The sequence below is a fragment of the Echinicola pacifica DSM 19836 genome, assembly GCF_000373245.1.
GTDB lineage: Bacteria > Bacteroidota > Bacteroidia > Cytophagales > Cyclobacteriaceae > Echinicola > Echinicola pacifica.
In genome coordinates this window covers 1-115,343 of sequence record NZ_KB890750.1, presented here as the reverse complement: position 1 = coordinate 115,343, position 115,343 = coordinate 1, and the positions used below count along the sequence as shown (strand labels likewise).

Sequence of the window (115,343 nt, the reverse complement as noted above, 5' to 3'; positions counted from 1 at the left end):
AATGAAAACAATCTGTATTAATTAGTAGTTTTAGGTTAAAATCACTAATTGTGGTCGATTTTTTGAGTGAAGAGGGGAAGTGCCTGTAGGACCATTTTTCATCCAATAGTTTTATATATTTTAGACTTATGCAACAAGTTCATCTGCCAGTATTCATGCGCGTATTATTTGTCTTATTATTGATCATCACGATAGTTTTTATCCTGATCATGGGCAAAAACCTCTTGGTTCCCTTATTTATAGCCGGAATGCTGAGCATTTTGCTGACTCCTATGTGTACCTGGCTGGAGTCAAAGCGAGTGCCTGGCACCCTGAGTGCATTTATGGCTTTGCTAAGTGGCATCATCATTATTGGAGGCATTATTACCCTGATCGTTATCCAGATCAAGGGCGTGAGCAAGGATTTGGATAATGTGAGCCAGCGCATGAATGAATGGTTTTTGGATATTGATACGTTTTTCCAAGATTCCCTGGGTATGGACGTGGGCCTGGATCATGGACTGGATGCTTCCCAACTGATAGACCTGATCCAGTCTGGTAATCAGACTATTCCACAGGTACTTCTGAATACTATTGGGTCACTGACGGGCTTGATACTTACCCCGATATTTGTATTTTTTATGCTGATTTACCGGCATCACTTAGGTGATTTTATTGCTGAATTGTTTAAGAATCAAGACTCTAAATTGGTACGAAGAGAAATATTCACCATCCGACGGATGGTCCAGGGCTATATCATAGGATTATTAAAAGTGATGGCTATACTCGCGGTGCTGAATACTTCGGCACTGTATTTTCTGGGAGTGGAACATGCCTTGTTTTTCGGTCTGTTTGCTGCTCTACTAAACATTATTCCCTATTTGGGCCCCTTTCTAGGCGCCATCCTTCCTTTCTTTTACGCCTTCTTGACTTCGAGTTCTATCGTTTCCCCCTTCTTTATCATCGTGCTTTTTGCTGTAATCCAGTTGATCGAAAGCAATTTCCTTACTCCAAAAATCGTGGGCTCCAATGTCAACCTAAATGCCTTCATTACTTTGCTGGGCTTATTGGTGGGTGGAGCCATTTGGGGAATTGTCGGTATGGTACTGATTATTCCTACGCTGGCTATTATGCGAAGGATTTTTGAATTGAGCCCAGACACTATGCCTTTTGCTAAACTGCTGGGAGAGGATAAAACAGGCTTAAAAAAGTATAAGAAAATACATCGTAAAGTCGATTCCGATGAATGCATCGATGGATAAGGTCCACAATCTTTAGTACCTTTTTCCCACCATTAGTGGATGATAACTCTTATTTATTGAGATATCCACATTCTATGACCCTGGTCGGCCTTAAGGGCATTTGATAGGCTTTAAATACTTTTAGACCCATACCATATAAACAACTGTAAATCAATTATTTAAGCAAAGTATAATTCAAAGGATTTTACTATTTAAATCTAATTCAATTTTTCTTTAAGGTAATTCTAAAAAGCTAATTCCATAAGGAAAACCAAGCCTTGAGCTAACCTTAATAGGATAAAAAAGAAGTGCCGCCTAAGATTTTATGATTTATGGCTTTTGGCTAGATCTTAAGCGTAAGGGAGGGTTAGATTATAGTAGCATACTAGATATAGAAGCAAAAAAAAAAGGAAGATGTATGACCATCTTCCTTTTTTATCTGTATTGGTCTTATCCTTACAGCGTTTGCTCGGCATGCTTACCTTCTGCCACCTCTTCGATCAGCTTACGGTTGAAAGCTGGAAGATCGTCAGGGTTTCTGGAAGTCACCAAACCGTGATCAACTACGACTTCTTCATCCACCCAATGCGCACCAGCATTGATGAGGTCTTTTTTGATAGAAGGGAAGGAGGTTAGTTTTCTACCTTCCACCGCATCAGCCTCGATCAGGATCTGTGGTCCATGGCATATTGCGGCCACCGGCTTATGTCTCCTGAAAAATGATCGCACAAATTCCATTGATTTTTCATCTCTCCTTAATATATCTGGATTGATTACCCCGCCTGGTAATACCAAGGCATCATAGTCATCCACAGTCACCTCCGAGGAAGTTTTGTTTACCGAAATTTCTTTGCTCCAATTCCCATCTTTCCATCCTTTGATAGTTCCGGCATCTGGAGATACGATATGTACGGTCGCTCCTGCATCCTCTAATGCTTGCTTAGGACTGGTCAATTCTGATTCTTCAAAACCATTGGTCGCTAGTATAGCTACTGTTTTTTCTCTTAAATTTTCCATCATTAGTGGTTTTTGGTTAAACACTTATTTGTAAGTATATACTCAATCACCATACCAAAAGACATTGTTTTGATCTAAAAAATATATAAATTATTATAAAAAATCCTAATTACATTAGAATTAAAATGAATAATATATTTTAAGATATAGAACTGAATAAAATATTATACTATAAGACGGAATGTAGGGAAAGGATTATATTATTTATAACCAAAAAGCAGGAGAATTGTTTGAGGCCTTTCACCGTAAACTCCAGTAATCAAGCAATTTATATTTTATGTCCAGCTTAAGGAGGCTTATCCGTTTTAAGAGATAAATGCTTTTCTCCCTAATGAATCATTTCAAAATGAACCAGCAGCATTCTGGAAGCTAGCTCAGAATCAGCAAATCTACTATTCTCCGTTGAGGCTATCAGCCTTGAACATAATGCCAGATGAATAGAATCAACCAATAGGGTGGACCTATGAAAAGTTTTTGGGCTAATGAAAAAATACTGCGGACCTATTTCATCATTTTAGATCCGCAGTAGAAAATGCTATTCATGATTAATATAAGGCTTGGCTTAAGCCATTTCTTCGCGAAGCCTGCGCATTTTGCTTTTGATGCGAGGAATCTGATGGCGATTCAGTGTTACACTTACAAAGAAGAAAACACCAGCCACACTGGCCATGGCGCCGGCGATCGAGCTATTGAGTAAATAGGCGAGGTAATATCCCAAAAAGGAAATCAGCACGCCAAGTATGGCGGTCACCGTCAATAGTTTCTTTAGATTTTTGGTCCATAGAAAGGCCGTGGCGGGGGGCACCACCAATAAGGCCACGACTAATATGGCGCCTACCGCCTCGAAGGAACTCACCGTCGTATAAGACACCATGCCCATAAGTCCATAGTTGACCCCAGCAGTGGACAGACCAATGGTCGCTGCAAACTCCGGGTCAAAGGTGCTTAGCTTTAGCTCCTTATAAAATAAACTGACAAAGGCAATTGCCAATACCAGATTGATCACGGCCAAATAGGTGGTTCGTGGCCCCATAATGGTCCCGGCTTTGGTGATCCACAAGTCAATGGGCACATAGGCTATCTCCCCATACAATACACAATCCTGATCCAGATCAATTTGGTTGGCTAGGAAAGTGATTAATATAATGCCTATGGCAAATAATGAGGTGAAGGTAATGCCGATAGAAGCATCTGACTGCAATTTCACCTTTTGGGTGAGGTACTCGATACAGGCCGTGGCGATCAGGCCTACCAAACCAGCGCCTATCACCATGGTCAAGCCATGGCGGCTGCCGGAAATCAAAAAGGCAATGACTATCCCAGGCAATACCGCATGGGATATCGCATCGCCAGTCATGGCCATCTTGCGAAGCATCAGGAAAGCACCCAATAGACCGCAGCTAATGGCGATCATGGAGCCTGTCAAAATGATGATAAAGGCGTTTTGGTCAAAGCTCATGGTTTGTTCTGGTCTCGTGGAATAATGGATTGGTGCGGATCTTCTTTAGGGAAATTTAGACTCTTATCCAGCTGTCGCTCTAGCTCAGGTGTGATGATATGCTCAAATTTCTCAGCACTTTCATGCACATGATCTGGCGCTATATTCATGTATTCGGTCATATATAGTTCCCATAATCTGTGCAGACGAACGATCCGTTTGGCTTCCGAATTGCCAGTGCTCGTAAGAGCCACCAGTTCCCGGTCGTTGGTAATATATCCCTTTTTCTTTAGCTGGCGCAAAGTTCGATGGGTCTTTACCACCTTGCCAGGAAAGTTATCCACAATGTCTTTTTGGGGTAATCCTTTCTTATCATGCTCTTCCGCCTGATACAAGGCCTTCAGGATATGATCCCGATGGATTTTGCTCTGGTATTTGCGTCTAGAAACCCAGCGGGTCAGGATACCTTTCTTAGTGGAAAAGAAGAAGGACAGAAAAGCGATGATCGATAAGACCACCACCACCCATGGTCCGGTGGGCATATGGGGAAGAGAGAATGAAATATACGCTCCCGAAATACCGCTGATCAGACTGAAGAGCACCGCCAAAAATAAAAGACGGCTTAGGCGGTCTGTCCAGAATTTGGCAGCTGCTGCAGGGGTGATCAGCAAGGCTGCCATGAGCACCACCCCAATGGCCTGAATGCCTGTAACCACCGCTAGCACCATCAGTGAATTGAATACAAAGTCCAGCCGCTTCACCGGCAGCCCTATGCTCTCCGCAAAGGAGCGGTTAAACACCATTACTTTAAACTCCTTATAGAATACCAGAAGTACCACAATAATACAGGTGGCCAAGGCTCCGTAAACCCATAAATCCTCCCTGACGATAGAGATGGCATTGCCAAAGATAAAATGGTCCAGGCCAGAAAGCGAGGCGTTACCGGTCTGCTGCAACTGGGTCATCAACACGATCCCTACGCCAAAGAAAATGGAAAGCACTGAAGCGATTACCGTGTCCTCCTTCAGCTTAGTATATCGGGCCACCCATGAGATCACATAGGTCGATAAGGCCCCGGTAAAGAAAGCCCCGGAAACGATCCAATAGGGATTCTTATTTCCCGAAAACATAAAGGCCAGGCATACCCCCGGGAGCACGGCATGGGAAATAGCATCTCCCACCAAGGCTTTTTTGTCCAAGAAAGTAAAGGTCCCCACCATGGCCGCACTTATCGAAAGCAAGGAAATCCCAATGACCACCATTAGGACATTTGGATCTTGAAAAGAAAAGAAATAGAGGAAGTCTTCCATATTAATCTTTTAGGGGGTTGAAGCCACTTTTCTTGATGATCTCACCCAAATCTGCCAAGGTGGAAAGCTTACCACCATAGGTTTTAGTCAATAGCTCCTCAGTAAGCACCTCCGCCGTAGGGCCAGAAGCCACCAGGTGCATATTTAGCATGATCAGCCAGTCAAAATACTTCCCTGCAGAATAGATATCATGATGCACCACAATGACAGTTTTGCCTTCGGCAGTCATCTCTCTGAATAATTCGATCAGAGCCTTTTCGGTACTCATATCCACGCCCGCAAAAGGCTCATCCATAAAGTAGAGTTCTGCCTGCTGTGCCAGGGCTCGAGCAATAAAAACCCTTTGCTGCTGCCCACCGGAAAGCTCACTGATCTGCCTTCCGGCAAAATTTTTCATATTCACCTTGTCCAAACAATCCATGGCCAATTCCTTTTCCTTTTTGCCTGGTCGCTTCAATAGTCCTAGGTGGTGGTAAGTACCCATCATGACGATGTCTAAAGCCGAAGCCGGAAAATCCCAATCTACCGACTCACGCTGAGGGACATAGCTTACCTTATTTCTGACTTGGTTCAACTCCTGGTCAAATAACTTGGAGTATCCGCTATTGGCCTCTACCAAACCCATGATGGCCTTGATTAAGGTGGATTTTCCAGCGCCATTTGGACCCAAAATCCCCACCAGGGAACCCGCTGGCAAACTCAAATCCACATTCCAAAGTACTGGATTCTGTCCGTAACTTACCATGAGATCATGCACCTCAACTACCGGATTTTCTATATGTTGTATCATTTGCTTTTCAGGTTATTTACTATTTCATCCACATTGGTACGGACCATCCCCACATAGGTTCCAGCCGGTCCATCGCTATCGCCCAAGCTATCCGTATAGAGCGGGCCCGCTAGCTGCACGGCATGGCCTTTTCGCTTACAGCCTTCAACCACTGCTTTAATGGCCTTGGGAGAAATGGATTGCTCAATAAAAATAGCACGGATATCCCGCTCTATAATGAAACTTACCAGCCTCGAAACGTCGTTTAATCCAGGTTCACTAAGCGTGCTAAGGCCCTGCAAACCCCGTACCTCGATATTATAGGCCTTGCCAAAATAGGAGAAGGCATCATGAGCCGTAATCAATACCTGCCCCTCATTGGTGATGCTCTGCACCTGATCTTGGGTATATCGCTGTAATTCTTGCAGTTGCCTCTCATATTCCGCCCAATTCTTGTCAATATATTCCTTCCATTCAGGCTTTCTGTCGATAATTTCATCCTTTAAATTCCTCATTGAAGTGGTCCATAGCTGGACATCAAACCAGATATGCGGATCCTTAGTATCCTCATAATCGGGGCTAGCGATCAATAGGGTGGGAGGGAGCGAAGCTCCAACATCAATTACCGGATGGGTACGGGAGAATTTCTCCAGGACCTGAACCATCTTTCCTTCCAGGTGGAGACCATGGTAGATGACCAAGTCCGCTTCGAATAGCAAATCAAGATCCCTCTGGGAAGCCTTATACAAATGGGGATCCACCCCAATGGCCATGACAGGGGTGACCTCTGCACTGTCACCCACAATATTCCTGACCGCATCGGCCATTATATTGGTGGTGGTTGTAATTCTGAATTTCGACTTTTCATCCTCTTCATTCCATTTGCATGAATATAGAGTAATGAGCAGCAGTGGTACTATCAGGAAGCTATATTTCATGAAGTCTGTATTACTAATATATTTCCCGCTACATCCTTAGACATAAACAGGTTCTTTTTATTATCTACCAAAATCTCCAACGAACCATCAAACTCCACCTTATCGAGAATCTTCACCCGAGCCCCAATATAGGCACCCACCTTGTCGAGGTAGCGGAGGAAAGCTGCACTGCTATCACGCACTGCCACGATCTGCCCGGACTCCTGGATTTCCATTTCATTTAGTGGAAGTCGAGGACGACTTTTGACATCTCCATATTCATCAGGAATGGGGTCACCGTGTGGGTCATATTTTGGATTGCCAAGGAAGTCATCCAGACGCTGGATGAGCAACTGTGATTTGATGTGCTCTAGCTCTTCAGCGACATCGTGGACCTCGTCCCAACTGAACATTAATTTCTCCACCAAAAACACTTCCCAGAGGCGGTGCTTTCTGACGATTTGTAGGGCGGCTTTTTTGCCCATTTCCGTGATGGTGACACCGTAATATTTCCGGTAGTTGATCACCTCTTTTTCGGATAGGCGACGGAGCATATCACTTACCGAGGCCGGCTTGGTTTTCATCTCCTTCGATAGATCATTCGTCGAGACGTTATGTTGGCCACCTTCACTCAAATGATAAATGGCCTTAAGATAATTTTCTTCAGCGTAGGTCAATACTAACATGCCTTGGTTTTTCTATGTTTCCTCAAATATAGTAATTTAGATTGTACTAAAAAAATATTACGTTATATACTAAATCTGCTGTGGATAAGTAAAAATAGATTGTGATTACCCATTTAGCCTTATCTAAATATTAATTACGTTTACACCTAAATCTATTCGTAATATATTGTTTTACAATTACTTATATACTTATCCACAAGCCTGTTTTTGGAGGGGTTTCCGGGAGAGCCAAAGTTTCCAAAATCATAGGTTCAGTTTACACATTCCGAAAATGTGGATAAGTATCTGTGGTGGATTAGTGGGTAAATAGATTGAAGTTTATAAAAATTACCCCTTCCTCATGAAGGATTATGGCAGCATAGGTAGGCCCATGAATTCATTCAATTAACATCAGGTAAGAAATCTTAGCCGCTTGCCTTCAAGGGAAATAAATGTAAAACTTGTGCAAAATAAGGGAATCCAAGGAAACCGAACTCGCGATAATTCCACGAAAAAATACATAAACCTAAGCTATAGCAAGCAGAGAAATCAGGGCCCTTGCCAGCGCCCTAAATGGGAGAAAAATACAGATTAAAATAGGGCTGAATGAAGCTAGAGTTTTAGCGATTTGAGAGAAGCTTTTCTACTAATGAAATAAGCTTCTTTCCTTCAGAATCCCAGGAGACTTCTGAGCCTACTGGGTGATCAAAAAATCTGGTAGATAGAAGCTTTTCTATAGAAGCTTTGTGCGTGTTTTTGGAGGAAAAATCAACCGCTATTCCCGCCGGATATGCATCAATAATGTTTTCCCAAACGGGATTTTTTGAAAGGACCACTGGCTTATTATTAGCCAAAGCTTCATAGAGTTTTGTAGGTATTTTTGCCGCTATGGAAGGGTAAATATGATATGGCAGAAGGAGCACATTGGCCCTCAAAATGGCCTGCTCTATCGACGCTTTTGGGACGGGAAGAGGACTGATATGACTGGTGATTTCGGATTGCCCACGACACAATTCTTCTATCTCCAAGCTATAGGAAGCTAGAGGCGAATGTCCAATAATGCTCAATTTTGCCTGTGGATAATCCTTCACTAAATCTACAAACCAGCGAATCGCATCAGTGGTACCATACGCCGGAGAGAGGGTTCCCGAAATTAGAAAATGAAGGTTTTCCTGCCTTAATTTTTTCCTTTCTCCAGGCTTAATTGCTCCATTATATTTATTCTCTATTAAGGTAGCAGGTCGAAAATGTGCTAGTTCTTCTAGGTAGCAGGCTTCGGCGAGCAGGTAATGATCGATGCTTGGTTTGCTGAATTTTTCCACACTTTGCACCCACCATTGCGCCAATTTCCTCAGTGGCGAGGGCAGGGATTTATTGTATTTGATATTTAAAGAATAATTTTCCTGCACATCATAAATAATTTTGCAGGGCTGAAATCGCTTATAAATCCTAGCAATTATTAGGAGCTCCCAAGTGGAGATAATGATAAGCTCAGGCTTGAATTTCCGCCACTGCTGCAGCACCTTCCAAGGGGCCAATAATCGACTGGGATGGAGTCGATGTTGGGAAAAGATTTCGGTAAATTCAATATTTTCCTCTTTAGGGGTATTTTTTTCTAAAAATCCTATGATGTTAATACGGTATTTATTTGTTTCACGGAGTGAAATTGCGAGTTTGTAAAATCCTCTGGAATCTCTAAGGGGTTTCAGGACAGAACAAATGGCAATATTCCTTTTTTTCATATCAAATTTTAAGGTGTAACAAACAGAGCGAATCTAATATAAATTTATGGAATTACAGACTATCATTGAAAAGGCCTGGGATAACCGGGAATTGTTGAAGGAAAAAGAGGTACAGATCACCATCAAAACGGTGATTGAAGAATTGGACAAAGGCAAAATCCGTGTGGCTGAACCTTTGGAAGATGGCGAATGGAAGGTAAATGACTGGATCAAAAAGGCAGTAATCCTTTATTTCCCTATTCAAAAGATGCACACCATTGAGGTGGGTCCATTTGAATTTCATGATAAAATGGCCCTAAAAAAGGACTATGCTAAGCAAGGCGTAAGAGTAGTCCCTCATGCCGTGGCTCGTTATGGCGCATTTCTTGCAAGTGGAGTGGTGATGATGCCATCCTATGTGAACATCGGCGCTTATGTGGACGGTGGCACAATGGTGGACACCTGGGCTACCGTAGGATCATGTGCTCAGATCGGTAAGGATGTTCACCTGAGTGGTGGCGTTGGTATCGGCGGAGTATTGGAGCCAGTACAGGCGGCACCAGTGATCATTGAAGATGGAGCTTTCATTGGTTCCAGAGCCATCATCGTAGAAGGTGTTCGTATCGGAAAAGAAGCCGTAATTGGCGCTGGCGTCACACTTACTGCATCGTCCAAAATCATCGATGTGACTGGTGATGAGCCTAAAGAATATAGAGGATATGTACCGCCAAGATCAGTGGTAATCCCGGGATCTATTCCTAAGCAATTTGCTGCTGGAGAATTTCAGGTTCCTTGTGCCCTGATCATTGGTCAAAGAAAGGCCTCTACAGATAAGAAAACCTCCCTCAATGAGGCATTGCGAGAAAACAACGTAGCCGTCTAAGGAAATTTCCATATTTCAAGACCGTTTTCCGCTCTGCTTTCAGGCAAGGGGAGAACATTGAAAAGGAATTTTAAATAATAAATTGGCATGTTGAAAAAAGTAATTATCGGGCTGTGCTTAGGTGCAGCCCTTTTTTCGGGTTGTTCGGAGCCAGGTGAAGGCAAGGGACAAAAGTATTTTAAACAAGGAAACTACACTGAGGCGGTAGAATACCTAACGGATAAACTCAGCACAGACCCCAAGAATGTGGAAGCCCTCTATACTCGAGGTCGTGCTTATGAGGAGTTAGGCGATTTGGAATCGGCTAGTGCGGATTTTGAGGCAGGGTATAAGATTGATGAAAAGAATACCAGGATCATGCTCGCCTTATCCAATGTTTATCAGAAGCAAAAGAAATTTGATCGCTCATTACTCTATGCAGAATATGCGACCAACGTGGCTGGAGCACCTGCCATGGCGTATTTTATGAAAGCTCGAGCACTGCACCAGATTGGCAATACAGAGGAAGCGATGAAGGAATATTCAGCCGCAATCGAGAAGGACAAGAAATTTGGGCAGGCCTTTTATTATAGGGGAATTCTAAAATATGCGACGAAGAAAAAGCGTGGCGCTTGCGACGACTTCAAGCAGGCCTCAAAACTCGGCTATGCCCAGGCAGACGAGGCAATGGAAGAATATTGTAAGTAATTATAAGTTATAGTAGTCAAAGAAAATCATTAAAAAGGAAACAGCAGAGGAGCAATCTTCTGGGCTGTTTCCTTTTTATTTTGCTTCTTATGGCTTAATCGAGAATCATTACGCTGAGGCAAGACCTCTTCAATAAAATATCAGTTTATGTTCGATAGTTCAGATTACCCTTTAGCGCTTGATGAAGCACTTTTTGAAAACTGGCTGGTGTCAGGCCGAGAGAAGAAGATATGCTATAATTATCTCTTGGTGGTCTGGAATGCACATGAAGAAATCTACCAGCCAGTGTATGTCGAAACGCGTGATGAGATCGCCGCCTACGATTGGTACCCCAATAACTCTGGCCAGGAAGGCCTGGTCGCCGTTTACGATCTCTATTCCGAATCCCGCATCAACCGCTGGGACTTAGCCTAAAACCCCAGGTATTCATAATCGACCAATGTACCGATTATAGATTGGCTTGCTGTCTTGAGATAGATTCGAACCTATTGTTATATAATTTACATTATGTTAAATAGAGTTTATTTATCACTTAAGATTATCTTATGTGCCATCTAATACTACCCTTTTATATTAGCTCGTAAAGGGATAAAAAATAGCCTTCTCCATATTATCCTTAGCTATAATCACGTGTAACTATAAAGACCACAAATGATCACATTATGAATACAAATGATCACAAATGAAGAAATTCAGACCTCGAAGAGGTCAAATGTTTATAGCATACAGGCATTGGTTTAATTTAATTCGACCCCGACGGGGTCGCATATCTCTCCACATTATCCTCGGCTATAAACATGTGATCCCCTGGGGATCAAAAATAGCCTTAGCCTCATAATCCTTGGCTATAATCACGTGAATCTGTCAAGAACAAAAATGGCCACATTATGAATACAAAAGATCACAAATGAAGAAATCCAGACCTCGAAGAGGTCAAATGTTTATAGCATACAGGCATTGGTTTAATTTAATTCGACCCCGACGGGGTCGTATATCTCTCCACATTATACTTGAAAGTAAATAAAGGCTTCCCTTGGAATTTAGAATGCCTAAACTAACTTATCCTCTTCTTGTAATTCAGTATAGAATGCATCTAAAATTTACTTTCATTGTGCATCTATAGAAAGATTTGCTATTATTGAAAAACAATCTAATGTCAATACGCTAGGATTTAGTGGATTGACCAGGTATTATCGCTGCTGACTTTATGAACAATTCGCTGTGGAAACGGTTCGGGCTGGTATCCGGCCCATTGGCATTTTTACTTATTATTCTTTTTTTTAAACCCGAGGGTTTATCACAGGAGGCATTAGCCATCATGGCATTAGCGATTTGGATGGCCACCTGGTGGATTAGTGAGGCCATTCCCATCGCTGCTACAGCACTTTTGCCTCTAGTGGTCATACCGATGACGGGTGCTTTAGGTATGGAACAAACAGCAAGTTCCTATGCCGACCCCAAANTCCTTCTCTATATGGGGGGATTTATGATCGCGGTAAGCATTGAGAAATGGCATTTGCATAAGAGAATTGCACTTACCATAATCAAAATGATCGGTACCGATATCCGCATGATTGTACTGGGCTTTATGATCGCCACAGCTTTCCTTTCTATGTGGATTTCAAATACGGCCACCAGCCTTATGATGCTTCCCATCGCCATCGCCGTGGTCCATCAGCTGGCTAATGGACTAAAAAACCATGCTAATATCACCGAAAACATGCTCGGGCAAGCTCTCATGCTGTCCATCGCTTATAGTGCCTCCATTGGGGGCATGGCCACGATTATCGGTACGCCAACCAATTTGGTTTTTGCAGGAATCGTAGAAGAACTATATGGAATCGAGATCAGTTTTGCCTCATGGATGATGGTGGGTCTTCCTATTTCCCTGGGGCTTCTAGGCATCTGCTGGTGGTACTTGGTAAGATACGCTTACCCCTTCCCAAAAAATCTAGCTCTAGCTGGTGGCAAGGAAGAAATTCAAAGTCAGTTGGACGCTTTAGGAAAAATATCCATACCCGAAAAGCGGGTCTTGGCAGTATTCAGCTTAGTAAGTTTTTGTTGGATTTCCAGGGGCTTTTTGCTCGGTGAGCTCCTACCCTTTTTGGATGATACCATTATTGCGCTTATCGGCGTATTATTATTATTTATCCTCCCCGCTAATAAGGGAAATAAGCGCTTGCTGGACTGGAAATCAGCCGAAAGTATTCCTTGGGGGATTTTATTGCTTTTTGGCGGTGGATTAGCCTTAGCCGCCGGCTTTAAGGAAACTGGCCTTGCTTCTTGGTTAGGCGGCCATTTTGCCTCCTTACAAGGCATACATTTCCTCATCTTCCTATTTATCGTGGTGGCATCGGTAAACTTCCTTACAGAGATCACCTCTAATGTGGCCACCGCATCCATGCTTTTACCTATCCTGGGATCTGTGGCCATGGCAATGGGCGTCCATCCCTATGCGCTGATGGTCGGCGCCACCATGGCGGCTAGCTGCGCTTTTATGCTCCCCGTTGCCACTCCACCCAATGCAGTGGTCTTCGGAAGTGGTTACCTTACCATTCCCGATATGGTCAAAGCTGGGCTGTGGATGAATATCCTTTCTATTCTCTTCATTAGCCTTTTCGTGTATTACCTGCTTCCAATATTATGGAACATAGACCTTCAAACTTACCCCTTTTAGGCATATCCTTAATCTGAAGGTCGGTCTTCCGATCGGGATTCGTAAATTCTCATGAAGAGAATGCCTGCCATATTACGCGCATGTTCCTTGGCATGATGCGCCACCTTGCCCTCAAACAGCTGATCCAAAGTGCTGAACCATAATTCTAGCCAATTTCCAAAATGAACTTGGTCTATGGTGTTTCCAACTTGTTGATCCACCATCTTATGGGCTTTCATCGGGTTAAATTTATTCTTCCCCGGTCCTGACTGAAACAATATCATTTCCCAAAAATCACATAACCGCTCCAAATGCTCCGGCCAATTGGTGATAATTCCGTTAAAAATAGGCCCTAGCCTAGGATGTTGCCGCACTTGGCCATAAAAAGTATGTACAAGCGTTTCTATATCTTCTCGATTTTGAATATCTGATTTCATTATTTCTTGATTTATTCCTCAACACTCTCCCATTGCTCTGTTTCCAGCCTTCACTTTTGACCTAGCTCCTTTTCTTTTTCCAGGCGGAAAAATAATAAATCCTATTAAGAGAAGAACGTCAACAATAGAAAATCACTATAGACAGGCAAATTCTCATTTTTTTTAGAGAATATTTATAGTATAGGAATAAGTATTGAGATATTATTATTTCTTTTAGGTTTTGGTAAGGTCATTGCTTCAATATTAAACATAATTTTCAACCATATAAACAATCAATCATGAAATTTACAAGAAAAGCATCAGCCAACTGGAAAGGCAGTGGTAAAGAAGGAAAAGGTACTGTAAGCACGGAAACTAAGGTCTTAGATAATAGCCCCTATTCATTCAAAACCCGATTTGAAGGTGGAGCACAAACCAATCCTGAGGAACTAATCGGAGCAGCCCACGCGGGATGTTTTACCATGAAGCTTAGTTTCGTCTTGGCCGAAAAGGGTTTTACCGCCTCTAATATCGATACCAGCTCATCCATCACCATGGAAGACGGCAAAATCACTCAAGCTCACTTGGACCTGAAAGCTTCTGTTCCTGATATTTCTGAAGAAGATTTCCAAGCTGCAGCCAATGAAGCTAAAACTGAATGTCCTATTTCAGTACTACTTAATACCAAAATCACACTCGATGCTGAACTGATCTAAGTAATCATTTTTTGACTTTGGAGGAAATAAAAAAAGCGCAGATTTACCTGCGCTTTTTTTATGATCTTTTGAATTAGGAATCCTAATTATATTCTTCCCAAAAATCAGCCATCTCATACGGTGAATCAAAATTGGTCCAAAGTTTACCATCAGTAAACCTATGAGGACCGTCCAAATGATTCAATTCATTCATCTCTTCCTGACTAAGGGTTAATAAAGTTGACTTAAAGTTTTCCTCTACCCTATGTGGGGTTACTGTCTTGGGAATCACCGCGATATCCCTCTGCATATTCCAAGCCAAAACCACCTGTGCTGGACTAGCGTTAAGTCTAGTTGCGATGGCTTTCACCTTTTCGTTTTCCAATAGTATGGGTAAGTCCACGCCGTTTTCACCTTGAGTCCTATAGGCTGCTCCTAAGGGAGCATAAGCAGTCAAATGGATATTTTCGGAATGGCAAAAATCTACCAAGCCTTGTTGAGGAAGGAAAGGATGCATCTCTACTTGGTTCATCTCCGGCTTCACTTTAGCAGATCTTAGGATCTCCTTAAGTTTATTAATATTGAAATTGGATACTCCAATATGTTTTACCTTTCCGGATGCTTGTAGCGCTTCCATTGCCGTCCAGGTGCTGGACAAAGGGATGGCTTCCAGCGATTCAAAATCTTCCTTCTGCGAAGGAAAACTGACACCTTTTTTCAATGCCAATGGCCAATGAATAAGGTATAAATCTAAATAATCTAGTTGTAAATCTGCTAGGGTCTTATCCAAGGCAGGTAAGACATCCTGTGGCTTATGAGAGTCATTCCATAGCTTGGATGTGATCCATAAGTCCTCTCTCTTTACTGTGCCCTCTGCAAATGCCTTCGCAAAAGCATCCCCAATTTCCTTTTCATTTTGATAAATATAAGCACAATCAAAGTGTCTATACCCCACACGGATGGCCTCTAAAATGGCGTCATATACTTCTCCGGGCTTTGATTGCCATGTTCCTAATCCAAAAATGGGCATGGTGTCCCCGTTCTTAAATGAAAGTGTTTTCATAATTAGTTGAAAATGTTGATTTTAAACATTGATTTATTCCTAGCGGTATCCTCCCATCTCTAGAATGCATTAGGATTGTCAATTCCTGTGGATAAACTGCTTTTCCATCTCGTTTAATGGGCTGCCTTATCAATGATAATTTGCCTGTAAAAGTTCCTTAGAATCTTATATATGTCAGTTTGTGGTGACAAATAAGAATAAGCAGTCTTGGAAATACCATATTACGCTATGAATAAGCAATTAGCGAACCAAAAAACCTCTATTTATCAGCTAATTTGCTCAGCTCGTCCCATCCTCCTTTAATATGATATAGGTTCAGGAGCCCTTCGGAATGGAGAAAATTGATAGCCGCCTGACTCCGCTTCCCTGTTTGACAGATCAATATGGGATCAACGATTTCACTAAATATTTCCTTTCGTTCTCCCAGCTCACTGAATGGAATATTACGTCCAACTTCTAATTCCGAATTCCTCTCGTGCGCTTCCCGCAAATCAATAAGTCTTCCCTCCCATTGATTTTGATTTTGGAGGAATTCCTCTGCCGCAATTTCATGATTATCAAATTCGCAATGATAGAAGTATTCCTTTTGATCAAGACTGTTAATCTTCTTAATATCAGTAGATTGAGATAATTTGATCTTATACTGATTATTGTCTAAAGCATTATAAATCAATAATTTTCCCGCTAAGGGTTTACCGATTCCTGAGGCAATTTTTATAACTTCCATCGCCTGCAAACTCCCTATTATTCCCGGCAAGGCGCCAATTACTCCTGCCTCGCTGCAGCTTGGGCTATCTGCCGGCGCTGGTGGATCGGGAAAAACGCATCGGTAACTAGGGCAGTTTGGACCATAATTAAATACACTAACCTGACCCTCAAAGCCTAAAATCGACCCAAAAACTAAGGGTTTACCGAGCATTTGCGACAGGTCATTTACCAAATAACGGGTGGCAAAATTATCCGATCCATCTACGATTATATCATATTCTGCAGCTATTTCCTGAGCATTATCCTTCGTCAAAAATTCCTCGTAAACCTCTATATTTATATTTCTATTCATAAGCTTGAGCTTATGAGCCGCTATCCTCGCTTTGGGAAGGCCCAGATCAATTTCACTATAAAGTACCTGCCGCTGGAGATTTGACAGCTCCACCTGATCTCCATCCACAATCCCCAATTTACCAATTCCCGCAGCCGCTAAGTATTGCAGAACAGGACATCCCAGCCCCCCTGCTCCTATAACTAACACTTTGGTTTGAGATAATTTTTCTTGCCCTGAAGGGCCAAAACTCGTTAACTGATAATGTCGTGAATATCGACTATCCCTATTATTCTGCATATTGTAAAGCCTGATCCCAATCTTTCCAAACGGGTTGATATCCATTTTTCACTAATAAAGAGGCAATGGCCTCGGGGCTTCTTTCGTCAGAAATCTCGAATTGCTCCAGCGACTGAGGTTCTACCGCATAGCCTCCTGGATTGGTCTTGGAGCCTGCACTCATGGAAGTAATGCCCAGTTTGAGCACGTGATTTCTGAAGTGCTCGGTTTCGCGGGTGGATAATGATAGCTCCACATCTGGATCCAGCAGTCGGTAGGCGCAGATCAGCTGAACTAATTCCCTATCAGTCATCACGACCTTAGGTTCCTGGCCCCCACTGAATGGCCTCAATCGAGGAAAGGAAATGGCATATTTAGTTTTCCAATATTTTTTCTCCAAATACTGCAGGTGAAGAGCCGTAAAAAAACTATCCACTCTCCAATCCTCCAAGCCTATCAGTGCCCCCAGTCCTACCTTATGAATACCCGCCTTTCCGAGTCGGTCGGGAGTCTCCAATCGATAATCGAAATTCGACTTTTTCCCTTTCGGATGGTGGATTTTATAGGTATCCCGATGGTAAGTTTCCTGATACACCAATACACTGTGCAGCCCTTCGGGGATCAGCGCCTCATACTCCTCCTGATCCAATGGTTGGACCTCCATGCTTACATTTGCAAAATGGGGCTTGATTAATTTAATGGCATTTTTTAAATAAGCCAAACCAACGGTCTTATTAGCCTCACCTGTCACCAGTAATACATGGTCAAAACCCATGGATTTGAGCACTTCTACTTCTTTCAGTATTTCTGCATCGCTGAGGGTCTTTCTTCGCACCTTATTATCAAGACTGAAACCACAGTAAGTACAGATATTCTGGCATTCATTGGACAAATATAGCGGGGCAAAAAGCTGCATATTATTCCCAAAGCGCTGCAGGCTGAGGCTGCGACTTTTCACCGCCATCTCCTCCAAATAAGGAGCAGCAGCTGGCGAAATCAAGGCTAGAAAATCCCATATACTGCGATTGGGGCTTGCGAGTGCCTGCTCCACATCCCTGCTGGTTATTGATTTTATTTTGTGTAGGATTTCTTCTGGTTGGTATTGATCGAGGATGTCTTTGAACGCTATCATAGGGAAAGGAATTCTGTAAGTGGGCTACTGGAATGGGCTTGAGTGCTGGCCGCAGCGGGACCGCATTCATACGCCTCCCTTCCTGCTTGCACCGCCATCCTGAAGGCTCGGGCCATCCTTACAGGGTCCTGGGCCACGGCGATGGCCGTATTTACTAGCACCGCGTCTGCTCCTATTTCCATGGCGGCGGCGGCATGGGAGGGCACTCCCAGCCCAGCATCCACCACCACTGGGATATTGCTTTGCTCAATGATAATCCTCAGAAAATCAATGGTTTTTAGTCCATTATTGCTACCAATAGGTGAACCCAACGGCATCACCGCCGCAGCGCCGCATTCTTCCAGGCGCTTGCATAAAACTGGGTCTGCATGGATATAAGGTAAGACTATAAATCCCTGCTTTGCCAGCTCCTCCGTTGCTTTGAGCGTTTCTATTGGATCGGGTAATAAATATTTTGGATCAGGGTGGATTTCCAGTTTTACCCAATTCGTTTCTAGTGCTTCGGCGGCAAGTTTAGCTGCAAATACTGCCTCCTTGGCAGTTCGTACGCCGGAGGTATTGGGTAGTAAGTTGATGCGAGGATGGGAAAGATGGGCCAGCATATCGTCCGATTTTCCTTTTATATCCACCCTTCTTAGCGCCACAGTCACCAATTCAGACTCAGAGATATTAATAGCTTCCTGCATGGAAGTATAATTGGGAAACTTTCCAGTACCCGTAAAAAGTCTGCTTTGGAATGTTTTATTAGCGATGGTTAGCATAGGTAAAGTGGTTTTTAATGTTTTGAATTTCTTGTTTTTGATCCTTCGAGAAGTGTAGCAAGCCGCTTACAGCGACGCCATGAACCGCTGTTTCACTGATGGAGGACAGGTCCTCCCTTGCTATTCCCCCTATGGCGATGACAGGTAGGTTAATCCCACGCTGGGACATAGCGCTGACCATCTCAGAATAGCCATTCAGGCCAAGAACTGGAGATAGATTTTTTTTGGTTTCTGTAAATCGAAAGGGTCCTAAACCAATATAATCGGCGCTATCGGCCACAGATAATATATCCTCCAGGGTATTGGCGGTACATCCAATTATTAGCTTATCCCCATATCGTTCGCGGATTTCATGCGCTTTTTGATCATCCTTGCCAACATGGACGCCATAAGCCCCGACCTTATTAGCGATCTCTGCATGGTCATTGATGATCAATTTTGTCGCGTAGCGATCACACACACTTTTCGCTTTTTGGGCAGTTTTTAGAATGATAGATTTAGGAAAATCCTTCATCCTCAACTGCACCCAATCTCCTCCTGATTCACAAAACCGCTCAATAGCGCTAATATAATCCTGTGGATGATTGAGATTAGGGCTTATATAATGTAATGATGATATTGAAGCCTTCATAGTATATTATTTTTATCCAAATGATTACCCCGCTTCCTCTAAATAGGCGCAAAAGGCCTTAAGACGGGCCAGATGATTTTTTTCTTTCCATATTCCTCCCAGAATTGCCGCTCCATCAAAGCCCATACTACTAAGCGCCTTCAGGTGTTTTGGGCTGACACCTCCCAAGGCAAAGACTTCATAGTCCAGCTTCCACTTATTTTCTTCCAGCCAGGAATGAAGCGCTACCGAAGAAAATCCGGTGTTATATCCGGGCTTTGAAAGGCTGTCAAATACTGGACTGATAAACGCGTAATCCAAAATGGTATTTAGCTCAGGAGCCAATTCGTCCAGAGAATGACAAGACTTGCTGATCATTTCCTTTCCTTCTTTTGGCTGCTGATGACCTTTATAATGTCTGCCGCCAAGGCTCAGCTCGCTCACGATTTCATGATGACCATGTAAGCTGATCTGAGGAAAATACTTCTCAGGAATCTCCCGAAATAGCTGTATCAATTCCTGCTTAGTCCAGTCAGGTCTCCGGATATGAAGTCGGTGCAGCCCCACTTCCAATAAGGAAATAAAGGTCTGCACCTCATTTGGCTGCGCATCGGGGGCCGATATAGCAATCAATGAAATCATTGATTAAGATAGATTTCCCCTCCTTTTTCAGAAAATTCAGAGGCCTTTGCTTCCATTCCCTTATCAATGGCTTCCTGAGAATCGAGTCCATTTTGCTCAGCATAATCTCTTACATCCTGAGTGATTTTCATAGAACAGAAGTTCGGCCCACACATAGAACAGAAATGAGCGACCTTAGCGCCGTCTGCTGGAAGTGTCTCATCATGAAAGGCTTTGGCAGTTTCAGGATCCAGGGACAGGTTAAATTGATCTTCCCACCTGAATTCAAAGCGTGCTTTACTTAGGGCATCATCTCGATGCTGAGCTCCAGGGTGACCTTTTGCGAGATCGGCTGCATGAGCGGCGATCTTATAGGTGATGACGCCATCTTTAACATCCTTCTTATCTGGCAATCCCAGGTGTTCTTTAGGAGTCACATAGCAGAGCATTGCACAGCCATACCATCCGATCATCGCCGCTCCGATACCGGAGGTGATATGGTCATATCCCGGAGCAATATCCGTGGTCAAGGGACCCAAAGTATAAAACGGGGCCTCCCCACATTCTACCAGCTGCTTATCCATATTCTCCTTGATCATATGCATAGGAATATGCCCAGGACCTTCTATAATTGTCTGAATATCATGCTTCCAGGCGATCTTAGTCAGCTCTCCCAATGTTTCCAATTCGGCAAACTGAGCGGCATCATTTGCATCTGCGATGGAGCCTGGTCGAAGTCCATCTCCCAGGGAGAATGTGACATTATAGGCTTTCATAATTTCGCAAATCTCCTCAAAATGGGTATAGAGGAAATTTTCCTTATGGTGAGCCAAGCACCATTTTGCCATGATAGAGCCGCCTCTGGATACTATTCCAGTTACCCGCTTGGCGGTCATAGGTACATACCTCAATAATACGCCCGCATGGATGGTGAAATAATCCACGCCTTGCTCCGCCTGCTCTATCAGGGTGTCCCGGAATAGCTCCCATGTCAAATCCTCTGCCTTTCCATTTACCTTTTCTAAGGCCTGATATATAGGCACCGTCCCGATGGGAACGGGGCAATTGCGAAGAATCCACTCTCTGGTCTCATGAATATTCTTCCCAGTACTCAAATCCATGATCGTATCCGCTCCCCATCGGCAAGCCCAGACTGCCTTCTCTACCTCTTCTTCTATGCTGGATCCTATCGCCGAATTACCAATATTGGCATTGATTTTCACCAAAAAATTCCTGCCAATAATCATCGGCTCTGCCTCAGGATGGTTGATATTTGCAGGGATTACTGCCCTTCCCATCGCGACTTCTTCTCTTACAAATTCGGCTGTGATCAGGTTTTTAGGGGTATTAGCACCGAAGTTTTCACCCGGATGCTGCTGAGTCAGCTGCTGTTGCTCTTCTATCTTCTGATTTTCCCGGATGGCGATATACTCCATCTCTGGGGTGATGATGCCCTGCTTAGCATAATGCATCTGACTGACATTTCTTCCCGTTTTTGCCCGCAAAGGGTTCTTAAGTAGGTCAAACCGGAATTTTTCCAAAGAGGGATTATCCAACCTTCTTTGCCCATATTGAGAGCTGAGCTGCTGGAGCTCTTCCACATCCTCGGATTCACGGATCCATTCCTCCCGCAATCTAGGGAGCCCCTTTTTTACATCTATCTGGATGCCAGGGTCGGTATAAGGACCACTGGTATCATAGACCGTCACTGGAGGATTTTTCTCCACCGTCTGATGACGATCTAAATGAGATACGGTATCGTGCAAGGATATTTCCCTCATTGCCACTTTTATCGGATGGATTTTTCCAGCCACATAGACCTTCCTGGAATTTGGAAATGGCGCAGTGGTGATGTAATTACTGATGTTTTCTTGGCTTAATTCCTTCATAATTAATGTGATTATCCTCCTTGGGTGGCCTTAATAATAAGTATCTGATCATTTTCTTTTAGGGCATGATCTTCCCAGTGGTTTTTGGGAATTACCTCATCATTGATCGCAATAGCGATTCCTCTAGAGGCCTGAATCTTTTGGCTTTTGAGCATTCCTGATAAGGTAGCTTCCCCGTCGCCATGAACAATAGGTTCACCGTTTAGGAGCAACTTCATAGTTGTAAAATTTAGAATTGAATAAAAAAACTTCAGGAATGAAGATAATCTGTCGGAAGGACGCTTCACTTTTCCCTTCGCCCGCATTACCGGGATCAGGTTCGGAGGGTATGTCTCAGTCCAGATATAAATATCAGAACACCCCTAAAGTCTGTTACGTGATTACAAAGGTATCATCTTAATGCAGATTCAAAAGTATTATGACCTAAAAATTAAATTTGAAATAAGTATCTGCCTATTTATCACAAAACTAGCTTCAATAAAAAGCTGCTTAAACTCTATACTTTATTACCTCCAAGTAAAAATCAATCACTATGACCAAAGCATTCTAATTGAAATACCAATGATATTTACTCTTTTACTATAGGAATAATCAATTCAGCTCATAAAACCATGATCTGTATGCTCAATTATACTAAAGTTGATTAAGGTATACCTGCACCCTATTACTGGCCAACACTCATGCAAATAACAAGGAATAAGTAACTAAAGATCAGAACATAACACTTTACGGTTCATGCTATTGGTGCACCTTCAGAATGGGAGCCAATACAGAGAGATCACCATCAATTTCCTTTGGAATTGGAATGCCGAGAATTTCGCAGATTAATGGGAAAATATGGATGTTTTCGAAAGGCTCTATTTCCATACCTTCTCTAATGGCTGGACCATTAGCATAAAATATCGCTCCCATGTCTTTGTTATCAGGATGAAATCCATGCTCTCCAAAAGCTTCGGCCTTAAACATAGCTGCTCTATTCTGGTATTTTATGAACCCAGATGTTTCCACCAGGTAGTAGCCATCCTCAGGGATTACCAATAAATCACCCATTCGATCTTCAAATTGCTGAGGCCCTTTTCCATAGTATTTCTTATTCGTAGGATGGACTAGCTTGATATTTTCCAATCCTTTTAGGCCCTTCTTTACCTTCTTCCTGTCTGCGGGGTCTTCTAGGTAAAGATGTGCTAATGCTCCATTATTATAATATTTCAGGTCAAATGGCTCCAGCATTTCCTGGATATTGATGAGGCGATCTTGCCGAATCTCCGTCATCCCATGATCTGAAACCAAAATTGTATTTATGGGTAAGCCAGTTTCCTTAATCCCTTCAAATAATCTTCCCAGCTCCTTATCTAGGCTATGAATAGCTTCCTGGAGTTTCTCTTCATTATTTGGTCCATAGCGATGGCCAATATCGTCTATATCTGAAAAGTAAAGTGTAATCAATTTTGGGCGTTCCTTTTCCGGCAATTCATACCATTGAAGCACCTGGGATACTCTTTCCTGATTGCTCACCGTACCATCATAATCGAAATAATACCTAGGTCTTATCCCTTGAATATCCGCCTCCGAACCTATAAAGAAAAAGCTGGCTGCGGGGAGCTCATTCTTTTCTGCCTGGACCCGAAGAGGCGTTCCCCCATACCAGCTGCCATCCTGAACGGCCTCTCGATTGCCAATCTTATATACCTGATCGCGGTTCGGGTCATAGAATAAATTATCAACCAGCCCATGATGGGCGGTTCTCATGCCAGTAGCTATTGAATAGTGATTGGGAAAAGTCTTGGAGGGAAAGACAGGAATCATAGCTGAAGCCTTAGTTCCTGATTCCAAAAACTGCCTTAAATGGAGGGGTTCAAATCGGTCAGTATAGTCATACCTGTACCCGTCTAAAGATATTAGTAAAACGTATTGCTGCGTGGATTGAGCGGATACAGAAAGGTTTGATACCAGGCAAATCCCTAGCATAAGGGCAGCTAATTTACTCATGATTTATGCAATTAAATATCAGAGATAATGAATACATAACTAATTAACATACAATAAGTTATGAACACCAGTTAAAGAAAGGCTTTTGGGGTGAGATTAAATGGATTTCTTTGAGGGAAAGGATATATACCTGCTCTTTTTTCCTGACCAAAAGTAATTTATTTCTGCCAGCAGCGCAATGGTAAAGATCAAAAAATAAGACATCAGGTGGGAATAGTTGGGAATAGATCAAAAAAAAAGGCTGCAGATTAGTGCAGCCTTTTTTAAGGAATTATAGGTTAGTTGCGATCAACCTTCCATCCAGTTAGGACCGATAAGTTGTTGCAGCTTTTTATCATATTCATTTGCCTTGTCTTCATTTTTCAGACGAGTATGAATCTGGAATAAGATCTGCATAATTTCTGTATTTTCAGGCTTTTGCTCCAAAGCTTTTTCGAACAATGGAACTGCTTTAGAATAAAGGTCATCAGCCTCACCTAGCATTTTTTCAGACTTGGATTCCCACTCATCATCAGGAAGGTTGTTTACCTCATTGATGATTTCTCTAGCTTTGTCCACATATACTGCAGCAGCATAATAGTTACCTTCGAAGAAGTCAGGGTCGATTTCTACCGCTTTCAAGTATTCTTCAAGGGCACCATCGATATCACCTGATTGCTCCTTTAGGTAGCCATAGCGTAACCTAACTGGTGCATTATTTGGGTCTTTATCCAGAGATTCTTTGATGGAAGCCATAGCCTCATCCATTTTCTCTAATTGTAATAACAATTGAATTTCAAATTCAGAAAGACCTTTGTCATCAGGGTAGATTTCTCTAGCTTCTTTTACCAAGCGGTAAGCTTCTTCCTGATTTTCTTCTTCTGTATTTGCGATTTGGATCAGGAAGTAATAGGCATTCAGCTTATTATATTCTTCATTGTCCAAAAGCATGGTAAGGTACTTTTTGGCTGCATCAAAATCCTCTGCCATATTTGCAGTATAACCTGCGTTGAACACAATAGAGGTATCTTTTGGATCGATATCGGCAGCAATTCCAAAGAATTTAGTGGCCATAGCCATATCATCTTCTTCATATCTTTCGATACCTTTATTTACTGAAGTGGTTTTCAGGCTTAACATTCCTTCACCTTGAAGAGATTCAGGCATACCTGGAACTACTTCTTTGAAAAGGTCTTTTCCTACTTTGCTGGCAGAGTCCATTCCAGTAAGTTCCCAGGCATTGAAGAATGCATCGTAAGCAGTACTTCCCACACCATAAGTAGATTCTGTATTGGAGGAATCAGCAGCATATTGCAAGGTCAGGATCTGACCTTTGATGAAATAGGTTTCGGGATCCTCACTTGTTTCAGGATCCTGAGTTGCTTTTTCGATTTCAGTTAATGCTTCCGTTAGCTCTCCCTTTCGGAGTGCTTTTTCAGCATTTTTAACTACCTTTTTTTGGCCGAAGGCTAACGTAGAAGCCACACCAACCAAAGCTAATGATAAAACTAATTTTTTCATTTTTGTCTAATTATTCCTCTTTTGGTTTTTCGCTATTGTTTGAATCTTGTTGATTTTCTTCAGAAGTGTCAATGTCTTCAATTCCTTCTATTAAGTCTTCTTCTACTTGTTCGACTTTAGCTACAGAAGAAATTTCGTCATTATCATTCAATTTAATAAGCCTTACTCCTTGAGTGGCTCTACCCATTACTCTCAGATCAGCGACTGGTGTTCTTATGATTATCCCTGATTTGTTGATAATCATCAGATCGTCAGAATCTATTACTGATTTTATTGCAACTAGGCTACCGGTTTTTTCTGTGACGTTCATTGCTTTTACACCTTTGCCACCACGATTGGTAATCCTATACTCATCTACGGAGCTTCGCTTTCCGTATCCCTTTTCAGATACTACCAGCAAAGAAGCCTCCTCCCTATTCACACAAACCATGCCAACCACAAAATCGCTGTCATCGCTAAGTTTTATGGCTTTAACGCCCGTAGCGGTCCTTCCCATTGGTCGTACTGCTGATTCGTGGAAGTGGATAGCACGTCCAGACTTGGCCGCTATGATGATATGCGCATCACCATGAGTAAGCTCCACATTCAATAACTGATCATCTTCCCGGATATTCAGGGCAATAATACCGTTAGATCGTGGTCTAGCGTACTGCTGAAGCGTTGTTTTCTTAATTATACCCTGCTTTGTCGCCATCACCAGGTAGTTATTCTGGATATAATCCTCGTCATTTAGATCATTGACCTGGATGATGGAACGGATCCTATCATCAGCCTCAATATGAATAAGATTTTGGATTGGTCTACCCTTAGAAGTCTTACTTCCCTCTGGAATAGCATAGGTTTTGAGCCAGAATAATTTACCCTTGTCCGTAAAGATCAGCAGATAATTGTGTGTGGACGCCGAGAAAATGTATTCTGTATAATCATCTTCCTTGGTCTTCACTCCTCTTGATCCTACTCCACCACGTGTTTGGATGCGGTATTCTTTCAGCGCAGTTCGTTTTACATAGCCTTGCTGAGATACAGTGATGATGACTTCCTCATTAGGAATCATATCCTCATAACTAAAATCTTCGGCATTATGCTCAATTTCCGTACGTCTCTCATCATTATATCGCTCCTTGATTTCAATAAGCTCATTTTTGATGATTTCCATTCGGCGCTCTTTATTGGCCAGGATGTCCTTCAGGTCTTCTATTAAAAGCATAAGCTCTTCGTATTCCTTCACGATCTTGTCGCGCTCCATGCCTGTAAGACGTTGGAGACGCATATCCAAAATGGCTCTAGCCTGAATCTCTGAAAGTTCAAATTTCTCCATTAAGGCTGTTCTTGCCGCCTCAGGATCCCTAGAACTTCTTATCAGATTGATCACCTCATCCAAATTGTCCAAGGCAATAAGATAGCCTTGAAGGATGTGTGCTCTCTTTTCGGCTTCCTTCAGTTCGTATTCCGTCCTTCTGGTCACCACCTCATGCCTATGACTCACATAGTGCACGATCAGGTCCTTGAGGTTTAGGGTATGCGGGCGGCCTTTGACCAGCGCCACATTATTGATACTAAAAGAAGTCTGTAATTGAGTTTGCTTATACAGGTTGTTTAAGACGACATTGGCAATGGCATCCCGCTTGAGCTCATATACAATCCGCATTCCTTGACGATCTGACTCATCACGGATGGCAGAGATTCCATCAAGTTTTTTCTCTTGAATAAGTTGAGCGGTCTTCTCGACCATATTAGCCTTATTGACCAAATAAGGGATCTCGTGGATGATGATCATCTCACGTCCACTTTCTTTGGTCTCCACTGTAGCTTTGCCACGCATTACTACTCGGCCTCTACCCGTTTCGTAAGCTGCCTTCACACCATTATAGCCATAGATAATCCCACCAGTAGGGAAATCAGGGGCAATAATGTGCTTCATCAACTCATCTATGGTAATCTCATTGTTTTCTATATAAGCGGTGATACCATCGATCACCTCTCCCAGTTGGTGTGGAGCCATATTGGTCGCCATACCTACCGCAATACCCGATGCTCCATTCAATAATAGGGCTGGGATTTTGGCGGGAAGAACGATAGGCTCTTTTAGGGAGTCATCGAAGTTCAACTGAAAGTCAACCGTTTCTTTATTGATATCGATCAATAATTCTTCGGCAATTCGCTTTAGCCTTGCTTCGGTATAACGCATAGCGGCGGCATTGTCACCATCTATGGAACCGAAGTTTCCTTGAGGATCGACTAATGGGTAACGAAGGGACCAGGGCTGTGCCATACGTACCATGGTCTCGTACACTGCACTGTCACCATGTGGGTGATACTTACCAAGTACCTCCCCGACGATCCTTGCGGATTTTTTGTACGGCTTATTATGTAATACGCCCAACTCCTGCATACCAAACAGGATCCGGCGGTGAACGGGCTTCATTCCGTCCCTCACATCAGGAAGTGCTCTGGAAACAATGACCGACATCGAATAATCGATGTATGCTCCGCGCATTTCCTCCTCAATATTAATCGGTATAATGTTCTCGTTTTCTCTATGAGCCATGTTAACTGTTTCTCAATATAAGGTTGCAAGATAATAAAAAGAATAAGGTTTTAAAACCCAATTTTTAGGTATAAAAAAGATAAAACCTATAAGTTTAGTACCACTGACCCACCTTTCGGTTTTGCATCTCCCAAATTGAGCTGCCCCGATACTCCACACCATCATGTAAGTGCTTCATTTTCACCCCACAACCGGGAAACTTACAGCGCTTGGTGCCCGGAAGTCGCAAGGCCACCCCAATATTCACCATGAAGAGATTTTGGTTGATAGTTTGTACTTCTTCTAGCCTGGAATTAATATAATCATACTTCCGGAAGGAAGCATTGGGCTTAATAAACATCTTGGTGTATTCAGAAAACTCCCTTTCTATCCGTAATCCAAAAGAATAATAAGGCTCAGTTGCCGCCAATGCAGGGTCCCCATCCTTGATGGTCAGACTGCCAAACTCCCCCTCAATTATCACCCGCCATGGGTAATCTTGCCGCATCCTTATCTTCTGCTCAGCCTGCATGTATAGATTATTGGAATCAAATTTCTTATACTTCATCGCTAAGAATTGCCTTCGCCGCTGAGCATCCCAAAGCACCAAACCCACCGTACCAAAAAAACGATCAGTCACTAATTTGTCGCTCGTTAAGGTAAATTGATACTCAGGATTTTCTAATGTTTTAATCTTCCCAAAATCCCTCCCATAACCTCCGCCTACGCTCAGGATGCCAAATATATCAATTCTCAGCCCCGCCTCTATCGGAACCACATGCCCTGAGGAACTGAAATCCTTGATTTCATTTGGGGAAATAGCTCCTAAACCCTCCTGAATGGGGATTATGGGATAGGTTTCGGGCATGGAGGCCTGGAAGGCCATATCATCATAATGAAGCCCATAACCAGTGCTCATCTCCAGGCTGATCTTGCTGATGATGCCTCTGCTGATATTCCCTAAGCCGCTATTGCTGCGACGGGTCTTCGTGGCCTTGGTGTCTATCCCAAACAGGTCTTCGTCTTGCGCCATCGCAGGTTGGTAAAGCAGCATGCCAATACTGACAATGATGAAGGCTTTCCAATACTGGGAATTGGATGCTTTAGGTCTGTTAAATAAAGTTAGGTGTAGCATTTCTTTGATTCGTTGTGTATATCAAATAATGCTTAAAAATAGTAAAAAATGATAGAAATACTTTTTATCACTGCCTCATGGAAATTTTCTTTTCCATAAAACTTTTCGTTTGCTCCTAAATCCCCCCTCAATCGAAAGTAAAATAGGGGCCAAATTACCATTTTGATATCCAACTAGGTTGATGGGGATTTGTCCCTATTCCGCAACGGGTAAAAGCAGGAAGGTGGAAGCTAAAGAAACTCTGAAAAATGGTGTTTGGTCCCTATAGCTATCTTAAATTTTGGGCAATAAAAAACCTCAAGGACCACGAGATAAATCTGAGTCCTTGAGGTTTTTATTCCATCAATGGAAAATATAAAGAGGCTTATTCGGCGTCTTCTTCTTCTGGAGTTCTCTCGCTTGCTTTCTCCGCGATCAACTCATTTACCTTAGTCTTTACTTCAGGATCAGTTTTCATGGCGGTATTTACCTTATTATAGGTAGCTGCCCCGAGAATCTCATCGTCCTTAATTAAAGAGATCATACGCTCCTTGATCACATCAGAAAGGGAGTTTTTAGTATCCATGATTTTGGTATACTCTGCTTTCTCCTCTTCAGTGATGCTGATTTCTGCCAACTTAGTGTCGTCGCCCCACGCTTCTTTGATTTCGTTATAGCGAGCTACATCAAATACCTCGTTATCCTTAATCATGCTTTCAAGTTCCCCTTGTTTCACTTCCATGAAGTGATTCACAGAATCTTTCATTGCTGCGAATTTCTCAATTTCTTCATCTGTAACAGCTTCTGCTTCCTGAGCAAATGCCTTTACATTCATTAAACACAACATTAGGAATGCCAATCCAAATAAACGCTTCATCTTTTTCAATCTTTTTAATTAAAATTCAAGTAATAAACTAGCTTCCAATAAAAGGCATTAGCCTTAATTAAGCAAGAAAAAAATGAAAAAAAACCTTTTTTAAATGATCTAAATCGGGCAGAATTGCTAAGTTTTCTGGCTTAACCTCTTGAAAATATTATACTTCCCTCAATTTATTAATAATATCCTTGGGATCATCCGCACCGAACACAAAGCTTCCGGCCACCAAAATGTCCGCCCCAGCCTCTTTTAGCTTATGTCCTGTCTCTAAATTCACCCCGCCATCTATCTCTATCTTAGCCCTGGAGCCTGTTGCTGTAATTATCGCCTTTAGCTCCCTTACTTTTTCATAAGTATGCTCGATGAATTTCTGCCCACCAAAGCCGGGATTCACCGACATGACGATCACCTGATCAATATCCCTTATGATATTTCTGAGCAACTGCACCGAACTATGTGGGTTGAGCGCCACACCTGCTTTACAGCCCAGTTCATGGATCGCCTGAATGCTCCGGTGAAGATGAGGACATGCCTCCAGATGGACCGTGATGGTCTCCGCCCCCGCTTTCTGAAACTGCTGGAAATACTGGTCGGGATTTACGATCATCAGATGCACATCCAAGGGCTTCCTGGCGTGTCTATGAATAGCCTCTACCACCGGCAGGCCAAAGGATATATTGGGCACAAAAACACCATCCATAATATCCACATGGATAAAATCTGCAGAGGATTCATTGAGCATGGTGATTTCGGATTGTAAATTGGCAAAATCTGCTGCCAATACGGAGGGGGAAACTAGTATTTCGTTCATCGATTTTTTCTCTTTTTAAAACAAGCCCACACAAAGATGATGCACCTTTTGGGCTTATAAAGAAAATAAAAATTGACAAGAATGTTTCTGCTAAGCTTATATAAGTTTAATCCCAAACTGGAACCCATGCTTATTGCTTCCTTTCAATAGCCTGTTTTTAGGCCCTTTATTGGATAAATACCTTATGTCTTTCCCTCACATTTCCTTCCTGCAATTCGATAATATAAAGCCCAGAGAGTTTTCTTTTAAACTCCATCTCATAGGGTTCTTTTTGGGATTGTCGGCTCAGCCTATCCTTGGTTACGATTTGCCCTTGAGTATCATATAGAAGATAGTGGCAGTTATTCTGCGCACCAAACTGGATAAAAAATTCCCGACCATCAGTAGGATTAGGATAGATTTTGGTTTGATAGATTTCTGGAGATTTCTCGACGTCTAGTACCTGGCCAAAATAAGCTAGGTGGAAATTAGGAATTCCATAGCCATAATAATTGTCGGGATCTTCTGCCTGGCTGCCGCTGGCCAATAAATAACCCAGCAACTCCTCTTTTTTCCACTCTGGTCTCCCTTGACGGATCCCCGCCACCAAGCCTGCGATTTGAGGTGCAGAATAAGAGGTGCCATTGGAGGTGCTGGTGCCATTCTCATTATGCCAGAGCCATACTCCTCTGCCCAGCGTGGTAAGGTCAGGTTTTATCCTACCATCTGCCGATGGCCCGATACTACTAAAACTGGAAGCCTCCAGGTTCTTATCCACCGATCCTATCGCCAATATTCCTTCCGCATCTGCAGGCACGGAAATGGTGCTGGCCGTTTTATTTCCCGCATTTCCAGCACTTGTGATCACGATGATCCCCTTAGAGGAAGCGATATTGGCTGCCTGGCTTATGATGGCCGTCTTCCCATCAAGATCCTCTATATCATAGTCCATTCGGGGGTCATCATAAAATCGATAACCTAAAGAACTACTTATAATATCAGTCCCCAAGCTATCAGCATATTCCGCCGCACGAGACCAATTATACTCTTCTATCCTATATTCAGAAGCCACATCCTCTGTGATACACAGTATATACGAAGCATCATATGCCCCGGACACGAGGTTTTCGGGGTCATTACTGGCGATCAATGATAAGGCCGCAGTACCGTGATTTTCGGTTCTAAAAACATCGTTTGACCAGGGTTTAACAAAATCTTTGGTTGCGATTATTTGCTCATTGTCAAATAAGTGCTGAAGTCCACTAATTTTATCCGCATTCATAAACCCACCATCCAATACCGCTATTTTGACGCCCTCACCCGTAAGGCCTTCCTGGTGCATTTCGGATATTCCAATCAATCCATTTTGATAAGCATAATCCTCCTCTGCAGAGGTCCTGGAGAGTATTCTGATGGAGACATTGGACTGCAGAAGATTGCCTCCACTCCTCTTACCTTCCTCATAAAACCCCCTGGCCACCAACTCCACCGTGTCCACTATGGCCAACTTATCGATAAGCTTCACTTGCTCCTCGGTCGCAGTCACCACGGAAGCATTCATCCATTTACTCTGATAGATGATTTCTTTCACTAAAGGCTTGATCTGATCGATATTGCAGGGACTTACTGGCAGGTCCAGACTATCAATAGGGATGCCTTCATGGCTTCTGCGCTGTATGGCATCAGCAGTCAAAAATGCCTCCGGCTGATCCAGACTATACGCTGTATTCGGCTTATATTTATACCTAATAGCATACCTGTCCTGCGCCTGCACCAGTCCTCCAAGCAGGCAAAAACAGGCTAGCATGATGATTTTATTGATATTTTCCATGGGTGATAAGTTCTAAATGAGATAAACGACCACTTTCTATGATTTGTTCTCCCAAACAATCATTTCGTGAACAATAAGTCAATGTTTCGATATATTGTTCTATCATTCCCACTCCAAAGGCATATACTTCAAAACGATTATCTCTAATGGTAATTAGGTCATCCTCTTCCTGTTGGATTATTTTGACCGCATTATTATAAGTATTTCCCTCTATCGTAAAAGGCCCGGGAGTCTGCATCTGATAGTCATCGATAGGAAAAACATTATAGGCATTGCCATCCCATAGACTGGCAGATGCCACGGGAAATACCAAGGGGATTTTATTGAGATTGTCCTGTAACCGGATCAACGCATTGTTTTTGATCTGCAAGGTATAGGTGCTATGGCTCTCCCAGGACAGTTGGTCACTGGACTTGCTCCTGCTGACGGTATAGACCAGTCTTCCTTCCTGATTGAGATAGCTATGGCTGATATGATCCTGATAAAAAAAGTAGGAGCTCTCAATATCATCTTCCCCATAAACGACCGTTTCATTTACCCCATAGACCCAAAATCGCCCTTCCTCCAATGGCATATATTCATAGCCCAATTCCACCGGCTCCACGGGCTCTTGCTCGCAGGCAAAGCATAATAGGATCATTAGAAATGGGAAAAGTTTCTTCATACGTGTAGCATAGGTATAGGACACTTCTTAGCAAGATCCCTGCTTTATTTTATTTGTTCATTATATATCAGGAGCAGATCCATCCGCCTTCAACCCTCTTTTAGGTATAGTACTAGTAAACTAATTACTTTAAAACCATTATGCAAAAATACAATAAAGCATGAAAACCTAATATATCAAATATTAGTTTTCAATTCGAATCCTTCCATCGCTTTAGATAAAGTGTTAATTCTGCTTATCTTTGGCCTTAGAAAATAAATCATTAGGATTTATAATAGGTCATTTTCACCAGTAGCCTTGCAAGGCTTAATTGAAATCTATAGGCAGTTGGACTCATATGGAAGTCCTGATCCCACGCTTCCCAGCGGAGGCCATTAGCTGATTTTAATAATTGAACCAGACCGGGATAATGCATTTATTTTCAGCTTTATATAAAAATTAATAAGGAAGAATATTATAATTTATGGCACTAAAAACATTCGTTAAAGTCAGCAGTGTAAATAATCTAAGTGATGCCCGATATTGTGCAGGAATGTATGTAAGCTTACTGGGCTTTAGCCTTGAAGAATACGACAAAAATTATATCAGTCCTGAGACTTATAAGGAAATCACCGGATGGCTCAGCGGTCTGGAATATGTAGCAGAATTTGAGACCAGTCATCCAGATAATATATTGGAGAAGGTAAAGGCTTATGAGGGTATAGACCATATACAGATCAGTGAAGAGGCCCATTTAAGAATGCTTGCGAACACTTCATATAATTTACTTTTCAAGAAAGAGTTGAATGCACTTGGAGAATTGGAACACCTAAAAGCCATAGCTCCTAGCTTAGCCGAAAATAATATCACCCTGGTTTTAGAGTCTGGAAACCTGGAGCTTGCTGAGGATGCGATAGGCTTGATTAAGGAGCTTAGTGGACAGTGTCAGGTATTATTAGGATTTGGTTTAGAGCCTGAAAACTTAGAGGCTATTCTCGAAAAAACGGGTGCGCAGGGCTTAGCCCTGAAAGGCGGAGATGAAATTAAGCCTGGCTATAAGGATTTTGACGAGCTGGCAGATATTTTAGAGGCTTTGGAGGAAGATTAATTCAAAATGGCTTAGGGAGGATAAAATCAATCCTCCTTAAAAGGCCATTTTTCCTTCTTTAGTGAGTTCTCTACGGATGCCGATATTGATTTCCGCCTCCTTGATTTCCCCATTATATTTGGCCAGTGCTTTGATGGAGGCATATTGGATGATGTTGACAATATTCGCCCCAGTCAATTCATATTTTTTGGACAAATCCTCAAAATCCAACGTTTTTTCCAATTTTGCCTTTTCGGGGAGGTTCTTTAGCCATATCGATAGGCGCTCAGAGGCGGTAGGCATGGGGAACTCGATGATGCTATGAAACCGTCTGGCAAAAGCGGCATCTATATTACTTTTAAAATTGGAGGCTAAAATTACCAATCCGGGGTGATTTTCTATTCGCTGTAGCAAATAAGATACTTCCTGATTAGCGTATTTGTCATGAGCGTCCTTGACCGTAGTTCTTTTGCCAAATATGGCGTCTGCCTCATCAAAGAACAATATCCAGTCCTTATTGGCAGCCTTATCAAAAAGCGATGATAAGTTTTTTTCGGTTTCACCAATAAATTTGGAGGTCACCAAAGACAGGTCAATTCGGAAAACCGGCCTGGCCGTATGCTTCCCGAGCAGACCAGCGGTGAGGGTCTTACCAGTTCCTGGAGGACCATAAAACATCACCCTAAACCCAGGCTTAATTCTTCCAGCCATCCCCCAGTCTTCCCATAATTTCTGATGCTGCTCCAGCCATTCCTGGATTTCTAAGATATAGGCAAGGGTTTTAGCATTCAGAACTAAATCCGTCCATTCCAAGCTGGTTTCTATGGGTTCGGCAGGAAAACTCGTTCCAAAAACGGGCTTAGAAAGTTGATCGGTGGTAAAGCGCTCGGCATATTCAGCGTCCATGACCAGTGCCGAGGCCCATTCTGGCTCATGGCTTTCGCGAGAACCCCAGTGGATCACCCCTAGCTGTATCAATAGGGCTGTTTTTAGAAGTTTGAAATATTTTTTTCTCGTGGCAATGTCGATTCCTGCCACCACAAAAAGGTAGGTTTCTCCGGTGGGGATAATCCCGCGATGGCTCTTGGACCGGAGGCCTCCAAATTCCACCAAATCATGTCCATCAGGAAAGTATTGGGCGATAATTCTACTATAAAAACCTGGGTCCAGGTGGGGGACCAAAGCCATGCCTAAGAGCAATAATTCATGATTGGGAATGGTCTTAGCCTGCACAAACTTCCCCAATTCAGTCCCTGGGTCAAATTGCAAATTGAGCTGAGGCTGAACCAATGTACTTGTTTTTTTGGTAAAAAAGTCCATTCTAGCCTTGATGGCCATTTCTACAAAGTGAATCAAATCCACCATAAAATCATACGTTTAAGTAGCGATCATAAGCCTTTTGAAGCCTTTCATCATATTTATTTCTAGCATATAAGGGTCCATTATAGCGCTTGGCAAAACCTTGCCAGTTCTTATCCTTAAGCAATCTTATCAGTTGATTGACTTCCAGAAATCGGCCAAAAGCATCCAGGTGCTCACGTTCATGCAATTGCATTTTGCTTACAAAATCATCCACAGAAGAGTACCCCAAGGTCTTGGCATGGTAGCCCATGATCTGAAAAGAACCCCAAGAGGCGGATGAATTGGCGGCATCACTGAAGGTCTGCCCTGGCGAGATATCCCTGGCCTTTTGGAGCCGATCATATTCTCCCGCCCCCCCCTTATAGTGAGACCGGGTCCACTCCGGATAGAGAATATCACTGGTTTGTTGATTAAAATGGGCGTTTGGATCAACACCACGGGACTTAAGCTGCTTCCAAAATACATGGCCTTCAAAAAGTATCTTGGCTCTACCGTCCACCAAAAATCCCTTTCCCCTACTTTCTACCTCATTGACCGCTTTGACTGTGGCGATCTCCAAACCATATTTCGTCGCAAAATCCTCCAAATCCCGCTCCGAAAGTAGTTTGCTATTTTCATTGAGGATATCCGGGTTGAGCGCCAAAAGCTTACTCCAGGATTTTATGCCCACTATCCCATCTACCACCAGGCTGTTTTTCCGCTGAAAATCCATAATGGCCTCATGCGTGTCCTTGCCAAAATAATCGGATACATAGAGGTCATAACCCATCTTTTGTAATATTTCTTCCAATAGCCGCACCTCGGGGCCACGGGACCTGTATTTGATCATTCTCATGGTTTCAACTGCTTTGGTTTTCGATAAGATTTTTATAATGTATGGCTTTATTAAACGCTGGCTCTATCTCTAAAGCCCGATCCAATAATTGGATCGCCTCCTCGTATTGATTCAAACTGGCAAGAATAATACCTTTCTCAGTAATAATATGATGATTATCAGGATCCACCTTTAATATCTGCTCCAACTCCTGCAGCCCCTTGACGGATTCTCCCTTGGCGAGGTAGTTGACGGCCAAAAAATGACGGTACTCCAGCTGATCAGGTTGGGTAGAAAGGCAGATTTTAAATGCTCGCTCTGCCGTCCCATGATTTCGGAGGTGAAATTCACATTGACCTATACAAAACCACAATTCAGAATGCTTATAGTCTATATCATAGTCATATAATACCTCCAAAGCTCCTTCATAGTTTTTTTGGTGAATATAAGATTGCGCCAGCCCCAAAATATACTCCGGCTCCTCCTGCAGCTTAAGTAGCTCCTTCCAGTAGGCAATGGCTTCGGCATGCCTTTCGAGATGTCCTGCCAACTTTGCCAAGCTTAGCCAGGCCGCAGACAGGTCAGGATGATTCTCGGCCACCTTCAGAAAAATGGAATTGGCCTTATCAAAGTCCCCGGTCATCGCTATAGCATTCCCATAGTTTAACCAAAAATTAGGTTTTGACTCCTGGTCAAGGGCTTTCTTAAAGTAGTCAATGGCTTGATTAAAGTCATTTTTATGGTGAAAGTACAGTCCTAGATTGTTGAGCAGACTTGCGTTATCAGGATAGATAGCCAAAGCTTGCTGATAGCAGTCCAGGGCTTTTTCCAGATCACCATGTAGGAAATGCCGGGCTCCCTGATTATTGAGGTTGATCGCGTTGCGTTTTTCCATAGTTTAATTTAATCAAATAAATCGTTTTTAATATCTAAGGCTAACCCTTTGGCCATATTAATCACATCAAGGTCTGGATAGATCACCTCTATATCATCGAAGGACATATCAAAAGCTTCTCCTTCCTGATAATGGATGGGAAAGGCTATTCCAAACTGGATTCCCGGACCCCATTCGTAAGAAGCCAGATTATGTCTCCACGTTTCACTAATGGACAAGAAGCCAATCCCCAAACTGGCCCTGGCAAAGGCATTCACCTCGAAGGTAAAGGCGGGATTGACAGTAATCCGTCCTTCTGCATCCAAGGTAAGCCCTGTCTGCGGGCTCCAATTTACATCTACGGAAGCCAGTGCTTCACCCGCCAGCCCCAAGGTTCCTGCCAGTTCGATGCCACCAGTAAGACTAGCGATGCCCACGCTCAATCCCAAACTCATATCTCCACGGAGGGTAAGCCCTGCATCCGCTGGAATCCCAAATTCCCCATGCCCACTGAGGGTCGTTTCATCCTCCCTTTCGGGATTATAATTGATTTCAGCCGACATATTGCGCAGCTCCCCCGGACCAAAGCCTGAGGTAAAATCCAAACCACCACCAATCTGTGCCACAAGCCCCAAACTCCTAGGTCCTAGAGGGATGGCAAACAGAGGAATCTCAATAGTGGGAACCTGGAAGAGATTTCGATTCATTTCCTTTCGGGCAAAAACCTCATATCGCTCGGCGCTCAGTCGGGCCAGGACTTCTATTTCCCCCTCCGGGGTAAAGGTTACCCCAGCAGTTGCTGCCAGCCAAGGCGTGAGCTGCAAGGTCAATGTGCCTCCACCATATACCCGCATAGTGTCATCTGGGTCTCCATTTGGATCTCCGTTTTCATCAAGTGGGCGATTGGTGGCTCCTACTTCTATCGTACCACTTAGCATCCCCCGACTGTAGGACGCAGAACCCTCGATGGTCAAAGCCCCATTGATATAGCTTACACTAAGGCTGGAATTGATGCCTGGAATATCCGGGACGGCCGTACCTGTGACCGATACATTATATCCTTCCTGGCCCGCCTCCTGAGCGATGCTGGCCGATACACTGCCGCTCTGAATGCCCGGAATATCACTGCTCAAATCAAAATCGCCGCCAATGGAAAAACCTCCTTCTCCAAATTCTACGGACATATTACCACGCTCTATGCCAGGGATGTCTAGCTCTGCCTCCCCACTTGCTGAGAATATATTTTCTGAATAGCTAGCATTAATGGTGGCACTTTTTACTCCCCGAACCTTCCCCTCAGGAATCTGTATCGTGCCGCCGATCGTCCAGATATTATCGATATAACTGATTTCTATCTCTGCACTATCAAATAAATTGGGGTCAAAGGAAAAATTACCCACTAAGCTAAAGCCAGTTTCTGTCGCAGCGGTGGCGGTGATACTTCCTGTTCCTACGCGGTCTATACCAAAATTCACCTCACCGGTAAGTCCCAGCCCATCAGAGGAGCTCGCAAAAATCGTAAGCGAAGAATCACTAATCGCAAAAGGTGGGGGAACATTGATTTCTCCCGAACTGAAGGTTTTGGATATTCGCACATCCCCATTGGACAGAAATAGCTCGATGGGACTGCCTTCAAATATCGGGATGGAAGGCATGATCTGTCCATAAGCCTGTATACCATCCGGCATAAGTTCCAATTCTAATATCTCCACCGGGCTAGTTCTATTAACTCTTAAGCCATATAGATTGGACTGAATGGATTGCTTGGTGATATAGCCTGCATATTTGGATCCTTTAAAACGTATGACTTCGATCTCCTTGTCATTGGTCCAGGGTTCCCAGGTCTTATCACCTGGTGGAATATTGACGCTTATCGTTCCCAATAAATTAGTCTGCTCCACCCCTTCTCCCGTAGTGACAAAATTCTTTGCTGTAATTCTAAACGGATTATTAAAGTACCTCTTTTCATTACTATCGGTCACTGCACTATCTCCCGTCCAATAAAAACGCTGCCCTAGTCCACCACCTGCATTAGGGAAAATTCTTACTTCTCCTTCTCCTCCAATATCCGCCAGACTGCCCACCTCGATGGCATTTAGCTGTTCGCCCTCCTCTATCTGCTCCTTGGTCCAATATTCATTTTCGGTGACCTCACTATCTCCTCCCGGAATCGCTTCGGCTTCAGTAAACACCAGGGTATAGTTGGTTTTAAAATCAGCATCACCACCAGGGTACTGGCCATTATGGCGCTCACGGAAACCATTAAGTTTTTCGGTAATTTTATTTTTAATCGTAGAGCCACTGGAACTGTTTTTTGACGAGTCAAGAAGCTCCATATTGTCTGTGGTGTTGGGCCAGCTTTCGGTGGACCAGTTGGCTAGCTGAAGTTCCACGACATGATCCACATCAAATCGCCGATATTCCTTATCCTTACCCCAGGTCGGTGTGGTCAGTTCGGTGGCTATATCATCAATATTCCCAATATAAGTAGGCATGACATTTCTGCCCGTAATATTCGCTTTAAATACGTGCGTGGTGGCCGGAGTAGCGGCAACATGATTATGATTGAAGTAGAGTTCATTCAATTTGGTTTTTATAGTATCCTTGCTGACCTGAGGCTTCCATACGCCGTTGCGCTGATTGGTATTGCCACGCAGATAGTCGTTTTTACGCTTTAGCGGTTTCTTGCCAGAAAATAGATTTCCTCTATGGTTAAGTAATTTGAACCCGGGTACACCAATCTTGCTGAAGGTGACGGTTTTGGCCGTTTCATCCAATACGCCAGTTTCGGGCTCCATAGCAGGGGCCTCCGTTTCTTCCGTTCTCTGGATTGCAGTTTGTTGGACAGCCTTGCTCTTTCCTTGCTGAATGGTATGGGTAAGCTCATGTGCCAGCAGGTGCTTGCCGCCTGAGCTTTCTGGCTGGTACTTGCCTTCGTTGAAGTAGATGTCATTTCCATGGGTAAAGGCCTGAGCCCCCAGATCCTGGCTCATCTGCACGGCCTCAGAGTCGGTATGTACTTTCACCCCACTGAAGTCCGCCCCGAATCCCTGAGACATCTCCTGATTTACAGGGCCGGGAAGCGTACTTCCGCCGGAGCCATTGCGGAGCTGAGAGGCTATTCCTGAAGGAGCTTCTCCCCCTTCTTTGCGCTGAATAGGCTCATCTGCATGTGAGCCAAATTCCGGAATCCTTTGGACCTCCTCTTCTTTACTTTGCAGCTCTTCTTCCTTTTCCTGGATGGGATCCTCGGTAGGTTTTAGCTGAGTAATGGGGCTTATGCTACTGGCCAGAGGACGATTCTGTATTGATGATTTGGTTTCTGTAGTTCCTTGCTGCACTAGCTGATCGGCCATTTTATCTGCTTCCACCTCATAGGGATCACCCGCTTTACCCATGGTCAATTTGGGCTGAAAGAATGCCTGTGATCTTGCCGGGCTGCTAGATTCGGAGGCTGGGGCGCTATTTTTTGGGCTATAGTTTTTCACCGATTAGAAGGGATAACCTGTTTCGTGGATCCATGCAGCCTGAGCCTCTGGTACCGAGGTGATGATTTCAAAACCAATCTGCTCCCCTATACAGGAAACTTTTACCATGCATCCATTGGGTATCTTAAACCAGGCATCCTTCCGTTGGCGGCACCAAAAACCTCCAATATCCCGAACCAGCCTACTGCGGGGTATGAATAATGGACCTGCTTCCTTGCTGGGAATAATTAGGAAATCTTCTAAGGAACAGCTACTATGAAGCAATAGCTTACCCGCAATAGGTGGATGTTCTTTCTGCTGATTTAGCAGGTTTTGAAGGCTAATATTAGGTTGTATGGCTTTGGAATTTATTTTAGAAATAGCCCCCTTTTTATTCTTTGACTCGCTGTCTGAGGCCTGCTGCTGCAGCGTGTGGGTAAGCTCATGAGCTAGCAAATGCCGCCCTTCCCTGGACTGCGGCTGATATTTCCCCTCATTGAAGAAGATATCATTACCATGCGTAAAAGCCTGGGCGTTCAGTTCGCTACACATCTGTATGGCGGCGGGATCTGTATGAATCCTGACCTCGCTAAAATCAGCCCCAAATCCCTGCTCTAATTGTAATTGTACTTCTATCGGCAAGGGACTTCCTAATCCCCTAGCTTCTAGTATGGACTGTTCGAGCAAACTACTATCCTGAAGGGAAGTAGCTTCATTTTCTGATTTCTCCTGTACTGCCGTCTCCTCCTCTTCCCTGGCCTGCACTTCAGGTTCTTCTTCCTTAGCCTGCACTTCAGGTTCTTCTTCCTTAGCCTGAACTTCAGGTTCTTCCTCCTTGGCTTGAATTTCAGGTTCTTCCTCCTTAGCCTGAACTTCAGGTTCTTCTTCCTTGGCTTGAATTTCAGGCTCCTCCATTTCTTGCATCTGTGCGACTTCCTCCGCTTCCGAATCCTCCTTAGACTGAACCGCCGGCTCTTCCTGTACTTCCTCCTTCATCTGGAGCTTGCTTAGTCCATCAGCTATTGGTTTTGATTGTACTGCTTCTTCCTCCATTCCTTTGGCTTGTACTCCGGGGCTATCCATAGCGGCAGTCACCTGATCCGCAGCACGGTCAGCTTCCACTTCATAGGCATCACCTTTCTGGCCCTTTTTTAGTTTTGGCTGTACGCCAAAAAAAGTTGAACCAGCAGCTTGAACTTTATTATGATTCGGCATTTTTGCAGAAGAGGTCTTTGACCCTTTTTTAAATTCTCTCATAATCCTAGATTTTACCATTCAACAAACAACAAGCTGCTCTTCCATGGAAGCTTTATGACACTAATCGGGTAAGGCAGGTATTGCAGCAAAATATCTATGCTATTCTTATCCATGTATAGCTTATAGTGATTCCCTTCTGGCATGAGTTTTCCCGATCGAATTAGATAATAACTCCTCAGAGAATCCACACTAGTTTTGCCCAATTTTTCCCAATTCGAAATACAGGCCTCTAATAATTCCAAACAGAATTTCTGGATATCTAGGGGCAGGGAAGTCTCTATAGAGATGATATTTTCAGCTGGAAACGAACAAATAAATTTCTCCATTCCCAACTTATAGTCCAGGGCCTGGGTGTTTCCTGTGGCTAGGAAATGTAAAGTCCTTACCGCAAGCTCCTGCTGAATCCAGCCTTGTTCAGGGCTCCAAAGATTGCATAATGTCATTAATCGTGGCAGGTAAGGATTGAGCAATATCAAGCCTGCATTCCGTACCTGCATCCCTTCTATGATATCCATCTCCAGCACTTTCTTATCTTCCTGCTGCTTTGCCATTGAGTCCTCTTGTTCACGGATAGTATCCTCTGAGGCGCTGGAGATAGCTTCTGAATTTAGATTGGACTCTTCATTGGAATCTCTGATCTGCTCCTTAGGATCAGCCTGATTAATTTTAGCATCATTTGAGATCAATTGACTTAAAATATCGTCCAAATGTATATTTTCTTTTGCGAACTGTATATTATAGCTATCTAATGGTAGAGATATGTTTTGAACTATTGATCCTTGGATATCAGCACTAAGGGATTTTGAATCTTTTATGATCCGGTGGGTAATTTCATGGATTTTCTCTATGCCTTTTTGCTGTAATACCGCCCATTTTAGCTGCCAGAGCTTGATTTTAAGTGCTGAACTAAAACTATATTTGACCGAAGGTAAATCTCTTTGAATATAATTTAAATGACTGAAATTTGATATGAGTTGTGTATATATCGATTCCAATTGGCTTTCGGTCAACTGTAAAACCAGTCTTTCGAAGGGTTTAGCTTCATAATTAATTTGGTACAGGTACTTTCCTAGATGCGAACTGGACCCAAGACTAATCTTACTATCTTCCAGCCTATAGTCGGGGTCAAAAAAGGCACAGTCTTCCGTTTTGCTAAGCCACCAAGGCGAGCTGCCATTTTTCAGAATATGCAGAATCGTTTTTACCTGTCGCTCTTCCTCCCTCAAATTATGCCAATCCATAAAGTCAGCCTTCTCCTCCCCACTCTTAGCCATAGACCCATGCGGTGAGGAAGCTTTCCATTTCTCCAATTTATCTTTAAGTTGGTTCTTAATTCCCTCACCCACCGCCTGCAGAAGTAGCTTGTTGCTGTCAAAACCATGATCAAGGACTTGCTTATAATTTAGGTCAAATGATAAGTCCAGCTTTGAAATGGTGAGGGTATGAAATTCACTGACTGACTGAATTTCTTGGAAGAACTCCAGTAAGATTTTCTCCAAGGACTCTCGCACAAATTCATTGATCAGCTGCTGGATTTTTTCAGCAGAAACCTTCGATGGAGCAGTACATTCCACCTTAACGCAATGAACAATATGTGTTTCCTCAGCGATCATCTTCTAGCCATCCAATAAGCTCAATTGATTCTCAATCTCTGTCTTGATAAAATCAGCATTTGCAAAATTGATTAGCATCTGATCTAGATAATTTTTGATCTCCTGCTGGCTATCCCAATTTATATTTTCCAATTTAAGATCGGACATAGCCTTGCTAAGTGCTTCCAGCGTTTTCGCTATAGTTTCCTTATCCTTGTCCAATGAATCCGAACCTTGGCACCTAAGCACGGTGTATAATAATTTGACAAGCTGCCTGAACATGTTTTTAAATGGCGCTACTCCTGGACCATTTCCACTGTTCATTTCCATCAAATAGTCCACAGCCATATCTATATGAGGTACAAATAGTTTCTCTAATGTTGCATTTCTAGTACCATCGATATAGGGATCTGCATTATTGGCCAAGGTGACTAGTACCTTATCGATAATAGTGCTTAGCGTCTCTTGCCCCCATTGATCGATTTCCTTGAAAGCTGGGCTTTGTAATAAGGAGATATAGATTTCCCGAGTCTGCAATAGATATTGTTTTCCTGCCTCTTCGCAGTTAAGGGGAGGCTCTACTATTAGTGGAATAGTTTGGCTTTCGGATTGGCTCTGCTCACAGGCGGTATCCAGCAGGGCGCTGACATATACATTAAGCTCAATATCATTAGGGCCAAATTCTATTGTGAAAGTATCACTATTTACCTTGTCTTGTTCTTGACCATTTATATTCCATATATATGCACTGGCATGGCTTGGAGGGTTGGGGATCACAAAATCCACTTTACCTGCCCCCGTATTTTCATCTCTATTGACCGTATAGATGAAAGTTATCACAGGTCTTTCCCTGACTATCACAAAAAGGTCAGTGGCTTGTCCATTCACAGTAAAGCTTAGGCTGGTATTCAAATTCATCGGTCCCACGATTTTAGGGTCGAAGTGGTATTTACCACTTATGAAGGTAGTGCCTACTCCTGCCACTGTTCCATTCTCGGGAACGACCGTAAATTCCTCTGCGATAGAATTTGGCGTCTTGCAATATTCATCATAGGTAAGGCTCAAACTCACCTCCTCCGTCTCCTCCTCAAAAATCAGTACCCTGGTAATGGTTCGCGGGCATGCTCCATTTTTCGGACTGGCCGTCAGCGTCACCGTTACCCGATTGGTTTCACCGAGTGGCAGCTGATAGGTTTTGGATGGTGTAGCTTCGGTGGACTGACTGTTGTCCCCGAAGTCCCACAGGTAATCTATGTCCTCCATGCTACTATTTGCTGAGAAGCTAATGGAAGGGTTCGTTATTGGATTTGCTGGAGCATTAATGCTTATTTCCGGGCTTTCTCTTACCGTCAGTTCGGCCCTTACCGATTCTCCATTTACCAGAAATGTCAGGGGCTTATCCAGCTCCTCTTTAGGAAAAACACCAGGGTCTATAGTTATGGTATTGTTTTCTATGGTGACCCCATCCAGTTTGTTTTCCAGACTTACATCCGCATCTGGAGGAAGCACCTCATATTCTATTGGATCCTGCTCCAATCCAATGCAGAAGGTATTCTGACTTAGGGTCAGCAAAATCACGGGGCGGGGCACGATGAAATTTATCGGGCTGCAATCTGAGCAGCATCGATAAGGGAGCATAAAGTCAGCGACCACGGTATGGTTGGCTAATTGACTTTTCAAATTATAAGCTGAGGTGCTGGCGGCCTTGCTTCCTATGGTTTGTACTCCTTTGATTTTCTCAGCTAATTTGGTTCTAAGTGACCTATATTCTGTATCCGATTTGCTGGAGGTTATCATGCTGATGAGTTCTTCTTTCAGCACTGCCGCTGCTTTTCTTTCCTCAGCGCTTTCCAAAAACTTAGTTCTACCAGCGGTTTCTTTTTCTTCAACTGCGGAGGCAGTTCCTTCTGATTTTGAGATATATACTAAAATAAAAGTCCCTCCGCTACTTACCCCTGCCTGATGATCCAGCCCGGGATGATGAAGGACATAGCTGGAGAGTTGCAGCTCCTGCAAGATGTTTTGCTTACGAAGGTCTATTTCTGCCTGTAGGATTTTCAGCTTATTCGCCGCGCAGCAGATGGAAGAAAAGAATAAGGCCTGCGCCTGATAATTGGCTTTTAACTGAGGATCGATATTCAGGTTCTCCAATTCCCGTGAAAAATCCTCTAACTTCATGCAAAGCTCCTCAATGGAATTTTCATAAGCTTCTATATAGCCACGATCGAGTTCATTCAACCTTTCGGGAATGAAATTGGCGAGGTCATAGGAAGCCGCAATGATCTCGACGGGCTTCATCACCAGGACTTCTTTTAAGGAATCATCCACCTCCATCGTATCGAGGTATTTCTTCACCTCTTTCTCTGCCTCCATCGTGAAGCTTCCGTAAGTATAATACTGCGGGGAAACGTCCAAAAACAGAGGCTGAAGGACTTTCCCTAATGCCGTATCCTCTCCCTTGACGGAATCGGCTACACTATCACGGATACTTTTACTATTCTTGGTGCTACGCTCTTTTGTATTTTCAAATAAATGAGGGTAGAGTTTTTGAGCCTCATTCAGTGTTATTTTCTTATTTCTTATCAATATAGCCAGCTCCGCTAGGGTCATAGCCTCTGCGCCTTTAGTGCCCTTACCTATTGTTTTTGGCGGCACCACCTGGCCATCAGACTCATCCTTGGGCCTTACTTCCGTTATTTTCTCCAAATCTATGGAGGTGAAGAAGGAAGTGATTTTGGCTGTGATACAGCTTATCTCGTCATTCCAGGCATCTAATAAAACCATAAGGTCCTCAAAATGACATTCATAATCCTCCATTTTGATCTGCTCAAGAGCAGCTCCTAGGGAGAGCGCTTTTACATCAAAATCAAGATTATACTTATGCACTAAATCAGAGATATCCTGCATCGCCTTGGGATAGCTCATGCCCTGATGCCCTTCGATTCTGTAGAAGTCCGCCTCCGCCAAGCTGTAACCTAGCGGATTGTTAGTGCTTTGACTTTCCTGATGGTATTCCCGATGGTAATGGTATATCTCATCGGTTCTATTTCTCAGGGTTTTTCTATTATTCCAGCTTTTGGTCAGGGTCAGGCTAGGTCGATAGTAAAAAGGAATAGCCTTATCCATCAATATTCCATGGCGCTTTGAAGGAGAAATCCTAATATTTTCGGGTCTCAGTCGGAAGCTGGAAAGGCTGGTCATCAGCCTATCCCTGAGGCTATTTAAAAGTCCCAATTGATTTCGGTCACCACTGGCGGGAGAGCGATAAAAGGAATGTCTAAAGGCTGCTTCACTATTATTCTCGATAAGTCTCCCCAGAAGTAGGTGCTTTGGAAATGCGTTGATATCGGGCATACAGCTAGTATCCAGACTATAGAGGGCTTCCACCAGCTCGTGATAGGTGTCCAACACATCTCTCAACCAATCATAATGATACTGAAAAGGATTATTGTATAAGCTGGAAGGTCTTTCACGGAATGCCTGGAGGCTGTTTGCTGGATTGATGCCAAGGTTTATGAAGCCATGAATTGCAGAAAGCCCTAGCTCCAACTGGTCTAAGTTGCAGGCGGCGATGGCATCATAATAGGCCTTTTCGAGCCTCGCCAAATCCCGGGTACTGGCAGCATCGAGTTTCGGTTTGGGTAAAGGAATACTTTTTAATTGTCTATATAAATCGTTGGTATTCAGCTTTTGATAGACGGAATCCTGGGCAGCAAGGGCGCTGGCTCCCTCCATATCAGTAAGTAAAACACGGAGCTTGGCGACCTGCTCCACACCTTGATTATCACAATTGATTCCTGCACAGGTGCCCGGCTCTTGGGCATAGGAATCCAAGTAAAGTAATACTACCTTATCCTCATAACTTTCCATGGTATTCAAGGCGCTATCTGTATCCTGAGCGGCGGATTCAGGAATGATTTCCCATAGATTATGAATGCCCTCTTCCCTAATGAATTTTTGGTAATGGGCATGGGGATCTTCAAATACTCGATAGTGGGAAAAATCCATAAAAGCAGGCATCTCTGTCTGCGGTGTGGCTTCCTCAGCCGTGGAATGGCTCAGTAACTTGAGCAAATCCCCATCCGTGGTGACGCCTACTCCCTGGTAGATGCGGATATTATTATTAGAAAGTTTGCTGACCGTAAACCCACAAACAATGCCTACCCCTTGCAGAAATACCCTGGTCAGCCGATCTTGATCCTCAAAAAAGGCTATCGATTCATTCAGCTGGGTATGTGTCAATACCTGGTCCACTTTATAAGTGCGGTATTGGGTGGTGATATGGGTTAATTTATTAGCCATGACTTTGAGTGTTATAAATTTCCTAAATTGGTCTTGCCCAGAATTATTTTTCCGGTCAGCTCTTCATTTTCATCTTCACAATCATATAATTTGCCTGTTGGATATATGCTATGAAGTCCCGCCATACTATCGATCAGCGTGTTCAGTACCTTATTATATTTTTGGAGCTTATTCGGCTTATCCACCAGCGTATCTAGCTTAGTGCGCTCCAGCAGGAATTCCTTATAAGCCTTTTCAAATTTCACCAACTGGTTTTCTTTATAGCTTTTGGTACCGGTGTTTTCCACATCCTCCGTTTTGATCTCAGGCTCCTCCCCTTTGCGATAGCCTATCCAGCAGACTTTGGCGAGGATATGAGCAGGAAGTTCCTGCCTAATCAGGTTCTCCAGATAATCCCTAAAATCCTTATTGGCAAATCGATAGGTATATCCCGGAAGGATAATGCTCACCCTGAATGAATAAGGGTCAATGCAATTACACTCCGGATAATCATCCGCACAGAAGCCCAAAAATTCACCAATCTCATAAGTCTCCCCGGTTTCCTCACTGACAGCAGCATAGGCGGCATCTTCCTGCATTGGTTTTAGCAGGAGGTGCTCCACCAGGAAAATCCCTTCCTCGGTAAATTTTTTCTTCACGAAGCTGATTAATGCCAAAGCTGCCTCAATTACCTGCTCCCCATCGGAGAAATAATGATATTGCTTTGCAATGATATAATCCGCACTTGAGGTAGCTTCCACCTCCGGATTGATGATGTCAAAACTATACTTTCCAGTAGAAGAGCGGTGAAAATGAAAACTTTCTACCTGCCGCTCCGCTCCTATTCCTGCTACACGGGCTTTTTCTAAGGCCTCAGCGTCTGTTTCCAGGATTTTTAGCAGGGCAAAATAAAACTCCCTCCCCGCAAGATCATGACTCTCGTAGGAAGTGGTCGCCGACAATACGATATTTCCATTTTGATTTCTTAACCTCCATCGATATAATGAATCAGCCCCTTCTGGTCCGTATTTATAGATTTCCAGCGGTGAATTAGAGATATTCCTTCGGCTAAAGTCAGGCATTCCTGTAAGGGAAGCTATTCTCCTTTGGAGCCCGGATACATTTTTACTATTCCATAGATTTGCCGTTGGCTGATGGTAATAGTTAAAGGCCTGCCCTCTGTCCCGACTGAGCACAGGGTAGTTTTTTAGGAAATTGACCTTATCTTCAAGGATCACCTCATCGGTGGCATTACCATACAGGAACTTCATCAAGAAGGCATATTGCCCGAAGTTTTCAGCAAATCTGCTGATCAGATGGTCCAAAATCTTATTGTTTCGCTTGATAGGATCATCCAGAAAACTCATTACGGTAGCGTACAGTTGCTCCTCGTCATTAAGGAGGGAAGGATCCAGTAGCTTTTCTATATTTTTCAAGCCCTTTACAGCCTGCGTCGTATAGGTTTTGCCGGCACTGGCATGGACAGAAAGCATCGATTTCACCTGTTCAAGCTGCTTAAAATAGCTGGCTAGGATCTGATCAAAGAATAACAGATAGGCCTTAAGCTGAAGTGTTTTCGCCTTTCTTTCTGGACCTAGATGTGGAGGAAGCCCCTTATCGCTCAGCCCATAGTTTTCAGGGAAGTTTTGCTGCACACTGATATAATCACCAATGGGCAGAAATTGGCCTTTGGGAAAAGAAGGCTCCAGATCCTCTTTGATCCTTAAGGCTTGCTCAGCCTTCGCCTGCCGGATGAGCCTTCGATAGTCCTGGACCTTACTTTGATTGATATTGATAGGCAATACCCCTTTGAAATAATTAAGGGTGGTTTTGGAGCATAAGACGGGTTTCATTCCTGCAGGAATACACATAATCCATGAAGATGCATCTCTGCTTATCCCCTCCTCGCAGCCTTGAAGGGTGATTTCCTTGATAAGAGTCACCCCTTCTATATTCATGATGAGCTGAATGATGTCCGACAGACGCACCTGAGTCCTCAGAGTGGACTGCGCCAACTCCTCATCATCCAGAAAACCATGTTCCAATAAAGGGCCTTCAAAAATCTCATCCATTCTATAGCCCTTGTCCATCATCTCAGTCAAAGAGTGAAATCGAGGTTCCGGAGCTAGGTAATTTTCTAAGGCTTCCAAAATATGAGCATGTACCAGCTCTTCATCCGCTTCGGGCTTCACTTCTATATTGGCACAAACCGAAATGGGGTGGCGCTCCACCTTCCTGATCTCATAGAGATCTTCACAGAGGTTTCGGTGCGCATGATAAGCCTTATTGATCTGATTTTCGAGTGCCTTGGAGAGTTCGTCTTCTTCTATATCCACGACTATAGTACATAGCCCCCGAAGGTTAAATTGTGTTTTTTGACCCGGGCTTAGTCCCTGCTGAATATCCTGAGAATAGGAAAGCTGCTCGAGCTTTAGGTTTGCATATACTGGGATGGACTTGGGATAGATCCAGCAGTTCTTCACGCCATCTAGGTCAATAATCAGTTTTCTATAATCCAGTGCATTGGTGGGAGCAGCAGGCAAGATATCCTGAATAGGAAAAAACTGCCCTTCTATTCCCTTACCGGGGTCGCTAAGAAGGTTTTCGATAGGCTGGTCTATCCGATTTCCCAAATCAGTAATGGCATAGCAAAGCACTTCCAGCATGGTAATTCCAGGATCGTGGGTATTATAATCAGTCCACAACTTCCCTCCCAATTCTTGAATATAGCGGATTCCTTCCTCCCTTAAGAAAGAGAAATCCTTGTCATCCAAGCTAGCTGGATCTCTTTTGATGGATATATTTTGGGTATTGGTTAACATTCCTCTATCGTTTGGGCTTGGATGGTTTCACAGGCGGTGGTGGAAGCGCTTATTTGGTGGGACTTTGCAGACACCAAGATAGCCGCCGGATGCTCTGGACGGATATACACCTGATTGGGGCTTTCCTCGAATACCGACTCACAAGGGCTGCTACCCGCTGCTGCCTGAAGTAGCATGACATCTTCCAAATAATCGACGTATCCTAGTTTTTCGAGATGATGGATCAGCTGACTGCGGTGCAAGGCGATCCCGAAGGATACGGTCAGTTCCCGATCAAATGCCCATGGTGACAAATAGGCCCTAATCGCATCATTTAGGATGCTTTTATATATAGAGAAATCCAATCCTTCCCTAAATTTTACCTTCAGCCTAATCTGCACTTCGTGATATCTGGGATTGATGACTTTTGCCTGAACCTGAAAACTATTCAGGCTATTGACATAGGTACTGACCTGATTGAGCATGCCTTGCGAAACCCGCGGTTGGTAGATATCATATACACTCTGCCTAATCGTATCAGGAACCAGTACAATGGTAATATTTCCAGGGGATTGAAAGGAGCTATCGCAACTGTGATTTAGGCATTTTACTTTATAGATAGCTTTGAACTTATGGAGAATTAGGTGCTCATAATCCCATGAAGTAACCGCCCGGTTTTTATGCCTTAGGCGCTCACTGATACCTTGATAATACAATTCATCACTTTGGATCTGCCCATCAAAAGAAGCGAAAGGTTGCTCTATTTTCTTTACCCAACTTAGCCTTTTCTGTAGTTTGGAGATGGTTTTTGGTTTTATGCCTTCTGGCAGATGTGCCCCTAAGATTTCCTGATCCTGATAGTATTCCGCTTCCACCGCTTGCGTATTGATTTGGAGGAATTGAGAGACCACATCATAAGCCTTATCCATGGAGGCGCGGAGCCATTTTACACCCGCAGGCATAAGGCTGTGCAGACTGCTGGCCTCTTTGGGAATGGTAAAGGTGATAATGCCTGTTTTTAGGAAGCGCGGACTTTGGTTCTTAGTGATGCTTCCGGGTGGAAAATCCACCCATCGATCATTCACCAGATAAGACCATTTAATTTTTTCATCCCCCTCAAAGATATCTTCAAGAGTAGGATTTTCGCTGCCTTCTGCCAATTGGAATAAAATAGACACCTGCTGGAGCTCCCCGGCATCTCTCAGCCCGATATAGAGGGATCCGCCCTTAGAAATTTGAGGAAATAGTGTAATAAATTCCGACTCGTGGCTAATGGAAATATTACCATATGGATAATCATGGAAAAATCCGAACTGTGACTCAAGCCCCAAGTTCTCCGAATAAATTGTCTGGCTGGCTGTATAAGAATATTTTATGTTTTCGGCGATCGGGGTATAAGGCTCATTGGGAATCTGCTCCAAAGTGATGCTTTCCTGATTGACCAAAGTGGCTAGAGTATAGTAGTGAGGGTATTTTTCATGAAGGAAACTATTGCTTAAGCTGACTTTTACCTTTGCGTCAGCAGGCTTATTCCATAGATTACTATTTGACTCAAGTTCAATCGCAAACTCATTAGGCTCTTCTTCCGCCCCAAATAAATTCTGACTTTTGCTGACGCTTGCCTGCACGATTTTCACCCCGAAATAATCCAAAGAATCAATTTCGGCATTGCCATCTTTATCTTTATAAGCTATATAATGAGCGACTAAGTCCTCTGGTAGATTTAGAAAATCCATAGCAAAGGTGATCTGCTTCACCGGCTTGGTAGCGGCTTCTGGGCTGTATAGACTGAAACTCGAGCCCCGCAAAGGTCTAGGTCCAAAGGGTAAAAATGGCTTTTTGGGGTTTAGTTTTGCAATATCACTCTCGATGATCAGCGAGCTGCCATCCAGAACGGTGGTCGAAATATCTATTTTGACAAACTTAGGATTGCTGAGAAGCCTAAATAACTTATAGCCTTCAGGAATAGCGGTATCCAGATTTACCTTCAATATTGGAAGGACTGTCGCATAGTTTTTTCCATGCACCTTGACCTCATAGTTGCTGATGGCAGCCGCTTCGGGCGAGAGGATCGCTTTGATATTAAATACTTTGGGATCTTCATCTTCCTCAGGTTCAATGCTTAGGCTTATATCAGGTGATAATAACCAGCCTTTGGGACTGGTGATTTCTAAGCTCAGGGCATCATTTAGTTGGCTGGTGTCTATTTTCTGCGGATAATAGGCCGTGTCAAAGGTGAAAGTAAGGTCGATAAAGCGAGTACCTTCTGCCATTTGTAGCAGCGAGGAGGCGATCGCAAAGCCTATCGGTGCAGTGGGAAGAGCAGGTCTCAGCGTGGAGGCATTGCAGTGTTCGGTATATCCAAAAGGCCACCATTTCTGCTCACCAGTGGGGAAATCCGCTCCTTGACCATCGAAGGAATTGGCCATAGGTGCGATGACCACCGTTCCGGAATCCAAACTGGAATCATGGAAATCAATTTCAGAATTAATCACTTTTATATCATGATAGAGACTTTGGATGGCCTCAATCTGCGCCGTATTGACGGAGGATTCTGTGCTGGTTTTATAGCTTAGTTTTTGTCCCAGTGGGTCCTTCCCTGCATCCAATAAGGTACCCTGAGGGATCAAGCCACTGCTTAGGCCTTTAGCCAATTCGAAAATAACATATACCTTATCAGGCACCAAGGCCTCCTTCTCAATCTGTAGCACTTGTTGGTAATAAAAATCCAAATGCCTTTTGGTCAGTCCATTAAACGACTCCTGACTTTTGGTCAGAAGGTTTAGGAAGGAAACAAATAATGTCAAATGAGGACTTAAAGTACCTTGAAATTCTATTTGGCTAAGAGTTTCATTTATATTCTCTCGAAGAGAGTCCAGATCATAAGCACTACTATCGGCTTTTAGCAATCCCTTGGGGTCAAAGGTCTTAAAAAAAGCTTCCCAGTTTCCAGTAGCCTCTTCCGCGGATTTGGTGGAGAAATAACTGATATGTTTGGAGAAGTTAATTGCAAAAAGTATCCAGTCACTGGTCCCCAAGTCGTGCAAATTTAGGTGGTCTGGGTCCAATGATGCATTAAGTGAACTGGCGCGCTCGGTGCCATCTCTTCTTAATATATCCAATATCTTTTTACAATTTGCACTCATTATATAAGTCGGTTAATTATAGATTAGTACCTTCCAGAATATAATATGGGAATACCATATTTCGGCGGGAGTTGGTGGATCGTATTTTATAGGTAAGCTCAATGATCACCTCCCCATCTTCTATATTTCCTTGGTTTATACTTATTTTTTCGGGGTCTATGCGTGGTTCGTGATAGAGAATGGCGGTGCGGATACGATCTGATATATAGGTGATCAGCGTTCTATTGATAGGGCTAAACTGTAGGTCATCTAGGTTTGCACCAAAATTAGGATGCATGATACGCTCACCAATTTTGGTGGTGAAGAGGATTTGCAGACTTTGCAAAATATCAAGCTCGCCCTTTACCAGCTTCACCTGCCCGGTATTTTTATCAAATTCCGGAGGGAAAGTCCATCCTACACCTAAGAAATCTCCGCTATCTTCCATGATTTATCCTATCAAAACTGTCATTTCACCTAAAACTATCGTGCCTCCATGGGCCGTGCTATCACCCAGTCTGGCGGCAGGCATTCCGCCAATAAGCACCGTACCTGATCCCACCACTATGCTATCGGGCGGCCCAGTGCAGGTGGCCATATCTCCTACCCGAGCGGCTGGCATCCCACCGATCAGCACGGTGGCCTCTCCAGGAGGCATGATCGGTCCCCCCACATGTGGGACAGTCCCTGTCACCATTGGACAGACATGCATATCGTTTGCTCTTGCTGCTGGCATCCCCATTTCACTTATTATTTATAGTTTGACTTTTATTCAATAATCAGTATTTTTTCATCAATTTATCTGGACTAGTGAGCCTTTGAGCACTGCGATTCCACTGCTGCTTATCTCTGCTCCTCCACCGCCCTCTGCAGTAAACTCCCCTTCGGCCTTCAGGCTGATATTCATGCCTTCCATAGAGATATCTCCTTTGGTTTTGATAGTGATGGCACCTTCACTCTCGAGGGAAATCCCTTCCGAACTGTAATAGCCCTTATTGCCATTTTGATCTTCCATCAGGATACTGCCATCATCATCATCGAGGATTATCTTATTGCCCCCGGGCGTCTCAATAGTTAATTGGCTTATCTCATCATCAAAAATGATTTTTATTCCGGATTTGGAAACAAAGCCTTTCTCCATATTATCATTGGAAGCCTCTATTGGGCTGGGGTGCTTTTTGCTATAGAGCATTCCGAGGATTACCCCCTGGCTGGGGTCATTATCGATGAATCCTACTAAAACCTCATCCTTTGGCTCGGGTCTAAAGACATAGCCTCTATCTTCCCCAGCATCCAGACTTATATAGCGACACCATATGCCTTCCTCCTCATTATTGATCATTGGCAATTTCACCTGAATGCGCTCAGCTGCGTCTGGGTCTTCCAGACTGGTGACAGTTCCGACTTGAAGCCCCTTGATGCCGGAAAACAGCTCACTATTGGTTAGATGTGAAGGGCTGGAAATCCCATTTTGGACTTGATTAGGTTCTAAGCCTATTTGCACATCAGTTTCCCAGGTACCTTCATAGACCTGATGATTCACTCCAGTCACATACGCTTTGCCGCTAAACCTTGCGCCCAAGCCCTTTAGTATTACTAAAGTTCCCGGTAGTATATTGGCATCTCCAGTAATCTTTGCGCGCGCCCTCACTTTTCCCAGCTGTCTATAGCTCCACTCCCCAGTAGCCCAGCTTTTCAGTTCCTCGGGATCCATACTCCCTCCGTGACTTAGGACTAAAGGATCTTCGGTGAGACTTTCTGCAAGCGTGGAGGCCGAAATATTTCCCGGACTTGGCCAGTTTTTGTCCTCTCCATCCAGCTCTATTTCCTCCTGCTCATCGGGATCCCATGATCTTACTTTCACCTTCTTTACTTGGGTACGAGCATCTATTTCCCCATCAAAACTCAATACATTTTCACCATAATGAATAGTGGCTACTTCCCCGGTATCCATTGAAGGATTCTCTATTTTGATCTTGTCTATACCAACATTGATCACCTTCCCATGAGCCTGGGCACGTTGAAGGGCAAAATCCCAGTCACTACTTTCATATTGTACCAGCTGGACATGGCTGGCAGTGCCCGCATCAGCTTCCAGATCTATGGAATAAGGGGAAAATAATTCCTGAAAGACATCCTCATCCTTCATATCGTAGAAATATCTATTTCGCTTGCGCAAAGTTGATTTTATGGCGATATGCCTTACATCCAAAATAAGATGGGATTGTGCTTCCCTGATTTTTAGGGCATGGCGAGTGATGATTCCTTTAAAAACAGTGCTATTCTTTCCCCCAAAGCCCAAAGCGACCTCTATCTCCGTGCCTGGTACAAAATCCTGGGAATCGCTGGCAGCAAATTCTGAGGTGGACACATCACCATCGATCAGCGCTATCCTGCATAGCGGGATCTTGTTCAGAGCCATGCTTACCTGAACACTCTTCACCCCATAGCTACTGGAGATGGCCTGCCCATTGGTTAGGATTGTTAAGGAAACCGTTGTGTCATTTGAGCTCATAGTATGGAAGTATTAATTTTGTTTTGAAAGTGGAGGAAAATAGATTTCTGTGCCTATCTCGAGATTCCTGAAATTAACAAGCCCGTTTACCTTGGCGACTTCTAGGTAGTATTTAGCGTCCCCATAGATCCTATGTGTCATCAGTGGAAGGGTATCTCCATCACTTACGACTCGGAAATGGGTCAGGTCAGGGGATTGATTGTTCTCCTGAGCAGCCCTTAATTCCTCCTCTACAAATTCCCCGATCTTCACGGTTACCATGGCACGAATGGGCGTGCCATCCGGTCGAAACAGCTTATACTCAATATCCATTTCCTTGAGGTAGCCTTTAAATAGCAGGCTTCCCCAGCTTATCAGAAGGTAGTTTGGCTTATGTTTTTCACCATTATATTCATAGACTAGCTTCTTAAAATGCTCCAGATCTTCGATCACGCCATCCTCACTGGCCTCATATCCGGCGATTACCCCTGTGCGGTCAAAGAGAAAATCCAATGAAAGTACCTTTGGGAGAATTTTATTGAACCGTATGGGGGCTGCGCTGGTGCCGGAGGCCTGATCCTCGTTTTGGTCCACGCGGAACTGGAACTTATATTTTTCCGGGTTGAGCAGAGTGACGAACTCCCCATCATCTACCTCTTCGGTAAATTTCTCATCCTTATAGGCTTTGATTTTTAGCTTTTCTAATTTTCCCTCGCTCATGGCTTATCGCTCTTTTTGTTCCCTAAGAATTTCCATAACTTGCTCCACGCATTTAGAAACCAGTTCTTCCTTGCCTTCATTACCCGCGGGTTTTGTGGAGGTATTGCCAGATTCATCCACCGTGATTTTGATGTGCAATTCCTTAATTTCTATAGGCATATCAATGGATCGTTTTGAAATAATTATAAGACAATTCTATGGATTCTATAGCCAGCTTACTTTCCTGCGCATTGAGGTCTTCCACGCTCCATTTTACCGGGTAAGCATGCACCACATTCCAGGTCATCAGCGGCTCATGTTCCTCATTAAGCAGTTTTACGGTCAGGTCAATGGGCTTAAACTCAAAGTCTTCGATTGCATTTTGGCACCACGCGATCACCTCCGAATCGATCAATATTCCCCTTTTGAGGACAAGGTTTGGATATTTGGTGCGTACAGGAAACTTATGTTTGAATCGATTTTCGCCTCCCTCCGCAAAATCCTCCGTATCTATATCCACACTCAGCCCGGAGACTGACTGGAATTCCTGGTCTTTTTTTACCGCTTCTATGCCTGTAAATTCTACGAGAAAGTGAAAACTCGGAGGGGGATAGTAAGTACTCATGGTCGCTTATTCGTTTTGGACGGACAGCCCTTCATGCACCAGTTCCATCGATTCGATGGCCACCTCGTTGCCATCTCCCTTCAGGTCTGTGGATTGTATTTTTAGTGGCCAGGCATTTTTGATTTTCCAACTTACCACAGGCTTATGTTCCTCATTCAGCAAGCTGATGGTGATATCCCTTCGCTCCACCTTATTGAGGTTGATGGTATTGTACCATTCGTGAAATTCGTTATCACTCTGGAAGGTGCCCCGCTTAAGGGTGATATTAGAAAACTTCTGCATACCCGGCATTTTGATCTTGCTGTATTCGGGGCTGGCTCCGTGCCGGTATTCGATAACTTCTGTTTCTACATCCAATCCAGAAACTTCCGTAAAGCCGATTTTGGTTCCTCCCCACTGGACGGAGAAGTGAAATTTAGACAAAGGATAATTCATGATTTCTGCTGTTTAAGTGGCTAGGTTAATTAAGATTCTTGCATTTTGTGAGAAAATTTCAATATGATAAACTCTGCGGGTCTTACCACGGCCAATCCTATTTCCACATTCATAATCCCATCTAGAATATCCTGAGAGGTCATGGTATGTCCCAGACCTACTTTCACATAGAAAGCATGTTCTGCTTTGGCTCCTGCCAAGGCTCCCGCTCTCCACTGAAGGGTAAGGAAGTTCTCTATCATGGCTCGGACTCTGACCCAGGTATTGCCGTCATTTCCTTCAAATACAAATTGCTCAGAGGCTTTCTTGATCGATTCCTCCGCCATGATGAAGAAGCGGCGTACAGGTACAAATCTCCATTCCTTGTCGTTTCCTGCCAGAGTCCGAGCTCCCCAGACCATGGTTCCTTTGCCGGTAAAGGTCCTTATAGCATTGATGGACTTTCCAGCATCCACATCCACATTCATGCTTTGCTGTTCTTCATGCGTGATATTCACGGCTGGGCCCTTCACGGCAGTGATGCTGACATTTGCTGGAGCTTTCCATACCCCGCTATTACTATCCACGGCGGCATAGACGCCTACCATAGCTCCACTTGGAGGTAGCACCACGCCTTTTTTGCTGATCGCAGTGATGATGGAAGTATAGACTGGATCCAGCTGCTCCAGGGATTCCACTTTCTGTTTTTTACTTTCGATCAATTCATTGATATAGCTTGCCACCATTCCATTGAGCTTGGATACCAAACTTCGAAAACTCGGCGTGGCATTGGTGGCGGTCTGGGTGGCGGTAAAAATATCGTTGCTTGCCGTAGGAGCCGCCAGGGTTAACTTAGAAAAATTCTCCCCAGCATGGAAGCCGTTTCCTGGCCCTAAGTCTAATAATGGGTCTGCCCAACTGGCAATATTCGCCGTACTATTATCATTATCGCTATAGTGCAGGTAATCATAGAAGGTCTGCACCAGCCCTTGATAGTTCCCACTGGCATCCAAATACCTGCTATGGATCGCTGCAGCATTATTAGGGTCGCTGATATCCGCATCGGTAGGACTGAGATCGTGGAAGGCCTTTAGGTAATCATAGACCAACTCTGCATAGTCCACCAGGTCTGTTCGGTTAGTGATTTCAGTATTATCTGGGCCCAGGACGGCTTTTGCAGATACAATATCTGCATTGATCATATTTATACCATTGACCAGAGTTTGGTTAAATAAGGTGCTTAAGGTCACTGCACTGCCATCTTTGGTAGCAGTGGCATTGGTGATGGCCTCATAAGAGATGCTGAAGGGCAAGGTGGTTTTTAGCCAAGGATAATAGGCTGCTCCGTATTTAAGGTAATTCATCCCCACGTTATTTCGGAAATCCTGTATAGGATCCATCGTGGGCGTGATTTCCTGGTCTCCGTTGACCAGATCAAGGACCGAAAATCGATCCTGCAACTTATTACATTGGGCCAGCATGGCAGCATGGACCTCTCCCGCTTCGGCAACCTGCAGATTGACCGACTCTGGAATGACCAGTAAGGTGGGCTGATCCACTTTCTCTAAGGTCTTCAGTCCTGCTAGTAAATCCCCCTTGTCCACATCGCTGGCTTGGGTATTATACGCCCCAACAGACACTATATAGCAGTCCCCACCCCCATTGGAATAGAACATCCGCAGGGAATCATAGAGCAGATTGATTCCATTCACAGTGGTGCTCACCACCGCATTATTCGCATCCAAATTGATCTCTAGGGTGGTTGGCTCTGGAGCTCCCCCAAAAAACAACTCGTATTCAGGTAATGACTTGATTTTTATCGGCTTTACGGTTCCTGAGGAATGAAAATCGATTTCATCAATCACTGCCTTCTGCGTATAGCCTATGAAGGCAGGGATGGCGGTCTCCACCTGCGCTACTGAGGGGGGAAATTTCGATATCTCCTCGATATATACCCCCGGGGTTTTGTATGTTGTTGCCATGATCAAAATGGGTTAAATGAATATTTCTGAATAAATTTTGTTGTCTCTATAAATTATCTGGCTAGCAGTCGGATTAGGAAATGAATACTTGTCAAAATCCGTTGGCGGATTATTGAAATCGGAGGGGTTCTTAAGATCTATATACCCCGTGCTGGTCAGAGGATAGGCCACTTTAGTCTCAGATATGAAGTTATCCCTACTATGGTTATACTTCCAGATGGTTTTGCGATTGGGAAAATGCACCCGGAATAATGGCATCTGGGCCTTGAGTGTTCCATCTAGATTTATTAATCCTAGATTGCTTTGATCTCCTTGCATGCTGAGGTTAAGAAGCATCTGAGCCCTTGAAAGCCCTTTTTGACCGTAAGTCAGGTCCAGTGATTGCGCATTCTCGGCAGACAATTGGTAATCTGATGTAATCATCTGTGCATCAGCCGCTCTGCTCAGTGTGGGTACAGAATGGGCAGCGGGGAAGCTTGGAATTTTATTAGTTAAGAAAATCATCCCTTCTGCCGGCTCCAGCCCTGTATAATTATAAAACAAGGGATCACGGATGCTAATTATCAGCTGAAAATCCTCCATTAACTCCAAATCAATATAAGGTTCATTAATAGCATTGCTATTCACCTTAATCAGGCCCATCAGACCATGGGCGGTATTTTTTAAGAGAATTTGATTTCCCGCCAGCCATTGTGCTGATTTTGGACTCGGCCGAATAGCTAAGATATCTCCCCAGTCGTAATTAGCTAATTGCCTCGCTGAATCCGCTGGGGAGAGACTCGCAAAACTTGCTAATCCGTCATCAAGGAAGTACTGATGATAGAACTCAATTTTGAAGAAGGGGCGATATTGTGAAGTATATTCCATACTGCTATTCCTGAGTATAGGTCCTGTTGATGGTGGATATCACTCCTTTTTTGGCTTGAACCAGGTCTCTATCTATTTCTATGACGTTTAGCCTATAGAAAATGGAGGGGTATTGGCGTCCGCCCAGGGTACCCCAAATAAAGTTAAGTTCCTCAAAAGTCGGGGTATATAAGTTCATGGTGAAATGAAAATTCTGCACCGAATTCATCTCTTCTAAATCTCGGTCAAATACGGTATTGGATTGGTTGAAAACCTTTTTGCCTTGAAAAAAAGCCAATATCTTAGATAGGTCACTCAGGGAGGTTTTGTATTTGGTGCGATTGGCACAAAAAATCAAGAAAAGATTTAAGTTCAATACGGGGTTTTTGGTGACAAAAGACTCGCCATCATAGCGTTGATTGGGAATGTTCTTTAGCGTGACCTCCTCCTGGAGGTTGATCATGGATAGTACGATCTTATTGCTCAGGGAATCATCTCCTTCCTGTCGAGATTCCAGTAAGGCCACATTGTCTAATACAACTCTGGACTCATCCAATTCCAGAATATCAAAATGCTTATTGACTTCACCAGCTATTATGGTCAAAACTTCAAAAATCATAAGAATAACGGAGTATAGTTTCTTATTACTAGTAATCAAATTATCAAACTGAATATCAATACAGTCCTAAAATGGCTTAGAATAAATATTTCTTTAAAAAATTCAATATTTATAGTTTAAGCCCTCCCAATTCCCCAAAATCACCAATGATTTTATTAAACCACCCGAACTGGCTTTCATCGTTATTTAACTAAAAATAGCTTTAAAATGAGCCAATAGCAAATTATAATATTGTACATAGTACACTATATAGAATATTATTACAGTTTTATACTATATCATTATCTGAATACTCATTCAAACCTAGGATTTACTCATTGATAATAAGTGATTCCCTAACTGACTGAGAAAAATCATCATTTTAATTTTTTTTAAAGTTTTTTTTGTATTAAATACAGAAAGTACTTTTTCCAAGTCCATTTATTTTAGCGATACAAGTACACTTCAAAAGCTCCTTTTCTCTGGAGTATAAGAGCTACGATAATAGTGAATTTGTGAATAGAGATATTCTCACTTAACTGTTCAGAAGAGCTTGAATCGAGTTTAAAAGTCAATGCATCCACCGTGCTAGGTGGTTTGAGAGCTTGCCTAGCTTTGGGAGACCGTTAATCTTTTCTATAGATGTAAATACAAAAAAATAAGGCTGTCTTAAACCTTCTTTTTGAGGGATACCATTCAGGATGGAATCATCAAAATAGAGTTTAAAACAGCCTTAAAAGGGCAATTTATATCGCTTTGATACTAGTATTAGGAGTTATCATCAGCCACATTCCTTCGGGCTCTGAATTTCCCATTTTGGGCATCAGATGAAGAAGGACTGGCAGCTTTTGGTTCGGCTTGATGACTATGACTGGAAGGGCTTTCCTGCGTTACTTTATCTGCAGGTCTATCATTACCATTGGACCGATTATTATTCTTATGGCGCGGAGGTTTTGAGCCAGCGTTTCTGGCGCCATTACCTTTGGAATTACCATTTCTTTTATTTCCGAAAGAGGAAGATTTTCCTCCTCCTTTTCCTTTGGGAGCGGTTTCTTTGTATTCCGGTCCAGGGCTGATTCCTTCCGGAAGCGGTACGCGTTCGATTTCTATGCCTATTAAGCTCTGAATCTTATGCAGTTTATGAAGATCTTTATCATTCACAAAGGTGATGGCCTCCCCTTTTTTGTCAGCTCTGGCGGTTCTTCCTACGCGGTGTACATAATCCTCCGCATCTCCAGGCGTATCATAATTCACCACCAGCTCAATGCCTTCCACATCAATCCCTCTGGAAATAATATCGGTACCTATAAGGATTTTAAGGGATTTGTTTTTGAATTCGGACATGATTTTCTCTCTTTCCATCTGATCTAAATCGGAGTGAAAGGCTTCAATCTGGAATTTCTTACGAAGGCTTTTATAGATATTTTTAACCTTCTCCTTGGTGGAGGAAAAGATGATCACAGCATCATAGTTTCTTTGGGTAAGGATGCTTTCGAGCAGTTGTTCCTTTTGACCGTCATTCACCATATACACCTGCTGGGTCACACCTTTGGCGGTTTTGCTAATCGCAATATTGATTTCCTCAGGGTTATTCAGGATTTTCTTGCTAAACTGCCGTATTTTAGGAGGCATAGTCGCAGAGAAAAGCACCGTCTGTCGGTCTTTGGGAAGGTAATTGATGATTTTTAGAATATCATCGGAGAATCCCATATCCAGCATTCGATCGGCCTCATCGAGAACCAGGTGTTTTAGAGTGTTAAGATTTATTTTGCCTCCGGCCAATAGCGCGATCAGTCGTCCAGGTGTTGCCACGACGATTTCGGTACCTTGCTCGAGGGCCTTGCGTTGCTGCTCCCAAGCCATGCCATCCCCGCCACCGTAGATGGCGATGGAACTTACGCCTACGAAGTACGCCAAACCTTGGATCTGCTGATCTATCTGTATGGCGAGTTCTCGAGTAGGCGCGATGATGAGGGTGTTCAGTTCATTGCTTTCCGCTTGGGCTATTTTATTCAATACGGGTAAGATAAAAGCGGCAGTCTTTCCTGTACCAGTTTGGGCACAGGCGATTAGGTCTTTGCCTTTTAATATTTGTGGGATGCCCTGCTGTTGTATGGGCGTTGGTTTGTTGAATCCCATGGCATCCAGGCCCTCCTGTAAGGAAGGATGAAAGTCAAATCCGTCAAAAGTTTCAATTGTCATATTTTGCTATTCTCTAAGCCAAAGTATCAGTCGCTTTACTGCGGGTATATTTGGGGCGTGGCCCCTTAAAAAGACTTTTGCTTGTAACTTATTCTATAATTTATTTTCTGATTTCCATTACAATCCATTCTGAACTTGACGCTAGGTCAGCAAGGGTCATGCTATTGAATGGTCAGGTTCAATGGTATTCCGTTGTTCAGCCAGGCTATTTGAAGGTACATTAAGAGTACCTATTCAGTAAATCCTAAGGGTGTGGCTGCGAATGGTAATCTGTTTTTTCGCTACCCGCTTAACAAATATATTTAATTTCTAATAGTATTAATGATAAAGAAGCTAAAGAAATTTCCTTTAGCTATTGAAATGTCCATCAAAAAGCATTCTTAGCACCTTAGTTTTGCCTAAAAACAAGCCTTTTTTGAGGCTATTATTCAGGGTAAGATCGATATTTAACCTTTAGTCATAATAAAAACAGATGCCCCTGGCAGATTCTCCAGGGGCATCGTGATTTTACTTAGCAAATAATGTTTCCAGAATTTTATACGTGATCAGATAGGTAGGTTTTACGCCGTCCATTCCCAAGCTTCCTGAGGCCAAGGTACTTCCTGTTTCCAGTGGATTATCCGAGGCATAGTAGGCATAGAGCACTTTTACATTCTTACGAATACTTCGTCTAATTTTACTGGCCGACTGCAGGGCTTTTTGGTAATGCGCTCCCTCCATCTCCAAGCCAATGGCCTTCCATGATGACTGCATAAAATAACTCAAGACATCCTTATTCTGCAAGGAGGTCCCCAGGACTGTAATCATAGGGCCTTCATATACTCCCAAACCATAACCTTCAAAATCTTTTGGGTCAAGGGCATTTTTAAACGGATAATTATCGGCTGTTCCCTCAAACACGTGAGAATCAGGAATCATCAGGTCCCCTTTTTGGCCCTCCAAAATCCCCGCTTTACCCATGATGGAAGCAGAAACCACATCTAGTGGGATGGATTTCAGGCCCTTATCAAAAGGTTTCAATAGCTCATCGAAGCACTCGTAGGCTTGCTCACCAAAGGCATAATCCATCACCACGATCACTGGTCTTTTGCTCAGGTCCTTCTCGATCTCCACTCCCGGGATGAGCGTATCTTTATCCATCTTTGCTGTATCTATAATCTGAGCGCCGATATTGGTTCCAGACACATCCGGCACCTCCATATATCCATGCTTGGAGGCGTATTTTAGGATCTCCTTCGCCTTATGGTTTTTGGCCCCCTGACTGATCAGATTCGCCTCATCCTCTATCGCCGCAAAATCCTTCAGCCCTAATGCCTGATGCCCATAGATGGTATTGACCACACTGTGTAAGTTCGCCGATATGATATGTATCGGTCGGCCAAGCAGGTCGTTTTCGTCTAGGATGGACTTGATATTATCTGCCCACATTTCCCCATATACGTGATGGCCTATGCGCTCTCTGAGCGTGGCAGAAAAGGATATTTCTCGATCCAATTGCAGCATTTCCTCATCCATGGATAATTTCCCCAACTGGTAAATAATGGAAAATAAAGAATTGGAGTTGCTGCTACTTTCAAATTTGCGGATGGCCTGCTGGGTCTCATCAAAGGTTCTGCCCGTAAGGTGACTCAGGTACGAACAGGCTGCCTCTGAATCAAAAGGCTCTCCCATCTGCACTTTATCAACGATCTTCTCCAGCCGCTTCCAGTTGAGATGGATACGACCTTTGCTATCTGTACTGTTATGTCTGATTTTCTCGGCTTCTATATATAAGAAGGTCAAGTGAGTAAGGATATCATAGATATCACTCTTGCCACGGGTCATCTCCACAAACATCTGGTCCTTATCCACCCTATAGCAATTTCTACGTCTCTTGCTAGGGATCAATTTCTCAAAGTCCGAATGCTCGTACCCTTCACGGCTTATCAGTCGGATATACCTACACTCCTCAATTCCACGCGGTAAGCGCTCCATGACATAGAGTAATCCATCCAACTCTACCTTTTCTGCTTCAGTAACTAAACCATAAATTTCAGGTCTTAAGACCAGTAGTGCACTTATTAGTGATTCGCCGGATATTCCAAGTGGCTTATAATTGCCCCTCATAAAAAGGTGACGCATGGTGATATACAGCCGCTCGATGGCTGCTCTGGACTCTTGTGCTCTTGTACGCATATTATATATATTAAAAATTAAATATCGATTTAGGTGATTTTTACATTTTTTATAGAAGTCCTACCCTGATTCTGATAGGTTGCCCAGTTGAAAACCCCTATAAATGGTAAAAAAGCTTATTTTACTCAAATTAATCAATTCTATATTTTCGACCTAAGGTTATTCCACATTTTCCTTCACCCTGCTCTCTCCTCACCCTTAGGCTGCTGTTTTAAAATTGGGCTTTGGTCTTATACTGCTTTTTGCTTATGATGGTTGCCCTCAATTATAAGTCCTCCAGATCTTATCTCTTGTTTTACGGCAGATAATCCAGCGCTTGTACTATTTTTTTTGGACAAATCTATTTTTTTTCACCAAGGAAAATCAAATATTCTCGAGTAGAACTTACTAATACCAAATAATTTAATAGAATTTTTAATATAAATTTTTTACCTTTAAGAAGATAGCACGTAATAGTTACCTATTTGTATTTTTTCAGGCTAAGCCAACCAAACACTTGTTTAATTGCATATTATAAACATAATGCATAGCTTTTGAATTGAATTAAGAGTTATAATTCCAAAATGGCTCTCATAAAACTAATTGTATTTATAAAAGAAAAAATAGACTGTACTAGAATTTTCAATTTTGAAACATCGTACAGTGTTTACCAATAATTCATATCACAATAACTATGGAAAATCAAATTGAAAAGAACCTCAAAGAAGTTCATGCATTATTGGCAAAAGCAGGTTTTATAGAAGCCATGGAGAAGTTTCTTCATGAGGATGTAGAGCTCCGAGAGGCCAATGATCCTCCCAAAAAGGGGAAGGCCTATTGCATCAAACTGGAGGAGGACTTTATCAAAGACCAATTGGAAGAATTTATTGGCTATACCGTCAGCAATTATGCAGTGAATGGAAATCACTCCTATTATGATGGAGTGATGACCCTGAAGTTAAAAGATGGAACCACCTTGGTCTCTGAGCAGGTGGTGGTGACTGAGTGGAAAGAGGGCAAAATCTACCGTGAAAGGTATTATCATGCCTAGCCAAGGCTTTCTATTAAGACAAATAAAGGATTTGTGCTAAAATCATGAATTAGTAGAGTAACTATAAACCCAATTGACCTTTATTTTTTTATCAGAAAGTACCTTTTTAACATTAGGAAGCCAGTAGGATTTTTCTTGCCTGTTAAGTCTTAGACTTAATTTTCGTTGTATTTAGTTGGTTAATGTACAGGCAAAAATTTTTCCAGACTGGCTTCCTTTTTCTTATCATTTACAGCTTAGGAAGATCATGACGAAAATCAAATTGGTAAGGTATTCCACCTTACCTGAAAAGCAACCTTCACATCATATTGTCCATGGACTCGATTTGGTGTCTATCAAATACGAAAATAAGATTTCTATATTATATGGGAGATGCCTTCACCGTGGAGCCCTAATGGCCGACGGGCATATCAAGGGTCATAACCTGGTTTGTGGAGTACACAATTGGGATTATAGATACGATACCGGCGTCAGTGAATACGATAATTCGGAAGCTCTTCATAAATTTGAGGCGCTAATCGAGGATGATTGGGTGGTAATCGATGAGGAAGAAATCAAGGCATTTGTGGCCAAATATCCCCAACCCTTCAATCGGGAAGCGTATTTGGGCCAGTACCAGGATACTCATCCGGAGACCAACGAGCCATATACCTCCTATATATCAGAATTGGCCAAACATGGCCTAAAAAACCTGGGCCATCATGGTCCCACCGCCGCCATGGGTGTGGATCGGAATGTACTTCCAAAATGGGACTCCATCCAGTTTCTTCCCGCTCAGCTTCACACAAAACCCTTACTAGATAGTGCAGAAGTCATCACCCGCACGGTCATAGGCAAAGAGGCTAAGAAACCTCTTGAGCTTAGCATGCCTCTATTCGTCTCCGACATGAGTTTTGGGGCCCTGAGCCGCGAGGCCAAAGTGGCCATGTCCATGGGAGCTCAGATGGCCGGGACCGGTATATGCAGTGGTGAAGGTGGCGTATTGCCTGCCGAGCAAGCCGAAAACACCCATTATTTCTATGAATTAGCCTCAGGAAAATTTGGCTTCAGCTGGGATCTGGTACAGAAAAGTCAGGCGTTTCACTTTAAAGCAGGACAGGGTGCCAAAACCGGTACTGGAGGACACCTTCCAGCGGAAAAAGTAACCGAAGAAATTGCCGCGGTCCGTGGATTGAATCAAGGTCAGGCAGCGATCTCCCCCGCCACCTTCTCCGAACTGGTGACCGTGGAAGACTATCAAAAATTTGCCAAGGAAGTCCGCGACCGAACCGGGGGGATTCCTATTGGTTTTAAAATGGCAGCAAGTCATATTGAAGCAGATATTGATTTTGCCTTGGAAGTGGGAGTCGATTATATCATACTGGATGGACGAGGAGGCGGTACAGGTGCGGCACCGACCATCCTGAGAGACCATATTAATATCCCTACCATCCCCGCTCTGGCAAGAGCACGAAAGCATCTCGACCGACGTAAAGCCGAACATGTCTCCCTGATCATTACCGGGGGACTCAGAGTGGCAGAGGATTTTGCAAAAGCCTTGATGCTCGGTGCCGATGCCGTGGCCATCGCTAACTCCGCCATGCAGGCAATCGGCTGCCTTGGGATGCGAGCTTGCAATACCAATAACTGCCCAGTGGGGATAGCCACACAAAAACAAAATCTAAGGAATAGACTAATTGTAAAGCAGTCAGCTCAGCAACTCTATAATTTCCTGACTGCCTCTAACGAGCTGGTAAAAGTAATCTCCAGAGCTTGTGGCTATCATAATGTGCAAGATTTCCAAATGTCTGATTTGAGTACCTATGATTGGAATATGTACCGGATGACAGGGATATCATGGGTGGGAAATAATAACTATTCCCTGCAGTAAGCAATGCTGCCGTAAGGCTGAAGAATACCTTCTATGGTGGGGAAAACGATCTATGCTTTTCGATCGGCATTCGCTGTTCTGATTGCACTTTGGCGATTACCAATCTGCCTGCCTTTAATCCTATTAGACGATTGAAGAGGAGGTATTTAAAAAAATATTATCCTCGACACAACTAAATAATACAATGGAAAATACTTCTAAACTCCAATGGTTCAAAGTATTGGACCAACAAAGCACTCTTCCCGAAGGCAGGGTGATGACGGTCACGGCAGATACCACACAGATTTGCCTGACTAATTATGGTGGGCAAATCAACGCCTTAGATAATCGGTGCCCGCACCAGGGTGGCCCTCTGGGAGAAGGATCCATAGAAGATGGGCTATTGCGTTGTCCCTGGCATGGATGGGATTTTAATCCCTGTGGTGGCAATAGTGATGGCTTCGAGGATGGACTAAAGACCTACCCTATCAAAATCGAAGGCGAAGCAGTCTATGTGGGCATGCCCATGCCCGAGACTCCCCCACTTACCCTATCAGATATTATGGTTGAGACTATGAGCGAATGGGGAATCAACACAGTTTTTGGGATGGTAGGACATTCAAACCTTGGTTTGGCAGAAGCCCTCAGAAAACTAGAGGTCAAGGGAAAATTAAAATACATAGGGATCCGCCATGAAGGTGCGGCCTCATTTGCCGCCTCAGCCTATGCCAAGCTTACTGGTAAACCCGCGGCATGCTTTGCCATTGCAGGGCCTGGCAGCACCAATATGTTCACAGGAATGTGGGATGCCAAGGTGGACCGTGCCCCATTGCTTGCACTTACCGGTCAGGTGGCCACCCAGGTGGTGGGAACAGGAAATTTCCAGGAGGTGGATTTGGTTCGTGCTTTTCAGACTGTGGCTGCCTTTAATCATCGTGTGGAGCAAGGAAGCAAACATTCCGAACTCATGGGTTTGGCGATCAAGCATGCCTTGCTCAATAGAGAGGTGTCTCACCTTACTTTTCCCGATCAGGTACAGGTCATTCCTGCTGAGCTTACGGAGATTTCCGGGCCTGAAGGGCGTATGCCAAATCTGTCTATTGCTCCCCCAGAGGAAGAAATGCAAAGGGCCATCAGCCTGCTTTCACAAAGCAAGAACCCAGTGATCATCGTGGGCCATGGCGCAAGATTCCATATGGAAGCAATTACGAAACTCGCCGAAGGTATCCAGTGTCCGATTCTTACGACATTTAAGGGTAAAGGCCTTATTTCTGATTTCCATCCTTTAGGATGTGGCGTTTTGGGCAGAAGTGGCACTCCAGTCGCCTCTTACTTCATGAATGCAGCAGACTTACTGCTGGTGATTGGCGCCTCATTTTCCAACCATACAGGGATCACTTCCAAAATCCCCACGATTCAAGTGGATTTTGATCCCTTGGCTATCAGCAAATTTCACAAAATTGATGTTGGCCTCTATGGCGAAATATCAAGAACAATGCAGTTATTTCTCAAAAGCGCCAGCCTTTTACAGCATAATAAAAAGGACCAAAGGGAGGAAATTGCTTCCCGATGGAAAATATGGCGTACCGAAAAGCTAAGAAGGTTACGGGAAGACAAAGGAAATGGATTAAGCTCGGTCAGTGTATTTGATTGCTTAACAAAATTGGCACCAGAAGATGCCGTGATGTGCGTAGATGTGGGTAATAATGCCTATTCCTTTGGAAGGTATTTCGAAGCCAAAAGTCACTCTTTCCTGATGTCTGGGTACTTAGGATCTATTGGTTTTGCGCTGCCCGCCGCATTGGGAGCATGGGCCGCAGTTGGTGATACACGACCTGTAATTGCTGTGGCTGGCGATGGTGGCATCTGCCAATACTTAGCCGAATTTACCACCTCCGTGAAATACCATATGGACCTGAAAGTGATTATACTTAATAATATGGAATTGGGGAAAATATCCAAAGAGCAACTCTCTGGCGGCTGGCAAAAATGGAGTACCGACTTGGTAAACCCTAATTTTGCGGCTTTTGCGGAAAGCTGCGGAGGCAAAGGTTTCAAAGTCGATGAGATCAGCCAGCTGCATGAAACCATGAAAAGATTCCTCGCTCATGAAGGCTCCGCCATTCTCGAAATTATGACCGATGCGAGGCTTTTATAATTCCGAAAGCAAGGTAGAGTTTTGGTAAGGTATTAGGAAGACTGCAAATTAGAAAGCAGCACATAGTGTTTATCAACTAAAAAAAGGGCCCGATTGAATCATTTTGATCCAGACGAGCCCTTTTTTCTATCCTTCTTCCCAGCCTCATCTCATGATGGATTACGATTTAGCATCTTTAGCAGGCATGGGCGAATTTTGAATGGGTTAAACGAATTTGGTATGTTTGCCAAATACTTTTTTAAGTTTTTCGACCTTAGGTCGGATCACAAATTGACAATAGGGCTGGTTTTGATTGTTTTTATAATAATCAAGATGCTCTTTTTCAGCAGGATAAAATCCCTCAAAAGGCGCTATCTCAGTGACAATGGGACCATCATACACTTCTGCCTTGCCGATCAACTCTTTGAATTCTTCAGCGGTCTGTTTTTGAATATCGGAATGATAAAATATTACCGAACGGTATTGAGGCCCCATATCTGCCCCCTGCTGATTGACGGTGGTGGGATCATGGGTGGCCCAAAATACCTCTAGCAAATCCTGGTAAGCAATTAACTTCGGGTCAAAATTAAACTGAATAACTTCCGCATGTCCAGTGGTACCAGAGACCACCTCCTCATAAGTGGGGTTTTCAATAATCCCCCCAGCATAGCCTGGTCGCAAATTGCTAATTCCACGAAGATTTTGGAATACGGCCTCCGTACACCAAAAACATCCCGCACCAAAAGTAGCTAATGGGTATTCCTCCTTAGCTCTGCCGGGATTTGCTTTCGGATCATTTGATATTTCCATACAATTTGATTTAGAGACTAGATTAATAAATGATTCTTAAGAATAGAAAAAAAGCACCTGTTAAGCTTTATGGATATTCCCATTCATATCAAGCCCTATCAAGCCTTTTTCGCTCATTTGGGCACTTACGGCCAGAATATCCTCTTCGAAATGACACCAATCCTGCGGATATATCCACTTAATGATTTCTAAGGGGGAAAAAGCCTCTTCACCCTTTTGCCTAATCATTTCTAAAATAGCGATTTCCAAAATATTATTTACCATAATGATCAAAATTCATAAATATGCTTAATAACTGGCAGCATGATTTTCAGAATAAGTTCAGCTGTCCATTAGGATTAAAGTCCTTTAGGATAAAATCAGGCATTTTCCTGCCCGCTAAGTACTTTGCTTTAGCAGCGTCAAATATCGTTTTAATTACCGTGGCAATAGGCCCTTCCCCTTTTATCCTTCTCCCCCAGTCGGTATCATTCACTTTTCCTCCATGCAGGGATTCTATTTGGTGCAGAATTTTTTCCGCTCGATCGGGAAAAGTCTCCTTAGCCCAAGCAGAAAAAACCTCTTTTACAGTTCCATTTAATCTCACCACCGTATATCCGGCGGTAAGCGCACCAGCATCGGCGGAAAAGCGGATTATTTCAGCGATATCAGCCGTATTCAGGGCAGGAATGATCGGAGCGACCATTATTCCACAGGGAATTCCCGCATTGGTAAACTGCCGTATAAGCTCTATTTTCTTATTAGCAGAGGCCGTACGTGGCTCCAGCACGGATTTTAACTTAGGGTCAAGATGATTGATCGAAAAATAAACATGAACCAAGCCATGAACGGCCAGTTCCTGCAGGAGATCTTGGTCCCTGGCGATTAGCGTGTTTTTGGTAATCACACTCACGGGGTGTTTCACCTTAAGACAAAGCTCCAGAATTCCACGGGTAAGCTTGAATTTGCGCTCTGCAGGCTGGTAGCAATCGGTATTTCCAGAAAGCATAATGGCCTGCGGAATATAACCACGCTTATCAAATTGGCTTTTGAGACTCTCCACAATATTATGTTTTACCACAATATTGGTCTCGAAGCCTAGGCCTGCATCAAAACCCCAATATTCATGGCTATTTCTCGCATAACAATAAATACATCCATGCTCACAGCCCATATAGGGATTTACAGAATAGTTGAGTGGTAAGTCGGGGCTATTATTTTTGCTAAGGGCATTTTTGGAGGTTTCTTTATAAAACTTGGTGACAGGTCTATCCAGGTGCTTCTCCTCATCAATTCCTTCCATAAATACCAAATGCTCCCGACGCTGAAGGTGGGGATTATCCGGACTTATCCTTGAACCTCTTCCCTTAAAAACATCCTCTTTCATGCTGATGAAGGTAATGGTTATTCTTTTAGACTCTTACTTTTTGTCATGAATTGTCACAAAACCTCTACCAAAGTAATTAGCTCAACCATAAATCCTTAAAATATGGAAAAAACCACTAAGTCGAAAACCCACTTCACGCCATGGTAATCTATCCATTCACAATTGAGGAATGAAGTATTTTTGGTCATTGGTATGAGCCACCTATTCGCCTAAAAACCTCCCCAAAATTCTAACTTTTTGTTATCGCAGTCTTCTCTTTGAGTGGCTATGATCTTAGGGTTTAAATCCTCAAAACCGATAAATTTCACCCTTTTAGGCCAATAATTACACTTAAACACAAACTGTAGATAAGTTATGTAAAACACTAGTAATCAGTTACTTATAAGACCGTTGATGATTATTCTGTTAGTTACAAATGATTATAAAAGCTGGGGGGAAATTTCTTAGGGTGAATGCCGTTTTGATGCTTTTGAAGTATTGGGCAAATTGGAATTTAAGGATATAGGAATAACATATTTGGATAAAAAAGCCAGTGGGTTTGAGATGGCTTCTAGTCTTCTCATATATTTCCATCCGGGAATCCTTGGGGATTAGGCTAAAAGGAAGCGAAGAAAGAATTAGATCTGCTTTTTCTTCGGGCAGATACTTGTCCATATTGCCTGCTGAATCGCAGATAATCTCCACATTTTTTTGTGGGAATTGCTTGCGAAGGTTATTGCAAAACGGTTCACTGATCTCGAAAACGAGTAATTTGGCATCAGCATCCATTCTTTCGATGATTCCTCTGGTGATGCTGCCATCTCCACCACCCAATTCTACAATCACCTTTACCCCTTTGAATTGGGCAAAGCTGAGCATTTTATTCACTAAAAACTTGGAACTAAAAGTAACCGCCCCTGTTGTTTTAATGTTCGAAAAGAGTTCTTTTATTAAAAAGCTTTTGTTCATTTTTTGGTTTTAATAGTAATAGCAATTTCTAAAATTAGACAAATCTTTTCAATCTTAAAACCAATTCTTGAGGATTAAATGGCTTTGACACAAAATCTACCGCTCCAAGCTGGAAGGCTTCGATCACAGTCTTTTCTTCTTCACCAAGCTCAGACAATACGATCACCGGTGTATCGGGATAGTTTTGCTTCGTATAATGGACGATCTCAATCCCTGACTTATAAGGCATTACAATATCGGAAATAATGATATCCGGCTTTAGTTCATCAATTTTCTCAATCCCTTCTTTTCCGTCCTTAGCGATATGAACCTCATACCCCTCTTTTTTTAGCTTAAACTCTACCATTTTGAGGATCAATACATCATCCTCGATCAAAAGTAATTTCTTCATAGTTGGTATATTTCTACTATAGTCAATCCTGAAAGTAACCTTTCATGTACATAAAATTAGAATTTATTATCTATAAAATGGCCATTTTATATCGTCAAAATGAAAATAATATTTGATTCCCACCCACAATTCTACGCGTAAAGCCCTCATTAGTAGATCTCTATTTCATCAATCATGGTCATGGGCATTTTATTCCTTCTTTTTCGCCATTTTGGAAGGCTTTTGAGGGATGAAACTTCTACCCTGTATTTACTGAACTTCCTTTTTCCAGAGGACATTAGAGAAATAGTCCGTCGATCGACCAGCCAATTTTCCTCCAAGTCCCCTACCTTGACCTCGGCCAAAAGCTTCCAGTGATTTTTATAATAGCCAAATAATTTCACTTTCTCAGGTAGGAAAATCCAATGGCGCTGATCTTCCAGAAAATTCAAAACCACCCTACTGAGTGGCTTGGTATCTGAAAGTGTAAATTCTATGACAGGAGAATCGCCATACCATCCCGTCCAATTATAGGAGAAATCACTGCTGCCACGCAAGCCATCCTGAAGGCCATAGGTTTTCTTGAAATTATATTCCGTTGAAGGCTGAGATATGAATTTATAATCGGCTGACTCTCCCCTATGGCTCACAGTAGCAAAGGTCTGATAGCCCAACCAATCCTGATAATACTGCTGCGGACCAGGGCCGGCTTCACTTAACTCATAGGCTCCTAAATGCTCCGCTTGGTCAGCAAAGGCCTTTACCCTAGCATTGAGTCCCTCCTTCAGCGAATAGCCTGTGGCGGAAGGTACATACATTCCATGCTGATCCTTTCCATAATATTTGGCTTGCTCAAAATAGGTATATTCCAAATCCATCCGCACAGCGGCAATTCTTTTGGCGAAATGCGCTTCCCCACGGACTGCTTTTTCGGCCTTTGTTACGACCTGGTCAAGTTGATCCATTATCTCAGGTGATAAATAGCTGAAAATGGCCTGCACAGGCCCACCATATATCCCCAATCGCTTCGATGATTTCTTCTGCGCATCGGCAAGCGTAAGCAAGTACTCCTCCATATAGGGAGCCGCCTTACCATAATATTCTTCGAGAAACTCCCTCGTCAATACACTTGCATCCAAGTCAGGATCTCTCATCAGTTGGACCAATAAATATTGCCGTAAGGCATATAAACTTCCAGGAATATCTGCATAACCTTGCATAAAAAGCCCCTCAAAACCCATTTCATGGTAAAACTTAATATTCTCCGTCATGGACTCGAAATTAGGAAATGGGGAGAAATAATGGGTAAACTGTACTGTATAGTCCCATACAAACAGCCTTTCCTGTACTTTTTTCCAATCCAGGACCTCCTTTTTAAAGTACTGATTTCTGGCTCCCTCTTTGATTCCAGCGCCTCTATCCATACTAATCGGACAGAGCATAGTAATGACATTTTTCGCTGGCCGGATCTGCGTAGGCGCCTTGGATGAATACAAATATGCCAAGGTGACAAAATCCTGGTCGGGATAAGTCTGTGCCAGTTGGTTGACGAAAAAATACAAACTCCCCTGGGGGCCACCATTAGCGGCATTGACGTCCGCACATCGATCACATTCGCAGTAGATAAGGTCATCCATTTGGGAAATGGAATAGTACTTTGCCTCAGGATTTTTGGCTAAGATTTCCTTCAAATTCTGTATCGCAATATTCCTCACCTCAGGATGAGTAAGGCATAAAGCTTCGGCATGTCGCTCGCCCTCATACCAAGCGAAATATTCAGAGTGGCTATCGAAATAGGCCTTAGGAGAAACCAGCTGGTCAAAAGAATGTCCCCAGACCCCAAAATCATCCAAATACCAGTCTATACCGTACCAGGCTCGAAATGCCGGCTCGTACGCATCTGGATAGAGCAAGGAGGTAAAGGCAAAGGGCCGTGTATAGGTATATTCATACTGTTGAGGGAATTTTTGCGCAGATTCTTCGGCGATAGAATACAGCTCAGGCCCTAACAATTTCAGCCCCATCAGCTCCAGGAGATGCACCATGGCCTGCTGCATACTAGCTGAGGAGGACGAATATAAAGAAATATCAGACCGGTCTATCCGCAGCCTATATTGGGATTCAGACCAGCTGCTATCAGATTTAAGTCGAATGGTAAGCCCCTCCAGCGGGGAAGAATCCTCTTTTACGCCTTGGAATAATACCTCCAACTGCTTTTCCAAAAAAGGGATATTAGCATCTAATTCCTGATTTCCACTGGCTATTATTAGCGGATGATTCATAGGCTGAGAAAAAGCGGGCTGTGCAGAAGCTATAAATAAGCTGAGACAACTTATATACAGAAATACGTCGATGTATATTTTCAATTCCTTTGAGATTATAGCTTCATAACGTCATGTTTAGAACCTGTATTGCAGCAGAAGGTAGCTCTCATATTCATTTTGAAAATTATCTTCTATATATTCCTGGTTATTGTACATGAATTGTAAGCCTATCTGATAGTGATCTCCTAATAGTCTATAATAGCCGATCCCTGCTCGGTAAGAATCCAGGGCAATTCTATATTCAAGCTGATTGGCCACGGTCCGCTCATCCGGGGAGGTGCCATATCCGCCAAACAAGGTAAAATAATCAAAGCGAGTATCCCAATAATACCTCCAAGTCGCTGTAAATGCGGGATAGAGGTTATCATTTTGGAAGTTCAGAGAAGACCTAAGGTTCAGCCATGAATTGCCGACATACTTCCCTACCCCGGCAATGCCAGAGAATATGGTGGAAGCGGTGGAGTTTGAGCCTACCCCGGTGAGTCGTCCGCCAAGTTCGGATTCCCAGCCTTTATCATAATTATGAAACCAGGAATAAGCAATCCTATAATTGGGAAATACATCATCTGCGCTCAAAGCAAGGTCTGCATAGGAATAATTATTGTCATTCATGATAATATAAGACTCGATCTCATATTGCCAACCTGATAGCAAGACTTCCCCATCAGACATACGCTGGGCCCAGCTGAGCCTACCGATAAGCGATCCCCATTTCCGTTCTCTGATATATTGCAGTCCTGCGAGATGCCAAGGCCCCACACCATCTCTATCAAAGGCCGTGAGGCTATATTGCAAACCTATACGGTCACTGGTCAGCCTTCCTTGCAGGAAATTAATGCGTTGTCTAAAACTCGAATGATCCGGAAAAAGAGGCTGGACGGTTTCCAGAAAAGCCACTTCTTCCTCCAACTCTCCTTCTTGCTGATACACCAAAGCCCTTTTATTATAAAACCATATTTGGTCGGGGAATAGTGCGATGCCCTGATCGGTAAGTTTTCCAGCTTCTTCCCACTGTTCTTCCTGGACTTCCAGATTGGTCCAATAGATATATGCATCCTCATAATCGGGAATTTCCTTAATGACTTTATTATAGCAGTACCTAGCACTGTCGGCTTGATTTCTGGAGGCATATACCCTGCCCAGGATCAGGTAATAATCGAGATAGTCGGGTGCAATAGCCAAAGCCAGTTTGGCTTGTTTTTCTGCTAAGGAATAGTTTTCCTGCTGAATGCTCGCAAATGCCTCATGCAATAAACTATCGGTATTGACATTGGCTGAGCTTTGTGCAAACAAGGGTGAAACTCCAGCCAGAAAGAGGCCGACTAAACAAAAGATCGCTTTGTGCTTCATATTATTTTTCATCTTCTTTTTTGGCGAAGCCCTGACGCTGCATGACTCCCCATTTTTGTTCTGTCGCTCTTATAAACTGGATATAGCCCTTAATTGCCGCATACACCGTAAATGGATGATACATAATCGGCTCCACCGCAGCATGCAATACCAAAGAGAATACATCCTTACTATTCTTATAATGTCCGTAAAGTAACTCGTCCCATAACACTGAAATAAGGGTAATTATGAAATAAAAGAGGTACACGAATAAGGAGACGATCAAAAGAAACTCCCAGTTAAAATCCAACCAAATGGCACTCATGATGAGTACAATGATGCCAATAACTTCTAATATCGGCACCAGAAACTCAAACAGAAAGAAATACGGCAAGGTGATAAAGGCAGTGACACCATATTTTGGTCTAAAAAACATCGTTCGATGCAGGTATAGGGTCTGCACTAAGCCCCTCGCCCAGCGGGTTCGCTGTCTTATTAGAATCTTCAAATTTGGTGGCACCTCGGTCCAGCAGAGGGATTCAGGGATATAGATAATCTTAAATTTCTCCTTCCGCTCATGCATAAATTTCCTCATGCGCGTGATGAGCTCCATATCCTCCCCAAGGGACTTATGCCAATAGCCACCTGCCTTGACTGCTATCTCCTTGTCAAAAAGGCCTAAGCCACCCGACACCAATAATAGGCCGTTCAGCTGGCTCCAAGCCATTCTTCCAAATAAAAATGCTCGGATATATTCCAGTTCCTGGAAGGCAGCAGGGCGTTTTTTGGGAAAATGCACTTCTTCCATAAAGCCATCTTCCACCACACAACTATTGGAGGCGCGTATGGCAGCTCCACTCGCTATCACCCTAACGGTGCTCTCCATAAATGGCCTGGCAAGCTTGATGATGGTGTCACGGCGGAGGATACAATCCACATCTGTGCATAAAAACAAGGGATATTTCGCCGAATTAATCCCCGCATTGGAGGCATCAGCCTTACTTTTTCCATTTTCCTTATCCACCACCAGCAATTTAGAATATACCGGATTGGAGGATTTATAATGTCCACGGATCCTCTTGGTCGCGATTTTAGCGTCGTACATAAAATCTACCTTGACCAACTCAAATTCCCTAATCAGCTTCTCCAAGGTATCATCAGTACTGCCATCATTTATGATGACCACCTCAAATTTCGGGTAGTTTAATGCGAGTAATGAGCGTACATTATAGACGATATTCACGCCTTCATTAAATGCTGGCGCAACGATGGACACCCCAAGGACATGATTGCTCTTGAGAATGGCGCTATCCTTTATACTGTATTTAGCATTACTATATACCTTGATCGCATAGAAAGACACCACTGCCAGAAACAGGTATAAGGTCAAATATATTATCCCATAGGAGCCTACAAATACTTCATAATACTCCATGAATTCAAGAAACCATTGTTTCATCATAAATGCGGGTCGTTTATATGCAATTTTAATTTTTGATAATATTCGTCAGCATCCTCAAATTTCTGCTCTAGAAATTCGCTATCCACTTGTTTCATCCCTTCCATAGCAGCCAGCTTAAATTCCAGCGGGGCGGTAAGGTCAAATATCACCTTATCAAAGAGCAAGAGTGAATATTCAGATCCTATTACCGTCAGCGTCTTTAGGATCTCCAGCTTATTGTCCTCCGTTTCGGTCTCAAAAGTGAGGATGATTCGTTTCTCAAAGGTATGCAGGTATTGCAGGCGAATGAGGACGATTACCTGTCCACGGATTTTTGGCTTGTTTGATTTCAATAGTTTCCTTAGGAGGCTATGCTTAGGGCTATAATTATAATAAGCCATGATCCTCAAGGTCAATATCACGAAAGAAGGATTGTCAGACTCCAGCCAGGTGTCAATATCCTGTGGCCTTGCTAGTTTCTTGGTTTTTATAATCTCTAAAATCCTTATTTCATCTAATCGTGAAAACACGCCCTTTACCTTTCCTAGCATGCTCAGTGGCTCATGATCTTCCAGGATGAGCAAAGCCATGACCGCTGCAGATCGTAAATGAGGGTTTTCTGAATCTATATAGTGCTTAATATCCCCTATGGCATCCTGATACTTCATCATGCGCAAATGGTATATTCCCTTGATTTTAATGTACCATCTTTTGGATCGCATGAGAGAATAGCTGTATTCATGCAGGTTTAGATCAATATATAAGGCTCGCACCTGATCCTTCAGCCCACCTTTCAAATTGGCCTCCAAATCCACCAAATTACTGATTACTAGTTCTTTACACCATTTATTATGAAAGGGAATTTGACTCACCAAGGTGCTGGAAAGGTTCTTCAGGTCTGCGGAACTATCAAAAAGGTAGGCTGCTAAAAAATCATCAATAACTCTTTGGGCCTTATCTTGTTTTCGTGTAGAATTGACTATTCTAATACGATTTATTCTCAATATTATTACAATAAAGACTAGGAGTACTGATAAAATTATAACTAAAATCAGGAAAAATTCCTGTATTGCCTGTTTATCGAACATGTATCATTCTATTTATGACCTAAATAAAACATTTTCATTGAATATTTCCCAGAAAGCTGCCTTACATTTTTCACCATTTATCCCTTAAATATTAAATGATATTAGGAAAAAGTTACTTTTCATATTTCTTTCATGATGGAAAGTAGCCTTGAATAATGGGTATTGGGTTTGGCAAAAAATTAAACATTATGGAGTCTCATCGTAGCTAGCCTTATCAGGAGAAAATTGAATTCCAAAGATAGTAATCGGATTATATTTACAATTTACTCTAAGGAAAATTTTATCTCTGATCGGAGAATTTAGGTAATTAACGTTCTAAAACAGCTAGACTATCCCAGAAAGAGGATGCTAAAACTTGAATTGAATAAAATGGTGGCTTTAAGAAAACACCTTCATAACCGATTTTAACCATTTGCACTAGCTAAGACCATACATTATAAAGTTTCCTAGAGGGTTTAAATTATTTTATTTAGTTTCACTACTTGGAAATGACGGTTTTACTAACTGAATTGTCATTTTCTGGCGAGGCTTTCACTATTATAAGTGGATAGTGTCTCGAAATAATCAATGATCGATGCACAAATGGCTTATTGTCTGAAGGGCAAGGCCATGGAATTATTATTAAACCCAAATGATTTTAGGACGCCTATTTTCTACTCCTATCCTTCTCAGACATTCGGAGGAATAGCCTTATTTCCGACCCGCCTTGGAAATCATTATTATAAGGGTGCAGAGCTCGTAAAATGTATGCGAAAATTAAAACAAAAGAATATATAATAACTATAATTCACCTAAAGTGTATGATTAGAAGATTAACTGCTGTATTTTGTTTATTGTCAGTCATCTCCTTGTATAGGACATCTGACAGTTATGCCCAGAGTGACCCGAGTGGTCAGCGGCGAGTAACGGATCTATATGCGATCACCAATGCCCAAATCGTCACTTCCCCGGGGAGTGATGCATTTACGGGGACCATCCTTATCAAAAATGGGCTTATATCAGCCGTTGGGAAGAATGTGACGATCCCTAAAGGCGCTCAGGTAATAAAAGGAGATTCCCTTTTCATCTATCCGGGTTTTATCGACATGGGAAGTCAGTCAGGGGTAAAAAAACCTGAGGAGGTAAAGCATCCCGAAAATCTAGACCCCTCCAACCCACCAAATGAGATCGCAGGCATCAGTCCAGAGAGTTCTGTTTTGGACTATTGGAAAGCGCATGAAGAGACGATGGAATGGAGAAAATCAGGCTTTACCATGGTGCAGCTGCTTCCACAAGGTCAGATGCTTCCAGGAAATACCGCCCTGGTCATCCTGGGAGATCAGAGCTCAAACAATATTATCCGTGAAAATACAGGGCTCTATGCCCAGTTTGAAACTCATCGCGGCCTATATCCAGGTACCACCCTGGGGATCATGGCAAAATTCAGAGAGCTCTATAAGAATGCCGAGTTGCAATCTACACATGAGTCACAATATGGATCAGATCAGGATGGAATCAGAAGACCCGAGCTGGATCACAGTCTTTCGGCTTTCTATCCTGTAATAAATAAGGAGAGCCCTATCATTTTCCGTACTGAGCAAGCGCTGGAAATAAGAAGAGCAATCAAACTTCAGGAGGAACTGGGTTTCGGACTGACCCTATTTAATGTAAAAGAAACTGCAGATCTGGATGCTATCCTAAAGGAATCTAGTGCAAACTTAATCTTATCTCTAGACCTTCCAGAAGACAAAGCCTTCAAGCAAGATATGGAAGGGGCCACAGAGGAGGCCAAAACCAGTCATAAAAGAGTGGAAGAAGCCTATAAGAAGGCGCTTTCTCAGGCTGGACAACTCGAAAAAGCGGATATTAAATTTGCCTTCACCACTTATGGAGTCAAAAAACAGGAGGTGCTGAAGAATATTCAGAAGATGATCGAAAATGGTCTGAGTACCGATGCTGCCTTGGAAGCGCTCACCAGCACTCCCGCTAGAATGTTGAATATTGACAAGTACAGTGGTAGCATTGCCTCAGGGAAAATGGCCAATTTGGTTATCTCGGATGCGCCTATATTCTCTAAAGATGCCTTCATCCACTATGTCATGGCGGATGGTTACCTGTATGAGTTCGATGCTGACAAGTCTAAGAATGGCGTAAAGGATGCGGACAAAATCGCTGGTAAGTGGAGCTATACCTCAGAAACTCCCGGTGGCGAATCACAAGGAGAAATCCGATTTGAGAAAAAGGGAGAAAACCTTACGGGCGAGATTGATGTGGATAACCCTAATGGCGGGGGCACCATCACCCGTGAATTGGAAAATATCAGCTTTGATGGCAAGAACTTAAGTTTCTCATTTTCCATTCAGGTGCAAGGAGAAGAGCTTACGGTTAATACCAAAGGCCTGGTTGAAGGAGATAAATTTGATGGAAGCATCAGCATTAGGGATATGGGAACTTATTCTCTAAAAGCAGAGAAAAGACCTTCCACAACGTTTTAAATAGACTTTCGAGATATGAACATATATAGATATTTAGCGGCAGCCCTATTAGGAATGGCTGCCAATGTATCCATCGCTCAGACCCCAAAGGGCAATGTCCTGATCAAAAACGCTACCGTGCTTACGGTCACGCAAGGGACACTAGAGAATACGGACGTATTGGTCCAGGATGGTACCATTAAGAAGATTGGCACTAATCTCTCCGCCGGCAAGGATATGGAGAGTATTGACGCAAGTGGCATGTTCCTGATGCCAGGAATTATCGACGCACACTCCCACTTGGCATTAGACGTGGTCAATGAGGCCACTGCACCTATCACCGCAGAGGTGAAAATGTCCGATGTGATTAACCCCTTTGATGTGGGAATCTATCGCGCCCTCGCTGGTGGCACCACGGTGGCTCACGGCCTTCATGGCTCAGCAAATGCCATCGGCGGAGAAAGTATCGTGATGAAATTCAGATATGGTACCAGTGACCCTGCGGATATTGTCATGAAGGAAGCACCAAGAACCATCAAATTTGCCTTAGGCGAAAACCCTACCCGAGTACATGGCAGAGGTAAAAACATACAGCCAAGAACCAGAATGGGCGTGGAAGCGGTGATCCGTAATGGTTTCAATGAAGCCCTACAATACCAGAAATCGTGGAAAGAATATAATGAGAATAAAGGCAAGAAAAACTCGACCCTCACTCCTCCTCAGTTTAACCTCCGACTGGAAACCCTCTCAGACATTCTTAATGGAGAACTGATCATTCACTGCCATAGCTATAGAGCAGATGAAATCTATATGCTGATCAATGTATGTAAGGATTTCGGTGTGGATAAGTTGGTATTTACCCACGTGAATGAAGGCTTTAAGGTGGCTCCAGAATTGGCGGAATACACAATGGGGGCCTCAGTTTTCAGTGATTGGTGGGCTTATAAGTTTGAAGTTTATTACTCTACCGCTTATAATGCAGCCATCCTGATGGCCAATAATGTGGTGACTTCCATCAATAGTGATTCAGACGAACTCATTCGTCACCTGTATCACGAAGCAGGAAAAACCCAGCGTTATGGAGGCCTTACCGATGATCAAGCCTTGAGCCTGATCACCATCAATCCCGCTAAGCAGTTGGGAATCGATGAATTCGTAGGATCCATCGAAGAAGGAAAGCAGGCTGACTTAGTATTATTTAATACTCACCCGCTCTCTGTATATGCCGTTCCGCAGATGACCTTTGTGGATGGAGTTAAATATTTTGATATAAAAAATGATGACGACGATCAACGCCTAAAAGTGAGCCCATCCGAATTGGTGGAGCCAGTTTACCTTCATGCAGAGCATGAAAGATGTATGCATGGCGTTGAGCTTTTCATGGAAGAAGGTCAACTTTTCAACCATGCATTTTAAGTTATATCGTATTGGTTATCAATAAACTATATGAAGTATGAAAAAATTTAATTTAAGTATTTATATACTCTTAGCATTCCTCATTCCATCCTTGTCCTTTGGGCAGATCGAGGGTGAAGTGCTAAAACCTTATACCGGAAAATTTCTCCTTAAAGGTGGGACTTTGGTTACTGTGACCAAGGGAAACCTTCCCGATACTGATCTATTGGTGCAGGATGGTAAAATCCTGGAAATTGGTGCGGATATCGATGCTTACGATGCAGAAGTGATTGACTGTACAGGAAAATTTGTTTATCCCGGAATGATAGACTCTGGAACTCGCTTAGGCTTGGTGGAAGTGGGCTCACTTGCCGAAACACAGGACTATGCCGAAATCGGTAATGTCACTCCTAATATGCAGGCGCTTACTGCGATCAACCCTAACTCTGTGGCAATACCTGTTACTCGGGTAAGTGGGGTCACGACCGTATTGTCTGTTCCTTCTGGAGGGCTCTTCCCAGGTACCGCCGCATTAATCAACCTTAATGGATATACCCCTGACCAAATGTACGCAGGCTTCAAGGGCATTCCTCTAAACTTCCCTTCCTCAGCAAGAAGAGGTCGGTGGGATAGAAGATCCGACGAAGAAGTGGCCAAAGATGCCAAGGAAGCTCTAAAAAATATCAACGACCTGTGGGACAAGGCTATCCAATATGCTAAGCTAGATGCAGAAGGTGCTGAGCTGGATTATTACCCAGAAATGGAGCAATTGGCAAAAGCCACCACTGGAGAATTCACCCTATTGGTAGAAGTAAATAAGGCCGAAGACATCGTCAATACGATCAAATGGCTTAAAGATAAAAATATCACGAATGCCGCATTGACTGGTGTGGCCGAAGGGTATCGAGTGGCCGATAAGATCGCTGCCGCCAATCTACCAGTGATCACTGGCCCAGTATTGGCCATCCCCTCCAGAGATTCTGATCGATATGATGCGGCCTATTCTAATGCTGGCAAATTACATCAGGCAGGTGTTTTGGTAGCAATAAGAACCTCCGATGCAGAAAATGTAAGAAACTTACCTTTCAACGCGGGATTTGCGGCAGCTTATGGCTTAGGAAAAGAGGAGGCTTTGAAAGCTGTCACAATTAACCCTGCTAAAATCTTTGGTCTTGAGGATCAATTAGGTTCGTTGGAAACTGGCAAAAGTGCTACACTCTTCATCACAGATGGCGATCCCTTTGAAACTAAAACACAAATCAATCATGTATTCATTGATGGATATAGAATCCCAATGACCAGCAGGCATATTAGACTGTATCAGGAATTTTTGGAAAGAAGTCCGGGATTAGTAGAATAATATAATTCTCATCCTTACTTCTTAATGGTATAAAGGGGACTATCTGCAGGTTTAATACCTCAGGTAGTTCCCTTTAATTTTGTTCCTAATTCAAGCGAAAATGTTTTCTTAACCTTCCCATCGCGCATCCTATCCGCTTTAATTATTATAAAATAATTTAGATTTAAAACCTCAATTAGCAGTGACGGTTCGTGCAGGACAAAGAGAGCTGATTTATTATTGAGAATATCCTTAAATCACTGAATTACAGATAATTATATATTAAACAGTAAAGCTATTTAGATACGAAATAAAGGTAGGAATCCCCTTACCATATAAGAATATAGGCAGCGTTACCGCTGATTTGGCTTGGAATGAGGAAGAGCTGAATGAGGGATTTAGGATATAGATGAATGCTAATTTGATCCCTGAAAATGGGGATTTTTGAACTTCCCTGCTAATTATTGGTTCAAATAGATGGCGGATAGCCGAGTGTATGTTAACTTAGATTAGAATAATCAATTGTAGATAGAAATGAAAATTAATAAGATATATTATGTAGCAGCCCTTTTGCTGAGCACCTGGGCATGTCAGGAACCTGTGGAGTCCACCAATGAGAGGGCCGCACTCATAGATGCTGTAAAGGAAGAATATGCTCCTGATAAGCGTGTTGCGTTATTTGATGTGGAAGCCTCTCAGGACACGCTAAGCGGGGAGACCAACTTACCGCAGGCGTTGTCAGCGTTGAAGGCTAAAATGGATGAGAAAGGCCTTAACTATGTGGATAATGTTGCGCTATTGCCTGCGGCAGATTTGGATGGAAATACCAAGGGCGTAGTTACTATTTCGGTGGCCAATATAAGATCTGCGCCTAAGCATTCGGCCGAACTGGCGACTCAAGCTACAATGGGAATGCCCGTAAATGTCCTTAAAAAAGAGGGAAGCTGGTACCTGGTGCAGACTCCAGACGACTATATCAGTTGGGTGGATGCCGCAGGTATCGCAGTGATGGATGAGCAGGGATTTAATGCGTGGACGCAGGAAGAAAAAGTAATTTATACCGGCCTCTTGGGCTATGTATATGAGGATGAGAATGAATCGATGATGGTCAGTGATCTTACCGCCGGGAATGTCCTGGCCCTGAAAGGTGAATCGAAATCAAGGTACAAAATTGCCCTTCCTGATGGACGAGAGGGATATATAAATAAGTCGGAGGCCGAGCCTTTTGAAGCTTGGCTGGCAGAGCGAAGCCTTAGTGATCAAAATCTTATTAATACCGCCAAAAGCATGATGGGCATCCCCTATCTCTGGGGCGGTACTTCCATCAAAGGGGTGGACTGCAGCGGCTTTACTAAAACCATCTACTATCTCAATGGCCAAGTGATCCCTCGCGATGCCTCGCAGCAGATCAATGAAGGTGATTTGGTGGATAGCGAAAAGAATTGGGATAAGCTGGAAGTCGGCGACTTGCTGTTTTTTGGTAAACCCGCAACTGATTCTACCTCGGAAAGGGTAATACATGTGGGCATGTGGATAGGCAATGGTTCTTTCATCCACTCCAGAGGTAGAGTGAGAGTCAGCAGTTTTGATCCTAATAGTGCCAATTTTGATGAATATGAATTAGGAAGATACTTGAGAACCAAGAGAATACGACAGGTGCCCAGCGAAAGAATTATCTCAGTAGATAAAATTATTAATTAATGTGGATAACAATTAATATCGAATAGCGTTTAATGATTATTAGTCTATACACAGAATTAGTTGCTTATTGGTTTCTGGAATCCTCCAGAACGATTAAAGCCCCTCGGTTTACCTGAGGGGCTTTTTTAATGGTATAGGATTTTTTTTCCAGCTATTCAGAATGTGGATAAGTTTTGACTATTCCTCTGAAGTATTGTACTTGGCTTTTTTACTACCTTGATATAATTCATATTTCAGCAATCTACATTCGATCGTACCGTTATAGAATTCAATTTTTCGCTTAGGTTTTAGCCCCACTCTTTTACCCAAAGCGGGGTTTCCGGTGAATATATAACCATTATACCCTGAGCAACTTTGCTTCATAAAATCACCAATCCTCTTATAAGTTTCAGCCAATTCCTCCTCCTCTCCAAGTCTTTCCCCATATTCAGGGTTAAAAATCACCACTCCTTGGTCAGTTTCGGGTACGGTGGTTTCCGCAAAATCCACAACTTCAAATTTTATATGATCAATCACCCCTGCCAATTTTGCATTTTCTTCAGCAGCAAAAATCGCTCGCTCACTGATATCCGAAGCGACAATCTGGGCGGAGATATTGTCATTAATTTTATTAACCATCTGCTCCTTAAGAAGCTTATAGATGCTATCATTATAGCCCTTGATATGCATGAAGGAATAGTTATCCCTAAATAAGCCTGGGTAGCGATTGGAAGCTATTAATGCCGCCTCAATCGCTAATGTACCCGCTCCGCACATGGGATTGATGAATGGTGTATTGGGATCCCATTCGGTGGCCAAAATTGTGGTTGCCGCAAGGTTTTCGACCATTGGTGCTTTCCACGGCATCTTTCGATAGCCTCTTTTGGATAGCGTTTCACCAGAAGTATTGATAAATAAGGTCGCTTGTGTTTCTCGCCAGTACAACTGGAATACTGCACCATGGAAGTCAGATCCAGAGTCCGGTCGGCGACCTGTCATCTCCCTAAATCGATCAACAATGGCATCCTTGGCCTTTACATTGACGAATAAAGGATTATTTATGCTTTCATGATCCACATTGGAGACGATAGAAAAGTAACTGTCATTCTCAATATAATCTTCCCATGGGAAGGCCTTGATACGTCTATAGATATCCCGGGCATGATGGAGATAAAAAGATTTCAATTCAAATAAAACATGACTTGCCACCCGCAAGTGCATATTCAAAAATATACAATCTTCTAAAGAAGCTTCTATTGCAATATTAGTACGGTTTATCTCCAGCGGTTTGAATCCAAGATTTACCAATTCATCCTCCAGGTAGGAACCGAATCTGTCTTTACAGGTAACTAATACCCTTCCTTTTTTACCAAAATTAATCATAATGCAAAAGTACTTTATTTAATGGATTATTTGGCTAAGCAACATGGGCATATTTCTCAATTTGTCCCTTCATAGCCACATTATTTCCATTGACATGGCAAATTATCCTTTCAAGCCTATACAGATATGGCTTAATGAGTCGAAAACCTCTGTTTGTGGATAAAATATTTTAACTTCGTAAACTGATGTTCTGGGAACTATTGAGTCCCAATGATACTTTATCAGGAAGGGGAAATAAAATGATTATTTCCATCACTATATTTAACCTCACAGACCTTGAATCTGTGATCCTAAATAAGCTATGAATACGAAAAAAAGAGTGGTTGTTGGCTTGAGCGGTGGAGTGGATAGCTCTGTTACCGCCTATCTTCTCCAGCAGGAAGGCTATGAAGTCATTGGAATGTTTATGAAAAACTGGCACGACGAATCCGTGACCATTTCTAATGAATGCCCCTGGATGGAGGACAGCACAGATGCTATGCTTGTGGCCGAAAAGCTGGGAATCCCCTTTCAGGCCATTGATCTGAGCGAGGAATATCGAGAGCGTATCGTCGATTATATGTTCTCGGAATACAAATCCGGCAGAACACCCAATCCTGATGTCTTGTGTAATCGGGAAATCAAATTTGATATTTTCCTAAAAGCAGCTCAAAAACTCAAGGCAGATTATGTGGCCACAGGTCACTATTGCCAAAAAGGCCTAATTGAAAAAGAGGGAAAAACCATCTTCCAACTGCTGGCAGGTGCCGACCCAAATAAGGATCAAAGCTATTTTCTTTGTCAATTGGACCAAAGTCAACTAGCAAAAGCTTTATTCCCCATAGGGCATCTACAGAAGTCCGAGGTCAGGAGAATCGCCAAGGAGCAGGATTTAATCACTGCCGACAAGAAAGACAGTCAGGGGCTTTGCTTTATCGGTAAAGTTCGCCTACCGGATTTTCTTCAGCAGCAGTTGAAGCCTAAGAAGGGTGATATCATGGTCATTCCAGAGACTCTCGCCATCTATGAGGCTATGAAACAGCCCGCAGGAATAAGTCCTGAGGACTATGATCAGGAAACGTTGGATACGATTTGTCTTCCTATCAGCTATCATAAAGAGCAGGGAGAGAAAATCGCTGAGCATAATGGAGCCCATTATTTTACAGTAGGTCAGAGAAAAGGCTTACATGTGGGAGGCACAGGCAAACCCCTATTTGTAATCGCCACGGATACGAAGGAAAACCTTATTTATACGGGATTGGGCGAGGACCATCCCGGCTTAATGCGGCATGGATTATTTGTACCCACGGAAGATATCCACTGGATCAGGGAGGACCTAGCGCTGGAAGTGGGAGAAAGCGCCCGTTATTTGGGTAGAATACGGTATAGGCAACCACTAACCGAGGCGACCCTTATTAGGAAAGAAAATGGACTATATATCCTATTTGACAAGGCTCAGAAAGGAATCGCTGCAGGACAATTTGTAGCGTGGTATAAGGACAATGAAAGTATAGGTTCGGGCGTAATTGCCTAAATCCATAATCAATAAAAAAACCAGCAGTAATTCTGCTGGTTTTTTTGATATTTGGTAATATTCTTCCCTCCAATTTGGTTATATTCACCAATCCTAAATTATCAATTCTAATTTTGCACACTTATGAAAAACTTATTGAAAGTTAAAATTGCATTTTTAATGTTAACAGCCTTTTTTGTGTATGGCACATCAATGGCACAAGATGAAAAACCCAAATCCCCACCAGCCACCGCAACCGGTGAAATCAATGGAGCAACTATCACCATCAACTATTCCAGCCCAAGCGTAAGAGGAAGAGTGATCTGGGGTGACCTAGTTCCTTTTGACCAAGTATGGCGTGCAGGTGCTAATGAAGCTACCACTTTCCAAACCTCCAAGGACATCATGGTAGAAGGTGAAAAACTTCCTGCCGGAACGTATAGCTTTTTTATCATCCCAGGAGAAATGGAGACCACATTTATCTTCAACGAGGTCGCTGAGCAATGGGGTTCTGGCAAATACGATGAGGCCAAAGACGTTCTTCGTGTAACCGTAAGTAGCATGCAAACTTCCACTATGGAAGAGCAATTGGTTTATGAAGTAACCAAAGGCGGATTTGAGGTAAGATGGGAACATGGAAAAGCTAAAGCAAGCATAAAATAATTAGATCATTAAATTGATTACTACTTATAAAAGGAACAAACTTTCAGGTTTGTTCCTTTTTTTATGATATGATTGGTATAAAATACCTGCTGTTTAGGACTAAATCGAATAATTTATGACCCCACTTAACTTCCGAGCCTCTTCAGCAAAGTAATAGAATTGGCGGAAAAAGAGGGAATTCTCTTGCCAAAGGAATCCGGTGAGGCACCTTATTTCCAGTGTTATTTATCTATGGAAAGCATTCTCCTTTCCCTTTTTTTTTGGATTAGCCTTTGGCAATACACGAGTAGCTATAATTCATTTTGACAAATACACTAAGTATATAAAGGTCCAGGAGAAATTCCACCCATTCTAGTAGCAAGTCTGGGTATTCATTGGGATTTGTGGATATGTGGGATTAATTTTGAACAAAAAAAAGGAACCTTTGAGCTTCGACTATACACAAATTGCACTTCCTGTGGTGGAGATCATCCCCCAGCTTCAAGAGCGTATTTCCAATCATCAAACCGTCATCCTCCATGCTCCTCCTGGCGCAGGAAAAAGCACCTTGGTCCCACTGGTTCTAAAAGACCTCCCGGGCATCAAGGGCAAAAAGATATTGATGCTGGAACCCCGGCGACTTGCGGCCAAATCCATTGCTAAGAGGATGACCGATCTATTACAAGAGCCACTGGGAGAAACGGTCGGTTATCGCATCCGATTTGAGCAGCGAATCACCCAAACTACACAAATAGAAGTCATCACTGAGGGGATAATGAGTCGCTTGATTCATGCGGATAATTCACTGGAAGAAGTGGGCTTAGTTATATTTGATGAATTTCATGAGCGGAATATCCATTCTGATGTAGCTATGGCACTGTGCAGGGAAGTTCAGCAGATTTTACGACCCGACCTTAAGATTCTGGTCATGTCAGCAACGCTCGATCTCGATCAGTTATCCACACTTCTGGATGCTCCAGTGGTCGAAAGCCTCGGCAAACAATATCCTGTAAAAGTCAAAAACCTCGGCGATAGTGACTTATCCACATTGCCGGAACAGATGGCACAGGCTATTGATCTGGCCATCAACGAAGATGAGGGTGATGTCCTTGCATTCCTACCCGGTCAAAGGGATATTATTAAAACTTTTGAGCTTCTCAAACGGAGGTTTCCTGAGATAGCCATTCATCCTTTATATGGAATGCTAAGTCCGCAGAGGCAGCATCAGGCGCTTTCGCCAGACCCTTCCGGCAGAAGAAAAATCGTATTGGCTACCTCCATCGCCGAAACCAGCTTAACGATCGAAGGGGTGCGTATAGTGGTGGATTCTGGCTATGGTAAATCCTCCGTCTTTGACCCGAGGTCAGCCATGTCCAAATTGGTGACTCACCGTATATCTATGGATTCAGCAAACCAGCGTACTGGCCGGGCGGGAAGATTAGGACCTGGCAAATGCTATAGGCTTTGGTCCAAGGCCACCGAAGACCGGATGAAATTATTTAGAACCCCAGAGATTGTAGAAGCTGACCTCGCCACCATGGTTTTGGATTTGGTAGATTTTGGGATCAGGAATATCAACGGGATGACCTGGCTTACTCCTCCTCCAGAAGGCCCTGTATCACAGGCTTTGGACTTATTGGAGGAACTCGGTGCTATACAGGAAGATAAACTCACCTCCCATGGTGAGGATATCCGAAAGCTTCCCTGCCATCCCCGAATAGCTCATATGCTTCTTAAGGCCAAAGATCATGACACCTTGGCTTTGGCGGTGGACTTGGCGGCCTTGTTGGAGGAAAAGGATCCTCTAGACCAAGCTGCAGGTACCGATATAAGCCTGCGCATTGAAAAACTGCGACGGTCGAGAAACTCAAAAGGCGTAAATCGCAAATTTGATCGGATCGAAAAAGTCGTTTCCAATTATTTGAAGATATTCGACACCAAGCCAGAAACCACCTTATTTGATCCTTTTGAAGTTGGCTTACTTCTAACCTACGCCTATCCAGAGCGAATAGCTCATGCACGGCCTGGCAATAACGCTCAATTTAAACTTACCAATGGTAAGATCGCAATGATGCACCATAGCGATGACCTGGCCCATGAAGCCTGGATCAGCGTAGCCCAGTTAGATGCCCGCGACGGCATGGGCAAGATATTCCTGGCTGCTCCACTAAATCCAAGGGACTTGGCGGAGCATGTGGTGGAAGAGGAAATTGTCACCTGGGATTATCAGCTAGAGAAGCTCAAAGCTGAGAAACAATGGAAGATTGGGAATATCGTCCTCAAAAGCATGGCCTTAAAAGCTGTGGATAACTCTAAAAAAACCAAGGCGCTCACCACCGTGCTACAGGAGGATGGCTTGCGGGTATTGGATTTTTCTGAGGATTTTATCCAGCTGCAATCGAGGATTTTAAGCCTCAGAACTTGGAATCCCGATCAATCATGGCCAGAGGTCAGCACCGCTAACCTACTCCAAGACCTCAATTGGATAGCCCCTTATTTGGATTCCATTTCTTCTAAGGTAGATTTCAAGAAGCTTGACCTGAAGTCAATACTTTATCATTCCCTGGATCATCAATTGCAAGCTAAATTAGGCGATCTTGCTCCAGATAAAATCCAGGTTCCCAGTGGCTCTTTTATCCACATCCACTATCAGGACGATGGATCCACTCCTGTATTGGCTGTTCGGTTGCAGGAAGTATTTGGGCTTTTGGACACTCCTACCCTGAATAATGGAAAGATAAAGGTGGTAATGCATCTGCTATCTCCAGGATACAAACCCGTTCAAGTAACGGAGGACCTCCGTAGTTTCTGGGACCATACTTATTTCGAAGTCAAAAAGGAACTAAAAAGACGCTATCCTAAGCATCACTGGCCAGAAGACCCGTTGCAGGCAGAAGCTGTTCGAGGGGTCAAAAGGAAAAATCCTTAGCCAATGGTGGAATTATAAGGCACTTTATATAAATTCAATTTCATCATCATAGGATATTCATTTCATTGTAGGGCTTAGTGCCAAAATAAAATTTTGAAATCGTAATAATAAATGAAATTTCATTAGTAATAATTAAACCTATAAAATCAATACCAACCTTAATCAACCTATTTATATGAAACTATTCAAACCATTGACATTAGCAATATCCTTTGTACTTGCCACATTTTCAATGGCTTATTCTCAGGGAAATGCACGTCATATTTATGAGATAAAAGTGTATCATTTAAAGGATCAGCAACAGTTCTCAGCCTTATCGAGCTTTCTTAAAAATGCCTATATCAGCTTTGCCAAGGATCAAGGCATTGATGAAATCGGAGTATTTGAGCCTTTAGAAGCTGATACTTTGGCGGGCAAGCGGATATATGTTTTCACGCCTTTCACCACGCTTGCGGAATACGGTAATTTTTCCAGTCAATGGAATGAGAAGCTCAAAGGTGATATCGAAGGCGCAAAAAAGAGCGGTCAGAAGATGTATATGCGCTATGAAACCACCTTACTAAAAGCATTTGCTGGCATGCCTGGCTTTGAGGCCCCTGCGCTGAAGGGAAAAGCAGCGGATCATATCTTCGAATTGAGAAGTTATGAAAGCCCGACAGACTTTCATTATCACAATAAAGTGAGGATGTTTAATGAGGGAGAAGTGGAGATCTTTGACCGCTTGGGCTTCAATGCTGTATTTTATGCGGAAGTTCTCGCTGGAGCCACCATGCCAAACTTGATGTATATGACCTCCTTTGACAATGCTGCTTCTCAAAAATCTAAGTGGCAGGATTTCGGAAAGGATAGCGCTTGGGTAGGAATGAAAAATGATCCACAATTTCAAAACAATGTTTCTTCCATCACCATCAACTTGCTAAAACCAATGGCCTATTCGCCAATTCACTAAGAAAGTTAAGCTTCTCTGTCCTGCCACTGTGAATAAAGCAGTATATATGCTTATAAGTTAAGCTAAGGTAAAGACGAAAATAGAAATAGAAAAAAAAGCCAGCCTTGAGGAATCCTCGGAGACTGGCTTTTTTGATTTCAGGTGTTGTGAGGCATATTTGCCTTTATTCTTATTCCTCTTCCCCCTCAAACATCGACTTTAAGTCGGCTAGGATTTCGGCAGCTTCCTGCTTTTTGATGTCCACGGCTTCATCGCCTGGCTCATTATTCAGGAAATGATTATAATGCTTTTCAGCCTTGCGGATCACGCGAGGAGTAATATCAAATTCCGTAAAATCTAAGTACTCTTTCGCTAATAAAGACGCTTTGAAATTGCCAAAAAGATAAATGCGCAAGATATCCACAAACTTAGTACTCAGGTCAAAGCCTTCTAAAGCCTGAACCAAAGTGCCATTTTTCATTTTATATTTATGGTCATTGATGACTTCTAAGAGTGGATCGAGAGCCGCTTCATTATTGTCCATCGCTGATAAGGCCCTAGCGGCAAGGTATGCGTTTTCGATATCCTCATCCTTCAGCAAAGCCACCAGCCGGTTTAGGACTTCTTCCCCTCCTATTTCCGCCAACCGATCGGCAAAGACAAAAGATTCCTCCTCCTCGCGATCACACATTTTCTTAATTAGTACATCAATATTATCAGTCATAATAGAATTTTTCCTTTGAATGGCAAAGATAGTTAGTAAAATGAATAGCTTGCACCAAAAATAGGAATTTTAGTCAACAATGAAGGTCAAAGAAGTAAGCAGTGCAGAATGTGCTCAAATCGTTGAGCGGCTGAAAACCGCTCCCTTTTCGATGGAAATCAATGATACAAAGAATACGATCAATTATTTCCTGGAGGAAGAGAAATGCCTCAGCATCCGCGCGCCTTTTTTCTGGACGGACCTTCTACAACCGTTGACAAATACCCTTGACAATTTTAATTACGCTCTTTTGATGGTCCGATCAGGTATCGCCTCTATAGGCTATTTCGAGAATGGAGAAAACATGGACCATAAAGTTTTCAGAGCTTATATGGTTCGGAAAAAACAGGGTAAAAGTCAAATCAAATATTTGAAGACCAAGGGGAAGTCAAGAGCAGGGTCTCGGGTGAGATTAGCGGAGACACTTGAATTCTTTGAGGAGATTAATGAGAGACTTGCCTATTACGAACAAACTTTTCGAATTGACAAATTAGGTCTAGCCTGCGCCACCACACTGATCCCTTATCTATTTGACGCTAGCAAGGTGCTGCCCATCCCTAAGAAAGACCTGCGATGGGCCAAAATACCTAAGCATATAGGTAATCCTACTTATGAAAGCCTATTAGAAACCAATCAATTTCTCTTGCGCGGCACGATCAGCTATGATATACGCTTTGCTAGCTGGGTGGAAGGTCAAGCTTCCTCCGGCCCAAAAGAGACTGAGCAAAATGAAGATTTGGACGACTGGTAAGACAGTATCCTTCTTGATTTTCCCATAATCAGTAGGATTAAAAAAGGAAATAATAATAGTAAAAAATTAAAATGAGAACTATTTTTATATCTTAATCTCATTTCGACTATCATTTAATTTTTAAACTCCCGAAGCCATGCAGCTGAGAAAATTATTAGTCCTTACGATCTTATTTATTACTTTTTATAGTCAGCTAAAGGCTCAAAGTAATCATTATTGGACCAGGAATTATGGTAGTGAGTCGATGTTATTGAGTGGCTCTGTAGTGGGAGGTGTGACAGACCTGGGAGCTGTTTACTATAACCCTGCACGATTGGCACTTACTGATAACCCGGCATTTCTGATAAGTGCTGATGTGTATGAGCTCAATACTTATACGATAAAAGACGCCATTGGAAATCAAAAGGACATCAATAAGTCCTCTTTTGGGGGGGCACCATCTTTGGCAGCAGGGACTATCGGGGCGAGCAGAGATAGCAAGCATACTTTTGCCTATGCGGTGCTTCTAAGAACTGATAACAATTTCAGCTTTGCCTATCGGGATGAATACCTGTCAGATGTGCTTCCCAATATCCCAGGTGATGAGCTTTTTGAAGGAGATATCAATGTGGAAAATATCACCAAGGACCACTGGTTTGGTGGCAGCTGGGCCTATCAAGCAAAATCGAACCTAAGTTTTGGCCTCTCATTGTTTGGATCCAGAACAGAACTCGCTAAGGGCAACTCTCTCCAATTAACTGCTTTGGACACTGATAATGAGGTGAGTACATACCAGTATAATAGGAATTATAGTGTCAAAACCTATGGTTTCCTAGCCAAATTTGGGATGGCATACAAAAGGGATAAGCTTGACTTTGGTCTGACCATGACCACGCCTAGGGTAAATTTATTGGGAAGTGCCGATTATGGTTACAATTTGTACTTCGCTCCTACTTCGGCCAGCCCGAAAGGTGATATTTACGCCAACAGTTACCAAAGTGATCTTGATGTGACCTTAAAGTCTCCTCTATCCATTGGAGCTGGAGCAAGCTATCATTTTGGGAAGAAAAAGATCCTTCATTTTAGCATGGAATATTTTAAGAAAGTTCATAATTACAGCATTTTCGAGGCTGAGCCCCATACCATGCAGAGCCAGCCGGATTCTTTGGTGTCTTTTTCACTACAGGATGGGCTAAAGTCTATCATGAATATGGGAATTGGTGCCGAATGGTATATCAGTGAGAAGGTAAGCGGTTACGCCTCTTTCAGCACCGATTTCAATGCCGCTCCAAATGACGCCGTTAGTTTTGTGGCTCAGCGGGAGGTAGCCAGTAACCTAACGTTTGACGCCAACTTCTTTCACCTCGCAGGCGGCGTCCTGCTGAAATTTAAAGGGGCCGACTTCACCCTAGGCGCCACCCACACCAGCGGGACCACGGATTTCATGAAGCCAACGGCATTCCCCGACATCAATGACAATACGGCTCCGGCCGGCGATCAAGGCAGCATGCTGTGGAATAGGTGGCAATTTATCGTTTCTGTTTCCGTGCCCTTCCTCAAGGATTATGTGAAAAAAATGGAGGAAAAGATCTTATAAGTCTGCGTCAATAAGCCTGATCCAAAAGCAGATAACTAGCGCTCATTTTAATAGAAAATGATCCTACCCTCCGAATAAGACGTTATGCCTCGCAAGCCAGGCTGAGCAATCAAGCTCCTCTATGCTTTTGATTTTAAGGGCTATCTTATTCTGTCTGAAGGTCGTCAATATATGGACTATGCCTATGATGACTTATGGTTCCAGCACCCTTATTTCATTTTTCTATTATTTTCCATTTCAAGCCTAACTAATGATTAGGGAGTACAAGTCGAAGCGGTTTAGGTAATGTTGGAGCTAATTTACTTCATTAAGGTTCATTTAAGAGAAAATAGCCTCTCGATACACCTACAAAAAATTCATAAGGTTAAAAAATGATAGTTCAAAACTATCTTGATGAGTATAAAGCAAACTCACCAAGATAGTCGGCTAATAATTGTGCGGTCCATGATAGATGGTTTATAATAGCAGGCTGTAGAAAAAGGATGGAAAGCTAGATGTTCTTATAAGGCAGCCCTCCTGACCTTTGATCAAGGAAATATCCCTAAAATTTAAGTTGATAATCAGACATGGTCGCAGAGTATTCTAGTCCATAGATGCGAGAGGGCATTCCCATTTCTGCCAGAGAAGGGTGTACCCACTCACTCTTGACTCCATCAATCATAAATGACCCCGCGGGATCAACGGTGGCGAATGCAAATAGCGGATCTTTATAAGGGGCAATATTTGGCAGGGACCCATAATTTTCGTAGAACTCTTTAGGGTAATGGGCTGTACTTCGGTATTTATCATCCATCCATTGGTAGGACATGCTATTTATTTCGATATAATCTATTCCATTTTGATGGCGATGAAAATCAATGTGATTGTGACCATTCATGCAACAAATGATTTTATCAGAATTCATTTCCATAATTTGTTGTATGGCCAGGCGGTTCGTCACACCCCATTGGTAATGCCATAAGCTTTGATGAGAAAAAACGATAGTGGGTAGTTTAGTCTGCTCTATTTCCCCTTTAAACCATTCAATTTGCTCGTCATTGACATAAGTTCTCAGACTGGAATCCACATAGAAATTGGCCTTATCATAATCGGTAAACTTCCCATCCTGATACAGGAAATTAGCATCCAACACGATAAAATGAATGCCATGCCTATCAAAAGAATAATGCGTTTTGGGCATTCCCCAGAAATCTAACATTTCTGATTTGGAATTCTTATCCATGTCATGGTTACCTAAGACATGATATTTTGGTCCTTTGAAGCTCTCCCAAATGGACAGGAAGTCTTTATTCTTAGGATCGCCCATGCAGAAATCCCCAAGTTGAATTATAAAGTCAACATTTTCCCTCCTGGCTTTATCTATAAATTTTTCCAACCGCTCATTAGCATCTGGAATCAAATCCTTATGCACATCGGAAACAATACCAAAACGTAAGGTCGCAGCCCTTTCCGATAAAGAGGTTGACGGCTCAAAAGCAAGGGAGGTAAAAGGCAACATAGACGCGGTGGAAACTGCTCCGATATGCCCCATGAATTTTCGTCTGTTCAAAATTTCTATAGTTGATGTGAGTAAAAATAAGCATTGAGCCAATATTGATTCTAAACTTCAATGCCAATGCCCTTCTACAAATTAAACTTATCCCTATAATTTACACAAGGATTTGAAACTATTTACTTTTATTTCACATAAGATTGGGGCAGGGTGATTGCGATAAAGGACTTCACGGATCCTCGCTTTGAAGTTCATTTTGGGGGAAATTCGCGGTTTTGAAATGGAGGCGTACTCTTATTATCGATCAAAAAAAAATCCACTTACGAATATAGCACGTAAGTGGATAATATAAGAGCCTCCTGTCGGGATCGAACCAACGACCTACTGATTACAAGTCAGTTGCTCTACCAGCTGAGCTAAGGAGGCTTAATAATAAAATTGTATAATGAAATCGTTTATTTCATCAAGATGAGCCTCCTGTCGGGATCGAACCAACGACCTACTGATTACAAGTCAGTTGCTCTACCAGCTGAGCTAAGGAGGCTTTTAAGACAATTATTTCTTCCAATCAGGCTCAAAAATAATTTGAAACACTGTAATTAGAAGCTTATTATTGCCGTATTGCGAGTGCAAATATAGGGCTTTGATATTACCAGACAAACTTAAAAACAAAAAAATAAAGGAGGATAAAACTATCCTCCTAATTATTAGCGACTTAAAATTCTCTTAAAATTGAAAGTTTTTTCTTAAGCTTTTCAATTTCCGCCTCTGCTTTACTGATCTTTTCATCGAATTGATCTTTTAATTTATCCGCTGTTCTGCTGGATGCAAAGAAGGCAAGGTTGTTATTCCAAAGTGCAATATTATTTTCCAAATCAGAAATTTGCTTTCTGATTCCATGTTCTTTCTTGCTGAGTACACGATCGCTATTTGGATCAGCCTGGAGTTTATTGAGGTTTAGACGGAAGAGGAATTCCTCTCTATTATCACCGTCTGTATCCATCACAGAAACACAAGACTCCACTGCCTCGTTAAATTTGGCAGCTATATCCTTGATATTCTTACGGGGAACAAAGCCAATGCTATTAAACTCTTCAATCAAGGATTCCAGATTCTCCATAGTCAGATGCTCCGTCCCTGGCAAGGCTTTAATTTCCTCACAGATGGCCTCTTTCTTAGCTAGATTATCTTCAAACTCCTTATTGATTTCTTTATTCGCCTGTCTTCTATTGTCAAAGAAGGTATCACATGCCCCCTTAAATCGACGATAAAGCTCATCACGAACCTTCTCAGGCGTGGGTCCCAGTTTCTTCCACTCCTGCTGCAGCTTGATTAGTGCATTGGAAGTGGCCTGCCAATCGGTACTCTCTTTTATGGATTCAGCTGCAAGGATAAGTTCCTCCGCCTTTTCTTTATTGACTCTTCGGATTTCATCAAGCTCCTTGAAGAACTGATTTTTATTGTGGAAGAACTGCTTAAAATGTCCCCAAAAGGCTCTGTTGATATCTCTACCACTCTCACGAGGTACAGGGCCTATGGCTTCCCAACCCTTTTGGATTTCTAATATTTCTTTAGTTTTAGCATTCCACTCCTTGATTCTATTGGCTTTGAAGTCAGTAAACTCGTCCAGCTTAGTGATCAAGGCTTCTTTTTTATCTTGATTTTCCTTAAAAACCTCTTTTTGGCTCTCATAGTAGGCTTTACGCTTAGCATATACCGCATCAGAGGCCGATTTGAAACGCTGCCAAATCACTTCCTGATCTTCCCTAGGTACAGGTCCGATATGCTTAAATTCCTCGTGAAGCTCGTTAAGGCTTCTGATGGCTGTCCTGAGATCAGCTTCCTCGCTGAGTGCCTCAGCCTTAGCACAGAGTTCTAGCTTGCTTTCCAGGTTTTTCTTCCTGTCGAGCTCCTTAAGCTCAAAATAGATACTCCTATTGTCATAGAAGCGATCCATAAGCGCATTATAGGAGGCCCAAAGGCTCTTATTTTGAGATCCGGGAACGGGCCCTATCTCTTTCCATTCTTTCTGAATATCCTTAATCGTGGAAATACTATGAGTCGTCTCCTCTCCATCGACTAATTCACGGAGTCTTTCAAGGATATTATTCTTAGCAAAAAGGTTTTTTTCCTTATTCTCTTCCAACTGCTTCAGCTGCTGGGATCTACGATTTTTAAATTCACCGTATGAAGCAAAGAATAATTTATCGTCATCGGACTGGCGATAGAAAAAATCATCAGGGCTGCCTCCTTCCTTTACGAAGCCTTTGAGGGCAGCTTCTTTTTCTTTATTAAAGTGATCTTCCTCATAATGGGTTTTAATATCATTCGCCTGATGATCATTTTTAACAAAATCTCCTTTTTCCAACAATTCCTTGATGGCGCCAAGCAGTTGCTTTTTGTTAAAATTACCGTAATCTACATGAAGATCCTCCTCATGTGAATCGTCTTCTCCTGAAGATTCCTCTTCGTGAGATTCTGGTGCTTTTTCAGGTTCTTGATTAATACCCTCTTGCGCCTGCACTTCTGCGGCTTGGGTCACCTTATTTTCTTCTGAGATTTCCTTATCGTTCTCCATAATATCCTATGAATACTTCTTACCAAATATGCTTTAAACAAAAGTAATAAATAATTTAATTTAATCGTGGATCGATGGGATAATTTGCAATGGCCTGAAAATCTCCGCCCATCTTTTTGAGAGCTACCCGCCATAAGTCTTCCGGAGAGGACTGAAATATGGCCTTCGAATCCACATGGTCACTGACTATCCATGTTTTATCATTTAACTCACTCTCCAACTGCCCCTCTGCCCAACCGGAATAGCCAATAAAAAACCTGAAATTATCCAAATCCAATTGGCCAAGTTTATATTTTGTAACAAACTCATCAAAATCACCTCCCCAATATAAATCCTCCGCCAGTTCTACACTCCCGGCAATTGCCGCATCTCCCCTATAAATAAAATGTAAGGTGTTTTGCTCCACAGGACCACCGACATACACTTCCAGGTCTAAAAACTCCAAATCATCCAATAAATCCCGGACTTTCAAAATGGATAGTTTATTCAATACCAAGCCAAAAGATCCATGTTCGTTGTTTTCACATAATAAAACCACAGACCTCACAAAGTTTTGGTCCTGCAAAAAGGGCTCAGAAATAAGCAGATTCCCCGATTTGGGAACTATGTTTTTATCTTTATCCATCAATATTCGGTTGGTAATCGGGTTTTAATATAGGTCAAAATTTTATAAATGCAATTGATAATGGTACTTTTATACTAGGTAAATTCGCAATAATATATGGAACTATCTTCAATAAGAACTGACTACAGTCTTAAAACTCTTAATATCAATGGGCTAAAGGAGTCCCCAATGGAGCAATTTGCCGTATGGATGGACGAAGCCCTTCTTGCTCAGGTCACTGAACCTAATGCCATGAACCTCTGCACGGTGGGCAAGGACCTAAAACCTAGCAGCAGGATTGTTTTGTTAAAAGGAATGGATGTGGGTTTTATTTTTTATACCAATTATAATAGTAAAAAAGGACATCAACTGATAGAAAATCCGCAGGCCTCACTGACCTTCTTCTGGCCCGAGTTGCAGCGTCAGGTAAGAATAGAAGGCTTAGTAGAAAAAGTGAATACCGAGCTTTCCGACCAATATTTCCACTCCCGGCCACTGGGAAGTCAAATCGGCGCCTGGGCATCCCCCCAGAGTCAGACTATACCCAATCGGGAGTTTTTGGAAGAAAAGGAAGCGGAGGCTAAAATCCGATTTGAAAAAGAGGAATTGAAGCGACCTGACCATTGGGGAGGCTATAGACTCCAGCCCGACCTGGTGGAGTTTTGGCAAGGTCGAAGCTCCAGACTGCATGACCGTATCGTCTATGAAAAAATGGATAATCAGTGGACAAAAAAAATGTTGGCTCCTTAATAAGGCCAACATTTATTTTTTAAGGTTATATAAACAGAATGGGAAATCCCCTTCCTAGCAGGCTTTAGCGCTCAGCTTATTTCCTGATTTATTCTTTAGTGCAGGTCGAAAAGATCCCTTACCCCTACCATTTTCTCGACGGTAAATCCTTCTCCATACTGGACATTAATCATATGTCCGAATTCCCTCGCTCTTGCCTCTATAAATTTGAAATACTCCAAACTGCTGATAAAACTCGCGGGTTCCTGATTATTAGGATCATAAAACTGACTTTTAAAAGCCTTAATACTCTCTAGTTTGGTCTCCCAAAACTCCGAGATATCAAAGACAAAATCGGGCTTTATATAGTTGTTTTGAATATAATGATAGACATATTTGGGTCTCCACGCTTCCTGCTGAAGGCCTTCATGGTCTGTTTCCACCATTCGCAAGCCGCTTATAAAGCAGGCCTGAGAAGCCACTTCGCTGCCTTTAGGATGGTCAGGGTGGCGATCAGTGATAGCATTTGCCAATACGATTTCCGGCTGGTACTTTCTGATGATCTTTACGATTTCCATCTGATGAGCCTCATCATTTACAAAAAATGCATCCCTAAAAGATAGGTTTTCTCTGGCTGAAAGATTCAGAATCTTACTTGCTTCGGCAGATTCCTGAAGGCGTGTTTCAGGAGTCCCGCGGGTCCCCATCTCCCCCTTGGTTAGGTCCAAAACACCTACTTTATGGCCTTTGGCTATATGTGCTGCGATGGTACCGGAGCATGATAGTTCCGCATCATCCGGATGCGCCGCTATCACGAGGATATCTAATTTCATGATTGGTAGTTTTTGATTGACCCTTATGCTTTTTAAAGCGGAATCTTATAATAACAGGAATATCAACAGCATTCCCTGCGAAATAGTTTATCGGATCCGTAATCTTTGGCCGACTCTGATGATGGAATTGGTAGATATGCCATTGAGAACTGCGATGGACCTAGAGGAAGTGCCGTATCTTTTGGCTATAACACTTAAGTTTTCGCCGCTCCTCACGCGGTGATATACCGCCTGCCGCATTTTTATGATATGCTCAAAACTGGTGGAGCTCACCGTATAAACAGAGCTCTTTAATCGGCCTACAGAAAAATCAAAAAGCTCGGTGGGGTTAATGGATAAACCTTGATACCTCACTTCAAAGTGAAGGTGAGGCCCTGAGCTCCTTCCAGTGCTACCTCCATAGGCGATGACCTCTCCAGCCTGTACCTCCTGCCCTACTTCCACATTGAATTTGGACAGGTGCCCATATAAGGTCTCTAAGCCATTCTTATGACGGATCACGACGTAGTACCCATAGCCATATCGATCATAGGATCGCATCCTTACAATGCCGTCAAATACGCTATAGACAGGGTCGCCAGTATTCAGGTCCAGGTCGGTCCCATGATGCCAGCGATATCTTCTAAATCCAAATTCCGAATTAATTTTAGTATGATCAAGGGGATTACTCCAGTTGGTCCCAAAGAAGGGATCATAGAGCTTGATATAGACAGTATCTTTAAATTCTTTTGGGTTGAAATTATAGCTATCGATGCGCTGGGTATCCCAAGACTGATAGTATTCGTAGGCGGTCACCCAGACACTATCGATTTGGATTTTTTCAGACACCTGAGCCAGTTGATAAGTAGGTACCCAGACCAAGGACAGCGTATCTGCATTGGCATAGGAAAGTCTCCGTCTAAGGTCTATTCGATCCTTATAGATAAGGGAATCGGTTCCTTTTTGGAGATTTTGAAGGTACTCCTGTACATCAAAAGTTTGTAATTTTCGGGCATCGGGTAAAATTACCGGCGGGGCCTGATTTTTTTTATTATTAGAAAAAATCTGTGCATAGGTACCTGTAAGGCCTATGCACAGATTAAAGATCACTGATAAAATTAAAACTCTAAATTTCATTGATGCTTTTATGACAACTCTTGTTCAGCTAGGAAACGTTCCGCATCCAGCGCTGACATACAGCCAGTCCCGGCAGCAGTTACTGCTTGACGATACACATGATCCTGGGCATCTCCGCAGGCAAATACTCCTTCAATATTAGTTTTGGTACTTCCTGGCTGGGTGATGATGTACCCAGCTTCGTTCATATCTATGAAGTCCTGGAAGATTTGAGTGTTTGGTTGATGACCAATAGCAACAAAGAAGCCATTTACATCCAAATCTCTAACTTCACCACTTTTATTATTTTTTATTCTTACTCCAGTCACCTCTTCTTCGCCCAAAATCTCCTCTGTTTCGGTATTCCAAAGGATTTCGATTTTCGGGTTTGAGGTGACTCTTTTCTGCATGATCTGAGAAGCGCGCATTTCGTCTTTTCTGATCAGCATATATACCTTATCACAGATATTAGCTAAGTAGGAAGCTTCCTCACAGGCGGTATCACCAGCACCCACGATGGCCACCGTTTGTTTACGGAAAAAGAATCCATCACATACAGCACAGGCAGAAACACCCTTACCATTCAGTCGGGTTTCACTTTCCAGACCCAACCATTTGGCAGAGGCTCCAGTGGAAATAATAACGGTATCAGCGATTATTTCATCCTTATCATCCACGATTACTTTGTGAGGTCGCTGGCTGAAGTCCACCGAAGTGACCATGCCATACCTTACGTCAGTTCCAAATCGCTCTGCTTGCTTTCTAAAATCCTCCATCATCTGTGGTCCCATCACCCCGTCAGGGTATCCAGGATAGTTTTCCACATCATTGGTGATGGTTAATTGACCTCCTGGTTGACCACCAGTATAGAGTATAGGACTGAGACCTGCTCTTGAGGCATAAATAGCCGCTGTATATCCTGCAGGACCTGATCCTACTATCAATACTTTTACTTTTTCTGCTTCTTTATTCATTGACCAATATTTTTTGGGTTGGCAAATTTTAAAATTTTAATCTATGTAACAAAACTTAAAACTGTTAAAATTCCCTAAATCTGAATATAAAATTTCTAGAGGAGAATTTATTGGGCTCTGCACACGGTCGATTTATGGCTTTAGCCAGCTGGCTTATACAATTTATAAATATATAGATCACTGAATGCCAGTAAGATAATTAAATTCAGCTGGGTATTGGTTTATTATTTTGCTGGGGCAATGGTGATTATTTTGGGCACAAGCGATTTTAGTTTCAGGGAAAAGGATCAGGTCTTGCATGAGCTGCCTCATTTTCTAAATGGAGGCAATCTGACGAAGAACTTATAAGCGATCAATTTCCAATTATACCCCAAAAAAAAAGGGGCATTTTGCCCCCTTTTTTGATAATAGGATTTTCAATATTACCCTAAGTAAGGTTTTAAGGTCTTACTTCTGGAAGTATGTCGCAATCTTCGAATTGCTTTTTCTTTGATTTGTCTTACACGCTCACGAGTCAGGTTGAATTTCTCACCGATTTCTTCCAGAGTCATAGCATGCTCGCCATTAAGACCAAAATATAGGGTGATTACATCCGCTTCTCTTTGAGTAAGGGTGGACAGTGCTCTTTGAACTTCTTTTCTTAATGAATCATTCATCAAGCCATCATCAGGCTTCTCTTCCCCGTCGTTTTCCAATACGTCAAGAAGGCTATTTTCTTCCCCTTGTACGAATGGAGCATCCATTGAGACGTGTCTTCCGGAGATTTTCATGGTATCCACCACTTCTCCAGCGGTCACTTCAAGTACCTCTGCCAACTCTTCAGGAGAAGGTTCACGTTCGAAACGCTGCTCCAATTCACTGAAAGTTTTGCTGATTTTATTCAATGACCCTACTCTGTTTAGTGGCAATCTTACAATTCTAGATTGCTCGGCCAAAGCCTGCAAAATAGATTGTCTAATCCACCAAACGGCGTAAGAGATGAATTTAAAGCCCCTGGTCTCATCAAATCGCTGAGCGGCTTTGATAAGTCCCAAGTTTCCTTCATTGATAAGATCTCCTAGAGACAAGCCTTGGTTTTGGTACTGTTTTGCAACAGACACCACAAATCGAAGGTTTGCCTTAGTTAATTTCTCAAGAGCAAGCTGATCACCTTCACGAATCCTTTTGGCTAGCACCACTTCCTCATCTGCTGTGAGAAGGTCCACTTTTCCAATTTCTTGTAAATACTTATCAAGAGATTGACTCTCTCGGTTCGTGATCTGTTTGCTAATTTTAAGCTGCCTCATTCAGGAATTTCTTTTTTGGTTAGGACTTACTTATAACAGATTTTTATCTTAAATAAGTTCAATTTACAATTGACTTATTAATTTAATCTTTTTTTTCAGATTTATCTGGTTTAGGCAGAAGAACCTTTCTTGATAGTTTAAACTTCCCAGTTTTCTTATCAACGTCAATTAATTTGACCATTATTTCTTCACCTGGCTCCAATACCCCATCCATATTCTCAAGTCTTTCCCACTTGATTTCAGAGATATGCAGCAAACCATCTTTACCTGGCATGAACTCTACAAACGCACCAAACGGCATAATGTTTTTCACTTTACCAGTATAGGTCTCCCCGATCTCTGGCTGAGCAACAATTGCCTTGATACGAGAGATCGCGCTGTCCATAGAATCCTGGTTATTGGAGAAAATATTGATTTTCCCTTCGTTGTCCACTTCTTCGATGACGATAGTCGCTCCTGTATCTTTTTGGATCTCCTGGATTACTTTACCTCCGGGCCCGATTACCGCTCCAATAAGTTCTTTAGGAATGGTCAGGTTGTAAGATCTCGGCGTATGAGGCTTCATCTCGCCTTTAGGCTCAGCTAGTGTTTTGCTGATTTCTTCCAAAATATGTAACCTTCCGTCTTTGGCTTGGTATAGAGCCTCTTTAAGGACGCTATAATCCAATCCTTCCACTTTTAGATCCATCTGACAAGCAGTGATTCCTTTGGCGGTACCTGTCACCTTGAAGTCCATATCACCCAGGTGATCTTCATCTCCAAGGATATCAGATAAGATAGAGTAATTGCCAGTGGTCGCATCGGAAATCATCCCCATAGCGATTCCTGTTACTGGAGATTTGATCTGGATACCAGCATCCATTAGCGCTAATGATCCCGCACAAACGGTGGCCATGGAAGAAGAACCGTTAGATTCTAAGATATCAGATACTACTCGTATCGTATAAGGGTTTTCATTTACTGGAGGAAGCACTTTTCTCAAAGCACGCATGGCCAGATTACCATGCCCTACTTCTCTTCTACCCGGTCCTCTATTAGGACGTACTTCACCAGTACTGAAAGCAGGGAAGTTATAGTGAAGGAAGAATTTATTATAACCAGAGATGGTCGCTCCATCCACCATTTGCTCATCGAGCTTGGTACCTAGGGTACATGTGGTGACAGACTGGGTCTCTCCTCTGGTGAATACTGCAGAACCGTGGGCAGATGGAAGGTAATCAACCACCGACCAGATAGGTCTTACTTCATCCAGCTTACGGCCATCAAGTCTTTTCTTCTCGTTTAGAGTAAGGTTTCTGGCGGCTTCTTTATGGATTTTCTTGAAATATGGGCCGATTAGAGAAGCTTCATACTCGTGCTCCTCACCGAGGCTTGCTATAAAGTCACTTTTGATGGTGTCAATCGCAGCACCTCTTTCGGTTTTATTTGGGGATAGCATACCCACAGCTGCATAGCATTTGTCATAAAGCTCAGCTTTCATCTTATCGAATAAAGCCAAATCTTCTTTTTCGTGACAATACTCACGCTTCTGCTCCTTGCCTACCTCTTTGGTAAGTTCTTTCTGAACTTCGCAATGTCTTTTAATTTCTTCATGGGCAAATTGAATGGCCTCAACCATTTCATCTTCCATGATCTCGTTTGCTTCACCCTCTACCATCAGGATAAACTCGGAAGAACCAGCAACGATAAATTCAAGGGAAGCAGTTTCTAATGCCTCCGGAGTTGGGTTAATCACCAATTTGCCATCAATTTTCGCTACGCGAACTTCGGAAATTGGTCCATTGAATGGGATATCTGATACAGAAAGTGCTGCAGATGCTGCAAGACCTGCCAAGCAATCAGGCAATACCTGATCATCAGAAGACATGAGGGTGATCATGATCTGAGTGTCAGCATGGTAATCTTCAGGAAAAATAGGACGGATGGCTCTGTCCACAATTCTACTGATAAGGATTTCATAATCCGAAAGTCTGCCTTCACGCTTCAAAAAGCCCCCCGGAATTTTGCCAGATGCTGCAAACTTTTCTTGATAATCTACCGACATAGGTAGGAAGTCAACTCCCTCCCCAGCCTCTTTTTTAGAAACCACGGTTGCTAAAAGCATGGCGTTGCCCATTCTAACGACAACAGCCCCATCAGCCTGCTTAGCCAATGCCCCTGTTTCGATAATGATTTCTCTACCGTCCTCTAGGGTGATAGTTTTTGATATTACATTTGGTAACATACGTTCTCTTTAAGAATAAATCTTCTAATAAAATTTTAAAAAGTAAGGTTTAAATGATTGGGGGAATTTCAAAAAAAAAGTAAGGTTCCCAATACAGGGAACCTCACGTTAAGCTTATTTACGTAATCCTAAGTCAGCCAGTACTGCTCTGTATCTTTCAATGTCATTCTTGTAAAGATAGTTTAACAGCGATCTACGCTTTCCTACTAATTTCAAAAGACCTAATCTCGTAGAGTGATCTTTTTTGTTGCTTTTAAGGTGATCAGTCAGGTGCTTGATTCGATAAGTGAACAGCGCAATCTGAGACTCAGGAGAACCCGTGTCTTTTTCAGATTTTAACCGACCATGATTCTTAAATAGCTCTTCTTTCTTGTCTGAAGTTAAATACATGCTTAGTTAAAATTATATTATAATTATGTAAAACAGCTACAAAGATAGCTGTATTATTTGGAATAGTAAAACCTACTGTTTACTTTTTGGGCTTTTTGATGGAAACCTAGCCTTTATTTTCTGGAAAAACACATAGTAAACATCTGCTTCAAAGATCCTAGCGTCCTTTCTCGCTTGTCTTAGAAAAAACAAGCCAATGGGCAAGAGCGCCAAATTTGAAAACCAAGTCCCTATCATCGGGTCTGCCATCCCCTCCTTCGCCCATTTTTCTCCTGTAATCGTCAGCATATAAAATAATACAAAGAAAATGATGGAGAACAAAACAGGCATTCCTAAGCCTCCTTTCTTGATGATCGCTCCCAGAGGCGCTCCTATCATAAACATAACGATACACGCAAAGGCCTGAGTATATTTCTGATACCAAGAAATCTGAAAACGCCGCTTCTCCCTTGACATATTTTCTACATTCCCCAAGTTACTACTGAAGTTGTTTTTTAGCGTTCTAGCACTTTGAAGCCCTATCGTCGCCGCCCGGTTCATATAGTTCCCGCCCAATAATACACTGTCCACCTTCGCTACATCCGTCTTATTAAAGTCCCTATACGCTGACTTATTCGCCTCTTCCTTTATCTTCTTCTCCTGAATCAACTTATTGGCCTTATTCAGCACTTCTTCATTGGCGGCTACCTTCGCTCCGTCCTCTTCCGTCTCAGAAGGGATCAGGCTCTGCTGCTCTTCCTGAGCCTTACCTTCTCCTATTATCTCCTCAGGAACATCCATATCCAAGGATAATTTCCTCTCCACCACGGGGGTGGAAGTAGGCCGTAATAAGTCTGGCTCCTCCTCGTCCTCCAAACTGAGCGTGTCTGGCTCCTCTGGTCTGTCCATGACTGATGGCTCATTGAGCCCGCCGCTCTCCATTTCCCTTTTCTGCGCTTCCTTCCATCTGAGATCTTTCAGCGAGTCCACATAGGCTTTCTTGATTTTTAAATCCTGGGGAATTTCAATTGTTCTTTGCTTTGTAAAGAACGAATAGGCCGACTGTAGCTGGGCGTAATTATAGTATTGGAAATTCACCAGCTGATTTGACATGCTATCCACATCGGCCTGAATCTCCTGAATATTTTTTATGGAGCGGTTTGAAGACCATAGGTTCTCAGGAGTCCTATTAAGTTCAAAAGCATCCAGACTAAATATGATTTGATTTTCGTCAAACTTGGTTCGTGTGAATGGGGAAGGTTTACCTCTAATGCCTCTTTTAGTATTTTCCTCATTATAATTATACCCATGATATAGGGTAAGCTTCATATAGCGATCATTAAAAAAGGGCTCCATCCTACCCGAATCGGCCAATATAACCGAGTTATTACCGCCAGCACCGGTATGATCATAGATGATTACATCCTTTAGCCGGACATCATCTAACTTCTGATTTACTTTGATGCTATAGCCGGGAATTCCATTATAGAATATTCCCTCACGGATTTCCAAAGCGGGTGATTTCATTCGGATATCGTACAGCAGACTGAAGGTCTTAAGGTTTACCTTAGGCACCAGGTAATTATTGGAGTTAAAAGCGGCTATCGCCAGAAAGACTACAAATACACCGATGGGCAATAAAGCTCTAAGGAGGGAAATACCACTGCTCTTAATGGCGGTCAACTCAAAATGCTCCCCTAAATTACCAAAAGTCATCAAGGAAGAGAGCAATACGGCCAAAGGTAAGGCCATGGGGGAAATAGAAATGACAAAGTATCCTATCAGCTCCATATACACACCAAAGCCAAGATCTTTACCAAAGATCTCATCAAAATACTTCAGCATGTTGACTGTAAGCAGTATAAAATCTACTACAATAAATGTTAACAAAAATGGCCCGATAAAGGACCCAAGGATTAACTTATCTAATTTCTTCATGAGGCGTCTTTACCACCAATGTTCACGTAATATGAATGCGCTAAGTTCATCATATTATATGAAAAATGGTAATATTAGGGACATTATCCTCCAATGATTTCCTTTAAATTAGCAATTAGTCCTTCCCAAATTTTTTCTAACTCATCTTCTTCATATCCGTCGCTATAGTCAATGATTTTTAAGAATATGGTTTGGGTAAGTTCGTTTTCTTCTAATTTAAATTCTACATAGGAATTATCATCCTCATTCTCTATTTCTGGATCAAAAAACTCAAACTTCACTAGGTGGTTTGTTCTTATCGATACAATACGAGCGTAGTGATCAGTACCATCGTAGTCAATATGAAAGGTCTTATTGTGATCAATGGTCACATTGTCCGCAAACCACTCCCCTAGGCCACTCGCTGTACTCAAATAAGGAAAGATGATTTTTTTGGAAGCATTTATCTGATAGTCAGACACAAATTTATTTTTAACCATAACCTTTAAAATTTTTATGAATAAAATGTCATTTTTTTTCCCCTTAAGCCTTGCATTTAAAATCAATACCCTACATATTTGCATTCCCATTCAGCAAGGGGATGACAACAAACCGAAGTCATATACTCTTCAAAGCTGAATGTAACACAATTAACGGTGTGTTTTGGCAGTTTCTCGAAAATAGTTATATCTGTTCTTTATGCTCACTTTTTCTATTATTTAGGTGGTGGGTGACTTTATATTTAATAATATAGTAAATATGACGGGTTCCATCTTCATATTTGGTAATTATTATTATTCTAAACAAGAGCTTAACTTTTGATTTTATATACAGTAAAAGTGATTTTACTTTATTTTCAGAAATTGATACTATGAGATTTTAATTTAAGTAATCCTTAATGGATTGATTATATGATATTTGGCGAGGTAGCTCAGTTGGTTAGAGCGCAGGATTCATAACCCTGAGGTCACGGGTTCAACTCCCGTCCTCGCTACTATTAAACCTTCCCTTGGTGGAAGGTTTTTTTTTGCCCTCTAGTGAATAGGTATAATTCACCTCCTTTCTTCCCTCCTTCTATTATTTTCGATCGATCAGCGATTAAGGCTATTCCTAAAATGGTCAATCGCTTCTGGTAATTGTATAATGGTGTAGAGCGTCTTTATCTAAATGCATATCAACACAATTCGCTTATAAGCTTTCTCAAAATCAATAGTCAGATTGCTCCTGACTCGTTTTAGGACCCGTAGGACTGCTTTCAGAATCGCCTCCCATCGGTGGTACGGATAAACATATAAAGTCATTAAACGAGTACCAAGTTTGATCATTAACGAAACTAGGCCTATTAACCAGTCTTTTCAGACTCATTAATAGGCCTAGTCAGTGATTATCATTATTCTTCATCACCTATTCCCCCCAGCTGCTTTCAATAATATAAAGGTACTAGAAAACACACAGGTCGATAATTTTGGTACTTAAAGTACAAAATAGCTTATTCTAATGCATTGATTTGAGTAAGGTAAAGGGTAGCTTTTGTCTCGCCAATATTTGAATCATTAGCAGAGATATTACTTTGAGGAGCCCCCATCATGAATTTCAGGATATAAGTGGTCAATTCCTTTGTATCTGAGGTGGTCCACATATAATTTCGCTGTTCAGGAGCAATATGATAAACATCTGCATCCCCCCAAGCTGCATTAGTTCCGGAATCCGGATTATCTGAATCATTGCCTACGTTACCATACCACACCATTGCCTGAGGCAATCTAAAAGCATTACTGGCATTTCCCATCGTTCCATTCTGATAGCCCAGGTGATTATTCCACATGATGACCGATGGCCCAGTATTACTCCGTATCTGAATATCTGCATTCTGTAGAGCTGTATTTTTAGGTACAAATACCCTTACTGAAAACTTACCATCAGGACTGGTCAAAAACCTATGATAGCCCTCTCTTCCATTATCGTTGGTGGCATATAAAGAACCAATAGAAGCTAAATAGTCTATTTTTGCAGAGGTGGATTCACCCACTGTTGCCGTACAAGATTGTATATCCAAGGTTCCAAAAGAGATATCAAAGGAGGCGCCATTTGGACTGTCCAAAGCTGGCGTACCTGTCACATCAAATACCAAGGTGCCATTGCCAAATTCTAATTCTCCACCTTTGAGGGTAGCCGTCAAGCCTGTATTTCCCACAGAAGAAATAGGTTCTCCTGCCTGATAGGTTCCTCCATTGCCTCCAGTATAGTTGATTTTCATAATACCACTATAAGCTGTCCCAGCAGAGAAAACCCCGGGCTCCAGACTGGCAGTAGCACAGAGTAAGGTTTCGATCTCTGGAGCAATGGCGGTCTTATCATTCAGAGCTCTCCACTCTAGCCCATTCCAAAAATAAAACCCCGCCATAAGACCTCCATCACCAGTATTATATACCATTAAACCCGCGGCCTGCCCTGTAATCCCATCTAGATCCTGAGTCACATTGTCCAGTACGACTCTTGGGATCAATACCCCCTTATCTGTGGATACAATGTCTAGGACCGATGAATTATCAGGTATATCTGTTCCAATCCCCTGCTGACCGAAAACCTGACCTGCAGAAAAGAAAAGTAAAGCATATAAGCAAATAATGACCTTTTTCATTTTGTTTTTTGTTAATGAGTATCAAATAGTAAATCCTTACATTTTTTTATTATGGTTACTAGCCGATCCCATAATATGTTAATAATAAATATCGTAATAACCCTATAATAATTATAAATTAATTATTATTTCAGGTATTCAATTATGATATAATAATCCCCAGACGGCTGCACATAACTAGTGGTTCCACTTCCTACCACCAAGGTATTCGTGGATAAGTCATAGCTTTTTATATTGGAGACAATAATATTTGTATCCTTATGAAGCAATTTAATGTTGAGGATTTGAGTGGCAGTAAAACCCGCTGCAGCACCCAAAGCAAATACCGCTGAATTGGAAGCCTGGGTAAACTCAATAGTCTTCCAATACACATCAGCTCCATTAATCCATGTTTTACCCGTAGTTTGTTCATCTGTACTGTAATTACTAGCCATAAGCAAGCTTGGATCCAAGGCTTTCACCTGTCCAGTACTGGCATCTGTCACCATCACGTTGTCCACGATGGTCCCCGATTCCAAACCACTGATCGAAAGGGTATTTGTAGCGTCAGCTGTGATACTGGTTGGCTCAGTCAATGTCCCTCCCAATCTTATTATATGGCCACTATCTTTGTTAAGACCATTCGTTACTTGGACAGAATTACCTACAAGCTCCTTCAAGTCAATATTAGTGACATCACTTTTCTCATCAGAATAGGACAATTGTTGAAGACTGATATCATAATATAAGGAGGTCAACGTCTCATTATCCTGTACTATCGCCGCAAAATTGATGCTCTGAGATGCACCATCATTATCTAAATAACTAAACGTTGTGCCATCATA

General features: G+C 42.7%; 90 protein-coding genes, 3 tRNA genes and 1 riboswitch. Of the genes, 22 read left to right on the top strand and 71 right to left on the bottom strand.

Going from position 1 to position 115,343, the window contains the following annotated elements; translation table 11 throughout:
- Positions 1 to 128: 128 nt before the first annotated feature.
- Entirely contained in the window at positions 129 to 1,241 is a 1,113-nt protein-coding gene (locus B050_RS0111290) for an AI-2E family transporter (RefSeq protein ID WP_044202321.1), read from the top strand.
- 435 nt (positions 1,242 to 1,676) lie between these two features.
- On the opposite strand, the gene B050_RS0111285 is transcribed toward B050_RS0111290, so the two are convergent.
- The 7 genes from B050_RS0111285 to B050_RS0111255 form a co-directional block, all read right to left on the bottom strand.
- Positions 1,677 to 2,240, bottom strand: a complete 564-nt coding sequence (locus tag B050_RS0111285) for a type 1 glutamine amidotransferase domain-containing protein (RefSeq protein WP_018474024.1) — start codon at positions 2,238 to 2,240, stop codon at positions 1,677 to 1,679.
- Positions 2,241 to 2,799: 559 nt separating this feature from the next.
- Positions 2,800 to 3,696 (bottom strand): metal ABC transporter permease, encoded by an 897-nt coding sequence (locus B050_RS0111280; protein ID WP_018474023.1) that lies wholly within the window; start codon positions 3,694 to 3,696, stop codon positions 2,800 to 2,802.
- Positions 3,693 to 4,985 carry a metal ABC transporter permease gene (locus tag B050_RS0111275; RefSeq protein ID WP_018474022.1) on the bottom strand — a complete coding sequence of 431 codons (1,293 nt, stop codon included), beginning with the start codon at positions 4,983 to 4,985 and terminating at the stop codon, positions 3,693 to 3,695. The genes B050_RS0111280 and B050_RS0111275 overlap by 4 nt, the downstream gene beginning before the upstream one ends.
- 1 nt (position 4,986) lies before the next feature.
- Positions 4,987 to 5,775: a metal ABC transporter ATP-binding protein gene (locus B050_RS0111270; RefSeq protein WP_018474021.1), complete on the bottom strand. Its 789-nt coding sequence runs from the start codon at positions 5,773 to 5,775 to the stop codon at positions 4,987 to 4,989.
- Positions 5,772 to 6,692 carry a metal ABC transporter solute-binding protein, Zn/Mn family gene (locus B050_RS0111265; RefSeq protein WP_018474020.1) on the bottom strand — a complete coding sequence of 307 codons (921 nt, stop codon included), beginning with the start codon at positions 6,690 to 6,692 and terminating at the stop codon, positions 5,772 to 5,774. Before B050_RS0111265 ends, B050_RS0111270 begins: the two co-directional genes overlap by 4 nt.
- A complete protein-coding gene (locus B050_RS0111260) occupies positions 6,689 to 7,357 on the bottom strand; it encodes a metal-dependent transcriptional regulator (protein WP_018474019.1) in 669 nt (222 codons plus the stop codon). Before B050_RS0111260 ends, B050_RS0111265 begins: the two co-directional genes overlap by 4 nt.
- 599 nt (positions 7,358 to 7,956) lie before the next feature.
- Positions 7,957 to 9,078, bottom strand: a complete 1,122-nt coding sequence (locus tag B050_RS0111255) for a glycosyltransferase (RefSeq protein WP_018474018.1) — start codon at positions 9,076 to 9,078, stop codon at positions 7,957 to 7,959.
- A 46-nt stretch (positions 9,079 to 9,124) separates the two neighbouring features.
- Between B050_RS0111255 and B050_RS0111250 the strand changes: the two genes are divergently transcribed.
- From B050_RS0111250 to B050_RS0111230, 4 genes are all read left to right on the top strand, one after another.
- On the top strand, positions 9,125 to 9,940 hold the full coding sequence (locus tag B050_RS0111250) for a 2,3,4,5-tetrahydropyridine-2,6-dicarboxylate N-succinyltransferase (protein WP_018474017.1): 816 nt from the start codon (positions 9,125 to 9,127) through the stop codon (positions 9,938 to 9,940).
- A gap of 87 nt (positions 9,941 to 10,027) precedes the next feature.
- Positions 10,028 to 10,627, top strand: coding sequence for a tetratricopeptide repeat protein (locus B050_RS0111240; protein WP_018474015.1), 600 nt, complete (start codon positions 10,028 to 10,030; stop codon positions 10,625 to 10,627).
- A 147-nt stretch (positions 10,628 to 10,774) separates the two neighbouring features.
- Positions 10,775 to 11,041 (top strand): hypothetical protein, encoded by a 267-nt coding sequence (locus B050_RS0111235; RefSeq protein ID WP_018474014.1) that lies wholly within the window; start codon positions 10,775 to 10,777, stop codon positions 11,039 to 11,041.
- 793 nt (positions 11,042 to 11,834) lie between these two features.
- Complete coding sequence (locus B050_RS0111230; protein ID WP_026235818.1) at positions 11,835 to 13,304, top strand: SLC13 family permease; 1,470 nt, start codon at positions 11,835 to 11,837, stop codon at positions 13,302 to 13,304.
- Positions 13,305 to 13,312: 8 nt separating this feature from the next.
- On the opposite strand, the gene B050_RS0111225 is transcribed toward B050_RS0111230, so the two are convergent.
- Positions 13,313 to 13,720 carry a group III truncated hemoglobin gene (locus B050_RS0111225; RefSeq protein WP_018474011.1) on the bottom strand — a complete coding sequence of 136 codons (408 nt, stop codon included), beginning with the start codon at positions 13,718 to 13,720 and terminating at the stop codon, positions 13,313 to 13,315.
- Positions 13,721 to 13,998: 278 nt separating this feature from the next.
- Between B050_RS0111225 and B050_RS0111220 the strand changes: the two genes are divergently transcribed.
- The gene (locus B050_RS0111220; RefSeq protein ID WP_018474010.1) at positions 13,999 to 14,415 is read left to right on the top strand and encodes an OsmC family protein; all 417 of its coding nucleotides are present in this window, start codon (positions 13,999 to 14,001) and stop codon (positions 14,413 to 14,415) included.
- Between the two features lie 82 nt (positions 14,416 to 14,497).
- Here the strand turns inward: B050_RS0111220 and B050_RS0111215 are convergent, their stop codons facing one another.
- From B050_RS0111215 to B050_RS0111130, 16 genes are all read right to left on the bottom strand, one after another.
- Positions 14,498 to 15,457, bottom strand: coding sequence for an aldo/keto reductase (locus B050_RS0111215; RefSeq protein ID WP_026235816.1), 960 nt, complete (start codon positions 15,455 to 15,457; stop codon positions 14,498 to 14,500).
- Between the two features lie 259 nt (positions 15,458 to 15,716).
- Positions 15,717 to 16,796: a molybdopterin-synthase adenylyltransferase MoeB gene (moeB, locus tag B050_RS0111210; protein WP_018474008.1), complete on the bottom strand. Its 1,080-nt coding sequence runs from the start codon at positions 16,794 to 16,796 to the stop codon at positions 15,717 to 15,719.
- Positions 16,786 to 17,907 (bottom strand): 2-iminoacetate synthase ThiH, encoded by a 1,122-nt coding sequence (gene thiH / locus B050_RS0111205; RefSeq protein WP_018474007.1) that lies wholly within the window; start codon positions 17,905 to 17,907, stop codon positions 16,786 to 16,788. The genes moeB and thiH overlap by 11 nt, the downstream gene beginning before the upstream one ends.
- Positions 17,904 to 18,668, bottom strand: a complete 765-nt coding sequence (locus B050_RS0111200; RefSeq protein WP_018474006.1) for a thiazole synthase — start codon at positions 18,666 to 18,668, stop codon at positions 17,904 to 17,906. Before B050_RS0111200 ends, thiH begins: the two co-directional genes overlap by 4 nt.
- Entirely contained in the window at positions 18,652 to 19,299 is a 648-nt protein-coding gene (gene thiE / locus B050_RS0111195) for a thiamine phosphate synthase (RefSeq protein ID WP_018474005.1), read from the bottom strand. The genes B050_RS0111200 and thiE overlap by 17 nt, the downstream gene beginning before the upstream one ends.
- A 24-nt stretch (positions 19,300 to 19,323) precedes the next feature.
- On the bottom strand, positions 19,324 to 19,920 hold the full coding sequence (locus B050_RS22335) for a thiamine phosphate synthase (protein ID WP_018474004.1): 597 nt from the start codon (positions 19,918 to 19,920) through the stop codon (positions 19,324 to 19,326).
- Positions 19,917 to 21,788, bottom strand: coding sequence for a phosphomethylpyrimidine synthase ThiC (gene thiC / locus B050_RS0111185; protein WP_018474003.1), 1,872 nt, complete (start codon positions 21,786 to 21,788; stop codon positions 19,917 to 19,919). The genes B050_RS22335 and thiC overlap by 4 nt, the downstream gene beginning before the upstream one ends.
- 11 nt (positions 21,789 to 21,799) lie before the next feature.
- Positions 21,800 to 22,006: a sulfur carrier protein ThiS gene (gene thiS / locus B050_RS0111180; protein ID WP_018474002.1), complete on the bottom strand. Its 207-nt coding sequence runs from the start codon at positions 22,004 to 22,006 to the stop codon at positions 21,800 to 21,802.
- 55 nt (positions 22,007 to 22,061) lie between these two features.
- Positions 22,062 to 22,162, bottom strand: a riboswitch (TPP riboswitch).
- A gap of 364 nt (positions 22,163 to 22,526) precedes the next feature.
- Positions 22,527 to 23,777 (bottom strand): alkaline phosphatase family protein, encoded by a 1,251-nt coding sequence (locus B050_RS0111175; protein ID WP_026235814.1) that lies wholly within the window; start codon positions 23,775 to 23,777, stop codon positions 22,527 to 22,529.
- A 288-nt stretch (positions 23,778 to 24,065) separates the two neighbouring features.
- On the bottom strand, positions 24,066 to 25,277 hold the full coding sequence (locus B050_RS0111165) for a tetratricopeptide repeat protein (protein WP_018473999.1): 1,212 nt from the start codon (positions 25,275 to 25,277) through the stop codon (positions 24,066 to 24,068).
- 10 nt (positions 25,278 to 25,287) lie between these two features.
- On the bottom strand, positions 25,288 to 27,825 hold the full coding sequence (gene gyrA / locus B050_RS0111160; RefSeq protein WP_018473998.1) for a DNA gyrase subunit A: 2,538 nt from the start codon (positions 27,823 to 27,825) through the stop codon (positions 25,288 to 25,290).
- Between the two features lie 94 nt (positions 27,826 to 27,919).
- Positions 27,920 to 28,939 carry a hypothetical protein gene (locus B050_RS0111155; RefSeq protein WP_018473997.1) on the bottom strand — a complete coding sequence of 340 codons (1,020 nt, stop codon included), beginning with the start codon at positions 28,937 to 28,939 and terminating at the stop codon, positions 27,920 to 27,922.
- A 364-nt stretch (positions 28,940 to 29,303) separates the two neighbouring features.
- Positions 29,304 to 29,753: a hypothetical protein gene (locus B050_RS0111145; RefSeq protein ID WP_018473995.1), complete on the bottom strand. Its 450-nt coding sequence runs from the start codon at positions 29,751 to 29,753 to the stop codon at positions 29,304 to 29,306.
- Between the two features lie 199 nt (positions 29,754 to 29,952).
- A complete protein-coding gene (rpe, locus tag B050_RS0111140) occupies positions 29,953 to 30,606 on the bottom strand; it encodes a ribulose-phosphate 3-epimerase (RefSeq protein WP_018473994.1) in 654 nt (217 codons plus the stop codon).
- 166 nt (positions 30,607 to 30,772) lie between these two features.
- Complete coding sequence (locus B050_RS0111135; RefSeq protein ID WP_018473993.1) at positions 30,773 to 32,416, bottom strand: S8 family serine peptidase; 1,644 nt, start codon at positions 32,414 to 32,416, stop codon at positions 30,773 to 30,775.
- Positions 32,400 to 33,080, bottom strand: coding sequence for a hypothetical protein (locus B050_RS0111130; RefSeq protein ID WP_157492739.1), 681 nt, complete (start codon positions 33,078 to 33,080; stop codon positions 32,400 to 32,402). The genes B050_RS0111135 and B050_RS0111130 overlap by 17 nt, the downstream gene beginning before the upstream one ends.
- A gap of 463 nt (positions 33,081 to 33,543) precedes the next feature.
- Here B050_RS0111130 and B050_RS0111120 point away from each other — a divergent pair, with 463 nt between their 5' ends.
- Positions 33,544 to 34,167, top strand: coding sequence for a phosphoribosylanthranilate isomerase (locus B050_RS0111120; protein ID WP_026235811.1), 624 nt, complete (start codon positions 33,544 to 33,546; stop codon positions 34,165 to 34,167).
- 36 nt (positions 34,168 to 34,203) lie between these two features.
- On the opposite strand, the gene B050_RS0111115 is transcribed toward B050_RS0111120, so the two are convergent.
- From B050_RS0111115 to B050_RS0111015, 21 genes are all read right to left on the bottom strand, one after another.
- Positions 34,204 to 35,511, bottom strand: coding sequence for an ATP-binding protein (locus B050_RS0111115; RefSeq protein ID WP_018473989.1), 1,308 nt, complete (start codon positions 35,509 to 35,511; stop codon positions 34,204 to 34,206).
- A 4-nt stretch (positions 35,512 to 35,515) separates the two neighbouring features.
- Positions 35,516 to 36,343, bottom strand: coding sequence for an N-acetylmuramidase domain-containing protein (locus tag B050_RS0111110; protein WP_018473988.1), 828 nt, complete (start codon positions 36,341 to 36,343; stop codon positions 35,516 to 35,518).
- A 4-nt stretch (positions 36,344 to 36,347) separates the two neighbouring features.
- Positions 36,348 to 37,217 (bottom strand): tetratricopeptide repeat protein, encoded by an 870-nt coding sequence (locus B050_RS0111105; protein ID WP_018473987.1) that lies wholly within the window; start codon positions 37,215 to 37,217, stop codon positions 36,348 to 36,350.
- 8 nt (positions 37,218 to 37,225) lie between these two features.
- Positions 37,226 to 40,684 (bottom strand): eCIS core domain-containing protein, encoded by a 3,459-nt coding sequence (locus B050_RS0111100; RefSeq protein ID WP_018473986.1) that lies wholly within the window; start codon positions 40,682 to 40,684, stop codon positions 37,226 to 37,228.
- Between the two features lie 3 nt (positions 40,685 to 40,687).
- Positions 40,688 to 41,920, bottom strand: coding sequence for an eCIS core domain-containing protein (locus tag B050_RS22900; protein ID WP_157492737.1), 1,233 nt, complete (start codon positions 41,918 to 41,920; stop codon positions 40,688 to 40,690).
- A gap of 11 nt (positions 41,921 to 41,931) precedes the next feature.
- The gene (locus B050_RS0111090; protein WP_018473984.1) at positions 41,932 to 43,533 is read right to left on the bottom strand and encodes a contractile injection system tape measure protein; all 1,602 of its coding nucleotides are present in this window, start codon (positions 43,531 to 43,533) and stop codon (positions 41,932 to 41,934) included.
- A gap of 3 nt (positions 43,534 to 43,536) precedes the next feature.
- Positions 43,537 to 47,814, bottom strand: coding sequence for a PKD domain-containing protein (locus B050_RS0111085; protein ID WP_018473983.1), 4,278 nt, complete (start codon positions 47,812 to 47,814; stop codon positions 43,537 to 43,539).
- An 11-nt stretch (positions 47,815 to 47,825) separates the two neighbouring features.
- Positions 47,826 to 50,615: a hypothetical protein gene (locus tag B050_RS0111080; protein ID WP_018473982.1), complete on the bottom strand. Its 2,790-nt coding sequence runs from the start codon at positions 50,613 to 50,615 to the stop codon at positions 47,826 to 47,828.
- Complete coding sequence (locus tag B050_RS0111075) at positions 50,609 to 53,740, bottom strand: baseplate J/gp47 family protein (RefSeq protein ID WP_018473981.1); 3,132 nt, start codon at positions 53,738 to 53,740, stop codon at positions 50,609 to 50,611. Before B050_RS0111075 ends, B050_RS0111080 begins: the two co-directional genes overlap by 7 nt.
- A 16-nt stretch (positions 53,741 to 53,756) precedes the next feature.
- Positions 53,757 to 54,167: a GPW/gp25 family protein gene (locus B050_RS0111070; RefSeq protein ID WP_018473980.1), complete on the bottom strand. Its 411-nt coding sequence runs from the start codon at positions 54,165 to 54,167 to the stop codon at positions 53,757 to 53,759.
- Positions 54,168 to 54,170: 3 nt separating this feature from the next.
- Positions 54,171 to 54,461, bottom strand: coding sequence for a PAAR domain-containing protein (locus tag B050_RS0111065; RefSeq protein WP_026235810.1), 291 nt, complete (start codon positions 54,459 to 54,461; stop codon positions 54,171 to 54,173).
- Between the two features lie 51 nt (positions 54,462 to 54,512).
- Positions 54,513 to 56,234 carry a type VI secretion system tip protein VgrG gene (gene vgrG, locus B050_RS0111060; protein ID WP_018473978.1) on the bottom strand — a complete coding sequence of 574 codons (1,722 nt, stop codon included), beginning with the start codon at positions 56,232 to 56,234 and terminating at the stop codon, positions 54,513 to 54,515.
- A gap of 12 nt (positions 56,235 to 56,246) precedes the next feature.
- Positions 56,247 to 56,933 (bottom strand): CIS tube protein, encoded by a 687-nt coding sequence (locus tag B050_RS0111055; RefSeq protein WP_018473977.1) that lies wholly within the window; start codon positions 56,931 to 56,933, stop codon positions 56,247 to 56,249.
- A gap of 3 nt (positions 56,934 to 56,936) precedes the next feature.
- On the bottom strand, positions 56,937 to 57,092 hold the full coding sequence (locus B050_RS23570; RefSeq protein ID WP_018473976.1) for a DUF5908 family protein: 156 nt from the start codon (positions 57,090 to 57,092) through the stop codon (positions 56,937 to 56,939).
- 1 nt (position 57,093) lies between these two features.
- Positions 57,094 to 57,537, bottom strand: a complete 444-nt coding sequence (locus B050_RS0111045; RefSeq protein WP_018473975.1) for a phage tail protein — start codon at positions 57,535 to 57,537, stop codon at positions 57,094 to 57,096.
- A 6-nt stretch (positions 57,538 to 57,543) separates the two neighbouring features.
- On the bottom strand, positions 57,544 to 57,972 hold the full coding sequence (locus tag B050_RS0111040; RefSeq protein ID WP_018473974.1) for a phage tail protein: 429 nt from the start codon (positions 57,970 to 57,972) through the stop codon (positions 57,544 to 57,546).
- A gap of 29 nt (positions 57,973 to 58,001) precedes the next feature.
- Positions 58,002 to 59,933 (bottom strand): phage tail sheath family protein, encoded by a 1,932-nt coding sequence (locus B050_RS0111035; RefSeq protein ID WP_018473973.1) that lies wholly within the window; start codon positions 59,931 to 59,933, stop codon positions 58,002 to 58,004.
- 12 nt (positions 59,934 to 59,945) lie between these two features.
- Complete coding sequence (locus B050_RS0111030; RefSeq protein WP_018473972.1) at positions 59,946 to 60,800, bottom strand: hypothetical protein; 855 nt, start codon at positions 60,798 to 60,800, stop codon at positions 59,946 to 59,948.
- Positions 60,801 to 60,804: 4 nt separating this feature from the next.
- Positions 60,805 to 61,398, bottom strand: coding sequence for a DUF4255 domain-containing protein (locus B050_RS0111025; RefSeq protein WP_018473971.1), 594 nt, complete (start codon positions 61,396 to 61,398; stop codon positions 60,805 to 60,807).
- 747 nt (positions 61,399 to 62,145) lie between these two features.
- Complete coding sequence (locus B050_RS0111020; protein ID WP_018473970.1) at positions 62,146 to 63,579, bottom strand: DEAD/DEAH box helicase; 1,434 nt, start codon at positions 63,577 to 63,579, stop codon at positions 62,146 to 62,148.
- 507 nt (positions 63,580 to 64,086) lie between these two features.
- Positions 64,087 to 65,754 (bottom strand): DUF6909 family protein, encoded by a 1,668-nt coding sequence (locus tag B050_RS0111015; RefSeq protein ID WP_018473969.1) that lies wholly within the window; start codon positions 65,752 to 65,754, stop codon positions 64,087 to 64,089.
- Positions 65,755 to 66,427: 673 nt separating this feature from the next.
- On the opposite strand from B050_RS0111015, the gene B050_RS0111010 reads away from it, so the two are divergent.
- The 3 genes from B050_RS0111010 (at position 66,428) to B050_RS0111000 (ending at position 70,791) form a co-directional block, all read left to right on the top strand.
- Complete coding sequence (locus tag B050_RS0111010) at positions 66,428 to 66,784, top strand: nuclear transport factor 2-like protein (RefSeq protein ID WP_018473968.1); 357 nt, start codon at positions 66,428 to 66,430, stop codon at positions 66,782 to 66,784.
- A 247-nt stretch (positions 66,785 to 67,031) separates the two neighbouring features.
- Positions 67,032 to 68,654 carry a glutamate synthase-related protein gene (locus B050_RS0111005; protein ID WP_026235809.1) on the top strand — a complete coding sequence of 541 codons (1,623 nt, stop codon included), beginning with the start codon at positions 67,032 to 67,034 and terminating at the stop codon, positions 68,652 to 68,654.
- Between the two features lie 184 nt (positions 68,655 to 68,838).
- Positions 68,839 to 70,791 carry a thiamine pyrophosphate-binding protein gene (locus B050_RS0111000; RefSeq protein ID WP_018473966.1) on the top strand — a complete coding sequence of 651 codons (1,953 nt, stop codon included), beginning with the start codon at positions 68,839 to 68,841 and terminating at the stop codon, positions 70,789 to 70,791.
- 204 nt (positions 70,792 to 70,995) lie between these two features.
- On the opposite strand, the gene msrA is transcribed toward B050_RS0111000, so the two are convergent.
- From msrA to B050_RS0110955, 9 genes are all read right to left on the bottom strand, one after another.
- On the bottom strand, positions 70,996 to 71,580 hold the full coding sequence (msrA, locus tag B050_RS22325) for a peptide-methionine (S)-S-oxide reductase MsrA (protein ID WP_018473965.1): 585 nt from the start codon (positions 71,578 to 71,580) through the stop codon (positions 70,996 to 70,998).
- Positions 71,581 to 71,640: 60 nt separating this feature from the next.
- Positions 71,641 to 71,844, bottom strand: coding sequence for a hypothetical protein (locus tag B050_RS0110990; RefSeq protein ID WP_018473964.1), 204 nt, complete (start codon positions 71,842 to 71,844; stop codon positions 71,641 to 71,643).
- A gap of 46 nt (positions 71,845 to 71,890) precedes the next feature.
- A complete protein-coding gene (locus tag B050_RS0110985; RefSeq protein ID WP_018473963.1) occupies positions 71,891 to 72,946 on the bottom strand; it encodes a PA0069 family radical SAM protein in 1,056 nt (351 codons plus the stop codon).
- 405 nt (positions 72,947 to 73,351) lie between these two features.
- Positions 73,352 to 73,894 carry a class I SAM-dependent methyltransferase gene (locus B050_RS0110980; protein ID WP_018473962.1) on the bottom strand — a complete coding sequence of 181 codons (543 nt, stop codon included), beginning with the start codon at positions 73,892 to 73,894 and terminating at the stop codon, positions 73,352 to 73,354.
- Between the two features lie 34 nt (positions 73,895 to 73,928).
- Positions 73,929 to 74,285 (bottom strand): response regulator transcription factor, encoded by a 357-nt coding sequence (locus B050_RS0110975; protein ID WP_018473961.1) that lies wholly within the window; start codon positions 74,283 to 74,285, stop codon positions 73,929 to 73,931.
- A gap of 149 nt (positions 74,286 to 74,434) precedes the next feature.
- On the bottom strand, positions 74,435 to 76,630 hold the full coding sequence (locus B050_RS0110970; RefSeq protein ID WP_157492735.1) for a DUF4838 domain-containing protein: 2,196 nt from the start codon (positions 76,628 to 76,630) through the stop codon (positions 74,435 to 74,437).
- 33 nt (positions 76,631 to 76,663) lie between these two features.
- Positions 76,664 to 77,938: a YaiO family outer membrane beta-barrel protein gene (locus tag B050_RS0110965; protein ID WP_044202380.1), complete on the bottom strand. Its 1,275-nt coding sequence runs from the start codon at positions 77,936 to 77,938 to the stop codon at positions 76,664 to 76,666.
- 1 nt (position 77,939) lies between these two features.
- Positions 77,940 to 79,379 carry a glycosyltransferase gene (locus B050_RS0110960; RefSeq protein WP_018473958.1) on the bottom strand — a complete coding sequence of 480 codons (1,440 nt, stop codon included), beginning with the start codon at positions 79,377 to 79,379 and terminating at the stop codon, positions 77,940 to 77,942.
- Positions 79,376 to 80,362 (bottom strand): HEAT repeat domain-containing protein, encoded by a 987-nt coding sequence (locus tag B050_RS0110955; RefSeq protein WP_157492734.1) that lies wholly within the window; start codon positions 80,360 to 80,362, stop codon positions 79,376 to 79,378. The genes B050_RS0110960 and B050_RS0110955 overlap by 4 nt, the downstream gene beginning before the upstream one ends.
- An 884-nt stretch (positions 80,363 to 81,246) precedes the next feature.
- On the opposite strand from B050_RS0110955, the gene B050_RS0110945 reads away from it, so the two are divergent.
- The 4 genes from B050_RS0110945 (at position 81,247) to B050_RS0110930 (ending at position 87,334) form a co-directional block, all read left to right on the top strand.
- Positions 81,247 to 82,920 (top strand): amidohydrolase family protein, encoded by a 1,674-nt coding sequence (locus B050_RS0110945; protein ID WP_044202317.1) that lies wholly within the window; start codon positions 81,247 to 81,249, stop codon positions 82,918 to 82,920.
- A 15-nt stretch (positions 82,921 to 82,935) separates the two neighbouring features.
- Positions 82,936 to 84,315 (top strand): amidohydrolase family protein, encoded by a 1,380-nt coding sequence (locus B050_RS0110940; RefSeq protein ID WP_026235807.1) that lies wholly within the window; start codon positions 82,936 to 82,938, stop codon positions 84,313 to 84,315.
- 37 nt (positions 84,316 to 84,352) lie between these two features.
- Complete coding sequence (locus B050_RS0110935; protein ID WP_018473953.1) at positions 84,353 to 85,654, top strand: amidohydrolase family protein; 1,302 nt, start codon at positions 84,353 to 84,355, stop codon at positions 85,652 to 85,654.
- Between the two features lie 513 nt (positions 85,655 to 86,167).
- Positions 86,168 to 87,334 carry a C40 family peptidase gene (locus tag B050_RS0110930; protein WP_018473952.1) on the top strand — a complete coding sequence of 389 codons (1,167 nt, stop codon included), beginning with the start codon at positions 86,168 to 86,170 and terminating at the stop codon, positions 87,332 to 87,334.
- A 177-nt stretch (positions 87,335 to 87,511) separates the two neighbouring features.
- On the opposite strand, the gene B050_RS0110925 is transcribed toward B050_RS0110930, so the two are convergent.
- Complete coding sequence (locus B050_RS0110925; protein ID WP_018473951.1) at positions 87,512 to 88,696, bottom strand: THUMP domain-containing class I SAM-dependent RNA methyltransferase; 1,185 nt, start codon at positions 88,694 to 88,696, stop codon at positions 87,512 to 87,514.
- Between the two features lie 301 nt (positions 88,697 to 88,997).
- Between B050_RS0110925 and mnmA the strand changes: the two genes are divergently transcribed.
- The 4 genes from mnmA (at position 88,998) to B050_RS0110900 (ending at position 94,708) form a co-directional block, all read left to right on the top strand.
- Positions 88,998 to 90,209, top strand: a complete 1,212-nt coding sequence (mnmA, locus tag B050_RS0110915; RefSeq protein ID WP_018473949.1) for a tRNA 2-thiouridine(34) synthase MnmA — start codon at positions 88,998 to 89,000, stop codon at positions 90,207 to 90,209.
- Between the two features lie 159 nt (positions 90,210 to 90,368).
- On the top strand, positions 90,369 to 90,851 hold the full coding sequence (locus B050_RS0110910; RefSeq protein ID WP_229802409.1) for a DUF2911 domain-containing protein: 483 nt from the start codon (positions 90,369 to 90,371) through the stop codon (positions 90,849 to 90,851).
- Between the two features lie 424 nt (positions 90,852 to 91,275).
- A complete protein-coding gene (hrpB, locus tag B050_RS0110905; protein ID WP_044202374.1) occupies positions 91,276 to 93,759 on the top strand; it encodes an ATP-dependent helicase HrpB in 2,484 nt (827 codons plus the stop codon).
- A 175-nt stretch (positions 93,760 to 93,934) separates the two neighbouring features.
- Positions 93,935 to 94,708 (top strand): NIPSNAP family protein, encoded by a 774-nt coding sequence (locus B050_RS0110900; protein ID WP_157492732.1) that lies wholly within the window; start codon positions 93,935 to 93,937, stop codon positions 94,706 to 94,708.
- Between the two features lie 169 nt (positions 94,709 to 94,877).
- Here the strand turns inward: B050_RS0110900 and B050_RS0110895 are convergent, their stop codons facing one another.
- A complete protein-coding gene (locus B050_RS0110895) occupies positions 94,878 to 95,411 on the bottom strand; it encodes a HEAT repeat domain-containing protein (RefSeq protein WP_018473945.1) in 534 nt (177 codons plus the stop codon).
- A gap of 79 nt (positions 95,412 to 95,490) precedes the next feature.
- Here B050_RS0110895 and B050_RS0110890 point away from each other — a divergent pair, with 79 nt between their 5' ends.
- A complete protein-coding gene (locus B050_RS0110890) occupies positions 95,491 to 96,201 on the top strand; it encodes a hypothetical protein (protein WP_018473944.1) in 711 nt (236 codons plus the stop codon).
- 136 nt (positions 96,202 to 96,337) lie between these two features.
- Positions 96,338 to 97,777, top strand: coding sequence for an outer membrane protein transport protein (locus B050_RS0110885; protein ID WP_018473943.1), 1,440 nt, complete (start codon positions 96,338 to 96,340; stop codon positions 97,775 to 97,777).
- Positions 97,778 to 98,318: 541 nt separating this feature from the next.
- On the opposite strand, the gene B050_RS0110880 is transcribed toward B050_RS0110885, so the two are convergent.
- The 5 genes from B050_RS0110880 to B050_RS0110860 form a co-directional block, all read right to left on the bottom strand.
- On the bottom strand, positions 98,319 to 99,326 hold the full coding sequence (locus B050_RS0110880) for a metallophosphoesterase family protein (protein WP_026235806.1): 1,008 nt from the start codon (positions 99,324 to 99,326) through the stop codon (positions 98,319 to 98,321).
- Between the two features lie 296 nt (positions 99,327 to 99,622).
- Positions 99,623 to 99,695, bottom strand: a tRNA-Thr gene (locus B050_RS0110875).
- A 45-nt stretch (positions 99,696 to 99,740) separates the two neighbouring features.
- Positions 99,741 to 99,813, bottom strand: a tRNA-Thr gene (locus tag B050_RS0110870).
- A 171-nt stretch (positions 99,814 to 99,984) separates the two neighbouring features.
- Positions 99,985 to 101,847 carry a DUF349 domain-containing protein gene (locus B050_RS0110865; RefSeq protein ID WP_018473941.1) on the bottom strand — a complete coding sequence of 621 codons (1,863 nt, stop codon included), beginning with the start codon at positions 101,845 to 101,847 and terminating at the stop codon, positions 99,985 to 99,987.
- Positions 101,848 to 101,902: 55 nt separating this feature from the next.
- On the bottom strand, positions 101,903 to 102,472 hold the full coding sequence (locus B050_RS0110860; protein WP_018473940.1) for a YqgE/AlgH family protein: 570 nt from the start codon (positions 102,470 to 102,472) through the stop codon (positions 101,903 to 101,905).
- Positions 102,473 to 102,568: 96 nt separating this feature from the next.
- Between B050_RS0110860 and pdxH the strand changes: the two genes are divergently transcribed.
- Positions 102,569 to 103,201 carry a pyridoxamine 5'-phosphate oxidase gene (pdxH, locus tag B050_RS0110855; RefSeq protein ID WP_026235805.1) on the top strand — a complete coding sequence of 211 codons (633 nt, stop codon included), beginning with the start codon at positions 102,569 to 102,571 and terminating at the stop codon, positions 103,199 to 103,201.
- A 95-nt stretch (positions 103,202 to 103,296) separates the two neighbouring features.
- Here the strand turns inward: pdxH and bshB1 are convergent, their stop codons facing one another.
- The 8 genes from bshB1 to B050_RS0110810 all read right to left on the bottom strand — a co-directional run bounded on the left by bshB1 (position 103,297) and on the right by B050_RS0110810 (position 112,378).
- On the bottom strand, positions 103,297 to 104,013 hold the full coding sequence (gene bshB1, locus B050_RS0110850) for a bacillithiol biosynthesis deacetylase BshB1 (RefSeq protein WP_018473938.1): 717 nt from the start codon (positions 104,011 to 104,013) through the stop codon (positions 103,297 to 103,299).
- A gap of 87 nt (positions 104,014 to 104,100) precedes the next feature.
- A complete protein-coding gene (locus tag B050_RS0110845) occupies positions 104,101 to 105,129 on the bottom strand; it encodes a M23 family metallopeptidase (protein WP_018473937.1) in 1,029 nt (342 codons plus the stop codon).
- Positions 105,130 to 105,137: 8 nt separating this feature from the next.
- A complete protein-coding gene (trxB, locus tag B050_RS0110840) occupies positions 105,138 to 106,082 on the bottom strand; it encodes a thioredoxin-disulfide reductase (RefSeq protein WP_018473936.1) in 945 nt (314 codons plus the stop codon).
- A 422-nt stretch (positions 106,083 to 106,504) separates the two neighbouring features.
- Positions 106,505 to 107,368, bottom strand: a complete 864-nt coding sequence (locus B050_RS0110830) for a sigma-70 family RNA polymerase sigma factor (RefSeq protein ID WP_015267200.1) — start codon at positions 107,366 to 107,368, stop codon at positions 106,505 to 106,507.
- 82 nt (positions 107,369 to 107,450) lie between these two features.
- On the bottom strand, positions 107,451 to 109,592 hold the full coding sequence (pnp, locus tag B050_RS0110825) for a polyribonucleotide nucleotidyltransferase (RefSeq protein WP_018473934.1): 2,142 nt from the start codon (positions 109,590 to 109,592) through the stop codon (positions 107,451 to 107,453).
- Positions 109,593 to 109,706: 114 nt separating this feature from the next.
- Complete coding sequence (gene rpsO / locus B050_RS0110820) at positions 109,707 to 109,982, bottom strand: 30S ribosomal protein S15 (RefSeq protein ID WP_018473933.1); 276 nt, start codon at positions 109,980 to 109,982, stop codon at positions 109,707 to 109,709.
- Between the two features lie 72 nt (positions 109,983 to 110,054).
- On the bottom strand, positions 110,055 to 111,899 hold the full coding sequence (locus tag B050_RS0110815; RefSeq protein WP_018473932.1) for an LptF/LptG family permease: 1,845 nt from the start codon (positions 111,897 to 111,899) through the stop codon (positions 110,055 to 110,057).
- A gap of 83 nt (positions 111,900 to 111,982) precedes the next feature.
- A complete protein-coding gene (locus tag B050_RS0110810) occupies positions 111,983 to 112,378 on the bottom strand; it encodes an START-like domain-containing protein (RefSeq protein WP_026235804.1) in 396 nt (131 codons plus the stop codon).
- 420 nt (positions 112,379 to 112,798) lie between these two features.
- Between B050_RS0110810 and B050_RS0110805 the strand changes: the two genes are divergently transcribed.
- Positions 112,799 to 112,872 (top strand) — tRNA-Met (locus B050_RS0110805).
- A 495-nt stretch (positions 112,873 to 113,367) separates the two neighbouring features.
- On the opposite strand, the gene B050_RS22895 is transcribed toward B050_RS0110805, so the two are convergent.
- Entirely contained in the window at positions 113,368 to 114,519 is a 1,152-nt protein-coding gene (locus tag B050_RS22895; RefSeq protein ID WP_018473930.1) for a hypothetical protein, read from the bottom strand.
- 125 nt (positions 114,520 to 114,644) lie between these two features.
- The coding region (locus tag B050_RS22315; RefSeq protein ID WP_044202312.1) for a hypothetical protein at positions 114,645 to 115,343 on the bottom strand (699 nt) is incomplete at its 5' end.

What these genes read in the sequence shown, in the direction of transcription:
- B050_RS0111290 (WP_044202321.1), top strand. Translation starts at nt 129, where the DNA reads ATGCAACAAGTTCATCTGCCAGTATTCATGCGCGTATTATTTGTCTTA.
- B050_RS0111285 (WP_018474024.1), bottom strand. Translation starts at nt 2,240, where the DNA reads ATGATGGAAAATTTAAGAGAAAAAACAGTAGCTATACTAGCGACCAAT.
- B050_RS0111280 (WP_018474023.1), bottom strand. Translation starts at nt 3,696, where the DNA reads ATGAGCTTTGACCAAAACGCCTTTATCATCATTTTGACAGGCTCCATG.
- B050_RS0111275 (WP_018474022.1), bottom strand. Translation starts at nt 4,985, where the DNA reads ATGGAAGACTTCCTCTATTTCTTTTCTTTTCAAGATCCAAATGTCCTA.
- B050_RS0111270 (WP_018474021.1), bottom strand. Translation starts at nt 5,775, where the DNA reads ATGATACAACATATAGAAAATCCGGTAGTTGAGGTGCATGATCTCATG.
- B050_RS0111265 (WP_018474020.1), bottom strand. Translation starts at nt 6,692, where the DNA reads ATGAAATATAGCTTCCTGATAGTACCACTGCTGCTCATTACTCTATAT.
- B050_RS0111260 (WP_018474019.1), bottom strand. Translation starts at nt 7,357, where the DNA reads ATGTTAGTATTGACCTACGCTGAAGAAAATTATCTTAAGGCCATTTAT.
- B050_RS0111255 (WP_018474018.1), bottom strand. Translation starts at nt 9,078, where the DNA reads ATGAAAAAAAGGAATATTGCCATTTGTTCTGTCCTGAAACCCCTTAGA.
- B050_RS0111250 (WP_018474017.1), top strand. Translation starts at nt 9,125, where the DNA reads ATGGAATTACAGACTATCATTGAAAAGGCCTGGGATAACCGGGAATTG.
- B050_RS0111240 (WP_018474015.1), top strand. Translation starts at nt 10,028, where the DNA reads ATGTTGAAAAAAGTAATTATCGGGCTGTGCTTAGGTGCAGCCCTTTTT.
- B050_RS0111235 (WP_018474014.1), top strand. Translation starts at nt 10,775, where the DNA reads ATGTTCGATAGTTCAGATTACCCTTTAGCGCTTGATGAAGCACTTTTT.
- B050_RS0111225 (WP_018474011.1), bottom strand. Translation starts at nt 13,720, where the DNA reads ATGAAATCAGATATTCAAAATCGAGAAGATATAGAAACGCTTGTACAT.
- B050_RS0111220 (WP_018474010.1), top strand. Translation starts at nt 13,999, where the DNA reads ATGAAATTTACAAGAAAAGCATCAGCCAACTGGAAAGGCAGTGGTAAA.
- B050_RS0111215 (WP_026235816.1), bottom strand. Translation starts at nt 15,457, where the DNA reads ATGAAAACACTTTCATTTAAGAACGGGGACACCATGCCCATTTTTGGA.
- moeB (WP_018474008.1), bottom strand. Translation starts at nt 16,796, where the DNA reads ATGCAGAATAATAGGGATAGTCGATATTCACGACATTATCAGTTAACG.
- thiH (WP_018474007.1), bottom strand. Translation starts at nt 17,907, where the DNA reads ATGATAGCGTTCAAAGACATCCTCGATCAATACCAACCAGAAGAAATC.
- B050_RS0111200 (WP_018474006.1), bottom strand. Translation starts at nt 18,668, where the DNA reads ATGCTAACCATCGCTAATAAAACATTCCAAAGCAGACTTTTTACGGGT.
- thiE (WP_018474005.1), bottom strand. Translation starts at nt 19,299, where the DNA reads ATGAAGGCTTCAATATCATCATTACATTATATAAGCCCTAATCTCAAT.
- B050_RS22335 (WP_018474004.1), bottom strand. Translation starts at nt 19,920, where the DNA reads ATGATTTCATTGATTGCTATATCGGCCCCCGATGCGCAGCCAAATGAG.
- thiC (WP_018474003.1), bottom strand. Translation starts at nt 21,788, where the DNA reads ATGAAGGAATTAAGCCAAGAAAACATCAGTAATTACATCACCACTGCG.
- thiS (WP_018474002.1), bottom strand. Translation starts at nt 22,006, where the DNA reads ATGAAGTTGCTCCTAAACGGTGAACCTATTGTTCATGGCGACGGGGAA.
- B050_RS0111175 (WP_026235814.1), bottom strand. Translation starts at nt 23,777, where the DNA reads ATGAGTAAATTAGCTGCCCTTATGCTAGGGATTTGCCTGGTATCAAAC.
- B050_RS0111165 (WP_018473999.1), bottom strand. Translation starts at nt 25,277, where the DNA reads ATGAAAAAATTAGTTTTATCATTAGCTTTGGTTGGTGTGGCTTCTACG.
- gyrA (WP_018473998.1), bottom strand. Translation starts at nt 27,825, where the DNA reads ATGGCTCATAGAGAAAACGAGAACATTATACCGATTAATATTGAGGAG.
- B050_RS0111155 (WP_018473997.1), bottom strand. Translation starts at nt 28,939, where the DNA reads ATGCTACACCTAACTTTATTTAACAGACCTAAAGCATCCAATTCCCAG.
- B050_RS0111145 (WP_018473995.1), bottom strand. Translation starts at nt 29,753, where the DNA reads ATGAATGTAAAGGCATTTGCTCAGGAAGCAGAAGCTGTTACAGATGAA.
- rpe (WP_018473994.1), bottom strand. Translation starts at nt 30,606, where the DNA reads ATGAACGAAATACTAGTTTCCCCCTCCGTATTGGCAGCAGATTTTGCC.
- B050_RS0111135 (WP_018473993.1), bottom strand. Translation starts at nt 32,416, where the DNA reads ATGGAAAATATCAATAAAATCATCATGCTAGCCTGTTTTTGCCTGCTT.
- B050_RS0111130 (WP_157492739.1), bottom strand. Translation starts at nt 33,080, where the DNA reads ATGAAGAAACTTTTCCCATTTCTAATGATCCTATTATGCTTTGCCTGC.
- B050_RS0111120 (WP_026235811.1), top strand. Translation starts at nt 33,544, where the DNA reads ATGGCACTAAAAACATTCGTTAAAGTCAGCAGTGTAAATAATCTAAGT.
- B050_RS0111115 (WP_018473989.1), bottom strand. Translation starts at nt 35,511, where the DNA reads ATGGTGGATTTGATTCACTTTGTAGAAATGGCCATCAAGGCTAGAATG.
- B050_RS0111110 (WP_018473988.1), bottom strand. Translation starts at nt 36,343, where the DNA reads ATGAGAATGATCAAATACAGGTCCCGTGGCCCCGAGGTGCGGCTATTG.
- B050_RS0111105 (WP_018473987.1), bottom strand. Translation starts at nt 37,217, where the DNA reads ATGGAAAAACGCAACGCGATCAACCTCAATAATCAGGGAGCCCGGCAT.
- B050_RS22900 (WP_157492737.1), bottom strand. Translation starts at nt 41,920, where the DNA reads ATGAGAGAATTTAAAAAAGGGTCAAAGACCTCTTCTGCAAAAATGCCG.
- B050_RS0111090 (WP_018473984.1), bottom strand. Translation starts at nt 43,533, where the DNA reads ATGATCGCTGAGGAAACACATATTGTTCATTGCGTTAAGGTGGAATGT.
- B050_RS0111085 (WP_018473983.1), bottom strand. Translation starts at nt 47,814, where the DNA reads ATGGCTAATAAATTAACCCATATCACCACCCAATACCGCACTTATAAA.
- B050_RS0111080 (WP_018473982.1), bottom strand. Translation starts at nt 50,615, where the DNA reads ATGTTAACCAATACCCAAAATATATCCATCAAAAGAGATCCAGCTAGC.
- B050_RS0111075 (WP_018473981.1), bottom strand. Translation starts at nt 53,740, where the DNA reads ATGAGTGCAAATTGTAAAAAGATATTGGATATATTAAGAAGAGATGGC.
- B050_RS0111070 (WP_018473980.1), bottom strand. Translation starts at nt 54,167, where the DNA reads ATGGAAGATAGCGGAGATTTCTTAGGTGTAGGATGGACTTTCCCTCCG.
- B050_RS0111065 (WP_026235810.1), bottom strand. Translation starts at nt 54,461, where the DNA reads ATGGGGATGCCAGCAGCAAGAGCAAACGATATGCATGTCTGTCCAATG.
- vgrG (WP_018473978.1), bottom strand. Translation starts at nt 56,234, where the DNA reads ATGAGCTCAAATGACACAACGGTTTCCTTAACAATCCTAACCAATGGG.
- B050_RS0111055 (WP_018473977.1), bottom strand. Translation starts at nt 56,933, where the DNA reads ATGAGCGAGGGAAAATTAGAAAAGCTAAAAATCAAAGCCTATAAGGAT.
- B050_RS23570 (WP_018473976.1), bottom strand. Translation starts at nt 57,092, where the DNA reads ATGCCTATAGAAATTAAGGAATTGCACATCAAAATCACGGTGGATGAA.
- B050_RS0111045 (WP_018473975.1), bottom strand. Translation starts at nt 57,537, where the DNA reads ATGAGTACTTACTATCCCCCTCCGAGTTTTCACTTTCTCGTAGAATTT.
- B050_RS0111040 (WP_018473974.1), bottom strand. Translation starts at nt 57,972, where the DNA reads ATGAATTATCCTTTGTCTAAATTTCACTTCTCCGTCCAGTGGGGAGGA.
- B050_RS0111035 (WP_018473973.1), bottom strand. Translation starts at nt 59,933, where the DNA reads ATGGCAACAACATACAAAACCCCGGGGGTATATATCGAGGAGATATCG.
- B050_RS0111030 (WP_018473972.1), bottom strand. Translation starts at nt 60,800, where the DNA reads ATGGAATATACTTCACAATATCGCCCCTTCTTCAAAATTGAGTTCTAT.
- B050_RS0111025 (WP_018473971.1), bottom strand. Translation starts at nt 61,398, where the DNA reads ATGATTTTTGAAGTTTTGACCATAATAGCTGGTGAAGTCAATAAGCAT.
- B050_RS0111020 (WP_018473970.1), bottom strand. Translation starts at nt 63,579, where the DNA reads ATGACAATTGAAACTTTTGACGGATTTGACTTTCATCCTTCCTTACAG.
- B050_RS0111015 (WP_018473969.1), bottom strand. Translation starts at nt 65,754, where the DNA reads ATGCGTACAAGAGCACAAGAGTCCAGAGCAGCCATCGAGCGGCTGTAT.
- B050_RS0111010 (WP_018473968.1), top strand. Translation starts at nt 66,428, where the DNA reads ATGGAAAATCAAATTGAAAAGAACCTCAAAGAAGTTCATGCATTATTG.
- B050_RS0111005 (WP_026235809.1), top strand. Translation starts at nt 67,032, where the DNA reads ATGACGAAAATCAAATTGGTAAGGTATTCCACCTTACCTGAAAAGCAA.
- B050_RS0111000 (WP_018473966.1), top strand. Translation starts at nt 68,839, where the DNA reads ATGGAAAATACTTCTAAACTCCAATGGTTCAAAGTATTGGACCAACAA.
- msrA (WP_018473965.1), bottom strand. Translation starts at nt 71,580, where the DNA reads ATGGAAATATCAAATGATCCGAAAGCAAATCCCGGCAGAGCTAAGGAG.
- B050_RS0110990 (WP_018473964.1), bottom strand. Translation starts at nt 71,844, where the DNA reads ATGGTAAATAATATTTTGGAAATCGCTATTTTAGAAATGATTAGGCAA.
- B050_RS0110985 (WP_018473963.1), bottom strand. Translation starts at nt 72,946, where the DNA reads ATGAAAGAGGATGTTTTTAAGGGAAGAGGTTCAAGGATAAGTCCGGAT.
- B050_RS0110980 (WP_018473962.1), bottom strand. Translation starts at nt 73,894, where the DNA reads ATGAACAAAAGCTTTTTAATAAAAGAACTCTTTTCGAACATTAAAACA.
- B050_RS0110975 (WP_018473961.1), bottom strand. Translation starts at nt 74,285, where the DNA reads ATGAAGAAATTACTTTTGATCGAGGATGATGTATTGATCCTCAAAATG.
- B050_RS0110965 (WP_044202380.1), bottom strand. Translation starts at nt 77,938, where the DNA reads ATGAAGCACAAAGCGATCTTTTGTTTAGTCGGCCTCTTTCTGGCTGGA.
- B050_RS0110960 (WP_018473958.1), bottom strand. Translation starts at nt 79,379, where the DNA reads ATGATGAAACAATGGTTTCTTGAATTCATGGAGTATTATGAAGTATTT.
- B050_RS0110945 (WP_044202317.1), top strand. Translation starts at nt 81,247, where the DNA reads ATGATTAGAAGATTAACTGCTGTATTTTGTTTATTGTCAGTCATCTCC.
- B050_RS0110940 (WP_026235807.1), top strand. Translation starts at nt 82,936, where the DNA reads ATGAACATATATAGATATTTAGCGGCAGCCCTATTAGGAATGGCTGCC.
- B050_RS0110935 (WP_018473953.1), top strand. Translation starts at nt 84,353, where the DNA reads ATGAAAAAATTTAATTTAAGTATTTATATACTCTTAGCATTCCTCATT.
- B050_RS0110930 (WP_018473952.1), top strand. Translation starts at nt 86,168, where the DNA reads ATGAAAATTAATAAGATATATTATGTAGCAGCCCTTTTGCTGAGCACC.
- B050_RS0110925 (WP_018473951.1), bottom strand. Translation starts at nt 88,696, where the DNA reads ATGATTAATTTTGGTAAAAAAGGAAGGGTATTAGTTACCTGTAAAGAC.
- mnmA (WP_018473949.1), top strand. Translation starts at nt 88,998, where the DNA reads ATGAATACGAAAAAAAGAGTGGTTGTTGGCTTGAGCGGTGGAGTGGAT.
- B050_RS0110910 (WP_229802409.1), top strand. Translation starts at nt 90,369, where the DNA reads ATGTTAACAGCCTTTTTTGTGTATGGCACATCAATGGCACAAGATGAA.
- B050_RS0110900 (WP_157492732.1), top strand. Translation starts at nt 93,935, where the DNA reads ATGAAACTATTCAAACCATTGACATTAGCAATATCCTTTGTACTTGCC.
- B050_RS0110895 (WP_018473945.1), bottom strand. Translation starts at nt 95,411, where the DNA reads ATGACTGATAATATTGATGTACTAATTAAGAAAATGTGTGATCGCGAG.
- B050_RS0110890 (WP_018473944.1), top strand. Translation starts at nt 95,491, where the DNA reads ATGAAGGTCAAAGAAGTAAGCAGTGCAGAATGTGCTCAAATCGTTGAG.
- B050_RS0110885 (WP_018473943.1), top strand. Translation starts at nt 96,338, where the DNA reads ATGCAGCTGAGAAAATTATTAGTCCTTACGATCTTATTTATTACTTTT.
- B050_RS0110865 (WP_018473941.1), bottom strand. Translation starts at nt 101,847, where the DNA reads ATGGAGAACGATAAGGAAATCTCAGAAGAAAATAAGGTGACCCAAGCC.
- B050_RS0110860 (WP_018473940.1), bottom strand. Translation starts at nt 102,472, where the DNA reads ATGGATAAAGATAAAAACATAGTTCCCAAATCGGGGAATCTGCTTATT.
- pdxH (WP_026235805.1), top strand. Translation starts at nt 102,569, where the DNA reads ATGGAACTATCTTCAATAAGAACTGACTACAGTCTTAAAACTCTTAAT.
- bshB1 (WP_018473938.1), bottom strand. Translation starts at nt 104,013, where the DNA reads ATGAAATTAGATATCCTCGTGATAGCGGCGCATCCGGATGATGCGGAA.
- B050_RS0110845 (WP_018473937.1), bottom strand. Translation starts at nt 105,129, where the DNA reads ATGAAATTTAGAGTTTTAATTTTATCAGTGATCTTTAATCTGTGCATA.
- trxB (WP_018473936.1), bottom strand. Translation starts at nt 106,082, where the DNA reads ATGAATAAAGAAGCAGAAAAAGTAAAAGTATTGATAGTAGGATCAGGT.
- B050_RS0110830 (WP_015267200.1), bottom strand. Translation starts at nt 107,368, where the DNA reads ATGAGGCAGCTTAAAATTAGCAAACAGATCACGAACCGAGAGAGTCAA.
- pnp (WP_018473934.1), bottom strand. Translation starts at nt 109,592, where the DNA reads ATGTTACCAAATGTAATATCAAAAACTATCACCCTAGAGGACGGTAGA.
- rpsO (WP_018473933.1), bottom strand. Translation starts at nt 109,982, where the DNA reads ATGTATTTAACTTCAGACAAGAAAGAAGAGCTATTTAAGAATCATGGT.
- B050_RS0110815 (WP_018473932.1), bottom strand. Translation starts at nt 111,899, where the DNA reads ATGAAGAAATTAGATAAGTTAATCCTTGGGTCCTTTATCGGGCCATTT.
- B050_RS0110810 (WP_026235804.1), bottom strand. Translation starts at nt 112,378, where the DNA reads ATGGTTAAAAATAAATTTGTGTCTGACTATCAGATAAATGCTTCCAAA.
- B050_RS22895 (WP_018473930.1), bottom strand. Translation starts at nt 114,519, where the DNA reads ATGAAAAAGGTCATTATTTGCTTATATGCTTTACTTTTCTTTTCTGCA.